Below are 115343 nucleotides of genomic sequence, written 5' to 3'. Positions count from 1 at the left end.
TCAGGCGTGGATGTACACGAGCGTCCCGCCCTTGTCGTTGAACGCGGCGTGCCAGCCCTCGGGGACGGGGGGATCGGTCCACGCGAACAGCCACGCCGCGTCGGCGGGCGCGAGGTTCACGCAGCCGCTGCTCCGCACCTTGCCGAACGCGTCGTGCCAGTAGACGCCGTGCAGCGCATAGCTGTTGTGGAAGTACTGGACATAGGGCACGTCCCGCAGGTCGACGGACGACTCGCTGAGCTCGTCGCCGTCCATCGTCGCCGTGACGTGCTTCTCGCGGATGAAGAACGTCCCCTGCACGGTGGCGCTGGTTGTCGCGGGATCGCCGAGCTCGCCCCTGCCCGTCGAGACGAGGGTCGCGAAGACGGGGCGCTCGCCCTCGTAGGCGACGAGCGTCTGGAGCTCGATCGAGATGTCGATCCACTTCCTTCCGCGCGCCGCGTGCCCCCAGAAGTCGCGGCCCAGCCGCGCGACCCGCAGCGCGGACGCGGGGATCCACACGCCCGCGTCGGTCTCCGCATAGGCGCCGCCGGCGGCCGTCTTGCCGGTGAGCACCCAGCCGGAGCGGTGCGCCGCCCAGCCGTCCGGCCTGAGCTCGCCCGAGGCGTCCGGCTTCAGCGTGCGCACCCCGTGGTGCATGACGAACGCGGGGGTCCCCTCGCTCTTCACCTCCACGCCGCGCATCGCCGTGGGGGCGACGGCGGAGGTGCGATCGATCGGGATGAGGTCGAGCTCGGTCGTCAGGCCGAAGCGCCGCCCGGTCCACTCGAAGGTGGAGATCAGGCCGAAGGCCGAGTCGGCACGCGCGCGCCCGCGGTGCGCCGGAAAGCGGACCTTCTCGGCAGCGCCGATCGGCTTGGGCAGGTCACGGCGGCTCGCGAAGAAGGGCGTGAGCGGCTCCGGCTCGCCCAGGAGCGCCTCGTCGCGGCGGGACCACGCAGGGGTGCCCTGGGCGCGCGAGCGCCCCTCGACGCGCCGCTGCTCGGCCTCGCTGGGCAGGTGGACATAGAGGTGCGGCGGCGGCTTCCGCGACACGACGTACCGGTACGGATACGGCTCGCCCCGGCGCGGGCCGGCCGGCGTTGCGGCGACGATCTCGTGGTCCAGGTCGAGCGAGGCGCCCTTGCCGACGCACACGAAGCCGCGGGGATGGATGGCGTACCACCCGCCGGCGCACCCCGCGTCGCCCGACGGCGCCGCGGCGCGCTCGACGAGCGCGCCGGCCCGCAGGTAACCGAGCTTGCGCGCGCCGCGTTCGGGCGCGGCGTACACGAACGTGCGCATCGCGATGCTCGCGAGCTTGTCGCCGCGCCCGGGCCGCAGCGCCTCCCTGGACGCCGCGGGCTCAGCCTCGACGGCCGCGCCGCCGTCCAGCGGCTCCACGACGCCCGCGGCGGCGAGCGCCAGCTCCGGAGCCACCGGCTGCGCGGCGGCCGAGCGCCCCGGCGGCTCCTCGCCCGGACCGCAGGCCGCCACGAGCGCCGACGCAGCGAGCGCCGACGCGCGCCGCAGCCGATCCAGACCACCGCGACGGCACGCGCGCGCCTCCGGGAAAGAGCAAGCCATGACGAGCAACGGGCCTCGTCTAGCTCAGAGGCCGCCCGCCGACCAGACCGCCCGCGCGGCGCCCACCCGCCGAGCAGCCACTGCAGTTCAACGCGCGCGGCCCCCGCCTCGCGTCGCCGAGCGGCGCTCACCCGCACAGGAGACGGGTCCAGATCGGCGTTTTCGGCGCGGAAGCGCACTCCAGTGCGCTGAGCACCGAAAACGCCGAGATGGGCCCGTATCCGCCGCGGGTGAGCGCCGCTCAAGTTCACCAGCGCGGGTCGCCGTCGATCAGCCAATCGAGCGCTCTTCGGGTCTCCTCGGCGACCGGCCCGTCGTACCGGTGGCCGGCCTCCTTGCTGCGCGCCACGCGAACGAGCACCCCCGCCTTGTCGAGGCGCGCGGCGGCCGCGGCGGCGGCGGCGCTGCACCCGGATTGCGCGCAGACGAAGAGGACCCGCTGCCCACCGCCGTCCGCGAACGCCTTGGCCGTCGCCGGGGTCCACTTGTCGTGTCCGCCCTCGACCAGCACGAGGCGCGGGAAGAGCGCCGCCCGGCGCGCGGCGATCGCAGAGCCCATGATCGCGCCCAGCGAGAAGCCTGTGTAGAGCACCGCGCCGGGATCCACGTGCTCTGGAAAGCGCGCTCGCAGCGCTGCGAGCCCCGCGTCGATCTCCTGCTCCAGGCGGGCGTTGCTCTCGTACGTGAAGCGGACGTCGCTCGCCGACGGCGAATCGGGCCGCGCGACGCCCCTCGGACACAGGACGAAGACGCCGTCTCCCACGATGTCGCGCCACACCTGGCACTGCCACTCGGGCCGATCGTAGTTGCCGTGCGACGCGATGAGCACAGGACGCCGCGCGGTGGCGCCGATCGGCACCGACACCACAGCGCTCGGAAACCCCTCGACAGGGAGCTCCACGAACGGCGCGTCCGCGCGGAGCGGCGCAGCCCCCGCAGCAGCAGCCGCCGCGTCCCCGGCCGCGGCAGCCGGCGCCCCGCCGCCATCCGCGGCCTGCGCTGCCTCTTCCCGCGCCGGGGCGGGCGCGACGCTGGGCGGCGCGGGCACCGGACCGGCGGAGCGGCCTGGGCGGTCGCAGCCGAGCGCCGCCGCCGCAAGGAGCGGAAGCGACACGAGCGAGAGGGAGAGGAACGCGAAAGGGAACGCCATCCGACCCAGAGGATGACGCTTTCCTACGGGAGCGCCTCCGCGAGCTTGTCCGCGAGCGGAGCGCCCCAGCCGGTCGGATAGTCCCAGCCGGGCCCCGCGCTGAACCCCTCGGGGGTCTTGCCCTCGGTGATGTCGCGGAACGCGGCCTGCACGCCCGCATCGGTGTAAAGCGCCCGGTTCAGCCACCCGGCGACGGGCTTGCCCTGCGCGATCCGGTGGCTGTTCACCGACGCCATCAGCCCGGCGAACACCGGCGCGGCGAACGACGTGCCGCTGCGCCGCTCCCACTCGCCCAGGAAGTAGAGCCAGTACGGGGAGTCCGACGACGCGCTCAGCGCGACATCGGAGACCGCGCGCGTGCCCTGCGCGTCCTTCACGACGCTCGCCTGCCACCACGGCGTATCGAAGGCGCGCGATCGGCCCGAGCCGGAGCCGCTCCACGCCACCTCGCGCGCGACCTCGCCGCCGTCGCCGAGCTCGAGCACCGTCCCGCCGACGCACGTCACATACGGGCTCGACGACGGCACGTCGGGCCTGCTCGAGTCGCCGCTCGCGACGACGATCGTCATCCCGAGCGCCGCGCCCATGCGTGCCGCCTCGTTGTATTGCTCCCGGATGATCTGCCCCTCCGTCTCCTCGCGGTGCGCGAACGACGTCGAGAGCACCGACACCTCGCCGGCGGCGATCGCCTCGTTCCACGCATAGAGGATGGAGTGGGTGCGCGCGTCCGGCCCCTGGTACGCGATGAGCTCCGCCTCGGGCGCCATCACGCCTGACCACTGCATGTCCAGCGTGGTCTCGACATAACGCGTGGAGATCGGATCCGCGGTGACCACTTCCTCGGGGTTATCGCGCGAGACGCCGAACGTTCGCCAGAACGACTGGAGATCCCGGGTCTTGTACGTCGCCCCGACCACGACGCCGAGCTTCACGCCCTGCCCGCTGTGGCCGCCGGTGTGGAGCGCTTCGACCCCATAGGCTCCCGCGATCTGCGCGGGCGTGTACCCCTGCTCCTGCTCCGGCGGAGGGTCCGTCTCGATCGAGCCCCCCTCGGCCGGGAGCGGCTCGGTGTCCGCGGGGATCTCGACCGAGACGACGCCCGACGCGAGGTCGATGATCCGCTGCGGCGGCCTGAGCGGATCGAGCGCGCCGTACGTGCGGAGCGGCTTGCCGCCGGCCGCGGGGTTCTCGCGCTCGAAGTCGCGGAGCTCCGTGTCAAACGCGGTGTTGAACTGCTCGACCGTGCCCGCGAACTCGAGCATGAGCCGGTTCTTGGACCGCCGCCGGATCTCCATCTTCTGCTGGACGAGCCAGTCTTCGACGGCCGCGACGTCGCTCTCGGATGGGGCGTGGCGCTCCATCCAGGTCTCGACCGACATGTACTTCCGGAACGTGTCCGGCTTCCCAGGATCGTACATGTCCTCGATCGCGCTCTCGAGCCCGGCGACATCCCGGGTCGGGAACCCCATCAGCGCGCGGAAGCGGTCCTCCTCCGGCGCCGCGCCGAAGTCGAAGTAGATCCCCCCGGCCGGCCGGGGAAGGCCGCTCGGGAGCACGGGCCCGTCTTCTCCGCACGCCGTGCCCCCGAGGGCGAGCAGCGCGACGCACCAAACCGAGAGCGAACGCATCAACAATGCCCTGCGAGCGAGGGGGAAGGAGTCCGTCAGGCGAGGCTCAGCACCACACGTGCTCGATGAGGTAGCAGGTGAAGGTCCCCGGCAACCAGGTCTCGGGGTGCCCGCCGGTCGTGTTGTCGGTACATATCTCGCAGTAGGCGTGGATGCAGTCGGGGTCGGTGCTCTGCGGCTTCACCCCAGGGTCCGACACTGGCTTCTCGGAGTAGAAGAACCCGTCGACCTTCAGCTGGTCGAGCTCGCTCTCCGACAGCTTCCCGAAGGCGGCCTCGTCCGAGGAGATGCTGAACCGCTGGTCCGACGCCTCCATCAGGGCGGGCGCCGGGTAGTCGCCGTAGTCCGCCGCCTCGATGGCGGCCATCTGCTCCGAGAGCAAGATCTCCTTGCCGTTGCCGGTGGAGAGCTTGATGCGCGCGTAGTCGATGGCCCCCCCCGAGTAGTCGAGGGCGTAGACCGTGTCTCGGCTCATGTCGAGGTTCAGGAACTCGCTCGTCTCGAGGGCCTTCGAGACATCCGCCTGGGTGATCCGCTCATGCGCCACCGCGTCATCGACGGGAGCCTCCTCCGACGCGCTGCATCCGGCAAAACCGGCCGCTGCGATGACGCCGAGCGCAACACTGAGAGCGAGCGATTTGGAAGAACGGATGGTCTGTCGAATCATGATGGCGTTCCTTTCTTATGGGCTCACTGATGGCGCTCGCCTGGCCTCGCGCGGGCCAGCGGGAGCTCCCCCATGTCGGTCCTGCGTCGGTCCTGCAAACGATCGCTTGCTTGTCGGACCCCACGACTCCGGCGAGTCGAATGAGGGGAAGATGAATTCATTTCAACGGTGCCGCAGGCCCCCCATACCTGGCAAGTAATTTCCCGGCGCGAAAGACAATTCCATCGTTCTTTCTACCGCACAGTGGTCGGGACGGTGCGCTGTGCGGGGACTCGCTTACCCCGAGCAGCGGACGGGCCATGACCAGACTCAGGGGTTGCCATAGGAGCCGGCCGCGGACATACCGGAGCCTACATGGTGGACGTGGCCAGACCGCCGCTCGGTTCAACTGCTGTGGCCGCCGAGGCTGCCATCGTGGTCCTCGACGGCCCGCTCGGGACCGAGCTCGCCGCGCGCGGGGTCGAGACGCCGGCGCCGCTCTGGAGCGCCGCGGCCCTGCTCGATGCGCGAGGCCGCGACGTGGTCCGCGCGATCCATCGGGATTACGCGCGCGCGGGCGCGACGGTGCACACGGCGAACACATTCCGCACCAAGCGGAGGCAGGCGGGCGCCGCCTGGGCCGAGCTGACGGCGCGCGCGGTCTCGCTCGCGCGCGAGGCCGTGCGCGGCGAGGGCCCGCGGCACCGGGTCGCCGGCAGCATCGCGCCGCTCGAGGATTGCTACCGGCCCGACCTGAGCCCTGCCGACGCGCGGAAGGAGCACCGCGAGCTCGCGCAGGCGCTCGCGAGGTCGGGCGTCGACCTGCTCCTCTGCGAGACGTTCCCCCACGCCGGCGAGGCGCTCGTCGCGCTGGAGGAGGCGGTCGCCACGGGCGTCGAAGCATGGGTGTCGTTCACGGCGGGTCCGGGGTCGGACCTGCTCTCGCCCGAGGACATCGGGCTCGCCGCGCGGGAGGCGGCCGCCCGAGGCGCGAAGGCCGTGCTCGTCAACTGCACCCCTGCGACTCGCACGCTCGCGCACATCGAGCGGCTCGCGGCGTGCGGCGTCCCGTTCGGGGCCTACGCGAACGCGGGCACGGAGGCCGAGGGGCTCGGCTGGGGCGTTGGCGTCGACCAGCGCGGCTCGGCGGCCGCGCGGTATGCGGAGCTCGCGCGCCGCTGGCTCGAGGCGGGCGCCACGATCGTGGGCGGGTGCTGCGGGACGGGGCCCGGGCACATCGCGGCGCTGCGCGCGCTCGTCGATGGGGCGAGGCCCGCGCGCGGACCGACGGGATCGCCGCGCTGAGGCCATGCGCCCAATCGCCGGTTGCTCCCCACGGGGCGACGTGCCACCGATTGTCCGACGAGCCGGGCGACGCCAGCGCGAAGCGGCGCGGCGCCCGGCAGACACGATCCATCGCCTGAGACAGCACGCCGTCGCGATCGGCGACGACCCACGGAGACGGAGCGCAAGATGATCGATCTCTATTACTGGCCCACCCCGAACGGCTGGAAGATCAGCATAATGCTCGAGGAGACGGGCCTCCCGTACAAGCTCATCCCGGTCAACATCGGGCGGGGCGAGCAGTTCAAGCCGGACTTCCTCGCGATCAGCCCCAACAACCGGATGCCCGCCATCGTCGATCACGATCCTCCGGGCGGCGGGGCGCCGATCTCCGTGTTCGAGTCGGGCGCGATCCTGCTCTACCTCGCGGAGAAGACGGGCCAGTTCATCCCCTCGGACGTCCGCGGCCGTTACGAGGTGACCCAGTGGCTCATGTGGCAGATGGGCGGCCTCGGTCCCATGAGCGGCCAGGCGGGCCATTTCAATCACTATGCGCCGGAGAAGATCCCCTATGCGATCGAGCGCTATACCAAAGAGGTACGCCGGCTCTATGGTGTGATGGACAAGCGGCTCGCGGACCGGCCTTTCCTGGCGGGCGAGTACTCGATCGCCGACATGGCGAGCTATCCCTGGGCGATGCCGCACGAGCGGTACGGGGTGTCGGCCGACGAGCTCCCGAACTTCAAGCGGTGGCTCGATGCGGTGCGCGCGAGGCCCGCCGTCGAGCGCGGGATCGCGGTCGGAAATGAGCTGCGGAACCCGAGCCAGCCGATGGACGACGAGGCGAAGAAGTGGCTGTTCGGGAAGAAGCCCGAGGCATGAGCCGCCCGTCCCGCGTGCGGGGCCGCGCCCCCCGCGGCCGCGCGGTGGTGCGCCCTGGGCGCGCGGCGCCTCACTGACGGGCTGCGACCGGGGCGGACAAACCAAGCTCCAACGAACCGTCCAGCGCGCCAGCGCTGCACGCGCGACGCACCACAGAGCGTCCTGAGCAGGGCGGGGCCACCAGCGCAGCGCGCCCTGCCGTCAGGGCTTCACTGAGCGCGCCGGGCCGCTGGTGCGCCCCGGCTGGACCCGACACGCCCTTTCGCCGGAGAAAAGGGGAACGAGCGCTCCTCGACGATCCGCTCAACCCGGATCGCGCGAGCTCCGCTGCCGGGCGCTGATCGCGCGAGCGCGCTGCGCTCACGCATCGCGGACGTCAAGCACGCCGGGAGCGGAAACGTCTGCACAGCTCCGCCAGGCACACACTCTGCTCTGCGGTGAGCCCAGATGTCTGGGCCAGGTGGGCCCTCGCGGACATCGGGGGGAAACGATCATGTCGATTCATAGCAAGATGCTGGTGCCTGCATTTCTTTTGGCTGCTCTGGCCGCGGGTTGTACGGTGAACACGGACGAGGCGGACTTCGATCAAACCGATCTCGGTGACGACGAGATCGGGGCCGTCAACCAAGCATTGGAGGAGGAGCGAGGCGGATACATGGGGATGGGCGCGGCGCAGCTCACGCCCGGACAGGCCCAGATGGGCCCGAGCAAGGGCGAGATGTTCCCCGGCAAGGGCATGCTCGGACCGAGCAAGGGCCAGATGCTCCCCAGCAAGGGCATGCTCGGACCGAGCAAGGGCGAGATGTTCCCCAGCAAGGGCATGCTCGGACCGAGCAAGGGCGAGATGTTCCCCAGCAAGGGCACGCTCGGACCGAGCAAGGGCCAGATGCTCCCCGGCAAGGGCGCGCTCGTGCCGAGCCAGGCCGGGATGTTCCCCGGGCAGGCTCAGATGCCGTCCAAGGCCGGGTTCGGCGGATATGCCGGCCAGCAATCCAGCCAGGGAATGCAGGGCTATGCTGGTCAGCAGGCCGGCCTTGCCCAGTCGGGCGTTTATGGCCAGTTCGCGCCCGGCGTCACGGGCCAGGCCACCGCGCCCGGCCAGCAGGGGCGCCCGTAACGCCCCGCGCGCGCGCTCGTCGGGCTCCCAGGAGAGCACGCCTGGCCGCGCGCACCTCACCCGCGCTCGATCGCCCAGGATGCCCCGACTGCCCGGGTCGGTCGGGGCATTGTTTGGAGATCTAAAAAACGACGGTGCGGCGGCCTTCGACGATGACCCGCCGCTCCAGGTGCGCCCGGACGGCGCGAGAGAGGACGAGCCGCTCCACGTCACGCCCCATCCGGGTCATCTCCTCGGGGCCCATCTGGTGATTCACGCGCGCCACGTCCTGCTCGATGATCGGCCCCTGATCCAGGTCCCGCGTCGCATAGTGCGCCGTCGCGCCGATGAGCTTCACGCCGCGCGCGTGCGCCTGGTGGTAAGGCTTCGCGCCCTGGAACGCGGGCAGGAACCCGTGGTGAATGTTGATGATGGGCGGCGCCTCATCGAGCATCTGCTCGGAGAGGATTTGCATGTACCGCGCCAGCACGACGAGATCGACATGGTGCCTCTTCAGCAGGTGAAGCACCTGACCCTCCTGCTCGCGCTTGGTCTCCGGGGTGATGGGGATACAGAAGAAAGGGATTCGAAAGCTCTCGGCCACCGCCTCGAGCGTGGGGTGGTTGGAGATCACGAGCGGGATCTCGCAGCGAAGCTCGCCCGCGCGCTGCCGGAGCACCAGATCGTAGAGGCACGCGGGATCCTTGGTGACGAGGATCGCCATCTTCGGGACGTGATCGCTGTATTCCACCGACCATCGCGCCGAGAGCGACGCGGCGAGCTCGCGAAAGGCGGCCTCGATCGCGCCGCGGGTGGCCGAGCCGCCCAGGGCAACGACGGCGGCCGGCGAGGCGAGGCCGGACAGATCGACGACGAGACGCATGAAGAAGCGCGGGCCCTCGTCCATGAACGCATCCGTGTGATTGCTCGCGTCGATGATGTTCAGGCCGATATTGTAGAAGAACCCTGCGAGTCGCGCGACGAGACCGGGCTGGTCGGGAGCGGCGATGAGGAAGGTTGCGTGAACGGGACCCATCATACGGGTCATGTAGCTCGCCCCGAGGCAGAGGCGCAAGCGCGAGGGCCGAGAGGGACCGCGGGCGGGCGGCTGCCTGTCTGCCTGCCTGCCCCCCGCCGCGTACTAGCGCCCCTCGCCGCTCTCGGAGGACGGCGGCCCAGACGGATCGTCCACGAGCCTCGGCGCCAGCGTGGAGAGCTCCGCCCAGGGGATGCGCACGGTCCGCTCGACGTCGCGCAGGTGCGCGCTGTCGTTGTAATAGATGAGGTGCCAGGCCTCGGCCCGACCCCAGCGCCGCCTTCGCTGCCAGTGGGTGAGCGAGGTGTGGCGGGTGGCGAAGTGCGCGCTCGGAAAGGCGAGCGCGTTCATCCTGAAGAAGTGGAGGAACGCGACATCGATGAAGCCGCCGTGGGTGACGACGACGATCGTCCGCCCCTCGTGCTCACGGGTGATGCGATCGAGGGCGACGGAGACCCGCAGCATGAACTGAGCCCAGCTCTCCCCACCGGGGCTCGCAGGACGGTACGGCTCGCGCTCGAAATCGATCGCGTAGCGCACCATCGCCTCGCCGACCGGCATCCCGTCCGCCTCGCCGGGGCGGAGCTCCTGGACCTCGTCGTCGAGCGTGAGGGGCAGCCCCAGGGCGGGAGCGACGATCTCGGCCGTCTGCTGCGCCCGGCGATAGGTGCTGGCGATCAGGACGTCGGCGGGGATCTCGCGCGTCGCGGCCAGGCGATCGCGCAGGCGCTCCGCCTGGAGGATGCCGAGCTGCGTCAGGCCGGTGTCCCCGCGCATCCCGCCCACGATATGGTTCACGTTGACCAGCGCTTCTCCATGACGGATGAGATAGAGGTTCGTCACGATCTGAGCCTCCGAGGCGCGCGACCTTGTGGGGGGAGGGCCGCGCGGGGCGGTCCGCGCTCGCTAGGAAGAGCAAGGCCCCCCTCGGATGTCAAGGGTTTGTACCGCCGCCGCGCGGGCGCTCAGGGACAGCCGTGGAAGAGCGCGAAGAGGGCCGCGCTCTCGGAGCAGACCTGCTCGTCGCGCAGGGCGCTGCAGAAGTCGTCCTCCGTGAGGAAGGTCTTCTTTCCCGTGCTGCCCTCGATGCAGGAGATCGAATAGGCGAACCGCGAGGCGCCCTCCCCGGGCAAGCCTGGGATCTCCAGCTCGGACCCCTGGCCCACCTGCGAGCCGCTGCCGCCAGCGTCCTCCGGCGGATCGACGCCGAGCAACGGGAGCACCAAGATGGGCCAAATGCTGAGGAGACCGGCTACGAAATTCGGGATCATGGGTTTACCTCCAACGTCGATAGAAAGGCATCCTCGTATGAGGTAGCCATTGCAACCGTCGAATCGAACATGCATCCGACAGGCCAGCTCGGGTCATGTCCGCCCACTGCACAGGCGCGCGCGAGCGCGGGGCGAGCCCGCGCGCGCCATCGATCGAATGCGCAGGACGCCTGCCCCGTCCGGGTCGGAGGGGGCGCGCGGGCCGCTGCCGCGCCGGCGCGGGGCGCCGGACGGGCCCGCCCGGGCGCGGCGTGCTGCACCGCCCTTGCCAGCTCGCTCGGACATGGCCTACAAGGCGAGCCCTCTGAAGGAGACCCTCATGCACCGTCGCAGCTTCATCGCGGCCGCGCTGCTCGGCTTCGCGGCCCTCGCCGGGTGCGCTCCGCGCTGGCGCGTCGTGACCCAGGCGAGCCCCGACACGTTCGTCGGCCAGCGGTATTTCGCCCTGATGCCCATCGACTACGTGGGCCTCTTCATCCTCGACCAGCGCGAGGACCAGTACCTCGCCAGCAAGGACGCGGACGATCACCAGCGCTTCGTGGCGGACAAGGAGTCCATCAACGAGGAGTTCACCAAGGCCCTGGTCGCCGCTGCCCAGGAGGAGGGCATCGAGGTCGCGCCGTCCGACGGCCCCACGTCGGCGCCGTTCGTGATCAAGCCCTATATCGGCTACATGAATCCAGGCTTCTACGCGGTCGTCTCCTCGGCCCCGAGCCAGATCCGGCTGACGCTCCGGCTCACGGCGCCGGACGGCCGGGTGCTCGATGAGGTCCAGTTCTCGAGCCGCACGGCGTCGCCCATCCCGAACACGAACCTGAGCGCCGCGGAGGCAGACATGCTGAAGGCCGGCGGCCGCTGGCGCGAGGACGCGCGCGTGATCGGCGCGTATGTGGCGCGCTACCTCGCGTCGCGCGTCAGCCCCTAGGCCCCCGCCCGCCCAGGCTAGCCCCGGTCGCCCAGGCGCTCCCCGGTCGCGCGCTTCGAGGAGGCCCCCCGGGGAGCGCGCTGGGGGCGCTCGCCCGCTTCACAGCAGCACCCCGCGGAGCAGGAGCTCGGCCACGCTGAAGTAGATCACGAGGCCGGAGACGTCGACGAGGGTCGCGACGAACGGGGCCGAGGCGCTCGCCGGATCGAAGCGGAGCGCCCGGAGCACGAACGGCAGGAGCGCCCCCGCCAGCGTGCCCCAGGTCACGACGCCGACCAGGCTGATCGCGACGGCCAGCGCGAGGAGCGCGTAGTGCGGGCCATAGGCCCCGAAGAGCTTCTCCCAGGCGATGACGCGCGCGAAGCCGATCGCGCCGAGGATCCCGCCGAGCGCGAGGCCGGACGCGAGCTCCCGGCGGCTGACGCGCCAGAAGTCGGCGAGCCGGATCTCGCCGAGCGCCATCGCCCGGATGACCAGCGTCGTCGCCTGAGAGCCGGAGTTGCCCCCGCTCGAAATGATGAGCGGAACGAAGAGGGCGAGCACGACGGCGCGGGCGATCTCGCTCTCGTAGTGCCCCATCGCCGTGGCGGTGAGGAGCTCGCCCACGAACAGCGCGGACAGCCAGCCCGCGCGCTTGCCGAGCATCCTGGAGATGGGGGTCCGGAGGTAGGGCGCGTCGAGCGCCTGCATGCCGCCGAGCTTCTGGATGTCCTCGGTCGCTTCCTCTTCCACGACGTCCACGATGTCGTCTGCGGTGACAATCCCCTTCATCCGACCCTCGCTGTCGACGACGGGTATCGCCACGAGATCGTGCTCCGCGAAGCGCCGCGCCACCGCCTCCTGATCGGCGTCCTCGTTGACCGACACGATGTCGGTCTTCATGACGTCGCTGACGCGCCGGTCGCCGGGGGCGATCATGAGCTGCCTGAGCGACACCACGCCGCGCAGCCGCTGCTCGGCGTCGAGCACATAACCGTAGTAGATGGTCTCGAGGTGATCCCTGGCCTGCCGCTTGAGATAGCTGATCGCCTGGTCGACCGTCGCCTCCGGCCGCACGCGCGCGAACCACGGGCTCATGAGCCCGCCAGCCTCGTCCTCGGCGTACGCGAGGAGCGCGATCACCTCGCGCCGCGTCGGCTCGTCGAGCAAGGCGAGGAGCTCCGCCTGGTCGGCCGGCGACACCTCGAGGAGGAGGTCCGCCACGTCGTCGGGCGCGAGCAGGCGGAGCCACAGCCGGCGTTCGCCCTTCGGGAGGCCCGCGAGGAGCGCGGCCTGGTCGGCCGTGGGGAGACCCTCGAAGAAATCCTCCGCCTCCTCGCGCCGCAGGCGGCGATAGGCCTGCACCCGCTCCTCGTTCTGCAGGGCCGACCAGGACAGGGTCAGATCAGCCGCCGTGAGCGCCTCGGCCGCGTTGAAGGGCGGGCGTTCCATCATCGCCTCACCTCGTCGAGCGCCTGGCCCGCCCCGTCGGCGTCGCCCGGCAGAAGATGCTCATTCGTGAGGGCCCAGCGGCAGGCTCGACCCTGGAACCACGATTAGCAATGGGCGCGCCACGGCCGCCCCTCCCTGGAAGCCCCGGCGCGCACACAGCGCCGCGGCCCCCCCGCCTGCGCCGTCGGACAGCATAGCGCCCGGGGCAGCCGGCATATTCCTGGTTCCCTCGGGCTTCTTCTCGGTGCTTGGATCGCGCCGACGCGCAATGGCGCGGTTTGGCGGGAACCTACCGTATCTCCCAGGATGCAGGCTCTCTCTCTCGGCCAGCGCGGAGCCTGCCAGCGCTCTCTGACGGCTGCGCGCAGGCGCGCCTACGCGCTCACGCGCTCACGCGCGGGTCGAGCGGATCGACCCCGAAGCGGCGCAGGAGGCGGCAGAGCGGGACGAGCGGCAGCCCAACGATGGCCGTCTCATCGGCGTGGCGCACGTCGTCGAACAGCCACGGTCCGTGCTTCTCGAAGAGGTATCCTCCCGCGCTGCCGATCGGCCGATCCAGCTCGACGTAGCGGCGGATCTGCGCGCGGCCGAGCGGGCGGACACGGAGCTCCACCGTGACGATCTCGGCCAGCGTCCGCGGTTCGCCGGCCGCGAGCGGCACCCCCGGCGGCGCGTGCACCGCGACGGCGGTGTGGAGCGCGTGGACGCGCCCCGCGAGCCGCCCGAGCTGGTCTGCCGCCTCGTCGAGCGAGGCCGGCTTGCGGAGGAGCTCCCCATCGAGCTCGAGCGCCTGATCGGCGCCGATGATCAGGGCGCCCTCCCGCGCCGGCGCGAGGCTCAGCGCCTTCCCCTCCGCGAAGAGGCGGGCGCACGCGAGGGGCGACATCCCCTCGGGCGCGATCTCCTCGAACGCCGGCGCGACGGCCTCGTACGCGAGCCCGAGGCGATCGAGGAGCGCCCTCCGGAAGGGCGACGTGGAGGCGAGGACAACCGGGAACATGGTCGGCTCCATGGCACGGAACGACGCGCGCGCCGAGAGGAACCGCCCGCCTCGCCCATCGCGATCCTCCCGCTCCTCGCGCTGCTCCCGCGCCTCGCGCGCTTCACCCGCGCTTCACCCGCGCTTCACCCGCTGTTACCTGCTCTTCACGCTCTTCGCGGCGATCGCACCGATTTGCTTTTATTTGCCAAGATTTATCGAGAAATGGCAGACGGCGCGGATTCTCAGCAATGGTGATAGTCGTTGGGTACACGGAAATAACGGCAGGAATTACTGCCGTCAGGTGTCGCCTGAATTACCCATCATGCATTTCATTAAAAAGCAGCTTGCACTCGGACTCTACAGCACGCGACAGTACGCCAATGCAGCAACTCAACACAAGGCACCTCGTCACACTCTCTCTCGTCGCGCCGGGCATCGGGCTCTCCGTGCTGCTCGCCGCCTCGCCGGCGAGCGCAGCGACGTACGAGGTGGGGCGGGGCAAGCCTTATGCGAGCCTCGCGGAGGTCGCCCCTCGCCTCGCTGCCGGGGACGTGGTTCTGGTCGAGGGCGACGCGACCTATCCGGGGGATCTGTTCTTCAAGAAGTCGGGCACCGAGGCGCAAAAGATCACGATCCGCGGCGTTCGCGTGAACGGCCGCCGCCCCGTCCTATCCGGGGGGACGAACACCGTGATCTTCGCTGGCAATCACTATACCTTCGAAGGCTTTGACATCACCGGCGGCTCGAGCCGCTGCGTGTTCCACAAAGCGCACGACATCACGATCCGTGACTCGGTGGTGCACGATTGCGCCGGGCACGGGATCCTCGGCGCCGACTCCGAGTCGGGCTCCCTCACGCTGGAGTACGTCGAGGTCTATGCCTGCGGCGCGGGCGACACCAGGCACCCCATCTACATCGCGACCGACGAGGAGACGCACCTCGGCGCGGTGTTCCGCATGCGGCACTGCTATGTGCACGACGGCAATGGCGGCAACAACGTGAAGAGCCGCGCGGAGCGGAACGAGATCTATTACAACTGGATCGAGGGCGCGAAATACCACGAGCTCGAGCTGATCGGGCCGGACGGCCAGGACGAGGGGCTCGCGCGTGAGGACTCCGACGTCGTCGGCAACGTCCTCGTCAAGAGCGGCCAGCATTTCGCCGTGCGCGTCGGGGGCGACGGCACGGGGCAGACGTGGGGTCGCTTCCGGTTCGTCAACAACACGTTCCTGCTCGCCCCCGGGTCGCGGCCGGCGATCAGGATGTTCGACGGGATCGAGAGCGTCGAGATGAGCAACAACGTGTTCTATCGGCGCGGCGGCGGCGGCGTGGAGGTCTATGTCGACAGGAGCGCGACCTGGAAGACCGGAACGGCGTTGATCTCGGGCGCGAACAACTGGCTGCCCACCGGCTCTTCGGCCATCCCCGCGGCGTGGACAGGCACGGTGCAGGGCACCGACCCGGGCTTCACCAACCTCAGCTCGCTGGACCTCCGCCCGGCATCGAACAGCCCGCTCGTCAACGCCGGCTCCAGCGCGACGCCGAGCCCGGCAGGGCACCCGTTCCCGAAGCCGCTCTCCGTGCCGCAGTCCTCGCCCAGGAAGGGCGTGCGCGCGGCCAGCGGACCGCTGCAGCGGCCGCTCGCTGGCACGATCGACATCGGAGCCTACGAGTCCGGCTCCAGCCTCGCGGCGTTCGCCATGAGGACCGCGGACAGCGATCGGGACCTCGACGACAGCGACAGCAGCGCCGCGGAGGAGGAGTGGAACGTCGACGGTGATGCCGCCCCGAGCGACGGTGAGGCGGGCGCCAGCGACGCCGACGAGGGCGACGCCAGCGACGTCGATGCCAGCGACGCCGACGCCGAAGGCGACGCGTCCGCCGGCGACTGCGACGCGGACGGCGACGACACCGCAGCGCGCGCCGCTGCGTGCTCCGAGGCCGCGCACGGCAGCGCGGACGCTCCGCACGACGCCCACGCCAGCGCGTGCAGCGTCGGCGGGGCGCTCGCGGGCGGCCCGGTCGCCGGCTCGGGGGCGTTCCTCGCCGGGGCGACGGCGCTCCTCGGGGCCGCCCTCCGGCGGCGCGCTCGCCGCGCCAGGGCGTGAGCCGCGGCGCGAGCCCTCAGGCGACGAGCGCGCGCAGCAAGCGACGCGCCGACGCCGGGTCGGGCAGCTGAAACGCCGCGGAGCTCTCCCCGCCGCCCACGTGGATCGTGAGGGCGGTCGGGGGGAGCGCCGCGAACAGATCCTCGTCGGTCCTGTCGTCGCCGAGCGCGATCACCACCGCGTCGGGCCCCATCATCGCGAGCACCCGCGGCACGATCACCCCCTTGTTGACCCCGCGGAGCCGCACCTCCAGCACCTTCCGGCCTGGGATGAGCTCGAGATCGTGCTCGCGCAGCGCCTCGCCGAGCTCCAGGGGCACCTCGCGGGCCATCTGGCTGGCGAGCTCCGGGTCGGCGGCCCGGTAGTGCCACGCGATCGACACCATCTTCTCCTCGATGAAGCTGCCCGCCGTGCGGTCCACGAAGCCCTGGAGGACGTCGCGGACCCTCGGCTTCCAGTCGAGCGCGGCCTCGCGGAGCGCGACCCAGGGCTCGCCGGGCGCGGCGCGGGAGAAGAACCCGTGCTCCGCGTGGAGGCTGATGGGCAGCTCGCCCAGCCAGCGCTCGAGGTCCTCGCGCGGCCGGCCGCTCACCACGTGCACCTGCGTCCGCGGGCGCGCCGCGAGCTCGCGCAGCTCGGTGATGAGCGCCTCGTCCGGCTGAGCGAGCTCGGGCATGGCCTCGAGGGGGACCAGCGTGCCGTCGTAGTCGAGCATCACGATCAGCGACGGCGCGCTGCGCGCGCTCGCGATCGTGCTCCCCCGGGGCGCGCCCTCAGGCCGCCGGACGGCCCCCACCGCGGGCAGGACGCCGCTCGCGCGCTCGAGATCGTTCAGGAAGCGGTGCGACCAGCGGTGCGCGTCGTGCGTCACGACGCGGCGCCGGAGCGCCTGCATCCGGACGCGCTGCTCGGACGGCGACATGACGAGCGCCCGCTGGATCGTCGACGCCACCGCGTCGATGTCGTGCGGGTTGACCAGGAGCGCCTCGATCAGCTCGGCGGCCGCGCCCGCGAACTCGCTCAGCACGAGCGCGCCGGTGTCGTCGATCCGCGAGGCCACGTACTCCTTGCAGACGAGGTTCATCCCGTCGCGCAGCGGCGTCACCATCATCACGTCTGCCGCGAGGTAGAGCGCGACGACCCCGGCCATGGGCATCGACCGGTGCAGGAAGTGGATCGGGACGTCGTCGAGCGTCCCGTAGCTGCCGTTGATGCGGCCGACGAGCTCGTTCACGACGCGCCGGAACTCGGCGTAGGCGTCGACGTTCTCGCGCGTCGGCACCGCGAGCTGGATGAACCGGACCTTGCTCCGGAGCTCGGGCTCGCGCTCCAGGAAGCGCTCGATGGCGAGCATGCGCCGCGGGATGCCCTTCGTGTAGTCGAGCCGATCGACGCCGAGCACGATCTTCCGGCCCTGGGCGCTCTCGCGGATGCGCCGCGCCTCGGCGCGGACCTCCTCGTCCCGCGCGAGCCGCACGAACTCGTCGACGTCGATGCTGACCGGATAGGCGCCGAGCCGCACCCGCCGCCCCTCGTACGCGAGCGTCTCGAGGTCGGGATCGAGCCCGAGCACGCGCGCGGCGGAGTAGACGAAGTGGTACCGATAGGCCGTCGTGTGAAACCCGACGACGTCGGCGCCGAGCATGCCGCGCAGCACCTGCTCCCGCCAAGGTAGGATCCGGAAGACCTCGGCCGCGGGGAAAGGGATGTGCAGGAAGAAGCCGATCCGCGCGTCGGGGATGCGCCTCCGCAGCATCGCCGGCACGAGCATCAGCTGGTAGTCGTGGATCCACACCCTGTCGCCCGGCCTGTACCGGGCGACGATGGCCTCGGCGAAGCGCTCGTTCACCTCGCGGTAGCTCTCCCAGTCGTGCCGGGCGTCGAGGTTCAACTTCTCGACGAGGTAGTGGAACAGCGGCCACAGGACGCCGTTCGAGAAGCCGTCGTAGTAACGGCTGACCTCGGCCGAGGTGAGGTGCACCGGGACCGCGCCGAGCTGCTCGAGCCGATCCTCGACCTCTCGGCGCTGCTCTTCGGTGAGCCGCGCGAGGTCGCCCGGCCATCCGAGCCAGAGGCCGCCGTGGCGCTCGTGGGGGCCTCGGAGCGCGGTCACGAGGCCGCCCGCCGAGGGGACGATGGAGACGTCCCCCTGATCGGCGTGGACGGTCACCGGAAGGCGGTTCGAGACGATGAGCAGGCGGGACATGCGCGGCCAGGAAGCTAGCGCATGGCCCCTCCACCGCGCCCTTGAGGCGCGGTGAAATCAGGGGCTAGCCGATGGTGCTCATCGGGCGCGCCCTGAGCGCTACCGGTCGACCCGGATCGACGGCGCCGTGTTCTCCGGAGCGCTGGGCTTCGACGTGGCCGTGGCCGCTGGGGGGCGAACGGGGCGGCCCCAGTTTCGCCTGCCGCCCGAGCTTGTGTTCGACGGCGCGTCCTCGGTCTTCGCAGGCGCGGCCACCTGCGCGAGCCGTGCGACGGTCTGCACGGACATCTCCGACGGCCCCTGCACGATGGAGTAGGGCTGGAAGCCTTCCTTCTGCAGGGTCAGCCGGCGAGGCGACGTGCGCACCTGATCGTTCGCGATCGAGAGCTGGAGCGGCGTCTGCCCGAGCGATTTCCCGTCCTCCAGGACGTCGGCGCCCGCCGGGATCGACTCGATGATCAGCATGAACGAGGGCGCGCCCTTGTGATCGCTGGGCGTGCCGGTCGCCGCGGGCGCGGTCGTCGGCGCGGTCGCGACCTCGGGCGTGGCCTCGGTCTGCGCGGGCTTGCGGGTCAGCATGAACGCGCCCGCCGCCACGACGACCGCGCCGATGGCAGCGAGGATCATCACCTTGCGCCCGCCGCCGGAGGGGGCCTCGTGCGCGCCGGTCGTGCCCTTGGACGCGCCCGCCGCGGTCGCGGCAGCACCGGGTCCCGAGCCGACGCCCGAGGTGCGGCCGCTCGGATCGTCATCGCTCGACGGCGCCGGGAGCGTCACTGCGTCCTTGAGCGCTTGCACCGTGGACGAACGCGACGAGATCTGCACGCCGGGCAGCGACTCGAACGACGTGATCTGCGTGCCGCCGAACGCGGTCGTCACGCCCATGCCGCGTGCGCACTCGCCGAGGCCCTGGATGAGGGCGTCCATCGTCGCGGGCCGGCCGTCCGGATCCTTCGCGAGACAGCGCATCACGAGCGCCTCGAGCGGCTCCGGGATGTCGACGTCCGGGTTCCGCTCCTTCATGCGCGGCACCGGCTGCTGCAGGTGCGCCATCAGGATCTGGATCGACTTCTCGGACTCGAACGGGACCTTCCCGCAGAGCATCTGGTAGAGGATGACGCCGAGCGAGTAGATGTCGGTCCTGAGATCGACCTTGCCGTGCGAGATCTGCTCCGGCGACATGAAGCGGGGCGAGCCCAGGAATGCGCCCTGCTGCGTGAGCTCCTCCGAGTCGTCGCCCAGCTGCTTCACGAGGCCGAAGTCGAGGATCTTGACCGCCTCCTCCGCGTCCTCGTTGGAGACGAGCATGACGTTCGACGGCTTGAGGTCGCGGTGGACGACGCCGTGCTTGTGCGCCTCGCGCAGCCCGCGCGCGATCTGCCGCGCGATGCGCATCGCCTCGGGCGGCGGCAGGCGCCCCTGCCGGCGCACGCGCCGGAAGAGCGTCTCGCCCTCGAGGAACTCCATCGCCATGAAGAACCGGTCCTGATCATCGGCCTCGATGCGGCCGTAGTCGAAGACGGTGACGATGTTCGGGTGCTGGAGGCGCGCGAGGATGCTCGCCTCGAGGAAGAAGCGCTTGTGGAAGTTCGGGTCGAGCTGCCGCGAGGCCTGGTTCGGGATCAAGACCTTGATCGCCACCGGGCGCCCGAGCGGGATCTGCTCGCCGCGATAGATCGTGCCCATGCCGCCGGTCGCGAGCTGGGAAAGGATCTTGAACTTTCCGTTGAGGACCTTTCCGAGCAACGGATCGAGCGGCTCGCTGCGCGCTACTTCATCGACGACGTTTTCGTTGGCACCACTCATATGAACTCCGTCGCCTTCCCCGTGCGGGCGCGGGCGAGCCCTCCCCTCGGTGACGATGCCTCGCGATGCGTGAGCCTGGACCTCATGATCGTGGGGAGCGTCGGCGCGTGGGGCCGTCGGGGCAGTCTAAACGGAAGAAATGTCCTTGGCGACCTTTCCTCGATCGCCTCCGCGATCGCCCCGCTCGTGAGGCCGGGGCCCCCGCGCGAGAGGCCGATCGCGAGGCCGTCCGTGAGGCGCTGCACCATGCGGCGTGCGCCATAGCCCCGATCGACGGGAACCGCCAGTTGCTGGCATCGAGTGTCTGCATCGCACCTTCGCGCCACGAGATCCTGCGAGCAGAGTACACTGCTCCGCGCCCGCGCGATGCTCTTCCGATCGTCCTTGTCGCGTGCCGCCGCCGGACGCCGGTGCGCGCCGGACGTCCGTGCCGGCCCCCTCGCCCTCCAGGGTGGGGACGAGGTAGTAGAGAAGGATGCGACCGGATCGCGCCGTGCTGCGCTGGTGGAGGGGAAGAGAGTACCGGCGCCTACTCGACGTGGCCGCGTCCGAGCTCGCCGGCTCGCGCCACGCCGACGCGGAGGCGACGTGCGCACAGGCGCTCCGGATCGCCGAGGAGATCTATGGAGATGGGGACGCCGAGCTGACGGCGCCGCTCTACGCGCTGAGCTCGGCGCGGCTCGCGCAGGGGCGGCTGGACGAGGCGCGCGCGAGCTCTGCGAGGGCGATCGCCATCGCCGAGGCGGCGGCGAGCACCGATCCGCCGCTGCCGAGGCTGCTCGAGCAGCTGGCCGCCATCCTCGAGCGGCAGGGCGAGCTCGAGGACGTCGAGGCGCTGTTCCGCCGGATGCTCGCGGGCTACGAGCGGATGCGCGACCCCGACGCCATCGAGCTGTCGGCGCTGCTGAACCGGCTCGGTCTGCTGCTCGGCAGGCGGGGGGCCCGCGCCGAGGCGGCCCCGCTCTTCCAGCGGGCGATCGCGCTGCGGGAGGGGGCGCTCGGCGCCTGTCACGCGCTCGTCGCAGAGGCGCTCTACAACGCCGCCACGTTCCTGGAACTGGAAGAAGACCGCCCGACCGCCGAACGGGAGCTGATGCTCCGGAGGGCGCTCGAGATCGCCGAGACGGGGGCGGGCGTGGAGGGGGCGCTCCTCGCGTCGATCCTGCACAACCTGGCGGCCGCCCGGGACGCGCTCGGGGACCCGGTCGAGGCGGCGGCGCTGTACGAGCGCGCGCTCGCCGCGCGGGAGGCGCTGGTCGGGGCCGCCCACCCGTCGCTCCGGCCGACGCTGGTCCGGCTCGCGCAGGTCCACCACGCCGCGGGGCGGCCGTCCACGGCGCTGCCGCTGTACGAGCGGGCGCTCGCGCTCGCCGAGGCGGAGCTCGGGGCGGATCACCCGGTGACCACGGCGATCGGGGCCTGGATGGCCGAGGCGCGGAGCCGGAGCTGATCCTGCCGCTTCCATACGCGGCGGGCGGCCCAGCGGGCAGGCGCGCCCAGCGGCGGGCCGGACCAACGCGGACAGGTGCGATCGGGGATGGCCTGGCGGACAGGCGCGATCAGCGCTCGGACGACGGATCGCCGCCTTCGCGCCAGCGCTCGACGAGCTCCGGGAGGACGGTCGAGGCCATCTGGAGCAGGTGCGCCATGTGGTGTTCGGGCGTGTTTCCCCGGAACCCGCGGACATGGAGCTCGCCCACGCTCGCCTCGGTGGTCGGGATCATCTGCTTCTCGAGCTTCTTCGAGACGGCGCCCTCGGCCGCGCGCAGCCGCAGGTGCGGGGGCGCGTCCGACGCGGGCGACCGCTCGACGTGGTGCCCTGCCGCGGCGTCGAGCAGGTAGCTGGCCGTGGCGGTGGAGCTGGCGTACGCGATCGGGTCGATCTCCGAGTGCGTGATCGTGAACAGCAGCTTCTCCGAGGCGGCGAGCTGCGCGGCGCGCGCGAACGAGGCGAGCTGCAGCGGGTTGAGCCCGCTCGGTTGCTCCGGGACGAAGCCGCAGTGGATGCCGTCGGTGACGAGGATCGCGTCGAGGGTCTCGGTGCCGCGGCGGAGCTCCAGGATCTTGGCGACCGCGCCGTAGCCCGCGCTCCACGAGGAGAGGGCCACCCGGCGGAGCCGCGGGGTCGGCAGCCCGCGCTGCGCGAGCGCCCGGTCGATGTCCGCGAGCAGGCTCTCGTAGACGCCCGGCGTCGCGTAGAAGTCCTCGTAAGCGCCCGAGCCGATGCCGAGGTTGATGACGGCGACCGCGGCGTTCAGCCCGGCGACCTCGGCGCTCTCGCGGACGAGCTGGGTGTTGCCGTGGAAGTGCAGCAGGAGATCGTAGCTCGACCCGGTGGGCCTGAACGTGTCGGGCGTGAAGAGGACGCCGCCGCGGATCGACGCGTACCCCTCGTGCCGGATCGCGGGCGGCGGCGTCACCGGCGCGGGCGGCGGCGCCGGCGGTTGCAAGCGCGCGAGCCCCTCCGGCGCGACGACGGCGTTCGCCCCGGCGTCCTCGCGCGAGGAGCGCAGCGCGAGCAGCGACGCGCGGTTGACGGGGGTCATGGCGCGGAAGGCCTCGGCGGAGGCGATCGGCATCCGCGCGGCGATCCCGCGCGCGGTGAGCGCGACGACGACGATCACGGTGGCCGCGGCCAGGACGAACGCCCCGAGGGCGCGCCACACACGCGCGCGGCGCTCGCCCGGCGAGGGCGTGGACCAGGAGCCGTACGGCCCGGCCCCGGCCATGGGGAAGGGCGGCGTCCCCGGCAGCGTTGGAGCAGCGAAACCGGGAAGGAACGCTTGCTCCTCCGGCGCGGGGGCCATGCCGAGGGGAGGCAGGTCGAGGGGAAGACCGCGATCCGGGCAGCCCTGGACCACGGTGACGGGCGGCGGCGTGGGCGTCGGCGATAGGTCCACAGGGGACCCATCAGCGCGCACGTTTCCCTTCATTTCGATACCCCTCCCTTACAACGGGGATGTAGCGCCCAGCCCTGCTCGCCAGGCGCTGCGTCGGTTCCGTGAGCGCGCCGCATGGCGGCAACGCGCTGCGTTTCTGCTCCTGCCGTGAACCCGGAAGGCGTCGCGGCAGGCGGAGCATCGACCAGTACGGTCTCGAGCTCAAGCGGCAACCGTTCCGTACGCGCATATTTAAGCGTGGCCGTAATACCCTGTCCCCTGCTGGAACACGCGTGGGTGAGTCTGTCGGGCCGCAAAGCGAGGGAGCGGGTGAGGTGTGCCCGGGGCTGCGCAGGTGCGCGCGAGCGGTGACGTGAGCACGCCGGCGACGAAACGCGCACTTGCGCCCCTCTCCAGCACCCACCAAGGTGCTCGGCGCTTGCTCTCCCGCGAGGTCCGCTTCCTGCTCGCAGCGACGCTGCTCCATGCCGCCATCCCGCTGCTCGCGCGGATCGCGAGCGCCCCGGGGCCTTTGCTCGATGCCCACTCGAGCGGCGCGCGCCGCGAGGTGGAGATCGAGATAGAGCCCATCGCGCCGCGCGGGCCGGAGCAAGACGAGGCGCGCACGCCCCCGCCACCCGCGCCGGACGAAGCACGGCCGCGCGAGGCGGAGCCGGTCCTCGGCCGGACGGCGCGCCGCGAGCGGCGGCCGCTCGATCCGACAGCGCCGCCGGCGCCGCCGGAGGCGCCGGTCGAGCCGCGGGAGGGTCCCGTGGCGCCTCCGGCCCCGGCGCCATCGAGCGAGTACGACGGGCCGCCGAGCGCGCCGACCCCACCGCGGGGGGTGGCCGGCCTCGGGGGCGCGCCGGTGTGGCAGCTGCCCGGCGTTCTGCCGGACCGCGCGCCGCCACCGCCAGCGCCGACCGCGCCGACCGCGCCGCGCGAGGTCTCGGCGGACAGGGCCGGCGAGCTGCTGCGCGAGGCGATGCGCGATCGGGACAAGACGCTGGGGCTGGATCTGCCCGCCGCCGGGACGGTCGCGTCCGTGGTCGCAGACGCGGTGCGCAGCGCCGAGACGCCCGCGACGGCGCGCGCGGTGTTCGAGGTGCAGCTGAGCGGCACCGGCGCGGTGCTCGGCGTGCGCGCGCTGTCGTCGACGGCCGGAGCGGCGGCGCTCTGGGCGCGGGTGGCGCGCGAGGCGGCGGCGCAGCTCGCCGGGCGCGTGCTCGCGATGACCGCCGCGTTCGCCAAGGGGGCGAAGGTCTACGTCACGGTGAACTCGTCGGTGCAGATGCCGAGCGGCGCCACGTCAGGCGGGATCCACCACCAGGGCGCGGGCTTCGGGTTCGACGTCGCCGACATCGGGGCCCGGCCCCGCCGCCTGGTCCAGTCGAGCTTTCGCGTCGAGGCGATCGACTGAGGCGATCGCGCGCGTCGACGGCGGCGCGCGGCGCACGACGCGCGCGAGCTCGGGAGATCAGCGGCTCCGGCGCGCCGTCCAGCGCCTGTAACGCGCGGCGCTCGCGGCGAGGCCGATCCAGAGCAGCCCGAGCAGGCTGAGCGCCGCCGGGAAGCCGGTGAGCCAGACGAGCGCTGGCAGCGGCGGGCGCGTCGGACAGGGGCGGCGCGTGTCAAAGCGGCATGCTTGATACCGATCGAGCTCCTCCGCAGCGGCGCGGACCTCGGCGACGTCGTCTGGCAGGCCCCGCAGGGCCGCAGAGGCCATCATGTACGCCGCAGAGGCGGCGCGATCGTACGCCGGGTCGGCCGGCACGCGGTCGCGCACGAGCTCGCTCAGCCGGGCGGCGCGCTGCGCCGGCGCCTGCTCGGCCAGCGCTCCAGCGAGGTGCCGCGCGAGCGCCTCGTCGAGCTGCAAGGCGCAGGCGACGGCGCGATCTTCCCCAGCCGTGAGGTAGACCGTCTCGCCCGACGCCGTCTGGCGCGGCTCCGTGCCGGACGCCGCGACCGGCTTGCGCAGCGCGACCCGCGCCCCGCGGACGCAGCCCGGGACCCTCGGGAGGGCGCGCAGGTGCACCGCGGCGTAGCGCTGGTACGCGACGCCGGCGATCGCGCCGAGCGAGAGCGCCAGCGCGAGGAGCGCGGCGACCCAGCGCGCGCCGGCGCGCGCTCCGGCGCTGGCGCGCGCTGGCGGCGCGGCGCGCTCCTCGCCGGTGCCCGGCGCGGGAGCCGGCTCGCCGGAGGGCTCTCGGGACGACATGGCCGGCGGTATGGACAGCCGCGGCGACGCTGTCAATGCGCCGTCACGAGGGGGGCTCCGCGCCGGCGAGGCGCGCCACCTGCGCCCACGCGCGGGCCGCCTCCTCGTGCCCGGTCGCGGCCGCGAGCTGCGCCAGGAACTGCGCGCACGCCTGCTCGCCGTGGTGATCCTCGGCCTCGCGGGCGCGCGCGAGGGCGCTCAGCGCCTCGAGGAGCGCGCCCTCCGTGCGGCCCGCGGCGGCCAGCGCGACGCCGTACGCGAGCAGCGCCCGGGCCCGCTGCGAAGGCGACGCGTCGGCCTCCGCGGCGATCCGGAAGCGCCGGAGCGCCTCCTCCTTCGCGCCGCGCCCGAGCGAGATCAGGCCGGTCATGCGCTCCGCCAGCTCGAGGTGCTCGCCGGTGCGGCGGAGCTCGCCCACGAGCCGCTCGAGCGTGCGGAGATCGCCCTGGACGAGCGCCTGCTTGGCCAGCTCGGCGAGGCGGACCGCGATGTCGTTCATCGACAGGACGGGCGACTCCGTGGTCTTCGCGAGCAAATCTCCGGAGGCGTCGCAGGCCGGAAGACCCACGTCCGGCGAGGTCGCGTCGGGAAAGTCCTCGGGTGCGTCATCCGGTTGCGCCGCGAGCGCGCCGGCGACGTCGCGCCCCGACGCGCGGGGCGCGACGCCGTCCGCCCCCTCACGACGCTCGCCCTCCGCGGCGAGCGCGGGGCCCCGCCTGCGCGCGGAGCCGCCCGCCGCCCCTCCGAGCGCGTCGGGGCCGGAGCGCTCGCCGACCGGAGCCGGCGCCGCGCGGTGCGGCTCCGGCGCGTCGCCGACCACCTCGATCGGCGTGCGGTAGGTAGGCGGCTGGCTCGACGAGCTGTCCGGCGCCTCGTCCCGGTGCTCTCTCGCGGTCTCCTGCTCGTCGGCGAACGCGAGCAGCTCCGCGGCCGAGGACTCGAGCAGCGCGTCGCCGGCCGCGCGCCCGGCGCGCCCGGCGAGATCGGCCGCGGAGCGCCGATCGCCCGCCTTCGCGGCGTGCCACGCGGCGTCGGCGAGGCCGAGCACGCTGGCGTGATCTTCGACGACCCGCGCCGCGGCCAGGTGCCACGCGGCGCGCTCGCCGGGCGGGACGGCCGCGATCAGGGCGTCGCGCAGCGTGCGCGAGGAGAGCCGCAGCCAGCCAGGCTCCGGCCGGAAGACCCAGCCGGCGCCGAGCAGCGCCGCCTGGACCGCCGAGACCTTCGGGGCGCCGGTGCCGTCGCACAGCGCGTCGATCGCCGCGTCCGACGCGTCCCCGCCGAGGGTCGCGAGCGCGGTGAGCACCGTGCGCTGGCCGATCGCGAGCAGGCGCAGCCGGCCCTCGATCGAGCGGAGCGCGGGAGGCGCGGCGAGCTCGGCGCCGGTCATGGTGCGCGCGGGCCTGCCCCGCCCGGCGCTGCGCCGGCGCGGCCCGACGCTCCTGCCGATCCAGCGCAGCGCGCCGCTCTCCAGCGCCTCGCAGAGGAGCTCGCGCACAGCCAGCGGGAAGGCGGGGGCGCGCGCGGCCCAGCGGCGCGCGCCCGCCTCGTCGATGCAGCCGTCGAAGAGGCGGCGGACGAGATCTTGCGCGCCCGGCGCGGAGAGCGGCCCCAGCGTGACCGTCGCGGCGGGGGTGAGCGCGGTGAGCGGCGCGGGGAGCGGATCCGAGCGCCCGAGCCGGGCGACGGCGCGCAGGTCGCCGCCCGACAAAAGGGCGAGGGCGATCGCGTCGAGGCTCGCGGCGTCGACCTCGGAGGCGTCGTCGACGGCGAGCAGGCCGACGCGGACGTCGGACGGGGCGAGCCACACGGCGAGCACCTCGGCGGCGATCCTCGGCTCGACGCCCTCGCCGGCGAGGAGCCGCGCGAGCGCGGGCTTCAGGCGATCCGGGATCACCGGCGCGCGGGCGCGGCTCTTCTCGGCGCGGAGCGCCGCGCGCGCGAGGGCGCGCCGGAGCGCGCCGAACGGCTCGCGCGAGGCCCCGATCGGCGCGACGAAGAGGCTCCGCGACGGCGCGAGCAGCCTCTCCATCTCGAGGAGCAGCCGCGTGCCGCCGGCGCCGGGCTCGGCCCGGACGATCGCGAGCGAGCCGGGGGGCACGGCGAGCTCGGCGAGCTCGGCGTCGCGGCCGATGAGCGGCGGCTTGCACAGGCGCGCCACGCTCTCGGCGACCTGCCTGCGCAGCGGCTGCTGCGCGTCGAGGCGGAGGCCGCGCACCCGGCGCGCGCCGTCGATGCCGCGGTGGGCGCCGAGGGTCATGAGCTCGCCCGAGATCACGGCGTGGAGTGCGGGATCGAGGAGCACGTCGCCGGGGAGCGCGACGCGGGCGAGCATGACGGCGACGAGCAGCGGCTGCCCCCAGGAGAGCGCGGTGAAGCGCCCCGCCTCGCCGACGTAGGTCATCTCGCCCTGCGCGATGCCGACCGCGAAGCGCGCGTCAGGGTGCACCGCCGCGTCCTCCGCGGCGAGCGCGGCGAGCAGCACCGCCTCCTCGATGTCGTCGGGGGTGAACTCGAACGAGAAGGTCTGCGCGCTCCAGGCGCACAGGGTGGCGCCGAGCGCCTCGGCGCGCTTCTTCAGCGCGAGCGCCCTCGCGAGGTAGCTCTCCTCGCCGCGCGCGGCGCCGCCGGTGGCGCGTGCGGCGCCCTTCTGGCGCGACGGCGGCGCGGGCGCCCGCGGCGCGCCGCGGCGGCCGGGCCACGGCGCGACCGCGTCCGTGCTGTCTGGCTGCGAGAGGGCCGCAGTACCTCGAAAGGACACGACGATGCGCTCCGGCATTACGCCGAGTGTAGCGGGGCGCGGAGGGCGCGTGGGCGGTTCTCGGCGCGCGCCGCGGTGACGATGGATCCTTGATGCGCTCGTCCCCCCCGCACGCCGTGAGATCGGCGTCTCGCCCGGCGCGCACCGTCGCGCTCGTCACCGCGGCGCGCGCCGCCGCGCTCGTCACCGCGGCGCTCCCCTCCCCTGCCGCTGCGAACGGCGTCTTTCCCTCGGCGGACCAGATCGTGTTCGACCCGGCGGATCCAGCGCGCGCCGTCGCCCGGATGACGTACGGCCTGCTGACCACGCGGGACGGGGGCGCGAGCTGGCGCTGGATCTGCGAGGGCGCGGTCGGGTACGACGACACGGGCGGCCAATCCCCGCCCATCGCGGCGGCGACGAGCGGCAGGGTGCTCGCCGCGCTGACCGACGGGATCGCGGTCGGCACCGAGGGCGGCTGCACCTGGGCGCGCGCCGCCGAGCTCGCGGGGCGGGAGGTGATCGATCTCTCGGTCCGGCCGGGCGATCCCTCGCACGTCGTCGCGGTGGCCGCGGGGACCAGGCACGGCCTCTGGGCGTCGCGCGATGGCGGCGCGAGCTGGACCAGCGCGGGGACGCCGCTCCCGGAGGGATTTCTGGCACGGACGGTCGACATCGCGCCCTCGGATCCGCGGCGGGTTTACGTGAGCGGCCTCGCGAGCGAGGGCGGCTCGGTCAAGGGGGTGCTCGCGCGCTCGGCCGACGGCGGGGAGACGTGGCAGACCGCGGCGGTGCCGGGGAGCACGACGTCGCGCGAGCCTTACATCGCGGGGGTCGATCCGCTCGACGCCGACGTGCTGTACGTGCGGATCGCGAGCGCGCCGGGGCGCCTGTTCGTCTCGACCGACGGCGGCGCGGCGTTCGCGCCTGTGTTCGCGACCGAGGGCTTCGTGCGCGCGTTCGCGATCTCGCCGGACGGCGCGACGGTGGCGGTGGGCAGCGACGTCGACGGCGTCTTCCGCGCGCCCTCGTCGACGCTGGTCTTCGAGCGCGTCTCGAGCGTCGCGCCGCGCTGCTTCGCCTGGACGGATTCGGGCCTCTACGCGTGCGCGAGCGAGTTCCTGGACGGCTTCACGATCGGCCGCTCGCTCGACGGCGGCGCGACGTTCGAGCCGCTGCTCCAGCAGAGCTGCATTCGTGGTCCTCTGGAGTGCGCGGCGAGCACCGCGGTCGGAGCGGTCTGCCCGACGGACTGGCCGAGGATCGCGCTGATGACGGGCCACCGGGACTGCACGCCGGACGCCGGTTCCCCCGCGGCCGGCAGCGGCACGAGCGCCGTCTCGACCGGCGCGACCGGCGCCGGCGGCGGCGGCGCCGCGGCAGCGAGCGGCGGAGGCCCGGCGAGCGCCGCGGGCGCGGGTGGATCGCCCGGTGTGCCAGGCGGTGGAGCGCCGCCTTCTGGCGGGGCGCGGCCGAGCGAAGAGGGCTGCGGCTGCCATACCGGCGGCGCAGAGGAGGGCCGGGCTGGCGCCGTTGCCGCCGCGTGCCTGGCGGCGGCCGCGGCGGCGCGACGGAGGTCTCGACGCGCTGGCGTCATCGTACGAGGGGTGCTCGGCTGAGCCAGGACCAAAACGGACAGCCTCGAGGGGCCGCTCCGACAGCAGCGGATGCGTCAGGGAGAGATGACGACCCGCTGCGCGGCCGTCGCGACGTCGCCGGTCGGGTCCTCCAGGGCGACCTCGATATCGAGCGGCTGCCCCCGGACGGCCTCGACCGGGAGCCCCCGGTCCACCTGAAAGCGCACGCCATCGATCTCGCAGCGGTCCTCCCCGGCCTTGTGCATCGTGACCTGCGCGGTGAAGGGGAGGAGCTCGAACTGGAGCTCGGGGAAGTACCCCTCCACGGTCAGGCGCGAGCCCATCTGCCGGAGGCCGGTCACGCGCAGCGCGAGCCACACGTGATGGCCCCCTTGAGGGCCCGCCTCGATCGGCACCACCTCGCCATGCTCCAGCGAAGCGAACATGCTTTGCCCCTGCCCGATCACGACCGCAGGGTCGCCAGCGCCCGGCGTCTTGCACGCATCGCTCGCCGACGCGATCCACAGCGGGTCGTAGTCGGTGACGGCGGAGGGGGCGATGAAGGGATCGATGCACGCCCCCGCCGCGCAGGTCGCGCTCGCCGCGCAGGGGGTCGCGCAGCACGCCTCGTCGAGCGAGACGGGCAGGAGCAGACTCCGCCCGCCAGCCGCGCGGGTCGCGACCCTGCGCGTCACGACGGGAGAGGCGTCGCCATCGCGGAACGCCGCGATGGATAGCTCGATCTCCGCGCCGTCGGGCGCTGGCCCGACCACGAGCTCGGCCGGGAGCGACAGCTTTCCCGCGCCATACGAGAGACGCTCGGTGCGCGTGACGACGCCATCCACCTTCGTGCTCGTCTCGATGCGATCGAACTGGAAGCCAACCGCCATATCCGTGGTGAGGCCGATCACCACGAGCGCGTCAGCCGCCTCGCTCGCACAGCCCGCGGAGCACAGCAGGAGCAGCGCGAGCAGCGTCTTGTGGGTCGGCCGCACGCTCACCTGGGGACGCTCAGCCCGCCGTGCGCGATGAGCGCTTGCGGCGCCGCGCAAGCCAGCCTGCCGCCGCGGCGAACACGGCGAGCGGCGCGGTGAGGGAGGCCTTGCTCGCAGGCCTGGCGGCGCACATGCCAGCGGCGAGGTCCCCGTCGATGCCGTCTGGACCGATGGTGACCTCCGCCTTGGCCTCCACGCTGATGCCCTGCGCGAGCAGCGCGTTCACGCACGCCGGGATCTGCGATCCGGAGATGATGAACTTCCCATCGCAGAAGAGCGCGCCGTCGCCGCTGCAGGAAGCGTCGCAGTTCGCGCGGAACTCGTGCTCGCAGTCCTCGAATTCCTCGTTCTGACATGTGGTCTGGCAGTCCATGTTCGCGTCGGCCGTGCACGAGCCGCCGCAGCACTCGATGCAGTGCTGGTAACAGCCGCCATCCACCGTCACGCACTTGGCGCCGCACTCGCTGTCGCAGTTCGCGTCCCACGTCGCGGCGCACTGGGCGGCGTCGACGGCACCACTGCACTCGACGTCCCGCGTGGTGGTGCACTCGACGAAGCAGTTGTGGGAACAGATGACATTGATGCCCCTGTCGCAGTCCGCGCTGCACTGCTCGGTGCAGCTGTCCGTGCAGCCCGCCTCCGCCGAGAGGGTACACTCCGTCTTGCAGACCGGCACGAGCTTCGTGGCGCACGCGGTCTTGTAGATCCCGAGCTCGCTGCAGCCCGCGGTGCACTCGCCCGTGACGCGCACTTTGCAGTTCGACAGGCCCTCGAAGCGAATGTTGCCGCACTCCGGGACACCCGCGCTCGCCGGGAGAGCGGCCGTGAGACAGACGGCGATGCTCGCCAGCCCGAACAACATGGATCTTCGCATAGGTGTACTCTCCTCCTCGACGGCCGCGAAAACTCGATCCTACACAAGGCGATCGCCGCGAGGAAGCGACATCGCCGCGGCGCACGTTTGCGGCGCACGGGACGCGCTTTTAGGTACGCGGGCACTCGGATACGCCGAACGCACGTGGAGACGCGGAGACGTCGGAACGCGTGTTGAGGGGGATCGACGTGAATGGGGGGTGACGGGCACGGCGCGCTGTTCATGAGCGCGCCGCTGTCCCCTGGCGCGCGGCGCGGCGCGCGGGGCTCAATCGGCGGGCCAGGGGTTCGGCGGATCCGCCGGCATGTAGGGCTGCACGTTCGCCTCCGCCGTGATGAGGTTCTGGATGAACAGATCGACGTAGCGCAGGTCGTCCTCGACGTCGGGGTCCGGATGATCCGCGAGCCATGCCTCGACGTTCGGCCGCAGCGCCTCGAGCGTGCGCCGCGCGGTGCGGGGGTCGGCGTCCGCGGCGAGCTGGGCGGCGAGCTTGAACCCGGCGAAGAGGTTCAGCATCACGAAGCCCTTCTCGACGGTGTCGCCGGAGAAATAGCCAGCCTCCGGCGGCGCGTCGGGCGCGCTCGGCGCCTCGATGTTGACCTCCTGCGCGTGCGCCTCGCCCGTCAGCGGGTGCCGCCACGACAGCGCGAGGCTGCCCACGGCGCGCGGGTCTTCGACGCCTTGCTGGTCGGGCTTCGGCACGAGCTCGAGCAGGATGGCACCTCCGCCGCCGCGCCGGCCAGAGCCGACAGGCTCCGCGGCGCTCGTCCGGCCGGCGAGAAAGAGGCTCGGGATGTGCACGGCGCCGCCGCGCTCGCCGCCCTGCCATCCGTTCGTGCCGTACGCGCCGCGCACGACGTAACCGTCGCCCACGGCGACGTCGAGCTCCACGTCGAGCGCCAGGGGCACGAGGAACGTCTTCACCTCCTCGGCGAAGACCTCCTCCACCGCCTTCGGGTCCTCGAGGAAGTAGAAGTTGCCCGCGCCGACCTCGCTGATCCCGCGCATCGCCTCGACGTCGAACTCGGCCCCGACGCCGACCGCCGTGAGGCCGATCCCCTTCTCCGCGTACCCGGCCGCGAGCGACACGAGCCGCTGAGGCGAGGTGAGCCCGGCCGTGGCCACGCCGTCGGACAGGAAGATCACGCGGTTCTGCCAGGCTGGATCGAGGTGCTGCTCGGCGAGCGCATACGCGGTGAAGAGCCCCTCGTACAGGTTGGTCGACCCCCGCGCGGTCAGGCCCTCGAACGCCTCTGTGAGCGCTTCCCTGTCCGAGCCCTCCGCCTGCTCGAGGACGACCTCGGCCGCGTCCGAGTAGCGGACGAGCGAGATCCTGTCGGTCGGCTGGAGGGCGTCGATCATCTCGACGAGCCCCGCCCTGACGTAGGCGATCGGGTCGCCTTCCATCGAGCCGCTCGTGTCGACGGCGATGACGAGGTGCAGCGGCGGCCGCTCGAGCGCGCCGAGGTCCACGGGCGAGTTCATCCCGATCTGGATGAGCGTGCAGGGCGAGCCGCTGATCATGTTGCCCATGATCCCGAGCAGCCCGTGCATGCACACGTCCTCGCCGCACGTCGCGGCCGGGTAATCGAGCTTGTGCTCGGCGAAGAAGCCGACGTCGTCGAGCGCGTCCGGCCCGGGGATCTCGCCGTCCTCGAGGATCTGCCGGAACAGGCCGAAGTCCTGCGCGCCGCCCTGGGAGACGCCCGTGCTGCCCGGGGACGGGGACTCGGGGGGGTTCGGGGGGAGGGCGACGCCGCCGGAGTCGCCCTCGGAGGATGCGCAGCCGGCCGCGCCGAGCGCGGCGACGACGCCGAGCGCGAGGACATCATGCATTCGGATCTTCATGGCGTGACCTCCTACGGCGCCGCGGTGGCGGCGACCAAGACCGACTCGAGCAGGCGGGGTTGATCGACAGGGACGGTGAAGCACTCCGCGTCGCGCACCGGCATGTCGTCGGCGCGCACGAGGAAGAGCGTGCCTGCGCCCTCGGCGAGCGCCGCGCTCTCGCCGGGCCGCAGCGAGACGACCCCGGAGACGCCGTCGCCGAGCAGCGACGCCTCGAGCGGCTCGACGAGGCTGCCGCACGCGTCGTGGAACGCGCCGCAGGCCGCGAGCGGCGAGAGATCGGCCGTGAAATGGGCGGCCGGCTGCCGGCCGACCATCGACCAGCGGGCGAGCACGTTGCCGCGCAGCGCGAGCACCGCGTGCGTCTCGCTCTCGATGTGGAGGCCGCGCGCGAACGCCAGCTGGTCCTGCAGGAGCTCGGGGTACCTGCCGCCGTCGATCGCGACGGCGCTCACATGGAGGACGTCGCCCTCGCTGAACGGGATCGCCTCGGCAGGGGCGCAGAGGAAGAAGGTCTCGCCGCGATCGAGCATGAAGGCGTGGCACCCGTCCGGCGACGACGTCACGCCGGTGAGGACCCCTGCTCTGGAGACGGGCACGGTCCAGTCAAGCCCGCTCCCCGCGGCCGAGGCGCCGCATGCGCCCGCGGGAGACGGCGTCTCGACGGGCGGCGCCGGGAAGATCGCCGGGTGCTCGACGAGCTCGAGCCTGGCCCCGGCGCGCTGCAGCGTGATCATCCGATCCGTCCGCGGGGTCTCCGTCGATGTGACGAGCTCCTGCTCCGGAAACTCCGCAGCGGACCACGCGAGGAGCGTGAGCGGCAGCCCGTCGGCGTCGATCAGGTAAGCATCGCACCCCGCGTTGCCCAGCGGGAGCGCGCGGCCGGGCTCGATGAGCCAGGTCTCGGCGTTCGCGAAGAGATCGCGCGACAGGGCGCTCGTCGGGTCGTCGAGCAGGACGTCGCAGTCGACCCGCACCGACTCCCGGAGGCGCCGCACGCGGATGAGCTGCTCGGCCTCCGTCGCGTTGCCGATCACGAGCGACGCGAGCTGCTGCGGGTCCTGCGGCAGCGGCCCGCACCCCTCGGAGTCGCCGCACGTGATCGGCTGCTCTTTGCTCGTGGCCACGCAGGCCAGGCTGCCCGCCATCAGCGCCAGGCGGTGAGCGACCGGGCGCGCGGGCTCCGGCCGCCCCATCGCCTCGCCGAGCACGCGGTACGAGACGAGGAGCACCGGCAGCGCGATGAGGTCTGTGGGGTCGACGGTGATCCGCCACGGGAGCGGCGTGAGCGCCATGAGCGCCTCGACCGCGCGGGCGGCCTCCGGAACGAGCTTGATGGCGGAAAAGCCCACGCCGATGGCGACGTGCGCGCCGAGGAATCCGCGGCGCGAGGTCACGCGGAGCAACGAGGCGAGGACCGCGGGCGCGACGAGCAGCCCCGCGACGTCGCTGAGCTTCCCGGTCAACCACCCAGGGAGCAGGCCGGAGCCCTTGAGGACGTGATCGTTGAGGACGAGGAGCGCCAGGGCTCCTAGCCATAAGGGGTGAAGGAGCGTTCGAGTTGAGCGCAGATCTCGAGCCATCGGGAGCCGTCCTTCCGTGCGATGAGGCCATCGCGGGTGGCCGAGCAAGCGAGCGAGCCGCTCGCCGAGGTTCGGCCCCAAGCAAGCGCCATACCCGAAACAAACAAACATAAATTCAACCAACTACAAAGCAATGCGGCCGCGCGCCCCCTGACGCCGGTGTCAGGCGTCAGGGCTGCGGCGAGCCATGGTTCGCGTGTTCGTGGCGCCCGAGCGCGTGGGCCGTTCCCGAGCGCCGGATCGACAGGTGGAGAATCGCCCGCCGACGAGGAGGAGTGATGGCGGTGCTCGAAAGCCGAGGGCGCAGGACGGCGCGCCGGAGGGGCGATCTGCTCGCTACGTCAGGGCCTGAGGACGACCTTGACGCAATCGTCGAGCTTCTTGTTGAAGATCTCGTAGCCGTGCGGGGCGCGCGAGAGCGGCAGGCGGTGGGTGATGATGTCGTCCGCCCGGAGGTGACCGTCCTCGATGTGCTTGAGGATCCGGTCGATGTAAGTGTGCGCCAGCGCCTGGCCGGCTTGGAGCCTCAGGCCCTTGTCGAAGACCTGGCCCAGCGGGAAGTTGTCATAGGGCACGCCGTAGACCCCCACGACCGGCACGACCCCGCCCCGGCGCACGACGCTCAGGGCGAGCCGGAGGGCCGATATCGTCCCGACCTGGCCGTGAAGGGCGCTGGAGGCCTTCTCGAAGAGGCCGCGGTGCGCCTCCATCCCGACCGCGTCGACGCACACGTCCGCGCCGCGCCCGCCCGTCATTGCGCGGATCGCCTCGACGGCGTCGACCTTGTCGACGTTGACGGTCTCGGCCTTGGCGATCTCTCGGGCTGTCTTCAGGCGGTACTCCTCCCGATCGACGCCGATGACGCGCGCCGCGCCGCGGAGCCATGCGCACTTCATGGTCGCGAGGCCAACAGGCCCGCATCCGAACACGGCGACCGTCTCTCCGCCCTTGAGCTCGGCCCACTCGATCGCCGTCCACCCGGTGGGGAGGATGTCGGTCGCGAAGAGGACCTGCTCGTCGGTGAGGCGCTCAGGCACCCTCCGTGGCCCGAAGTCGGCGTAAGGGACGCGCACGTACTCGGCCTGACCTCCGTTGTAACCGCCGTAGAGGTCCGTGTACCCGAAGAGGGCGCCGCCCTTGCCCTCGAGCGTGCCGCCCTCGGGGCCGTAGTGCTTGGGATTGGAGCTCTCGCAATGGCCGGGCAGCTCCGCCTGACAGAAGAAGCAACGCCCGCACGCGATGGGGAACGGGACAACGACCCTGTCGCCCTTCCGCAGCTTCGTGACCTGCGGGCCGATCTCCTCGACGATGCCCATGAACTCATGGCCGAGCACCATGGGCTTCGCCTGGGGGAAGAAGCCGTTGTAGATGTGCAGATCCGAGCCGCAGATCGCCGTCGCGGTGACGCGCACGATGGCGTCGGTGGGCTCTTCGATCCGGGGATCCGGGACGTCCTCGACGCGGACGTCCGAAGGTTTGTGGAAAACCAGGGCCTTCACGGTGCCTCCTTTCGGGTGACACATCGGTACGGGGCGCTCGGCGGCTCTACCGGCCGAGCCGGCGCACGGACGCTGAACCACCGCGCTGGCTCGCATAAAGCGAGCCACGGGGCAGCGGCGCGCCTGCCGACGGGGGCCTGTCGGCCACGGCGAGCGCGAATGGGGTGCTCTGCCCCACCGTGGCGGTCTGTCTCGACGCCGCGGCGCGACTACGGCGACCGCGGGCCGGGCGCGGCCGGCGCCCCTGCCGAGCGCGGACCGCCGCTCCTCCGCGACCCCGCTGGCACCTCCGCCCGCGCCGATGTCTACTCCTCTCCGATGCTCCCCTCGTCCCCCGAGCCGCTCCTCGGCGCGAGCTTCGTCCGCGAGCTCGAGGTGCTCCAGCGGCGGATCGAGATCCGCGCCCGCTCCGGCGGCGCCGGCGAGCACCTCGCGCGGCGCCGCGGCGGCTCGGCCGAGTTCAAGGAGCACCGGGCGTACGCGCCCGGCGACGACATGCGGCGGATCGACTGGGCCGCGTACGCCCGCACCGGGGAGCCGGTGCTCAAGCTGTTCCGCGCCGAGGAGGACGTGATCGCCCGCATCGTGTGCGACGCGTCGGCGTCCCTCGACTTCGGGGAGCCCACGAAGCTCGACGCGGCCCGCCGGCTCGCGGCCGCGATCGGGTACATGTCGCTCGCGCGCTCCGAGCGAGCGCAGCTCTTCGTGGCGGGCGACGGCATCGCCCGCCAGCACGCGCCGGTGCGCGGGCGCGCAGGGCTCGCCGCGCTGCTCCGCGCCCTCGACGGCGTGAGGGCCTCCGGCGGGACGCACCTCGCGCGCGCCATCGACGCCGTCGTGCGGCAGAGCGCCCGGCCAGGCCTCCTCTGCGTCGTCTCCGACTTCTTCGACCCCGGCCCGGTCACCGCGGCGCTCGGGCGCGCGGCGCAAGCCGGCCACGACGTCGCGGCCCTCCAGGTCGTCGCCGCCGACGAGCTCGCGCCGAGCTTCGAGGGCGACCTGACGCTCGAGGACGCCGAGACCGGGGCGCTCGTCGACGTGACCCTCGACGCCGCGGCCCTCGCCGCTTACGCGGCCCGCTTCGCCGGCCTGTGCGAGGCGCTGCGCGCCTTCGCCCGCCGCCATGGCGCGACGTACGTGCGAGCGCGGAGCGATGAGCCGCTCGAGGGCGCCGTCCGCCGCTTCGTCGCGAGGAGCGTCGACTGACGTGGCCGCCCCGCTCGCACAGGCCTCCACGGGCGCTCCGCTCGCGCTGCTCTCGCCCGGCGGCCTGTGGCTGCTCGCGCTGCTCGGCCCGCTCGTCCTGCTCTACATCCTCAAGATCAAGCGGAGCCGCCGGCGCGTCCCCTCGACGTGGCTCTGGGCCGCCGCGCAGCGCGATCTCATGGCGCGCGCGCCCTTCAGGAAGCTCATCGCCCAGCTTCCGCTCGTCCTGCAGGCGCTCGCGCTCGCGCTCCTCGCGCTCGCCCTCGCCCGCCCCGCCTCGCGCGGGCGCGAGCTCACCGGCGATCACGTGGCGATCATCCTCGACACGAGCGCCTCGATGTCCGCGGCCGCTCGAGGGCCGGCCGGCGAGGCGACCACGCGCATCGAGCTCGCGAAGCAGCTCGCCAGGGACCTCCTCTCCGGCCTCGCCCCGGGCAGCAACGCGCTGATCGTCGAGGCGGGACGCGACGCGCGCCTCGTCGCGGCGCTCGATCGCGATCTCGTCCGGCTCAAGGCGGCGATCGACCCCATCGCGGCGCGCGACGTCGAGGGCGATCTCGGGGCCGCGGTGGCGCTCGGGATCGACCGGCTCCGCCAGCTCGGCGGCGCCCGCCGGGTCGTCGCGATCACCGACGGCAACCTCGCCCGCCCCGCCTCGCTGCACGGCGTGTCGCTGCCGGTGGAGGTCATCACCGTGGGCGATCCGGTCGACAACGCCGCCATCGTCCGCGTCGACGTGCGCTCCGGGAGCGCAGCGGTCGGCGCGAGCGGCGCGGACGGCGAGCGATCGGAGCATCGCGAGGAGGTGCAGGCCTTCCTCGTTGTCGCGAACTTCGGGGCGCAGCCGCGCGACGTGTACGTGACGATGCGGCAGGACAACGCGTCGGACGTGCTCGGCTCGCGGCGCGTGCTGGTCAAGCCGGGCGAGCGCCTGCCGGTCGTCCTCACGTTCCGCCCGTCGCCCGGCGACTACCGCAAGGGGCTCGTCTTCGAGCTCTCGCCGCGCGACGCGATGCCGCTCGACGACGTCGCCTACGGGCGCGTGCCGGCGGGCGACAAGCTCCCGGTGGTCCTCGCGTCGGCCGGCAAGGGCCAGGGCGGCGACGCCCAGGGCGCGCAGCCGGGAGCGCCCTCCGGCGGCTCCGGCTGGATCGAGCGGGCGCTCGCGTCCGATCCGATGACCTCGGTGACCTCGGGCTCGCTCGCGGATCTGCTCGGGAAGCCCGGGCTCGATCCCGACACGTTCGTGGTGATCGACGGCGCGTGCCCGCCCGATCCTCCGGGGGGCGATCTGCTGATCGTGAACCCGCCGCCCGGGCGCTGCGCCGGCACGCTCGTCGGGCAGACGCTCGATCGCCCCACGCTGACGTCGTGGGACACGGCGGATCCGCGGCTGCGCTTCCTCACGCTGGACGGCGTGAACCTCCGCGTGGCCTCGTCCCTCAAGCCGGAGGCGGCGACGCAGGAGCTGATCCGCGCTCAGGAGGGCACGATCGCGACCGACATCTCCACCGCCTCGCGGACCGGCACGCTGCTCGGCTTCGACGTGGGCGAGAGCGACTGGCCGCTCAAGGCGTCCTTCGTGCTCTTCGTGCGCAACCTGCTCGAGCAGGCGCGCGCCCACCGCGCCCATGGCATCACAGGCCCCGCGCGCACCGGCGAGCCGCTGCGCGTGACCGTCCCTGCGACCGCGCGGGACCTCCAGGCCATCGGCCCTGCCGGCGAGCGGCTCGAGGTCGCGCAGCGCGCCGGCGTCGCGGTGATCGCGGAGACGCCCCGCGCCGGCTTCTACCGCCTCGCCTGGCAGGGACCGCAGGCCGGATCCGTCGTCGTGCCGGCGAACCTCACGAGCGTCGCCGAGAGCGACCTCACGCCGAGGCCGCTCCTCGCGGAGGGAGGCGGCGAGGTCGCTGTCTCCAGCGCGGCGGGACAGCCGGACGCCCACGTCGAGTGGACGTGGCTATTGGCGCTGGCGGCGCTCGGCTTCGTGGTCTTCGACGTCTGGTATTTCACGCGCGTGCCGATACGGTCGTGAACACGCTGCGTAGGAGGGGCGCAATGTGCTCGACGAGCTCGCCGATGCACGCGACTCCCCGCTTGAGGGGCGGGACGCACCCCCGGACGACGAACCACACCCTGCTCTGGACAACCACCCTCACAGCGATCTCGTGAGGCTCCCCTCGGGTGGACTCTCGTATCCCCGGCTCTGAGGGTTCCTGGTAGCCTCGATGAGCTTGGCTCCTGTCCTTTTCCGCCGGCGGGCGTCGCCCGCGGGCGCATCCCCCGGAGGACCCATGGTTACCCAGCGCCGCCCGTGCCGTTCCGGTCGCAGCTTCCCTACCGGATCTCAGCACCCGCACCCTTCGCCGTGGGCCGCGCGCGCCGGCCTGGGTGCGTGGCCTCTCGGCAGCGCGGCATCCCTCCTCGCGCTGCTCGCGGCGGCCTGCGCCGGGGGTGAGATCGGGGATGGCGCGAGCGGCGCCGGCGGCAACACGGGCAGCACGGGCGGCACGCGCAACCCGATCTGCGAGGTGGGCACGAGCACCGGCGAGGTGCAGGCGCCCGAGCACCGGATGGTCCTGCCCGGGCAGACGAGCTGGTACGCGTCGCCGGTGGTGATGGACCTCGACGGCGACGGTCAGAACGAGCTCATCGCCGCTTACTATGCGCTCTTCGTCTTCGACTCGAACGGGAAAGAGATCGATCGCGCCGAGGTCGGGGAGGACCGGATCTACGCGCCGCACGTGGTCGCCGACCTCGAGGGCGACGGCGCGATCGACATCGTTTATGGCAACGGTCATCAGGTCTTCGCGTTCGAATGGAACAACGGGCTCGCGCCGAAAGCCGGGTGGCCGGTGGACACCACCACGGCCGGCAACGCCCCCGAGGTGCGCGGGCTCGCCGCGGCGGATCTCGACGGCGACGGCACCATCGAGGTGGTGGCGACGACGACCCAGACCGCGACAACCGAGGACGGTGGCGCGCAGGTCTTCGTCTTCAGCGCGGATGGATCGCTCTATCGACCCGCGCCCGCGGGCACCACCTTCGCGGCCTGGCCTCGGTACAACAACCAGAGCGGCCCGGGGAACGACGCCGATCGCAACGGTATGGGGCACTCCGGGTTCGGGTGTTATGGGCTCAACGTCGGCATCGGCGACATCGACGACGACCCGGAGCTCGAGATCCTGGCCACCTACGACAACCACCACATCCAGGCGTTCAACCACGACGGCGTGGCGATCGACGCCGCACCGTATTTCAAGAATCGCGACGACGCGTTCGCCGACCAGCCGCTGACCTGGGGCCAGTTCATCCGGTGGGCGGACCCCAAGGTGGAAGGCGACCATTACCATCTCCATACCGGGACGTGGCCACACCCGAGCTCCGCCGAGTGGCTGCAGTGGACCGCGTCACCGCCGAACGTGGTCGATCTCGACGGGGACGGGCGGAACGAGGTCGTCGGCATACCGAACGTCGAGATGCACGAGCCTTATGAGACGCAGGCTTATGCGGTGATGGTGCTCGAGGGCGCGCACGGCGACGGCAGCCGATCGGCGATGCGCAAGCCCGGGTGGGAGACGCTCCCTCGCGGCGAGAGGCCGCTCGAGATCGACGGTTATTACCCGCCGAACGGCGTGCCCTCGCCGACGACGGTGAACCTCCAGGGGGACGCCCGGCCCGAGATCATCGTCCCGATGAACGACGGCTATCTCTATGCGTTCGGCCCCGATGCGTCGCTCCTGTGGCGATACAACTACATGCACGGCAAATCGATCATGTTCGCGACCGAGGCCACCGTGGCCGACCTGAACCAGGATGGATCACCCGAGGTCTTGCTGGCGACCTACGGCGCTCCCGACGTGCTCGACTCCGGCAACCTCGTGATCCTCGGCGCGAACGGCGCGATCCTGCACGACGTGCCCCTCCCGAACCCCGGCAGCAACGGCAACGGCAACGGCGCGCCAGCGCCGCCGGCGGTGGGTGATCTCGACGGAGACGGCCAGCTCGAGGTCTTCGTGCAGACCTTCGAGCATGGGATGGATGTCTTCACGATCCCGGGATCGGCGGCCAATTGCATGCCCTGGCCCACCTCGCGAGGTGGCCCGCTGCGCACGGGTCAGCCCTCGCGGTGACCCTCGCTCGCATGGCGGACGGGAGGCCGTGAGAGGCGCGCTAGCCCACCTCCCACGGGTCGATGCCGCACCGCCGCGCGGCGCCCTATACGCTTCAGCCGGGCGACGGCTCGTCCGCGGGCAGGCTCTGAAGCCAGGCGACCGCCTCGTCCCAGCTCAAGACGCGCCTCGGCTCGGCTTCGCGAAGCCGCTGCCATTCCTCGCCCTCGTCGTGGGTGATAATGCGCGATGCGGCGTCTTCCTCGACGGCGAGGGCGATGAGCCAGTCCGTGGTCATCGGCATCTTTCCAGGGATGATCTTGAAGTCGGCGATCAGTTGGCCGCCGAGGGTACGCTGCTTCGCTAGCTCTCAATCGCGGTCCGTCGGATACCGCTGCCACAAGCCGTCGGCCCATCGAGCGGCGGTCGGCTGATCGAAGTGGATGTCGACGACCCGAATCGGTAGCCGTTGAAGAAGATCGTCGAAGAGCATCTCCTTGAACCCTTCGCCGTAGAGCACGCGTTTCTGGCGGCGCATTTCCAGGTAGACCTGCGCATGGACCACCACGTCGACCCCTCTGCTGCGAGCCAGGCCGCAGAGGCGCCGAAGGTTCGGCACGCTGCGTGCCGCGTTGGTGTCGAGCCAGAGGCGCACGTCAGGCGCCCTTGGGGGGGGTGTCACCGAAGCCAAGCTGCTCGTCGAGCTCTGCCTCTGTCCATGCCTCCCAGCGGCCTTCCGGCCTGGAGCGCAAGAACCAGAGATAGCCGCCGCTCTGCAAGCCGAGCTTGTGTCGCATGTCGGAAGGAAGCCGGGTGTAGCCGTCCGGCGTGACCCACTGCTCCTCGGCGCCGCTTTCTCGCGCGCGAGCCTGGAGTTCGCGGTCCGAGCGCGAAGGCTGCCGCGTGACGAGCGTCTCCCCCTCGGGAGAGCGACTGAACCGGAGCACCTCGGGGCCGTCGAAGACCTGGACGTGGCTCTCGAGGAAGATCTGGTCGACGATCCCGCGTTGCACCTGCTCGCGCAGGATGTCGCGGACGAGCTCCTGGTTCTCGGGATGCAAGCTCATCTCCGGCTCCTCGATGGCAACAAGGCTGGCGCGGGACGTCAGCACGGCCGCGACGAGAGCGACCACCTGCTGCTCGCCCGAGCTGAGCTCGGAGAGCCGTAGGATCTGCTTGCCCCGGACCTCGAAGCGCAGATCGGTGACCTCCCCGCCCGCCACGGGAGCGCGGAGCACGGAGATCTCTCGATCCGACAGGGTCTTGAACCGATGGATGAGCTCCACGAAGGCGCGCCAGCGCTCCGTCTCCTCCGGATCGAGCGACGTTGCCAGCGCCAGGAGGCGTTCGGCCGTGGTGGCCGGCAGCAGCTTCTGCTCACCGATGGCCCGGAAGTCTCGACGGCGAGCGTCCAGCAGGAAGAACGGCTTGCTCCCGGGGCCGAGCGGCGCCTCCAGGGCGTTCTGCAGCGGGGAGATCTCATCGATTTGCAGGACGTCTCCCGTGCCATCCTTCAGTACGACACCGCCCGCGTTCTTGCCCGTTCGCGGCGCCTCCCAGAAGTTCGCTGGGGCGGAACGCCTCCTCTCCAGCCGCAGGAGGACGTCGTTGCCTGACGGGGTCAGCGTGACGCGGAGGGCGCCAAGCCGCGCATCGTCGAAGTGAACTGCGATCCGCTGTGGATCGCGAACACCGGGAGGCCAGCTCCGGTGGCTCATCGACAGGCCGAAATAGCTGTTGCTGAAGCCCCACTGCAGCTTCAAAGCCCCGTCCTGGGAGCCCATCCCATCAGGGCCCAGGACCGAGCTCAACCAGAACGAGGCGGCCCGAAAGAACAGGTCGATCGCTGCGAGCGCATTCGATTTTCCGGCCCCGTTGGCCCCGTGAAGCACGGGCATCGCGTCCGCCGCACCGCCAGAGCTCAGGTCGATCTCCGTGGGCCCTCGGAACGTCCGGAAATTTTCGATCACGAGCCGCGAGATGAGCAGCGACGGGGTAGCGCGGGCGTTCACCCGCCAGAGCAAAGCAATACGCGGACCCAAAGGTCAAGCCTGCGCCCGCCGTGCTTCGACCCGCCCTCAGCGCGCTCGCCCCTCCTCTCGGCGCTGACCGCTCACCAGCGCGCCCCCGTCCTCAAGGGCAGGCCGTCTGCTCGCCTTGTGGCCGGCCACGGTACACCCGATACACCCGGCGGCGCGACGACCACCGGCGGCTCGGCCGGCTCCGCTCCTCCATCCAGGAAACGCGCGGCGTCGGGCCATTGCCTGCAGGTACACAGGGCTCCTCGCAAGGAAGCCACTCCCCCGCGAGCGACACGCCGCGCGCGTCCTCCAGGACGCCCCGCGCCCGGAGCCACGCGGCGAGCGCCTCGCCGAGCTCGCGCATGCTCGACCAGCGCGAGGACGGCTCCTTCCGCAGCCCGCGCTCCACGATCGCCCAGAGATCCGCGTCGAGGCCGCACGTGTCGACGAGCGACGGCACCGCGTCCTGCAGCACCGCCCGCAGGCCGTCCAGCGCGTTCCTTGACGAGAACGGAGGCCGGCCGGACAGGAGCTCGTACAGCATCGCGCAGAGCGACCAGATATCGGCGCGGCGATCGAGGTCAGGGACGGCGAGCACCTGCTCCGGCGGCATGTAGTCGGGGGTGCCGAAGACCTCGAAGCTCGCCGACGCCTGGCTCGCCTCGCGCTCGGAGACGACCTTCGCGACGCCGAAATCGATGATCTTCGGCTGGACCCGGCCGCCGCCGCGGCGCACCAGCATCACGTTGTCCGGCTTGAGGTCGCGGTGGACGACCCCCTTCTCGTGCACCGCGTGCATCGCGCCCGCGACCGGGAGGAGCAGCGCGATCGCCCGCTCCGGCGTCATCGCCGCCTCGCGCGAGAGCGCGCTCCTCAGCGACTCGCCCTCGATGAGCTCCATCACCAGGTAGGGATCCCCCGCCGCGGTCTCGCCGAGGTCGAAGATCCGGACGACCTCCGCGTGGTTCAGCCGGCCCGCGGCGCGCGCCTCGCGGACGAAGTACTCCGAGAGCTCCGGCGACCGGAGCTCGGGCCGCATCAGCTTGATCGCGACCTCCGACCCGAGCGCCACGTGCGTCGCGAGCCAGACCGTGCCCATCGCCCCCTCGCCGATCCTGCGGACCAACCGGTACTTGCTCGCGACGAGATCCCCGTCCTCGTAGTGAACGCGACACGCGGGCTCGTCGAACGGTTCGTCGAGATCCCAAACGCCGCCGCCCGTACCGCTCCAGGTGTCCGTGGTCTCGATGCGCGACATGATCTCTCCTGCCCCGGCTGCGCGGCCTCGCCGCGCCCATGACCGCTCTTGACCGCTGTAAAGCAGACGGCGTGCCATCCCTGACAAACATGGAAAGCTGCCCCATGGAAAGGTGCTCCGATGCGCCGGAGCGCCCCATGAAACCCGCTCGATACCGACAGAGACGCCCCATGGCGCCGCCCATGGGGCACTCGGCCACACCCGCCCAAGCGGCGCCCCCGGGCCCCGGCAAAGATGATTTACTGCGGCTCCCCCGCATGCGGACCGAACGGAGGCCTCCCTGATCCCGGCGGCCGCGCTGCGCGCCCTCCCCTACGCCGCCACGCTCGCCGGCGCGCTCGTCTTCGCGGCGCTGCTGCGCCTCGCCCTCCGGCGCGGCGCGCTCCGCCGCCCGATCCTGCTCGGCTGGATGGTGGCCGGCGCGCTGCCGGCGCTCTACGTGGGCCTCGTCTGGTGCGGCCTGCTCCCGGACGCCTATCTCCGGCTCGCGCGGCCCTGGGGCGCGCTGCTCGCGCTGGGCGCCACGTCGTTCATCGCGCTCCGGTACCTCGCGCTCGCGCTCGCCTCGCAGCACGCACGCCGGCAGGGGGCGTGGCGCGCGCGGCTCAGCGACTTCCTCGCCCCCTTCGCCGCGTTCGCCGCGGCCATGGCCGTGGCCGGGCCAGAGCTTGGCCGGCCACTCGACCGGCTCACCGTCCTGGTCGCAATCGATCGCAGCCGCTCGATCGACCTCGTACCGAGCGCCGACCGGCGCGTCGCGCAGGAGCTCTCCGTCGCCGAGCTCGGCATGCGCGAGGACGATCGGATCGCCACCATCGCGTTCGCCGCGGGCGCGGCGACCGAGGATCCGCCGCGCCCGCGCTCGCAGCTCGCGGCCCCGCAGCGGGTCGCGCTCGGTCGCGACGGGACGGACCTCGCCGCCGGCATCCGGCGCGCGCTCGCCGAGGTGCCGCCGGACTCCGCGGCGCGCGTCGTGCTGCTCAGCGACGGCGTCGCGACCCGCGGCGACACGATGGCCGCGGCCGCCGCCGCTGTCGCCGCCGGCCTCCAGGTCGACGTGCTCCCGCTGGAGCAGCGGCTCGTCCCCGACGTCCGCGTGGTCGCCCTCCGCGCGCCCGCGCGCGCCGACGAGGGGGAGGCGCTCGATCTGCGGCTCGTCACCTCGTCGCCGTCCCCGGCCGAGGTCGAGATCCGCCTCCGCCGCGACGGGGAGCTCATCGCCCGCACCGAGGCCTCGATCGCCGCGGGAGAAGACGTGCTGCGCATCCGGGAGAAGGCGCCGGGGCCCGGGCTGCACCGCTACGACGTCGAGATCACCGCGAAGGATCCGAGGCTCGACGAGGCCGCCGAGGACAACGCGGCGAGCGCGTTCCTGCGCGTCCGCGGGGCCGCTGCGGCCCTCGTGCTGGAGGGCGACGCCGGGCAGGGCGCGTTCATCGCGCGGGCGCTCGCGGACGGCGCGTTCCGCGTGGACGAGGGCGGCCTGAGCCGCGTCCCTGCCGATCTCGGCGAGCTCGCCGGCTACGACGTCGTGGTGCTCAGCGACATCCGCGCGTCGGATCTCTCGCCGGGCCAGATCGACGCGCTCGCGAGCTACGTCCGCGACCTCGGCGGCGGGCTCATCCTGATGGGCGGCGATCGGAGCATGGGGCCGGGCGGCTACGCGCGGACGCCGCTCGAGGAGATCTCGCCCGTCGCGTTCGACCTGAAGCAGGAGCGGCGGCGGGCGAGCCTGGCCGAGGTGATCGGCATCGACATCTCCGGGTCGATGGCGGCGACCGCCGGCGCCCACACGAAGCTCGAGCTCGCCAACGAGGCCGCCGCCCGGTCGGCCTCGCTGCTCGGCGCCGGCGATCGGCTCGGCGTCGCGCACGTCGACACGGCGGTGCGGTGGAGCGTGCCGCTCGGGCCGGTCGCGAACGGCGCCGCGATCGAGAAGGCGATCCGCGCGGTGGGCCCGGGCGGCGGCGGCATCTACGTCGACATCACCCTCGAGGCGGCCTACAAGGCGCTCGATCGGGACACCTCGAGCCTGAAGCACGTGCTGCTCTTCGCCGACGGGTCGGACGCGGAGAACATGGGGCCGTGCCGCGCGATGGTGGAGGCAGCGATGCGCCGCGGGACGACGACGAGCGTCGTGGCGCTGGGCCAGGGCAACGACGTGCCGGAGCTCGAGGCGCTGTCGCGCATCGGCGGCGGCCGCTTCTACCTCGTCGAGGACGCCACGCGGCTGCCCGCGGTGTTCACGCAGGAGACCATCATGGCGGCGAAGAGCGCGATCGTGGAGGAGCCGTTCCACGTCGCGCTGGGCGCGCCGTCGTCGATCACCGCCGGCGTGCCGTTCGGCGAGGCGCCGCCGCTCGGGGGCTACGTGGTGACGGTCGCCAAGAGCCGGTCCACGGTGCTGCTGTCCGCGCCGGAGGGCGATCCGGTGCTCGCCGTGTGGTCGGCGGGGCTCGGCCGGGCCGCCGCGTTCACGAGCGATCTCAAAAGCCGCTGGGGCGCCGCATGGACGCGCTGGCCCGGCGCGGCGCGGATGATCGCGCAGGCCGCGCGCGACGTGACGCGCAAGGAGGAGGATCCGCGCGTGCGCCTGGAGGCGGACGCGTCGGGCGGCGAGCTGTCGGTGCGGGCCAGCGTGATCGGCGACGACGGGCGGGCGCAGTCGTTCCGCCGGCTGGTCGTGCACGTCGCGGGGCCCGACGGCTTCTCGCGAGAGCTCCCGCTCGAGGCGACGGGCGCGGGCGCGTACACGGCGAAGCTCCCGCTCTCGCGGCCGGGGACTTACGTGGCGGTGGCCCGGGACGAGCTCACGGGGGAGGCGGTCGGGACGACGGGGGCGGCGATGACCGCCGGCGAGGAGCTGCGCCCGACGGGCAGCGATCTGTCGCTGCTCGGTCGGATCGCGGAGTTCACCGGCGGCAAGCGGCGCGACACGCTCGCGGGCATCTTCGAGGATCGGGCGTCGAAGCGCTTCGCGTACCGGGACGCGACGCCCAACCTGGTGTTCTTCGCCGCGCTCGCGCTGCTGCTCGCGGTGGCGGCGCGGCGGCTCGCGCTGCCGGAAGCTGCGGCGGCGTGGATCGCGCGGGCGGGAGAGCGGCTCCGCGCGGCGCGGTGGGGAGCCGCCGCGGAGCCGGCCGCCGCGGGCGCGACCGTGGGGGCGCTGCTGTCGGCTCGGGAGCGGGGGCGCGAGCGGCGCGAAGGCGCGCAGGCGGGACCGGCGCTGCGCGATGACGGGCGCGGCGGGGGCGAGCCGGCGGGGACGATGCCAGGGAGGACAGCGCCGCCGGCGGGGACGATGCCAGGGAGGACAGCGCCGCCGGCGGGGACGCCGGGACCTCAACCTGGGTCGGCGGCGTCGTGGCCTCAACCTGGTTCGTGGCCTCGATCTGGGCCGACGGTGGGGCCTCAACCTGGGTCGGCGGCGGGGCCTCAACCCGCGTCCCCGGGGGGCGGACACGCAACGGGCGCGGGCGGCGCGGCGCCGGAGGGACGACCGCTCACGGCGGCGGAGAAGATCTTGGCGCGACGCCGTGGGCGGAGGTGACGCGACAGAGCGCGGCCGTGCCGCGCACGTCTGCGAGATGCCGCGCTTCGTGGCGCGCGAGGATCTCGGCGGCCTGAGCTGTCGCTTCATAGGAGAGCGATCTCTTCGTGTAGATGCTGCTCCAACAGCTTATAGGGAAGCGCAACCTTTCCTGGGTTTGATGGATCAAGAAGCCTCGCAGCACTGCGCAAGTACTCGGGCTCCCAGACTCCTCCTTCTTTGAGGAGCGGCCAGTTTGCAACAGCGATATCGCCACCCTCGATGATGGTCAGGTGCCCTCGCCAATGGTTTTGGTAGTAGCGGCCGGAGTGAGGCAGGTAGCAAACAAAGACTATCGCTCTCTCTCCGTCCTTGAGGGTCACGTTGCCCCAATGACCCGGTGAACCGACAAATTCCAACAGGCCGTCACCATAGCGCTTTGGACCCTCGAACCGTCTCGAGAAAACCTTCTCGACGAAGCCTGTGTACTGCTGAGCGCCGCATTCCTGAACTCGCATCAGCAGCGCGTCGCACTCGCGAATCTTCTCACGAAATAGAACGTTGTCGCACTGCTTCGTCATGCCGAAATTCCTAACGTCGTAATCACCTGCAATGCGCGACACATCTACGCATTTTCACATGTAGGCAGCGAACCGTGGCACCCTTTCTCCATATTCCCGAGGATGACAGACGCTGCTCGGCCACAAAAATGTGCTGACCACGATGATCGACACCCACATCGTCGACCGCGGCCCCCTCGGCGTCATCGGCCCCCTTGACCGCTGACCGCCGCCTCAGCGGGGAGCGCATTGAGCTCCGACCCCACCCCGTCGTGCCGGCCCCACTCATCGTGGAAAGGTAGCGTACCTGACGGCTGCCCCGCCGTATCAAGGAGACCAACGCGTGTTCGTGCGGGCTCCACACCGGACGACTCGAGCTCGGCCGGGGCGTCCACGCCGCGCGCTCGCGATGGGCATCCCCTCGCCGATGCCGTCATCGTCACACCCACCGGGGCAGCTCCTTCTCGAAGCAGGCGGGCGGACCAGGATCTGGGCGCCGGCGTCCCGCTCCAGGCCCACGTCATCGTCACGCCGAGCGGGCGGTACCACGCTGTCCTGGAGTAGCCGTCGCGGAGCCATCTCCGCGACCACGTAGAACCGTGGCGCGCTACGCGAGCGCTCCGCCGGCGTGCGCCGGCGCTGCCGGGTGCCCCGGCGGGAGCCCGAAGCGCTGCCGCACCTGCGCGATGCCGACGCCCACGCCCCCTGCGGCGAGCGCGAGCGGCCAGGGCTTCCCGGTCGTCTGCCGGATGAACGCGCGCACCCGCCCGACGTCCTCGAGGACCGCCGTCAGCCGCGCCGGATCGTTGAAGTTGTTCACGAAGGCGTTCGCGAGCGCCTGCTGCCCGCTCGTGTTGTCCGCTCGCCCGTCGCTGCCGTATTGCGCCATGAGGAAGTGGGCCATCGTGGGCGTCACCCCGGCGAGCAGGATGTTGTTGAACCGGTCGGTGGGCCCGCCGTGGCGCGCATAGAAGCGATCGAAGGTGCGCGTCATCCATTCGGCGTCGAACGGGCGCTCGCCGTGCTGCACGATGCACTCGACCAGGTTGCGCGCCATCTTGTTGCCGCTGTTGGCCCCCTGGCCGCCGATCGGATCGATCGACATCGCCGTATCGCCCAGCGGCGTCACGATCCGGCCGGAGGGCAGCCGTCCGACGGGCTTGCGCACCGCGGGGACGACCCGCCCGTTCTGCCATCCGTGCTTGTCCGACAGCTCGGCTCCCTTGAACCATTCGTAGTCCCAGGGGATGAGCTCCTTCACCAGCCCCTTCGCGATCGCGATGATCTCCTCGCCTGACTTCGCGCCCTGGAACCTGTCCAGCGGCCCTCCGGGCACCGCCTCGACGAGACAGTTCCAGCTCGGTCCCACGTCCTTGTGGTGGTAGGGCACCCAGAACGCCTCCCCGATGCCCGCGAACAGGTTGAACTTGACGGGCAGCATCGGGATGCCGTCGAACCCGAGCTTCGGGCCGGTCACGCACATCATGACGATGTTGCGCTGCGCCTCCGTGTGGACGTTGCGCTCGGCGTCTCGCTCGAACAGGTTGCACAGCTCGCCGCGTCCCGTGGCGACGACGGTCAGGTCGTTCTCGGCGGCGATCGTGTCGAGCCGCGCGATCGTGACGGGCTCGATCACGATCTTGCCGCCCCGCCGCTCGAGCTCGAGCATCCACCGGTGGCTCTGGAGCCGGAGATCGATCGCGAAGAAGTGCTGCTCCAGGCGGCCCGCCAGCGTCAGCAGGCGGTTGCCCGGCGTGGCAGACGCGGTCACCTGGGCGCCGTGGCCCCGGGGCGCGGCGTCCTCCCAGAAGGCCAGCCCGAGCTCGCGCTCGAACGCGAGCGCCACGTCGAACCGCGCAGCGGTGCCGGTCGGCTTCGACTCGTTGAGCCACTGCTCGGGCGTGCGATCCGAGTAGAGCGTCACCTCGTAGCCGGCCTTCACCAGGCCGTGCGCCGCGAGCAGGCCGGCCTGTCCAGACCCCACGATAGCTATCTTCCGCATGAGGAACCCCCCGGGTTGGGTTGGTCTGCGCTCGCCTCAAGGACGACGCGCGCCGAGCCATCCGAGTCGGTTCGCCGTAGGGCCACAGCAGGCGTCGCGAGCAAGGAAAGCCCAGTCAAGAGAGACCGTATCACCCGAGCCACCCCCGCAGGAAGCGCCCACACGCGCGCGCTCACCCCCCTCCGTACCGCGCGTCGCTCCCGCCACGCTCCCGCGTTCCCGCCGGAGAGAGCCCTCGGGGGGAGGGGGTGTCGCGCGGGGGGCGAGGGGGAGGGCCCCACGAACCCGAGCGCCGGCCCGCATCGCAGCGACTCCTCATGGACTCGCCAGCTCCGTTCAGCAGGCCATTGCCACCAAAAGGCGCGAGTTCGTGGGAGGGCCCCCCTCGCCCCCCGCGCGACGCCCCCTCCCCCCGAGGGCTCCGCTGCAGTCAGTCCATAGGGAGCGCCCCGCCACCGAGGCCGCCCGCCGGTTGCGAGGCGCAGCCGCTTGGAGTAGCGTCCGCGCCGCCGCGGCGCCGGGCGATCCAGTTCGCCCAGCTCCAGCGGACGAGCCGGGCGTCTGGTGCGCGCCCCGGCTCGCGCGGCTCCCTCCGCGCACAGGAGACGAGAATGGCCCGAGGCTCGACAACGACGCGCAGCGAATCGGACGCTGCCGAATCGCTCATCGGACGGGGCGCCCGCATCCGCGGGCGTGTCCATGGCGACGGCTCGCTCCGGGTCGAGGGGAGCGTCGAGGGGAACATCCAGCTGGCTGGCGACCTCGAGATCGAGGACGGAGCGACGGTCACCGGAGACGTCGAGGCGAGCTCGCTCGTCGTCTCCGGCCAGCTCACGGGGGACGTTGTGTCGCGCGGCCCCGTCACGATCCGGGCGACCGCACAGTACGCCGGAAACGTGGGCGGCAGCGAGGTGATCCTCGAGGAAGGCGCGGCGTTCACCGGCCGCATCGAGGCGGAGTTCGACCTCCCGGCCGAGCTCTCGGAGCGGACCACCGGCGGGCGCGGGCATGCCCCCCGGCGTGAACCGGCGGGCCGGTAGCGCGCGTTGACGGACGAAGAATCGCGCCGCGAGGGCGCGGCGAGGAGCACGAACGTGGCGGGTACGATCATCGGAAACGGGCTCACGATCGAGGGCGAAATCACCTCCGACGAGGAGGTGATCGTCGCCGGGACAGTGCGCGGAAAGCTCACCGTCGAGGGGCCTCTCACCATCGACGCAGGGGCGCTGATCGAAGCGGACATCGGGGCGGCGTCGCTCCAGGTGGGCGGCAACGTGACCGGCAACGTCACGGCGGCCGATCGCGTCGATCTCCTCGCTGGCGGTCGACTCGTCGGCGACGTGAAGGCGTCGCGGCTGACCATCGCGGACGGAGCCTCGTTCAAGGGCAACGTCGACATGGACGTGTAGCCGATGGCCGCCCAGTCCTCGATCGGGCCGACGACGGCCATCCGCGGCAACGTGCAGGGCGACGGGGATCTCGAGATCCTCGGCCGCGTCGAGGGGAGCGTCGTCGTGACCGGCGACGTGACCATCGGCGAGGGCGCGCTCATCCAGAGCGACGTCCGCGGGCGGCGCGTTGTCGTCCGCGGCGCCGTCGCCGGGAACATCTCCGGTGACGAGGCCGTGATCCTCGAGCCCGGCGCGCGCGTCGTCGGCGACCTCGGCGCGCCGCAGATCGGCATCCACGCGGGCGCCCTGGTGCGCGGCAACGTCACCACCGGCGCGCCGCTCGCCGCGGTCCCCGCCCCCGCCCCGGCGCGGGCCGCCGCGGCGGCACCTGCGCCGCGCGCCGCTGCGGCGCGGCCGGCGCGTGCGCCGGCGGAGCAGCGCGCGCCTGCGCCGCCCGCCCGGCCTGCGCCGCGCGCCGCGCCTGCCCCCGCGCGCCCCGCCCCGGCGGCGCGCCCCGCCCCGGTCGTCGAGGCGAGGCCCGCTCCTGCGCCGGAGCCGCGCCTCGCGGCCGTTCACGACGACGAGGAGGCCGATCTGTCGGCTTCGGCCGCCGGCGAGGGTGATGAGCCCGAGGCGGCCGAGAGCGCCGGCGGGCCGCCGCCGCCCGTGGTCCCCGCGCTCCGGAAGGGGGCCGCGAAGGCCTCGCTTCGCAAGCGGGGCGGCCGGTGAGCGCCGCCGGCGCCTCGGAGCGGGAGCGGCTCGTCGCGCTGCTGCGCGAGCGCTCGTTCGAGCAGAAGCGCGTCCTCCTCGCGTCCGGCCGGGAGAGCGACTTCTTCATCGACTGCAAGCAGTCGGTGCTGACGGCCGAGGGCCATGCCCTCGTCGGCTCGCTCATGTTCGAGGCGCTCGGCGCGCTCCCGCGGTGCGAGGCCGTCGCCGGTGTCGAGCTCGGGGGGTGCCCCCTCGCGAGCGCTGTGTCGCTCACGAGCTTCCTGCGCGGCCGCCCCCTCCCCGCGCTCTACGTGCGCAAGGAGGTCAAGGACCACGGCTCGCGGCGCCTCGTCGAGGGCGATCGCGGCCTCGTGCCCGGGATGCCCGTCGCGATCCTCGAGGACGTGATCACGACGGGCGGCTCGACGCTGAAGGCGGTCGAGAAGCTGCGCGCCGCGGGCGCCTCGGTCGTCGGGGTGATCGCCCTGGTCGACCGCCTCGAGGGCGGCGTGGAAGCGATCCGCGCGGCGGGGCTGCCGGTCGTCGCGATCTGCACCCGCCACGACTTCATCCCGGACAACCCGCCCGGCTGAGGCTGCGCGACGCGCAGCTCGGCCGAGGCGACGGCACGCTGCCCGCCGCCTCGACGAGCGGCGCGCTGCTCCGCCACCTCGGCTGCGCGCTACTCTGCCGCCTTCGCCTGCTGCTCGCCGAGGAGCGGGTAGCCGAGCGCCTCGCGCTGCGCGACGTACGTCTCGGCGACCGCCCGCGCGAGCGCGCGGACCCGGCCGATGAAGCGCTGCCGCTCGGTGACGCTGATCGCGCCCCGCGCGTCGAGGACGTTGAAGCGGTGGGCCGCCTTCACGACGAAATCGTAGGCCGGGAGCACCAGCGCCTTCTTCGGATCGATCGCCGCCCCCTTCGCCGCCGGATCCGCGCCCCGGTACAGGAGCCGCTTCACCTCGGCCTCGCAGACATCGAACGCCGTGAAGTGCTCGGCGATGTCGGCCTCCTCGAAGTTGTAGGTCGACCACTCCCACTCGGCGCGCTGGTAGATGTCCCCGTAGCGCACGATCTTCCCGCCGGTGTTCGAGTAGACGACGTCGTAGATGCTGTCCTTGTCCTGCAGGTACATCGCGATCCGCTCGAGCCCGTAGGTGAGCTCGCCGGACACGGGGCGGCAGTCGATCCCGCCGATCTGCTGGAAGTAGGTGAACTGCGAGATCTCGAGCCCGTCGATCCACACCTGCCAGCCGAGCCCCCACGCCCCGAGCGTTGGCGACTCCCAGTCGTCCTCGAGGAACCTGACGTCGTGATCGAGCGGGTTCGTGCCGATCGCCCGCAGCGACTCCAGGTAGAGGTCCTGGATGTCGATCGGGCTCGGCTTGAGGATCACCTGGAACTGGTGAAACTGCTGCATACGGTTCGGGTTCTCCCCGTAACGACCGTCCGCGGGCCGCCGGGAAGGCTCGACGAAGGCCACATTCCAGGGCTCGGGGCCGAGCGCGCGCAGGAACGTCGCCGGGTTGAAGGTGCCGGCGCCGACCTCCGAGTTGTACGGCTGCACGATGAGGCAGCCGCGATCGGCCCAGAACTTCTGCAGGGTGAGAATGAGGTCTTGGAAGGTCATGGGAGGGCCGGTTCTTAGCCTGGATCGCCCGCGCAGGCGACGCCCCGCGTAGCGTCGCCCGCACGGTCCGCCCGGCGCGCTGCCTCCGGGCCTGCGCGCCGCGCGCCGGACGCCGCACCGGCGGCCCCGCGGCCATCCACCGCCGCCCGCGACCACCCCGTCGAGGACGGCCCGCCTCGGTCCGCCCCTGCCCCGGGAGGTCCGCAGGCTGCTTGCGGTTGACCGGCGCGCGGCGTAGGTTCCCGCTCGATTATATGGGAGCCCATGTATCCTCGACAGCGCGCCGGAAGAGCCCCGCGCGGCAGGCCCCCGGTGGGCCCGACGCGCAGCGGGTCATGGACGCGATCCGCTCCATCGTCCAGCGCCTGCGCGTCTCGTCGCGCGCGTGCGAGCGGCAGCTCGGCCTGAGCAGCGCGCAGCTGTTCGTGCTGCAGCAGCTCGATCAGGCCGCCGCGTCCTCGATCGCCGAGCTCGCGCAGCGCACGCTGACGCACCAGAGCTCGGTGTCGGTCGTGGTGACGCGCCTGGCCGAGCGAGGGCTGGTCACCCGGCGCGCCTCGCCTGAGGACGCGCGCCGGACCGAGATCTCGCTCACCCCTGCCGGCCGCGCGCTGCTCCGCCGCGCGCCCCGCACCGCGCAGGCCGAGCTCGTCACCGCCGTCGACCGCCTGCCCGCCGACGAGCGCAGCGCGCTCGCGCAGAGCCTCGCCACCCTCGCCCGGGCGCTCGGCGCCGGCGACGAGGCCCCCCCGCTGTTCTTCGAAGGCGAGGAGACCCCCGCCGGAGCCAAACCCGAAGCGATAGACCGCGAGGAGAGCTGAATTGTCCAGATTGAACGCCCCACCCCCAACAGTCACCGAGAGCATCCCGGTCGCGCCCTCGATGAGCCCGACCCTCGAGGACCTCCGCGTCCCCGCGCCCAACGCCGCCGTTGACCGGCGGGTCGTCCTCGTCAGCGGCCTCGCGATCGCGCTCGGCGGCGTCGCCTTCCTCGCGGCGGAGCTGCTCACCACGCTCATCGCCGTCATCACGAACCTCGCGTTCTTCGGCCGGCTGTCCGCCGCGCCCGCGTCGCCCGCCGAGCACAACCTGGGCCTCCTCGTGCTCGTGGTGCCGATCGTCGGCGCGCTCGTCGTCGGCGTGATGGCGCGCTACGGCTCGCAGGCGATCCGCGGCCACGGGATCCCGGAAGCGATGGAGCAGGTGCTGTTCAACCAGAGCCGCATCCCGCCGCGGATGACGCTGCTCAAGCCGCTCTCGGCGGCGATCGCCATCGGCACCGGCGGTCCGTTCGGCGCGGAGGGCCCCATCATCGCGACCGGCGGCGCGCTCGGCTCGCTGCTCGGGCAGCTGCTCCGGATCACCGCGGACGAGCGCAAGACGCTGCTCGCCGCGGGCGCGGCGGCGGGCATGTCGGCGACCTTCGGCAGCCCTGTGGCGGCCGTGCTGCTCGCGATCGAGCTCCTCCTCTTCGAGTACCGCCCGCGCTCGGTGATCCCCGTCGCCCTCGCCGCGACCACGGCGACCGCGGCGCGCCTCTGCGCGGGCCACACCGCGCCCGCGTTCGAGATGGCGGCCGTGTCGCCCTCGACCGGCCCCGCGCTCGCCTTCTACATCGTGCTCGGCGCGGTCCTCGGTCTCGCGGCGATGGCCGCCACCCGCGCGATCTACGCGATCGAGGAGGCGTTCGAGCGGCTGCCGCTCCACTGGATGTGGTGGCCGGCGATCGGCGCCGTCGCGATCGGCGTCGTGGGTTACTTCGCGCCGCGGACGCTGGGGGTCGGGTATACCAACATCGACGACATCCTGAGCGGCCGCCTGGCGCTCGCCGCGCTCGTGTCGCTCTCGCTGATGAAGTTCATCTCCTGGTCGATCGCGCTCGGCAGCGGCACCTCGGGCGGGACGCTCGCGCCGCTCTTCACCGTCGGCGGCGCTCTCGGCGCGATCCTCGGCCTGGCCGCGACCGCGCTCCTCCCCGAGCTCGGCGTGGACGCGCGCGTCGCCGGGCTCGTCGGGATGGCGGCGATCTTCGCGGGCGCGTCCCGGGCGCTCCTCGCGTCCGTCGTCTTCGCCTTCGAGACGACCCGGCAGCCGATGGGGCTGCTGCCGCTGCTCGGCGGCTGCAGCGCGGCCTTCCTCGTCTCCAGCCTGCTGATGCGGCACTCCATCATGACGGAGAAAATCGCCCGCCGCGGCGCGCGCGTGACGGTCGAGTACGCGGCCGATCACCTGGCGCAGATCACCGCGGGCGAGGCCGCCTCGCGCCCCGCCGTGACGCTCTCCGCCAGCGATACGATCGAGACGGCCCGCGCCTTTCTGCTGTCGCAGGCGGCGGGCTCGCGCCACCAGGGCTTTCCGGTCGTGGACGACCGGGGGGAGCTCGTCGGCGTGGTCACCCAGCGCGATGTGCTCACCGAGCAGGCCGGTACCATCTCGATCCGCCACCTGGTCCGGCGGCCGCCTGCCGTGGTGTTCGAGGACAGCTCCTTGCGCGAAGCCGCCGATCACATGGTCACCGAGGGGGTGGGGAGGCTCCCTGTCGTGTCCAGGCAGGCCCCCCGCAAGGTCCTCGGGATCCTGACGCGCAGCGACCTGCTCGACGCGCATCGGAGCCGGATCGACGCCGGCAAGCGCCGCGAGCAAGCCCTTGCCGCCGCGATGCGGCGCGGAAGTCCGGCCATCCCGGACCGGGCCACCGCGGAGCAGAGCTAGTCCACGAAGTAATCGCGATCGCCCGCCAGGCCCTGCTCGAGCGCGGCCATTCCCTTGGCGACGTCGAGCTTCACGCCCTCTCGCTGGAAGCTCATCCCCATCGCGTAGAGCGTCTTGAACAGGTTGTGCGAGCGGCACTGCTCGCCCATCTGGCCCACACGCACGATGTTGAGGCCGAAGGCGCCCGAGATCTCGACGCGGAAGGCCTTGGTCATGTACTCGCGGATCCGCGCGCTATCGACGCCGGCCGGCAGCTTGATGGCGAGCACGCTGTTGAGGCGCACGTCCTTCGACGCGAACAGCTCGAGCCCCATGGCCTCGAGTCCCGCCTGCATGGCCAGAGAGCTCATCTCGTGGCGACGGAACCGCCGCTCGAGCGTCTCCTCGCAGACGAGGCGCAGCGCCTCGTGCAGCGCGAGCACGCCGGGCACCGGCGCCGTGTAGTGGTACTGCTGGTAGCCCCAGAACCGCTGCGCGCGCGTCGCGTCGTAGCACCAGTGCGGGCGCGGCAGGGGGCGCTCCTCGACGACCTTCCACGCGTCCTGCGAGAACGCGCAGGCCGAGACGCCCGGGATCGACGACAGCGCCTTCTGCCCGCCGACGATGCCGACGTCGATGCCCCACTCGTCCATGTGCACCGGCATGGCCGTGAGCGTGACCACCGCGTCGACGATCGTGAGGGCGCCCTGCGTCTTCGCGAGCTTGCAGATCTCCGGCATCTCGACCATGCGGACGCCGCAGGACGTCTCGCCGTGCGCCATCGTGACCACGTCGTAGCGCTGCTTCTTCAGCGCCTCCCGCACGTCCGCGAGCGTCACGGGGCGCCCGGGCGGCCCCTCGAGGAAGGTGACGTCGGCGCCCACGCCGAGCGCCATCTCGCCGAGGCGCCCGCTGAACGTCCCCACCTTCAGGCAAAGGACCTTGCGCCCGGGCCAGCACAGGTTCGCCACGGCCATCTCCATCGCCGCGGACGCGGGCCCGGCGAGGCCGAGGATCTTGTCGCTGCGCGTCTGGAACGCATAGGCCGCCATGTACTTCACGTTCTGGATAACGCGGTCCATGGTGGGGCCGAGGTGATTGATGATGACCCCGTTCGCCTGGGCCACCGCCTGCGGGATGGGCACCGGACCGGCGCCCATGAGCAGCAGCGGCTCGGACGGCAGGATCGCGGCGAGGGGCGTGATCGGCGGGGGCAGGATCGAGAACGACATGGCCAGGACCTTGGGCAAAAGCGCGGAGCCCGCTAGCAAGCCCAAAGCCTCCTGCGGCGTCAAGCGTTACCCGGCGAGCGGACGCGGCGCCGGCGGAAACGCGGAGCCGGCGCCTGATTCCGCGCCACGGGCCACAGGGGGCCCAGCTCGTCGTACGACCTTGGGGGATGAGCCGTGCGACGAGCAGGGCCCCTCCGGCCTGCCGAGCGGGAGGGGAGCGCGCCGCGCCGCCTGAGCCTGGATCGCGCTCACGGACCGCGGCGCCTGCTCCGCGCCTCCGGCTCTCGGCCCGAGGTGCTCCCGGACGTTACAGATCGCGGCAGCGGATCGAGAGCTCCTTTATCCAGCGCCGTGAGCCGGTATCGGGCGTGGCGCCTCAAGAGAGGATCGCTCGGCCCGCTCATACCACCGTACGGCGCCGCGCGATCGCCTGATAGCCGGCGGTCAGCAGGATGGCGCCGATGAGGGACATGAAGAAGCCAGCCGGCTCACCCTCACGGTACATGAACAGCATGCGGCCGAGCAGCCCGCCGATGAAGGAGCCGACCACGCCGATGATCATCGAGACGACCCACCCGCCCGGCTCACGTCCAGGAACGATGAGGCGCGCCAGAGCACCGACGACGAGGCCAAACAGGAGAAAGAGAATGAACGACATGATGAACCTCCCAGAAAGGAGCGAAGTGCTCCTCGTTGCTATGCAGGCTGTTCAGCAAACGCCGCGCCATGCCGTGGAGTCCCGGCTCTCCACAGACGCCCAGCCGAGCTGAACGCCGCGGACAGAGCGCTCGCACCACCGCATCCACCGCGAAATCCGACCGCAGCGCGGTGCGCCCCCAGGAGAGAGGGGACCGTCCGGTCGGACCGTGGGACTGCTTGCTTGGCCGCCGCGTGGCGTATTGCCTCAGGCGAGCCGAGAGGCAGAGCGCGGGCGAGGTAGCCTGCCCCAATCGCCCTTGCGCGTCCTCGAAAAGAACGTCTGCCATGCGATGGCGCACCGGTTGCTACATCCCGAGGTTGCCAATGCGAGGTCGACGGCGGCGGCGCGCTGCAGAGAGGCTCTGCGGAGGCCACGCCACGAGGAGGATGCAATGAGCAACGCAAGCGATCGCAATGAAGGGGCCGCCGAAGAGCTGGGCGGCAAGATCAAGAAGGGCCTCGGCCAGCTGCTCGGCGACGAGCAGATGGAAGCGGAGGGGCGCGCCAAGGAGCTCCGAGGAAAGGTCCAAAAGGAGGACGCCAAGGCGGAGGAGCGCGCGAAGGGCGCGGTCGAGGAGGCCGCCGGCGCGCTCAAGAACCGAGTCGGCAAGCTGGTCGACAACGAGCAGATGGCCGCCGAAGGGAAGGCCAAGGAGCTCAAGGGAGAGAACCGGCAGAAGGCCAATCAGTAACCAGCGAGAGGCCGCGCTCTGGCGCCGCCCGGGTGTCCGGCGGGGCGGGCCGTCTCCGGCGCCGCTCTAGCCGCTCACCAGGCGCGAGCGCGGCCGTCTCCGGCGCTGCCCCGCGGGCCCGGCCGTCACGCCTCCGTGGCCGAGACGCCGTGCCGCTGGAGGAGCTCGCGCAGGTGGCTGCGGTCCATCCGCGCCGCGCGGGCCGCGCGGGAGAGGTTGCCGCCGTTCGCGCGCACGAGCGCCGTGAGGAACGTGCGCTCCCAGCGCGCCACGGCGCGCTCCTTCGCCTCGCGGAACGACAGGCTGAGCTCGTCGTCCCGGGGCGCCGGGAGCGCCGGAGAGCCGCTGTCCGCCCCCTCGGAGCCCATCACGGCTTCGCGGAACAGCGCGGGATCGATCATCAGCACCGCGCGCTCCACCGCGCCGCGGAGCTCGCGGACGTTGCCCGGCCAGTCCTGCCGCATGAAGGCCTCGAGCAGCTCGCCGGGGGGGCTCTGGTCCTGCCCCTGCGCGAGCTGCCGGTAGAAATGCGCGGTGAGCAGCGCGATGTCGTCGGGTCGCTCGCGCAGCGCGGGGACGCGGAGGCGGACGATGTTGAGCCGGTAGTAGAGATCCGACCGGAAGTTTCCGCGGTTCACCTCCTGTCGGAGATCGCGGTTGGTCGTCGCGATGACGCGGATATCGAGCTTCGTCGGCTCGATCGTGCCGATGCGCCGGATCTGCCGCTCCTCGAGCACGCGCAGGAGCTTCGGCTGCATGTCGAGCGGGAGCTCGCCCATCTCGTCGAGCAGCACGGTGCCGCCCCGCGCCGCCTCGAAGGCGCCGGCGCGCGCCGCCTGCGCGCCCGTGAACGCCCCCTTCGCGTGCCCGAAGAGCTCGGCCTCGATGAGCGTCGGCGGGATGGATCCGCAGTCGATCACGACGAACGGCCCCCCGGCGCGCGGGCTGCTCTCGTGGATCGCCTCGGCGAGCAGGCCCTTGCCCGTGCCCGTCTCGCCCTCGATCAGCACCGTCGAGTCCGACGCGGCGATCCGCGGCAGCGCCCCGAAGATGCGGCGCATCGCGGCGCTCTGCCCGAGCACCCGGCCGTACCGCTCCTCGTCGCCGAGCGGCTCGCGGATCTCCTCGGCCAGCGGCTCGAAGCGGAGCGTGGACTGCCCGACCCCGAGCAGGGCGCCCGGCAGGAGATAGGCCGCCTCGACGCGGAAGCCGGAGAGGGTCGTGCCGTTCTTGCTGCCGAGATCGCGGAGCAAGAAGCCCCGCGGGGTGACCGAGATCACGCAATGGTGCCGCGACACCGCCCGGTCGGTCAGGATGAGCTGGTTGCCGGGCGCCGTGCCGATCACGAACTCCGTCGCGTCCGACGTCTGGGACGCCCCGGCGTCCGGGCCGGCCGTCACCTGCACGCGGAAGCGGCTGAACGCGATCTCCTTGGAGCGGACCTTGAGGAGCGCCGTCTCGGCGCTCGGGTGGATCTTCGGCTCGGACGCCATTTCGCCAGTCTACCACAGGGAGCGCGGCGCGAGATCGCCCGCCGGTCCGCTCGCCCCGGCGCGCGCAGGGGCGCCGCGTGGCGTGGACGTCAGCGCGTCAGCGCCGCGCCCCAGCGGCTCGCCCCGGGAGAGCTCTGGCTCGCTGCCGTCAGGGCCTTTGAACCCGTGGCGATAACGTCCTGGAGAGGGGCAGTATGGGCCCTATCGTAAACACTATTTCTTTTACTGTTTCCTCTCGATGGATAGGAAGGGATAGGAAGGATGACCGACGGCCGGGCCCGGCAGTCACGGAAGGCGCGCGTCGTCGCCGGCGCCGCGAGAGGCGAGCTCCCCTTGTCGCTTCGGCGCGCGGCGGCTAAGAGGTCTCCCCATGATGCGAGGCGCGCGCAGCGATATCACGAAGGCCGTCGGCGACACGCCGATCGTCAAGCTGAACCGAGTCACGGAGGGGCTCGAGAGCGACATCTATGTGAAGTGCGAGTACCTGAACCCGGGCGGCAGCCACAAGGATCGGGTCGCGCTGAACATGATCCGCGACGCCGAGGCGAACGGGCTCAGGCCCGGCGGGACGATCGTCGAGGCGACCAGCGGCAACACCGGCGCCGCGCTCGCCATGGTCGCGGCCATCCGGGGATACAAGTGTGTCTTCGTCATGCCGGACAAGATGTCGCAGGAGAAGATCGCGACGCTGCGCGCTTATGGCGCCCGCGTCGTGGTCTGTCCCACCGCCGTCGAGCCCGACGACCCGCGCAGCTACTACCAGGTGGCGAAGCGCATCGCCGACGAGACGCCGAACTGCTTCTACGCGAACCAGTACCACAACCCGTCGAACCCCGAGGCCCACGTCCGGTCCACCGGCCCCGAGATCTGGGCGCAGTGCGGCGACGAGCTCGACGTCTTCGTCGCCGGCATGGGGACAGGGGGCACCCTGAGCGGCATTGGCAAGTTCCTCAAAGAGAGGAAGCCGGAGATCAAGATGGTCGGCGTCGACCCGGTCGGTTCGCTCTATTACGATTACGTGAAGACCCAGCGGATCACAAAGCCGTTTGCTTACAAGGTCGAGGGGATCGGCGAGGATTTCTTTCCGAGCACGATGAACCTCAAGATCATCGACGAGATCATCCGGGTCGACGACAAGGAGTGCTTCCTGATGACGCGGGACCTCGTGCGGCTCGAGGGCCTCTTCGTGGGCGGCTCCGGGGGCGCGGCGGTGGCCGGCGCCATCAAGTATGCGCGGCAGAGCGGGAAGAAAGAGAACATCCTCGTCCTCTTGCCCGACGGCGCGTCCAAGTACATCTCGAAGATCTTCAATGACGACTGGATGCGAGAGAACGGCTTCCTCGAGGAGGACAAGGGACTCGGGACGGTGCGCGACCTGCTCGCCGTCAAGCCCAGCGGGGCGGTGGTCACCGCCGACGCGAACGCCCGGGTCCGCGAGGTCATCGACATGATGAAATCGCACGGCATAAGCCAGCTCCCGGTGACCCAGGGCGGCAAGCTGCGCGGGATGGTCCACGAGATCGACCTGCTCCGGCACCTCGTGACGGGGAGCGGCACGCTCGACTCGAGCATCGGAGGGCTCGTCGAGAGCGACTATGCGACCGTGACGCCCGCGACGAAGGTCGAGCTCCTGAAGGGCGTCCTGAGCGACGCGAAGATCGCGCTCGTCGTCGACAAGGAGACGGTGCTCGGCGTCGTGTCCAAGATCGACCTCATCGACTATCTTGCCCGCAAGGCGACGCCGGCCATCGGCTGAGCGCCCGGGCTCCGGCTGGAAAGGGACGACCGCGGTGACCTACGATCTCGACACGGTGCGGCGCGCGCTGCACGACCATATCGCGAAGGAGATCCTGCTGCGCAAGGCGCCGCTCGCCCTGGACGAGGATCTCTTCGCGGGCGGGTCCGGCTTCGACTCGATGTCGCTGACGCGGGTGCTCGTGTTCATCGAGCAGCGCTTCGGCGTGAGGATCCCGGACGAGGAGGTGGACCTCGACGCGGTGTCGACCGTGGACAGCATGGCGCGCTTCGTCGCCGGCCGCATCGCGGTCGCGCAGGGCTAGCGGGGAGCGAGTGACCGGCACGTTCCGCCTGCGCAGCGAGGACCTGGCCGCGCGCGGGGACGCCATCGCGCTCGCGTCGCGCGGCGCCGCGGTGACCTACGCCGAGCTCGCGGCGCGCGCGGCGGCCGTGGGCGCGGCGCTCGCCGGGGCGGGCGTGCGCCCGGGAGACCGGGTGGCGCTGCTCTCGCTAGGCCGGGCGCACGACGAGCCGGTGGCGCTCGCCGGGGTGCTCACGGCCGGCGCCGTGGCGGTGCCGCTCGACGCGACCGCGCCGCCGGCGCGGCTCGGGCGGATCGCGCGGGCCCGGGGGTGCCGGGCGCTCGTGCTCGACGCCGCGGCCGCGGGCCTCGCCGACGGCATCGACGCCGAGCTCGGCGGGGGCCTGCCGCGCGTGGAGCTCGACGCCGAGGGGCGCACGCTGCGCGGGGCGGCGCGCGCCGATGTGGGCGGCGACGGCGGGGCCAGCCGCGATGGCGGCGCCGTGGCGCAGGACGTCGCGTGCATCCTGCACACGTCGGGCAGCACGGGCGAGCCGAAGCCGGTCCCCATCACGTGGGCCGGGCTCGATGCGTTCACGGCCTTCTGCATCGACCTCATCGGGCTCACGCCGGCGGATCGGGTCCTCCGCGTGGCCGAGCTCGTCTTCGATCTCGCCTGGTTCGACCACCTCGCGACGTTCCGCGCAGGCGCGACGCTCGCGACGATGGCGCGGCGCGACCTCGCCTCGGGCCGCGCGCTCCGCGACGCGGTGAGCGCGCTCGCGCCAACGGTCATCTACGGCGTGCCGTCGATGTTCATGAAGCTCGTCGCGGCGCTCCCCGCGGCGGACGCGGGCGTCCCGGCGCCGGCTGGAGCGCTCTCCCCCCCCGTGCGCGCCATCCTCTTCGCCGGCGAGGTGTTCCCGCCGCGCGAGCTCGCGGCGCTGGCGGCGCGGGCGCCCGGCGCGGCGCTCTATAACCTCTACGGCCCGACCGAGACGAACGTCTGCACGTTCCACCGGGTCGACCGCGCGGCGCTCGACGGGGCGAGCGAGGTCCCGATCGGCGTCGCGTGCCCCTACGCCGCCTGCGCGCTGCTCGCGCTGGACGCCGACGACGAGAGCGGCCGGGTCATCGAGGGCCCCGGGACGGGCGAGCTCGTGGTCTCGGGGCCGACGACCGTGGACGGCGGCCCGTACCGGACCCGCGACCGGGTGGAGCGCAAGGCCGACGGGCTCTTCTACTTCCGCGGCCGCATCGACCGGATGGTGAAGATCCGTGGTTATCGGGTCGAGCCAGGCGAGGTCGAGGCGGCGCTGGCGTCACACCCCGCCGTGCGCCAGGCCGCGGTGATCGCCGTGGAGGACGCGCGCCTCGGCAAGACGCTGCGCGGCTTCGTCGCCCTCGCAGGGGACGCGGACGACCGCTCGCTCAGGCTGTACCTTGCGGAGCGGCTGCCCCCGTACATGGTCCCTGAGAAGATCGTCGCGATGGACGAGCTGCCGCGGACCTCGACGGGGAAGATCGATTATCGCGCGCTGTCCGGCTGAGCGCGCTCGACGAGCCGCGATCCCACGATGTGTGTCGCGCCGCCTCATCGATGGTTGAGGCGGCGCGTGCTCAGGGTGACTCGGCGACGACCTGCGATTCATTGAACAGGAGGGCCTCGGGGTAGCGCTCCGCGACGGAGCGTGCATCGAGGCTCTCGGTATCGAGGCGCGTGCGCCCGCGGAGACGACCTTCGCACTGACCCACGAGCGTTTCGAGCGGCTCGGCGTAGCGGGCCTTCCCGACGTACACGGCCCCCTCCGGCCCCCACGCGGCCTCGAAGACCATACCCGCCTCCTCCTCGCGCTTCTGGATCCCCAGCCGATCGTAGATCTGGATGCGTGTCCCCTCGCGCGTATGGGACCGCCCATCGCCGCAGTAGTCGGCGCGCACCATCCGAACGCACGCGAGGTGGTGGTTCCGAAGGGAGATGCCGCCCACCGTCTTCCATGGCTTGTAGCCCCAGCGCGCGCACTTTCCGACGACGCCGCTCGTGCAGCCGAACGTGATCACGTCCTCCGCTGCCACGTAATCGCCGGAGGCTTTCCAGTAGCCTTGCAGCGGTATGGCGACCGTCCTCCCGTCGCGATCGGCCCGGCAGAAGGGCTTCCAGTCGCCTCCCTGCGGATCGCGGTACGAGACGGTATAGAGGAAGAGATCGCCGTCCGCGTCCTTCGCGTCGTTCTCGATCGCGTCGATCCGCAGCGTGACCGGGGCTCCACGCTCGTCGCGCGCTTCGAGCACATCCCCGGCGCCGATCGGCGATCCGGAGGACGAGCCTTCGCACCCTGCCATGAGCGCCGCAGCGGCCAGCGCGACGGCAGCGAGCACGTTGGTTTTGCGCGCGTTGCGCGGTCCGAGCGTGGAGGCCATGGTCGTCCTACCTCTCCGGTGAATGGCGGGTCAGCGGCGGATGAGGCGACCGTCGACCAGCTTCACGCCGGCGACCTTCATTCCGGTGGTCACCGAGGAGCCATTCCACGCACCGCCGTTGAGCTTTACGCCATTGAGCCTCACGCCCGCGGACGCCACCCCGGCGCCGAGGACGAGGGCCACTGCAACGAGACCGAAAGATACGAGCTTCTTCATGATAACCTCCGACCGTTCACGGTCTGGCCGCGCTGATCGCGGCCGCGGAGGAGTGAGCAATCGCCGTGCCGTCGTGGACGTTCTCCCCGAGGGCCATTTCCTCCGAGATCGCTCTCCGTGGCGGTGCCATTGACGGAAGGCAGCGGGCCTGCCCGACACGCCACGGGTCCTCCAGGCCACGCATCCCGGGGACCTCACGAGCACTCTCGTGCGGGCCCGGGTGCACGCCAGCCTCGCTCGTCAATCGTGCACGCTCGAGCGATCACTCGTCAATACCAGGCTCGGCGCGAGGCGCTGTCCCGCGTCCCTTTGCGGTTCCCTCGACCCGCGCCGCGCGCCTGGGCTCCGGGGGTCTCACCCCAACGTACACACCCCGGTCGCCGTCAACCGTTCGGCGCCATCATGAACCACTCGTGGTACACGTGCGCGACATAGAATCGCTCGCCCTGCACACGGTCGCACACGGCGAGGAAGCCCGCGGAGAAGAACTCGAGCCGCGGGTCGTCGACGTAGGTCGTGTCCTTCAGGAAGATGATCAGGCTCTTGCCGTCATCTCCAAGGATCGTGCGGACGATGGTGATGTTGGGGTGGTGCGACCGGCCCACCGGCAAGAGCACGTCATGTCCCGCGATCTGCATGAACTCTGCCGGATCGGGCTTGTAATCGTCCTCGATGTCCGGAGACGCGGGCTCCGGGAGCTACGAGGGCCGCTCGCTCGGATCACGGAGGTGCCATTCCCACTTGTCCGGCCCCTCGTGCTTCTCGATGATGCGATCGTACCGGAAGCGCTTGAGCTTCGCGATCGTCTCGGGGGACAGATCCGCGAGGCGGAGCGGCGGAGAGGTATGGCTGGACATGCGGAAACCTAGCACGGCCCGCCTTGGCCCACGCCTCGCCGCCATCGCGCCGTGGAGCACGCCGCGTCGCTGGGATGGCGGCGGTGACGGGCGCGCCCGTCACCGCCGCGCGTCGCATCAATGCGTCCCGATCTTCGCGCCCGCGCTCGCGCGGGCCGACGCCGACGCCTTGAAGCTCGGCTTGGGGATCGAGATCTTCGGCGCCTTGATCTGCACGTTCACGCTCGGCGGCGTCACACGGACGCTCGGCGCCTTGACGAGCACATTGGCCTTCGCATTGGCCCTGGCAGCGGCGCCGGCCCCCGCATGGACGTGGACCTTCGGGTCGATGTCGGCCTTCGCCTTCAGGTCGGCGTCCGCGAGCGCGTGGACGTGCGCGTCCCAGTCGGTCTTCACGCGCACCTTCACGCGCGGGGCACGCGCGTGGACGGCGAACGCCACCCCGGGCCGGTAGCCGCACAGGCCCACGGCTGCGTGGCCCGCCTTCCGCACCGCGATGGTCAGCTTCAGCGGATCGGCGGCGAGCGCGAGCTTGCCCGTCAGGTACGCCCCCGCGGCCACCCCCGCGGCCGCGGTCGCGGCCACGTCCGCGGTCGCGACCGCCGGGGCGAGGACGACCACCTGCGGCGCCTCGGCCACCACGCCGAGCGTGATCTTGCGCTCGCCGAAGTCGATGGGCTTCAGGTCGGCGTCGAGCACATAGACGCGGACCTCGCCGGTCACCTCGTCGACCAGGAGCTCGAGGCGGTCGTCGCCCACGATCTCGATGCGCCCGCCGTGCGGGCCGAGCTTGCCCTCCGGCAGCCCGAGCTCCGCCGACGCCTTGGCGTTGGCGTAGAGGTCGGCGGTACCGCCGGCGGGGACGTGCAACGTTCCGTTCCACGGCTTGCCGGCGACGTTGAGCGTGTAGCCAATCTGGGTGAGATCCGCCTCGAGCTTGGGGCCGGCGGCGACCAGGAGACCGGTCTTCGCGTCGAGCGTGAGCGGCACCGTCTTCTCCCCGGACGCGTCCTTCCACACCAGCGTGCCGCTGACGTCCTCGCGGATCGGCTTGCCGTCCGGACCCGTGACCGCGGCCTTGACGTTCCCGTCGGCAGCGACGTTGAAGGCGGCCTTGCCGCTCTCGTGCTCCTCGACGTAGGCGCCTTCGCCGATCGCCGACTCGGCGGTGGCGGTCACCTCGACCGTCGCGTTCGCCTCAGCCGGCTGCTCGCTCTTGCCGCAAGCAGCCGCGGCGGCGATCAGCAGCAGGGCGAGCACTCCGGAAACCTTGGTGATCTTCATGAAATCCTCCTCTGTGCCAGCGAACCCTCGGCGCGAGCCGAGACTTCGCTTGAGCCGAGACGCCGAGGCTTGAACCTCCCCGGGCGCGCCGGCTGCGGAGCCCATCATACGCCGAGATGCCCTGGAAGGCGCGGACGAGCACGAATATCGGTAAGAATCAAAAGATCCAGGGAAACAGAGGTAGGACAATGGCACTCACGGCCGCCAAGCGGCCGTGTCGTGCCTACCGGCGATTCGTTCAGGCAGCGATCCGTGCGTCCGCGTTGAGCGCGATGATCGATGATCGCTCGCCGATGATCGATGGCCGCCCGCCCGTCGGCGCCGTGTTCAGGGGCTCTCGGCGCCCGGAGCTCCGCCCTCGTCCGCTGCCACGATCTTCGGGCACTTGCGCGCCACCGCATCACACTCCGGAGGAACCGTCTCGAGCGAGCTCAGCTCTGAGTCGCACGTGAGCGCCCGGACCCGCTGCGTCTGGGCGAGCAAGCAGACCTCGTACTCGGCCACCGTGGCGGAGCAGCCGGCGCGGTGCTCGGTCGGAGGCATGCAATCCGCTGCGTGGTCGTCCTGCTCGTCCGCCGCCTCGTCGGCCGTGGAGAGGCACTCGTCCTTCACCGTGCCGCACGGCTGCCCGACGGCGGGAGACGCGACGAGGCCCAGGTACTCACAGGCATCTTCCTTGGAGAGCTTCACCCTCGCCGCGAGCGAATCGCAGGCGGATTGGACGTCATCGGCCGTCAGATCCCTGAGCTGCTTGGAGCTCACGGCGCTGTCCGTCGGGGCGGAATCTGCACCTTCGCCGCCGCACGCGGCGAGGAACAGGACGGTCAACAAGGCCCCGAGATGAGTCGAATGCTTCATTCGTTGGTTCCCTTTCTAAGTGCGGCCGCCAGCGCGGGCCGTGAGCGCACCGGGAGCAAACCGTGTACCGCGAGCTCAGCTGTGCACGATTGGCTCGCACGGCGCGGTCGAAGCTCGGTGAAACGGGACAACGACATCGGAGGTGTCGAATCCACCAAGCGGGGAAAGCAGACGATCCCCGGCGGTCCGCTGGCCGCGAGAGACCGAGACGTCCCCGCCCGAGCGCCGCGCGGGGAGGCTCGCGTCGACATCGCGTCTCGACATGCGGCGACGACCGCGGCGGCGGAGCGCGCCTCCGCAGAGTCCCGGGTTCACCGTGTCTCGCGTGGCGCTAACGTCCAGAGAGGCGCCCGCGCGCCGGCGCTCCCTCCGTGCACGGGCCGCGCGGCCGCGCGGCCCGACGACCGCGCGGCGCCACGGCGGCGGGCTGGCGCCTCCGCCCCGGCGCGAGCCTCGATAGCCACGCTCCGCTGCCTCTTGTGTAGTCGCCTGTCGGTGCGGCAGCCCCGCCGCGCGGCGTTCGTGCGATGAGCTGGCCTCCACACAGACCTGTTGTACGGTCGGCCGCGCCGTGACATCATCGCGCGCCGTCGGGTGGATGTACTCAGCTCCAGCGTGGATGTCGGGAAACCGCTTTTGACCTACCACCTGGGGCGAATCCAGGCCCGGGCCAAGGACGCGTCGGTCCCTCGATGATCACGACGCCGAGCTCGGGCCAGGCCAGGCACCCTCCGGATGTCCCGGTGTCCATCGGGCCGTGGCGGGTGCTCGCGCCGCTCGGCCGCGGCGGGATGGGGGTCGTCTACCGCGCTCAGCACAGCGTCACGGGCGCGCTCGCGGCGCTGAAGACCGTCAGCGTGGGCGACGAGAGCCTCGTCTCCAGCATCCGCCGCGAGATCCACGCGCTCCGGGGCGTCGAGCACCCGGGCGTCATGCGGGTGCTCGACGAGGGGGTCCAGGGGGGGATCCCGTGGTACGCGATGGAGCTGATCGAGGGGCGCACGCTCCGGGATCACAACCAGGAGCGCTGGCGCGCCCGCGGGAGCGTGAGCACCGAGCCGACCGTGAGCGTCTCCACGGCGATGAACGCGCAGGCCAGCACCGCGACGGCGGAGATCGCGCCCGCCTCGATCATCCCGCGCTCGTACCAGCCGTTCGCGCCGCGCCCGTTCCACCGCGCGGCGGGCGGCGCGCTCCGCCAGGCGCTGACGCTCCTCCGCGCGATCTGCCGGCCGCTCGCGTACGTCCACGGCCGGGGCCTCGTCCACCGCGATCTCAAGCCGGACAACGTCTTCATCCGGCCGGACGGGACGCCGGTGCTCTTCGACTTCGGCCTCGCTTTCCAGTTCGAGGGGCACACCGGGCGCGACGTGCTCCAGGCGGGCGGCAGGCTGATGGGCAGCCCCGACTACATGTCCCCCGAGCAGATCCGCGGCGACCTCGTCGACGCGCGCGCGGACCTCTACGCGCTCGGCTGCATGATCTACGAGGCCGTGACCGGGGGCGTCCCGTTCCTCGGCGACTCGAGCTCCGTCGTGCTGTCCATGCACCTCTACGCCGAGCCGCTCCCGGCCTCCGAGCTCGTCGCCGAGGTGCCTCCCGCGCTCGACGCCCTCATCGCGCGGCTCCTGAAGAAGCGCCCCGAGGACCGGCTCGGCTACGCCGACGAGGTCGCGACCGCCCTCGCCGAGCTCGGCGCGGCCGACACGCCGCCGCGCGACTGGAGTGGCGCAGCGGGCGCGCGCCTGCCGAACGCGCAGCCGTACCTGTACCGGCCGCGCCTCGCCGGGCGCGGGAAGGCGCTGCAGCAGATCACCGAGGCGCTCGAGCGCGCCCACGAGCGGCGCCAGGGCAGCCTCGTCGTCGTCGGCGGCGAGAGCGGCGTGGGCAAGACGCGCCTCGCCGTCGAGGCGGCGCACCAGGCGGCGCTCATCCGCATGGCCGTGGTCACGGGCGCGTGCGCGGCCGTGTCCGCCGAGGTCGAGCGCGAGGGCGCGGTCAAGGCCGCGCCGCTGCACCCGTTCCGCCCGCTCCTGCTCGCGGTGGCCGACCGGTGCAACGAGCTCGGCCCCTCGGGCTACGACGCGCTGCTCGGCCCGCGCGGCAGGGTCCTCGCGCCGCACGAGCCGTCGCTCGCCCAGCTCCGCGGCCACGACCGCTACCCGGAGCCGGCCGAGCTGCCGCCGGACGCGGCCCGCTACCGGCTGCGGACCGCGCTCGCCGACACGCTCGCCGCGTTCGCCGCGACGCGGCCCGTCCTGCTCGTGCTCGACGACCTCCAGTGGGCCGACGAGAACTCGCGCGCCGTCCTCGAGCACCTCGACGCCGACTACTTCGCGGCCCATCCGGTGGTCCTCCTGTGCGCGTACCGGACCGAGGAGACGTCGCCCGCGCTCTCCTCGCTCCTCGGCGCCCCCTGGGCCTCGCGGCTCGAGCTCGGGCGGCTCGACCGCGGCTCGGTCGGGCGGGTGGTGCGCGACATGCTCGCCCTGGACGAGCCGCCCGAGGCGTTCGTGCAGTACCTCTTCGAGCAGTCGGAGGGGAACCCGTTCTTCATCGCCGAGTACCTCCGGGCCGCGATCCAGGAGCGGGTGATCTACCGGGACGAGGCCTACGCGTGGCGGATCCGCGCGGGCGCCGAGGGCGCCGCCGCAGAGCGGCTCGCCCGCGCCGCGCGCGGGAGCCAGCCGCCCGCGCCGCTGCCGCTGCCGGGCTCGCTGCGCGAGCTCGTGGCGCGCCGGCTGTCGGGCCTGAGCCACGAGGCGCTCGCGCTCGCGCGGCTCGCGTCGGTGCTGGGCCGCGAGCTCGAGGAGCGCCTGCTGCTCGGCGCCGCCGGCCTCGCCGAGGTCGACGCCATGGACGCGCTCGCGGAGCTCGCCCGCCGCCACGTGCTCGAGGAGACGGAGCCGGGGCGGCTCGGCTTCGTGCACGACAAGCTGCGGGAGATCGTCTACGCGGGCACCCCCGAGCCGGAGCGGCGGGCCCTGCACGCCGCCGCGGCGCGCGCGATCGAGCGGCGCCACCGCGACGCGCCGGGCCTCGCGCTGTCGTACCCGCTCCTCGCCCACCACTATGGAATCGCGGGCGCCGTCCAGAAGACGCTGGAGTACCTCGACAAGGCGGGCGCCCAGGCCCTCGCGACGGGCGCCTCCGGCGACGCGGTTGATTTTTACAAGAGAGCGCTCGACCTCGACGGCGCGCACCCTCCGGAGGAGCGCGCGCCGCCGCTCCGGCGTGCGCGCTGGGAGCGGCGGCTCGGCCAGGCCCACTACAACCTCGGCGATCTGCTCGGCGCGGAGCGGCACTGCGCGGCGGCGCTGGAGCTGCTCTCCCGGGACGAGGCCGCGTGGCTCCGCGCGGGGGAGCGCGCGGCGGGCGGCCGCGCGGGCCTCGGGGAGCGGCTCCGCCCGGCGGTGGCCTCGCTGAAGCAGCTCGGCCTGCAGCTCGCGCACGTCGCTGGCCTTCCGGCCCCAGTCGCGAGCGACGCGGCCGAGCGCGAGCGCCTCGCCGAGGCGTCGCTCGCGGCGGAGAAGCTGTCGGAGACGTACCTGTTCCGCAACGAGCCGACGCTCGCCTTCCTGGCCGCGCTGGCGGCGACCAACGCCGCGGCGCGGCTCGGCCCGTCGCTCGCGCTCGCGCGCGGGTACGCGACCCTGAGCGTCGCGTTCGGGTATGTCCCGTGGAAGGCCGTCGTCGACGCGTACGCCGCGCGCGCGACGGCGGTCGCCGCGGTGCTCGACGACCCGCAAGGCGTCGCGTTCGTCTCGTGCCTGCGCGGGCTGACGGCGCTCGGCGAGGGCCGGTGCCGCGACGCGCGGGCGCTGCTCACCCAGGCCGAGCGGCTGGCCGAGGCGCTGCACGACCGCCGCCGCAAGGAGGAGTGCATCACGCTGCTCGCCGGCGTGGCCTACTCCGAGGGCCGCTGGAGGGAGGCGCTCGACCTGTACGGCGCGCTCGTGAGCGCGTCGCGCGAGAGCGACAACGCGCAGGGCCACATCTGGGCGGAGAGCGGCCGCGCGCAGTGCCGGCTGCTGCTCGGCGACGGCGAGGGCGCGATCGCCATCTTCGACGCGCTGTCGGCCGAGGTGCAGCGGCTCGGCGACCGCACGCAGCAGATCACGCACGGCCAGGTCGCGCTGGGGCACCTGCTCCGCGGCGCGCACAGAGAGGCGCGCGCGGCCGCCGAGCGGACGCTCCCCATGCTCCGCGAGGGACAGCCGGCGGGCTACCACTGCCTGTACGGGTATGCGGCGGCGTGCGAGGTGCTGCTCGCGCTGATCGAGGACGCCCCTGGCTCGGCGGAGCGGCGCGAGCTCTCGCGCCTCTCCGCGGAGGCGTGCCGCGCGCTCGGCCGGTACGCGCGCATCTTCCCCCTCGGCCGCTCGACCTCGCTCCGCCTGCGCGGCCTCGCCGCGTGGCTCGCCGGCGGCCGCGCGCGTGCGAGGCGGCTCTGGGCCGCGGCGATCGACGACGCCCTGCAGCGCGGCCTGCCCGTCGAGGAGGCGCGCGCCCGCTTCGAGCTCGCGCGGCACCTCCCGCGCCGCGATCCGGAGCGCGAGCGCCAGATCGCGCGCGCCGCCGCGATCTTCTCCGCGCTCGATCTCCAGTACTGGCGCGACCGGGTGGCCCGGCTGCGCGAGCGCTAGGACCTCGCGTCCCGGACGAAGAGCACAAAAAAAGAGCGCCCATTCGACGGCGGGGGGGGGAAGCCGTCACGGGCGCTCTGCCCTTCATCCTTAGCAGGACACGGGCCAGGGCCCGACCTTGCTCGATTCAAGGAGTTAACCTTAAGGATGCTCCTGACGTCTTTCGAACCTGAGATTCTCGCTTGCAGGTCTGATAGCCCGGCCGCCCACTGGCGAGCAGCGATCCTGGTCGGACGTAGTGCAGACGGAGCCAGGACGCAGGCCTGCTCTCGCCCAGAACGTAACGGAGCACCGTCCCATCGCGGAGGTAGTCCGCGAGCGCGCCGCGGAGCGGCACGCCGCTCGCGTGGGTCATGAGCAGGCGCACCGTCCCCTCAGCGAGCCTCATGGCCGCAGCGAAGAGGCGATGAATGCGCGGGCACGCGGCTCGATCTGGCGAAGCTCGGAGAGGAGAGATGCGATGTCCGGGTGCGGATAGAGCACAGGCGTCCTCAGGTGTGAGCGCCCGTCGCATGATCGGTGGGGTCTGCGCCGCTGGGAGCGCTCGTGTCACGTAGCAGCGGGTGAGATCCGCCCGGAGCATCTCACCCGTGCGCCAGCGGCGCAACGGCGGCGGTGAGCCGCTTCACCGCGTCAAGGGCGCGCTTCGGGGAGCACCGCATCTACCGTCGACATCCACCCCGCGATGGAGCGGTGGACGAGGCTCCTCAGGGCCTCTCCTCCAGTCGATCTCCTCTGTCTGGAGCGGACGCCCCTCGGGCGTGCCAGGCGCGGATGACCGCTTTGGACCGTGGTCACAACCACAGTTCTGGGCCGTTCACCGCAGCACGCACGGCGCGATGACAACCGCTGAATCCCCCCACGCACGAGCGCGTCTAGCATCGCGTCCGATCGCGAATTGGAGCGTTCCCGTCGCGCCGCTCACCGAGGCAGACCGAGCAGCAGAGAGAGAGGCTCGCCCCCCCCGGCGCTCACGCGCCGTCACGTGGGCGCAAAGGCCATCCGCCAGAAACTTCGGAATAATCCATGCACCTAAAACACCTGACGTACCGCCGAGACGGAGCGAGAACGGGCCGAGACGTAAGGCCATCACTGACGTTATCCGTTGGACAATGTATCGACCCAGGGTATACACCGACGATCATTGACGGCGCGCTCCCAACACACGGGCAAAACACACAGGGAATCCATGCATTATCTCCGGCGCCCGTGCCCTGGACGACGAATTTCCGCGTCGACTGGGAGACGATAAGGCCTCATAAAGGAAGGCGAACAGGCGTCACCGCGCATCTCTCGGAGGATCGGAAAGTTCTACACGGTAGAGAGCCACCATCCATCACCGACGCAGGCGCCCCAAGCAAACAGGGCGAGCTACGTCCATAATCGCCAGTGACCGCGCGAGGCCAGGGCGACACCGGCGACAAGCACGTTCAACGTGCGGCACTCGACATCGTGAAACCTACTCAACACATCTCTTCTCGACTGCCCTACCTGCCCGCTGCTGCACCAGCATCGGAGCGGACTCCCTACCAGCCCATCGCGGCGATCGTCGGCTCATCGCACTATCGCGCCCTGTCGGACGACGCGTTGAAAGACGAGGACAACGCCGCATGGGTGCTCGGCCTCCCACCCGACGTGAAGCGGGCGTGGCTCGATCGCATCCGCTGGATCCGGATCGTCGATCGCCTCGCCGAGAACGAGCGCCTCGAGCCCCACGCGCGGCGATTCAGCCGCTTCATGGTGGCGTGGAGGCGCGTCCGTTCCTGCGGCTTCGTCGATCCGTGCTGCCCCTTCGCGCGCGAGCTCTCGGCCATCCACGCGCTGTGGCTCCGCCGCCCCGCGCTCGATCGTCCCGACCTGGACGAGATGCAACCGCGCTCGCTCGCCGCCTGGGACGCCTACTTGCTCGCCCTCGCCGACTACCACGCTCCCAGCCTGCTCATCCGCACCCTGAAGGAGCACGACACGATGCTGGTGCGGCTGTCAGGCCATATCTTTCAGCTGGTTCCGTTCCTGACGAAGGAGCACTGGGACGCAGCCGGGGAGTTCGGCCGGCTCGATCAGTTCTTCAACAATCTGAGGGACATGCAGGAGGACGCCGATCGCGGCATCTGCTACCTGCCCGAGGACGAGCTCGCGCGCCATGGGGTCACGCGCGCTCAGGTGATCTCCGGACGGTGCGTCGACACGCCCGGATACCAGGCCCTGATGCGGTACTGGCTCGATGAGGTCATGCCAGCGCTCTACGCGCGCGCGGCGCCGTTCATCGAGGCGCGCGGCCTCCACCCCTCGCTCCAGATCATGAGGGAGTGGAGCCTGCGCCGTTATGCCCGCATCACACGGGTGTTCCGCGCGACCGGCTTCGATCACCGCCGGTTCCCCGCGCGGTACTGGACCGAGGTGCGGCGCGACCTCGCCGAGCGGCGGCAGCAGCTCCGCGCTCACCCCGTGTAGCGCCTCACCGTCGAGAGGAGCGCGTCCGGCTCGAACGGCTTGCCGAGCCACGCGTCCGCGCCGACCTCGGCCGCCCGCCGGTGGGCGTCCGCCGCGGCGGTGAGCACGACGATGGGCGCCTGACGCCCGTGCCGGACCTCGAGCTCGCGCGCGAACTCCGGGCCGTTCATCACCGGCATCTTCATGTCGAGCAGGATGAGATCCGGCAGGTCGTGCTCCAGCTTGGCCAGCGCCTCGCGACCGTTGCACGCGATCTTGACCCGGTAGCCGTCCTCCTGGAGCACGAGGGAGACGAGCGCCACGAGATCCGCGTCGTCCTCCACGAGGAGCACCGTCTTTGCGTGTCTGTCGCTCATCGTCGATCGGCCGCGGGGGCCTCGCTGCTGAGTGGAAGGGTGAAATAAAACGTGCTGCCGCTGTCCTCCTCGCTCTCGAACCAGATACGGCCACCGTGACGGGTGATCATGTCCTTCGCAAGGAACAGCCCGATTCCCATGCCTCCGTAGTCGTGTCGGGTGTCCGTGTGCGCGCGGAAGAAGCGCTCGAAGATCCGCTCCTGCTTGTGGGCGGGGATGCCGACGCCCTGGTCGCGCACGGACACGACCGCCTCGAAGCGCTGCGCCGCGCCGTGCCGCTGCGAGAAGAGCGCGGCGTCGCAGGAGGACGGCGGCGACGACACCGGCGCGCGCTCGGCGACGGCGACGGTCACGTCGACGTCGCCGCCGTCCGGCGAGTACTTCACCGCGTTGTCGAGGAGGCTCGCGAGCACCTGGCGCAGCCGCTCCGGATCGGCGCGCACGACGGGCGGCCGCTCGGCGTCGAGCGACAGCCGCACCCGGTGGCGGCTCGCCGACTTCGCGACGCGATCGACCGACTCCTGCACGAGCTCCTTCAGATCGACGTCCTCCTCGGAGACCTGGAGCACGTCGAGCGTGACCTGCGAGATCGCCAGGAGATCGTCGACGATGCGGTTGATCCTGTCCGCGCCGCGGTCGATGGCCTCCAGCATCTTGCGGCGCGGCGCCGGCAGATCGTTCGTGTTGCGCAGGAGCGCGAGCGCGTATCCCTTCATGATCGCGACCGGCGTCTTGAGCTCGTGCGCGCCGACCCGGATGAACTGATCTTTGACGAGATCGAGCTCCATGAGCTCCGTCACGTCGCGGGCGACCGCGACCGCGCCGAGGACGGCGCCGCCCTCGCTGCGGATCGGCGCCGCGCTGGTCCGCAGGAAGACGTCGCGGCCCGCGCGGCCGTCCGCGAGCACCTGCTCTTCCTGCACGATGGTCTCGCCGGCGAGCGCCCGCACCATCGGCAGCTCGTCGCGCGTGAAGGCGCGGCCGTCGCTGTGGCGCACCCGGCCGAGGTCCATCACCTCCTCGACCATCCGGCCCGCCTGCTCCGAGCGGCCCGAGAGGCCGAGCAGCCTGAGCCCCGAGGCGTTGATCATCGTCAGCCGGCCCTGGCGGTCGCACGCGAACACCCCCTCGACGAGGTTGTCCAGCACGGCGCCGAGCTGCGCCGCGCGCTGCGCCGCGTCTTGCAGCAGGCGCTCGCGCTCCGCCAGGTAGCTCCGCGTGCGCCGGGACGACTCCTCCAGGCGATCGACCATCGCGTTGACCCCGCCCGCCAGCGCGCCGATCTCGTCCTTGAAATAGACCGGGATCCGCTCCAGCCGGTCGACCTCGCCGCGCTGGACGATCTTCTGGATGACCGCGGCGACCTGCTGGAGCGGGCCCGCGAGGGCGCCGGCGAGGAAGCCCGCGCAGACGGGCGCCCAGGTGACCGCGACCATCGAGAAGATCGCCAGGGTGAGCTTCAGGCCGGGCTTGGCCGGCCCCGCCGTCTCGCCGAGCACCATCGCCGCCATCCAGCTCGTCGGCGCGATGGCGAGGCAGGCGCCGAGGATCACGAGGCGGACGGCGAGCGAGTATCCCTTGCCGGGCATGGCGAGGCCGCGCTCGCGCGCGATGAGCGAGATCACGCCGGCGGCGGGGGCGAGCAGGCGGCCGAGGATGCTGTAGGCGAGCGGCAGCGCGGCCGCGAACAGGGCCAGCGCGAACAGGGCCAGCGCGACGCCGCGCTGGACGCCGAGGGGGCTCTGGTCCGGCGCGATGAAGTAGAGCGCCACCGTCACGGGCAGGTACAGGAGCCCCCACGACACGGCCCAGACCGTCGCGAACGCGAGCGGGGTGTTGTAGGCGGCGTTCGCCGCGGCGAGGACGGTCTCCTCCGGGGGCGCCGCGCCGCCGCTGCTCGTATCCTCGACGCCCGCGCCGCTCTGGAGGCGATGGACCACGGCGTACTGCCGCAGGCGCTCGATCGGGCGCAGCATGTGGACGAGCAGCGCAATCAGGCCCCCCGTCTTGACGAGGTACATGAGCCCGATCAGCCCGAGCAACCGCGCCTGGACCGCCGAGTCCACGACGCCGAGGAGGCGCAGGTGAGCGACCGGGACAAGCAGGCTGTACGGCAACTCGATGCCGAACGCATAGGCCACGACCCGAGGCGTGAACGACGGAGTCGGCGACCTCCCCGGATTCCAGATTCTAGCCCAGGCGGCTCGGCTGATGGCCACGTCCGTCACCCCTCTTGTTGAAGCATGGTCGCGGGGTTCGCGCCTCTGAGGCCCCTCCGCGCCAAGTTGATGAGTCAGGTCGCCAGGCAGCTTTGCTATGAGACCAACGAGCGAGTTGTCGACCGTTTTGCGCAGTGGCTCGTGTCGATTCGATCGACTCCCACTCACATGTTCCGTCCGCGCGCGGGCGCTGTGCGATTTTCCTGATCAGCTCAGGGACTGCCTTATGGCGTTCCTGGCAATCAGGAAAAGGATGGTGAGCACGTGGCGCGCGCGCAGGCCGCTCGCCTCGCCGCGGTAGACGGGGCGCACGCTGACCTCGCAGACGCGGAGCCGGCGAGCCGCGAGGGCGGCGAGCAAGTCGTTCGGATAACCGTAGCGGGGCCAGAGGCCGTCGAGGTCGAGCGCGTCGATCGCGCGGGCCGAGATGGCGGTGTACCCGCACTGGCTGTCGGAGAGGGCGTCGAGCCCCGCCGCACGGCGGGTGAGCGCGGCGAGCGCCGCCGTCGCGGCGAGCCGCTGGAGAGGCATGACGCGCCACACGTCGGGGTGGCGCAGCCGATCGCCCTTCACGTAATCGGCTTCGCCCGAGGCGATCGGGGCGACGACGCGCGGGAGATCGCGCGGATCCATCTGCCCGTCGCCGGCCATGACCGCGACGGCCGAGGCGCCGAGGGCGCGAGCGCGCCGGTAGCCAGCGACGATCGCCGCGCCGACGCCGCGGCACTCCGGGTGGACGAGCACCTCGAGGCGCTCGTCCCCGACCGCGCGCGCTATCTCGGCCGTGCCATCTCGACTGGCATCGTCCACGACGATCACGTGGTCGACAAAGGCAGGGACCGACCCCGCCGCCTCAGCGATCCATCGCGCCTCGTCCCGCGCGGGGATGACCACTGCGACACGCGCACCGTGGAGCACGCGAATTCCTAGCGGAGCGAGCGGTCTCCGGCAACGCGCTCGGCGCTGCGACAACACGCTTGGCGCCGCGCCGCGAGCCGTGCGCGCCGGACGTATTACCTGCCAGCGCTCTTACGGAGCTCGGCGTACGAGCCGCCTGGCGTGGCCGTCTCGACGGGCAGCCCGGCCGGCCCCCACCCTGGCTCGGTGATCGCGCCGAACGCGTCGCGCGGCCCTTCGAAGCCGGCGCGCTGCTCGATGACGGCCGTGTAGCCAGCCGACACCATGGCCTCGGCCGCGCGCATCGAGCGCTGTCCGGACTTGCAGCCCACGATGATCTTCGCGTCCCTGGGATAGAGGGCGCGGACCACCTCGAGGAAGTCGGGGTTCTGCTTCATGCCGCCGGCGCCGGCGTGCATGAGCGGCACGTTGTGCGCGCCGCTCGGGTGCCCGGCCGCATATTCGGGCTCGCTCCGGACGTCGAGGTAGAGATACCCCTCCTCGTCGATGAGCTTCTTGGCCTGCTGGGGGGATACGCGCTTGAGGTCCGCCATGGGGCGCAGTCTACCCCCGGCGCGGCGCGCTCGTCAGAACGTATGAATGAAGAGCCCGCTGCGGAGCTTCGGCTCGAACCACGTGCTCTTCGGCGGCATGAGCAGCCCTGCGTCGCTCACCGCGAAGAGCTCGTCGATCTGCGTCGGATAGAGGTGGATCGCCACCGTGAACGCGCCCGAGTCGACGCGTCGCTCGAGCTCGGCGACGCCGCGGATGCCGCCGACGAAATCGACGTGCTTGTCGCGGCGGGGGTCGCTGACGCCGAAGATCGGGCCGAGGATCTGGTCCTGGCAGATGGAGCAGTCGAGCGAGGCCACCGGGTTGTTGGCGTCGAACGAGCCCGGGCGGACCTTGGCGGTGTACCAGCGGCCGCCAAGGTAGAGCCCGAAGGACCGCGGGCCGGACGGGGTCGCGGCTGCGGCGTCCTTCGCCGGCGCGATGTCGAGCCGCTCGCCGAGGGCCGCGAGCAGCGCCTCCGCGCTGCGGCCGGCGAGGTCCCGCACGACGCGGTTGTACGGCATGATGTTCATCTGGTCGTGCGGGAAGACCACGGCCAGGAAGACGTCGTGCTCGCCGCCGTCGCCGCGCAGCTTCCTGTGGACGCGCGCCGCCGCGGCGCTGCGGTGGTGGCCATCGGCGACGTAGAGCGTGGGGATCGCCTGGAAGCGCTCCTCGAGGTCGGCGGTCGCCGCGCGGCCGAGGACCCAGAGCTTGTGCTCGACGCCGTCGGCGGTCGTGAAATCGTAGATGGGCGGCGACTGCAAGGCCTCCGCGACCGCGCGGTCGACGCCCGCGTCGGCGCGGTACGTGAGGAACACCGGCTCATCGTGGGCGCCGAGCTCCTCGATGTGGCGGGTGCGGTCGTCCTCCTTGTCGGGGCGCGTCTTCTCGTGCTTCTTGATGACGTCCTGCTCGTACTCGGCGACCGCGGCGCAGCCGACGACGCCGATCTGCCGGTGATCACCCATCCTCTGGGCGTAGAGGTAGAGGTGCGGCTCCGGGTCCTGCGTGAGGTCGCCGCTCGCGATGAGATCGGCGAGGTTCTGCGCGCCGCGGGCGTAGACGGCGTCGTCGTGCTCGTCCGTCCCCTCGGGCAGGTCGATCTCGGGGCGGGAGACGCGGAGGAAGCTGTGCAGGCCTCCCGCCGCGAGGACGCGCGCCTCGGCGGTCGAGATGACGTCGTACGGCGGGCTCGCGACGCGAGCCGCCTGGGCCTGGGGGGGTCGGTAAGCGCGGAAAGGTCGGACGGTAGCCACGGAGAGCGACTAACCCAGCGGCCTGGGCGCGTCGAGGCGGCTCGCGCGGCGGGAGCTGCGGCAGGCGGGGCGGGCAAACCGCGCGCGCCCGCGCCGAGCCCCCGTCGCGGGCGCGGAGCCCCGGCGACGGCGGCGCTGATGGCCGCGCGCGGCGCGTGCTAGGAGGGACTCGCGCCGCGAGCCGCTCGCATCCGCTCGCCGCCGCACCATCCCGCCCGCGCACCACCGCGCGCCGCACGAAGAGGAACCTTGTCCAGCTCCGGTGAGTCCTACCCTCCGCCGCGCTATTCGACCCTCCCGCCCGGCTCGGCGGACGACGATCTCCCCCTGCCGGGCGAGATCCCCTCGTTCTCCAGCTCGCGATCCCGCCGCGTGATCGCCGTGGGGGGTGGCCGCGGGGGCGTCGGCAAGGCGACGCTCGCGGTCAACCTGGGGGTGTACTTCGCGCAGCTCGGGCGCGACGTGATCATCATCGACACCGACGCCTACAGCCCGGGGCTGCACGCCGCGCTGGGGATCGAGGCGCCGTCCCTCGTCACGCGCGAGGACATCGAGGAGGGCAAGGCCGAGCCGATCGCGACCACGGTGCCCGGGCTCCGGCTCGTCCCGACCGCGTACGACCCGATGACGGCCACGCCGCACCGGCCGAGCCGCGCCGCCTACTGGATGAAGATGATCCAGGAGCTCGACGTCGACTACGTCATCGTCAGCCTCGGCGCGGCGACCGGCTCCTCGACGCTCGACCTCTTCCTGCACGCCGACGTCGGCATCTGCGCCACCACGCCCGAGCCGCTCGCGGTCGAGCACTCCTACCGCTTCTGCCGCGCGCTCTACCAGCGCACCTTGCGCCGGGCGCTCATGAAGGAGCGCTTCAAGATCCGGCTCGTGGAGAAGGTGGCCGCGTCGCTGCCGGCGCTCGCGACGCCGCGCGACTTCATCATGGAGGTGAAGCGGTTCGACGAGGGGGTCGCGTCGCTCGCGGCCGCGCAGCTGCCGCGGGTGAAGCCGCACCTCGTGGTCAGCCAGACCCGGCACCGCTCGGACCTGGAGCTCGGCCCCGCGATGAGCGCCGTCTCGGAGCGCTTCCTCGGCATCTCCCTCGACTACCTCGGGCACATCGAGCACGACGACGCGGTGTGGCTGACCGCGCGCCGGCGCCAGCCGCTCCTCATCGACAGCCCGACGTCGAAGAGCGCGCGCAACCTCGAGCGCGTGGCCCGGCGCATCCTCGCGCTGCTCGCCGCGCGCGACTCCCGCCCGGCCGAGGCGCACGCGCGCGCCCTCGCCGCCGCCTCGAAGAGCGCCGCGCCGCCGACGCTCTACGATGCGCTCGGCCTCGCGCGGACGGCCGCCGACGACGAGATCCGGCGCGCCTACAAGCGCCAGCGCGACATCTACCGGGAGGGGAGCCTGCCCGTGGTCAGCGTGCTGAGCCCCGCGGTGCTCCAGAAGGAGCAGGCGCGCATCGAGGAGGCGCACGACACCCTCCTCGATCCGGTGCGCCGCCGCGCGTACGATCTCTCGACCTACCCGGACGATCCGCGCACGCAGCTCGGCCCGGTGCGCGCCGAGAACGCCGCCGCCGCGGCCGAGCTCGCCATGCTCCAGGCCGAGCTCGCGCGCGAGATCAACGCCGAGACGCAGTTCAGCGGCGCGCTGCTCCGCAAGGTGCGCGAGTCGCAGGGGGTCGAGCTCACCGACATCTCGCAGCGCACCAAGATCTCGCTGGCGCACCTCCAGGCGATCGAGAACGAGGCGATAGGCGACCTGCCGGCGACCGTCTACGTACAGGGATTCGTTCAGGAAATTGCCAAGTACATGCGGCTCGATCCGGCGCAGGTGGCGAAGACCTACATGCGTCGCCTGCGCGAGATCTCCGCGGGTTCGCGCGCCAAGCCGCATGGCTGAGGCGGCGCGCGCCAGCGACGGGGCGGCGCGGAGCGGGGGCGGCGGGTGCGGCGTGTCAAAGCGCGCCGGCGGGGATCTCGCGTTCTCGGCGCTCGCGTTCGCGCTCGCGCTCCTGCCGCGGCTCTACGTGGCGATCGCGTGGGCGCGCGAGCCGGTATGGGACGGCCATTACTATGATTTCGGCGCGCGCCGCATCGCTGCCGGGCTCGGCTACTCGGACGATCTCATCGTCGGGGGCCAGGCGATCTGGCACCCGTGGTGCCATTATCCGGTCGGCTACAGCGGGTTCCTCGCCCTTGTCTACCGGCTGTTCGGCGCCGGGCCGTATGCGGCGACCGTCGCGAACGCGGTGACCGGCGCGCTGCTCGTCGTCGTTGTCCACCGCCTCGCCCGGTACGCGACCACGCCGGCGCGCGCCCGCGTGGCGGCGCTCCTCGCGGCGCTCTCGCCAGGGCTCATCCTGTATGCGGCGCTCCTCATGACGGAGCCGCTCGCGGCGCTCGGCCTCGTGACGGCGCCGTGGCTGCTCGCGCGCGACGCCGCGCGCGGTCGCCCGGCCCGCGGCGCGGTCCTCGCGGGCGTGGCGCTCGGGCTCTCGGCGCTGGTGCGGCCCCAGAGCCTGCTCTGCGCGCCGGCCCTGGCGCTGCTCGCCTGGCGGGGCAACGGCGGGGCGCGCGCCGCGTGGAAGCGCGGCGCGCTCACGGCCGCGCTCTCGGCCGCGGCGGCCCTCGCCGTCGTGGCGCCGTGGACGATCCGCAACTGCCGCGTGATGGACGGCTGCGCGCTCGTCTCGACGAACGGCGGCTGGAACCTCGCGATCGGCGCGTTCCCGCGCGCGACGGGCCGCTTCGAGACGCTGCGCGCGGGCGACGGCTGTCCGATCGCGCGCGGCCAGGTGGCGCAGGACCGCTGCTGGATGGCCGCGGGGCTTCAGTGGATCAAGGACGATCCAGGCCGCTGGCTGGCCCTGATCCCGAGGAAGCTGGGCTTCACCTTCGATCACGAGTCGTTCCCGATCGGCTATCTCGGCGAGGCGGACCCTGCGGCCTGGCCCGAGGAGCGGCGCGCGGCGGGGCGCCGCGTGCTCACGGCGTCGCACCTCGGCCTGCTGTCCGCCGCGGCGCTCGGGGTCGTGGCGATGCCGCGGCGGAGGCCACGGCGGGAGCTCGTCCCGCAGCTCCTTGCGCTCGCGGCGGTGCTCGGGCTGGTCGCGCTCGGGGTGTTTGGCGACGGGCACGCGTTCTGGCCGCTCGCGGTGGTGATCCCGCTGATCGCCGCGCTGCCGCTGCCGGGCCGACCCGCGAACGGGGGTGTCGTCGGCTACCTCGCGTTCGCGGTCGCGTCGGTGGCGCTGACGCACGCCGTGTTCTTCGGCGAGGACCGGTATCACATGGTCGTGACGCCGGCCCTGTGCATCCTCGCCGCGTGCGCGCTGCGGCGAGGGGAGGCGGACGGGGAGCAGGCGGGCGATCGGTGACGTGACGCGGACGGCGCCCGGAGGCGCTGGAGGCGACCGGTCAGGGCCTTGGCGCCGCAGCGCTCGGGCCGCCAGCTTTCTCCTTCTCCAACGCTTCCTGGTCCATCACCAGGCCGATCTCGATCCGCCGGTTCTTCGCCCGCCCCTCCGCCGTGAGCTTCGTCGCCACGGGCGCGAACTCCCCGTACCCGGCTGCGGACAGACTCCCGGGCGCCATGCCCTCCGCGATCAGCGCCTGGACCACCGCCACCGCGCGGGCCGCCGACAGCTCCCAGCTGGACGGGAAGCGCGCGCCCTTCGCCTTCTTGCTCTTCGCGTCGCCGCCGTCGTCGGTGTGCCCGGCGACCTGGAACCTGTGCTCCGGCATCGCCCGGAGCACCGCGGCGATCTCGGCCAGCACCGCGCGCCCCTCGCGCTGGATTTCGGCCTTCCCCGCAGCGAAGAGCGCGTCGCTCGGCACCTCGATCACGAGCTGCCCGGCGCGGAGCCCGACACGGACCTTCCCCGCGAAGGCCGCGCCCTTCAGCCGGTCCACGGCGTCGCGGATCCCGGCCGCCCGCGCCTCCGCCGCCGCCTGCTTCCGGCGCAGATCGTCGAGCTTGGCCCGCGTCTCCGCGAGCTCCGCCGACAGGCTGCCCCGCTCCCCGGCGAGCTGTCCCACGCTCTGCCCGGCGCTCCGGAGCCGCGCCGACAGCTCCTCGTTCATGGCGGCGAGCTCGTCGAGCCTCCGCGCGAGCCCCGCCTCGGCCGTCGTCGCCTCGGACAGCCTGAGATCGCGCGCCCGGAGGTCGTCCGAAATGCGCGCCAGCTCCTCCTCGATGGCGGCGACCTGCGCGGACCGCTGCGCGGCCTCGGCGCGGGCGCTCTGGGCCTCGGCCCGCGCCTTGTCACCCGCCTCGCGCTCTCTCCGGATCTCCGCGCGCGCCTCGTCGTACACCGCCTGCCGGACGAGGCAGCCCGGCGTCGCCAGCCCCAGCAGGCCGACCGTGAGGAGCCGCGCCGCCGCAGGCGAGCGCCGCGAGAGCCACGTCGGGATCCTGCCGGCCGTCGTCGTGTCTTTCATGCGTCGCGCGCACTCTGGCACGAAACCTCGGGCGCGACGAAATCGTGGCAAACGTTCCCTGCGCACCGCCGCGCGAGCGGTCGCGAGCCGTCCCACAGCGCGCAAACCCCTGGTACCCTCGGCGGCGTGATGTCTCGGCGAGCTTGGTTTTCCGTGGGCGCCCTCGCAGCGACGACGCTCGTCGGCAGCGCCGCGGGGGCGTTCCCGCACGTCGTGCGCGAGGGCGAGACGCTCGCGCAGATCGCGGAGCGCACCTACGGGCGCGTGCAGATGGAGCAGGTGCTCGTCGCCGCCAACGCGCTCGACGCGGGCGCCGGCGTGCCGATCATGCCCGGCCTGCGCCTGGAGGTGCCCGCGCTGGGCCACCACCGCGTCACCGCGGGCGAGACCTGGGCGATCCTCGCGGAGCGGCTGCTCGGCACCGCCGACCGGAGCGACGTCCTCGCGCTCTCGAACGACACGTGGCCCTGGCTCGAGCCGACCGACGGGCAGGAGATCATCGTGCCGTACAACCTGCGGTACGTCGTCGGCCAGCACGACACCTTGCTCACCATCGCCTATCGCTTCCTGGGCAAGCGGGACCACGCGTGGATGCTCGACAAGTACAACCACCTCAAGCAGGACCCGCTGCGCCGCGGCATGGTGATCCTCGTCCCGCTCACGGATCTGCCGCTCACGGCCCAGGGCAAGGCCGAGGCCGCGAGCTCCGGCGCGCTTGTGCGCTCCGAGGGGGCGGGCCGCGCGCGCGACGCCCAGCGCCGGGTCGACGCCGAGCTGCCGCAGCTCGCCGGCGACGTGCGGAGCGGCCGCTACATCGACGCCGTGGCGCGGGCGAGCCGCCTGCTCGGCTACGGCGATCTCGCCCGGGTGCAGATCGCCACGGTGCAGCGGCACCTGCTCGAGGCCTACGTCGCGCTGGACGCCACAGGGCTCGCCGAGACCGCGTGCGCCGCGTGGCGCGAGGCCGATCCCGCCGCGCGGCTCGATCCCATCGAGCTCAGCCCGAAGATCGTGCGCGCCTGCACCTCGTCGACGGAGCTGCACCTCAGGGCGCCTTCGCCGGACCCCGCGCCGCCGATCCCCGCGGACGCGGGCGGTGGGCGGTGACCTCGCAGCAGCCCGCGCCCGATCGCCTGCCCGCGGGGCACGGCGTCGCGTCGCGGTACACCGTGGAGTCCGTCATCGGCGAGGGCGCCTCCGGCGTCGTCTACCGCGCCACCCGCGACGAGGACGGCCAGCGCGTCGCGCTGAAGGTGATCCACAGGCACCTCTCGGGCACGCCCCAGATCTTCAGGCGCTACCACCGGGAGGCCGCCATCCTGGAGCGCGTCGAGGGCCCTCACGTCGTCCGGATGCTCGACTTCGTCGAGGAGGGCGGGCTCCTCGTGATCGCGCTGGAGCACATCGACGGCAGCTCGCTCGAGGAGCTCCTGCGGGACCACGCGCCGATCGAGATCGATCTGGCGATCGAGATCGCCCTGCAGATCTGCGCCGCGCTGGAGACCGCGCACGCGGCGGGCGTGGTGCACCGCGATCTCAAGCCGGCCAACGTGCTCGTCGAGCGCCCGGACGGGCACGCGGCCGCCGCGCAGTCGCCCTTCGTAGGCCGCGTCCGTGTGGTCGATTTCGGGCTCGCGAAGGTGGTGCACGGCGAGCAGCAGACGACCGGGCTCACCGAGAAGGACATGATCTTCGGGACGCCGGAGTACATGGCGCCGGAGCAGGTGCGCGGGGAGGACGTCGATCCTCGCAGCGACATCTACGCGCTCGGCTGCATCCTCTACGAGATGACGGTCGGCGCCGTGCCGTTCAGCAAGCGGACGCCCATCGCCGTGATGACCGCGCAGATCGCCGAGCAACCGCTGCCGCCGCGCGCCAGCGAGCGCTCCGGGCTCATCTCGGCCGGCCTGGAGGCCGTCATCCTGAGGGCCCTCGCCAAGAGCCCTTCCGAGCGGCACCCGAGCGCCAGGGCATTCGCCGACGCCCTGCGCGCCTGCCGCGAAGAACGGCGCGTCGTGCACCACACCCCCGCGAGCCTCGCGGACGCCGTCTCGATCACCGATCTCGCGCTCGAGCGGACCGGCCTGGATTACGCCGCGCCCCTCCAGGACGGCGCTTCCGTCTCGGGCGTCGGCCACGTCGACCAGCCGGTTACGCCCAGGGAGAGCGCGGTGCGCAGGGCGCTGCCCGAACGCACGGCCGCGGTGGTCCGCGAGACGCCCGCTCTCCCTGCACCGACGGCGGGCGGCACCTCGCGTGAGCTCATCCTCTGGACCGTGGTGGCCATTCTCTGTGCGGCCGCAGGCATCGTGGTCGGCACGCTGTTCGGGGCGCGCTAGGACGCCGCAGGAACGCAACTGGAACGTGCCTGACGCGCCGCCATCGGGGGTGCGGCTATGGCGTGGAGCGCGAGGATCGTGGTAATCGTTCTCATGCGTTCCTTGCTGTCCGGCGGCGCTGCCCTCGCGGATCTCCGCTCTGCTCGGCCCCGGCGGCGGCGCGCTCTCCCCTGCGTCGCCGCCGCGCTCGCCCTCTTCGCGCCCGCGGCCGCTTCGGCCTACGACTCGCTCGCCGTGCCGTGCGCGGACGACCCGCTCCATTGCGCGCGGGGACCGCTCACGTTCCAGCGCAAAGACGCCATCCCGCTCGAGCTCGATTTCGATACAGGCTGGGTCCCGCCGGGCTCACCGCTGCAAGTCAGCCTCGGGGCGGTGGTCTACGCCAACACCCAGGTCTCGTTGAGCGGAGCGCTCGAGGCGTCGTGGCCAGAGGCGCTCGCGCTCAAGGTGCCAGGCACCCCGGACGGCGGCGCGTTCAGCTGCGACTATGGACTCGGTGTCAGCGCACAGGGACGCATCAGCGTTTCCGTCCTGGGTCAGGACTTCGACTGGACGGGCGATATCCCCTATGTTCCCCAGATCGATTTCCAGGTGCACGCCCGCGAGCAGTTCGACGCGTGGGGCTGGGAGCCGGGCATCACGCTGGAGAGCTCCACCGCGCTGCAGCGCATTGCGTCCGTGTCGCTCGGCGACCTCATCGGCGGCTCGATCCCCGGAATCGACGGGAGGTTCGAGCTCGACATCGCAATGGACGTCGCGGCCCGCTACACGACCCATCGCGTGGCCATCGAGACGCTCGATCAGGCGACGGTGAGCGGAGGCGACATCACCCCCGAGGGCGGAGCCTCCTCCGTGGACTACCTGGGAGGCCCGTCGGTCGAGCTCAACGTTCGTCCGGAGGGCTCGGTGCGGTACGACGGCACGCTCCACCTCGTCCCCGCGTTTGGCGTCAGCCTGCTGGGCCGCTCGTGGTCGATCCCGCTCGCCGACATCCCGCTCGCCTTCCCGCTCACCGAGCGGGAATGGGTGTTCGAGAGCGAGCGCGTCCATGTGCCGCTCCCGGACCTCGCGCTGGACAAGCAGGAGATCGATTTCGGCGCCGTGGAGGTGGGGCAGGCCAACGTGGAGCTCGTCCTGCTGTCGAACGCGGGGGAGGCGCTGCTCGATGCCGCCGTGACGACCGACGACCCGGAGAGCTTCGAGCTCGCGGACGCGGCGCTCGGGATCGACCCGGAAACGGAGGTCGACTTCGCGATCCGGTTCGCGCCGAAGGCGAGCGGCGAGTTCGCGGCGACCGTCCTCGTCGAGTCCAACGACCCCGACCAACCCGTGCAGGTGATCGCGGTGCGAGGGATCGGCGTCGGCGAGCCGGAGGCCCCGCCAGGCGGCGGCGAGCTCGCGGAGGAGGACGGCGGCTGCGCCTGCCGCGCGGCCGGGGGCGCGCCGCGCGGGAGCGCCAGCGGCCGGGCCTGGACGGTCGCCGGCCTGTCGCTCGCCGCGCTCGCGGGCGGCCTCAGGCGCCGGCGCCGCGCGGCCTGAGGCTCACGCCGCGCTCGGCGGGCCCACGGCGATCTTCCGCCGCGTCGACACGGCCGCGATCTCCTCCAGCTCCTCGCCGCGCAGCGTCTCCTTGAGCACGAGCGCCTCCGCGACCGCCTCGAGGCCCTCGCGGCGATCGACGAGCAGCTGCTTGGCCTTCAGGTACATCTCGCCGAGCCGCTCCCTCACCTCCTCGTCGACCTCGCGGGCGGTCTCCTCGCTGCACGTGCGCTCCTCCTGGAGCACGCCGAGCATCGGCGCGCCGACGGTGCGCGCGAGCGCGGCCAGCCCGAGGCGCCGGCTCATCCCGAGGCGAGTCACCATCTCGCGGACGAGCGCCGTGGCGCGCCCGAGATCGTCGTGCGCGCCGCTCGACACTTGCCCCAGCGCGATCTCCTCCGCCGCCCTGCCGCCGAGCATCACCGTGACGCGCGACTCGATCTCCTGCTCGGTGATCAGCTGGCGCTCGTCGCGCGGCACCTGGATCGTGACGCCGAGCGCGCCGATCGTGCGGGCCACGATGGACACCCGCTCCACCGGATCGGCGGCCGGCAGCGCGAGCGCGACGAGGGCGTGCCCGGCCTCGTGGTAGGCCACGCGCCGCCGCTCCTCCGCGGTCATGATCTGCCCGCGGCGCCGGAGCCCGAGCTGCGAGCGATCGAGCGCCTCGTCGAAGTCGGCCTGTCCGATCTCCCTGGCGCCGCGCCGCGCCCCGGCCAGCGCCGCCTCGTTGACGATCTTCGCGAGATCGGCGCCGACCATGCCTGGCGTGCGGCGCGCCACGAGCCCGAGATCGACGTCGCTCGCGAGCGGCACCCGCCGCGCGTGGACGGCGAGGATCGCCTCGCGGCCCCGCAGATCGGGCCGATCCACGACGACCTGACGATCGAAGCGCCCGGGCCGCAGGAGGGCCGGATCGAGCACCTCGGGGCGGTTCGTGGCGGCCATCAGGATCACGGTGGTGCGCGCGTCGAAGCCGTCGAGCTCGGCGAGGAGCTGGTGGAGGGTCTGCTCTCGCTCGTCGTGGGTCGCGAGGGCGCCGAGGCCGCCCCGGGTCCTGCCCACGGCGTCGATCTCATCGATGAACACGATGCTGGGCGCGCTCTTGCGCGCCTCCTCGAACAGCTCGCGGACCCGCGCGGCCCCGAGCCCCACGAACATCTCGACGAACTCGCTCGCGTTCAGCGAGAAGAACGGCACGTCCGCCTCGCCCGCCACCGCCCGCGCGAGCAGCGTCTTGCCGGTGCCGGGCGGCCCGATGAGCAGGAGGCCGCGCGGGATCCGTCCGCCCAGCGAGCGGTACTTCGATGGCTCCTTGAGGAAGTCGACGACCTCGACGAGCTCGTCCTTGGCCTCATCGACGCCGGCGACGTCCGAGAAGCGCACCGGATCCTGCTTGGATCGATCGTAGATCTTCGCCTTGCTGCGCAGGAACCCGAGCGGCCCGCCGGCCCCCTGCCCCGCCCGCCGCAGCATCATGAAGAACGCCGCGTTGATGAGGAGGAGCGGCAACATCCAGATCGCCACCTGCATCCACACCGACGTCTGGGGGCTCTTCGCCTCGATGCGGACCTGCTGGTCGAGCAGCGCCTTCACGAGCGGCTCGTCCTCGACGCCGGGCAGCCGCGTCACGCGGACGTGCTCCTCCGGTCGTTGCGGGCTCTCGCGGCGGATCAGCTCGATCTCGTCGGGCTTCACGATCGCCGCGGAGATCTCCCCGCGCCGCACCTCGGCGACCGCTTCGTCGTACGGCACGAGCGGGCGCCCTCGTGACCTGACGATCCCGGAAAGGACCAGGATCCCGACCGCGATCAGCAGGTACCCGAGCCACGCGCGCGACGCCGGCCTCTTCTCGTCAGCCATTCCACGGAGCTGATGTGTGGCGGGCGTCGCCTCGGCAAGCCCTCGCCCCCGGAAGAACGGGAAAGCCCACGAGAAAGCCGCGCGAGGGAGGGAGCCCAGGCGCGTCCCCGAGCGCGGCTCAGCGCGCCGCCGGCGCGCGGCAGCCGCGCGTCCGATGCACGGCAGCCGCGCGTCCACCCGCAGCGCCAACGCGCCGCTGGCGCGAGGTGATCGCCCCGTGGATCCAGGCTAAGAAGCGACACCGTGCCGCTCGCCTCCGACCGCGCCTCGCTCGCCGCGTTCCCCATCGACTGGGGCGGGCTCGCCCCGCTCCGCCTCAAGTCGCGCGCCGTCGCCGAGGGCGTCTACGCCGGCATGCACCGGAGCGTCCGCAAGGGCGCGGGCGTCGAGTTCGGCGGTCAGCGGCCCTATGTGCCCGGCGACGATCTCCGCTTCTTCGATCGCCGCGCCCTGCTCCGCCACGATCGCCTCATGGTGCGCGAGTTCGAGACCGAGACCGATCGCGCCCTGTGGCTGTGCGTCGACGCGACCGCCTCGATGTCCTACCGCGGCCGGCGCGCGCCCGGCGCCAAGCTGGCCTACGCGGCGCTCATCGCCGCGGCCATGGCCCGCGTCGCGCTCGCCACCGGCGACCCGGTGGGGCTCGCCTGGCTCGGCGGCGCCGGCACCCACGGCCTGCCCGCGATGGCGGGGCGCGAGGCGTTCGAGCGCATCGTCGGCGCCCTCGAGGCCACCTCCGCCGCCCAGGACTGGAGCGGCGACGCCGGCGCCGTCGAGCGCGCGCTCGCGCCCATCGCGAAGAAGGCCCGCCGCGGCGCCGTCGTCCTGCTCATCTCGGATCTCATCGATCTTGCTCACGAATCCGGCGCGGCCCCGTCGGGCGCCCACCGCGCGCTCTCGGCGTTCACGTCGCTGAGCACCGGCGGCCGCACGCTGATCGCCCTCCAGGTCCTCGATCCCAGCGAGGCGGCGCTCGACTTCGAGGGCAACGTGCGCCTCCGCGCCCTCGAGGGCGGCGCGGTCGTGGAGGCCGACGCGGGCGCGGTCCGCGCGCAGTACCAGGCGCGCCTCGCCGCCCTGGCGGACGCCTGGTCGCGGGCGCTCGCGTCGCGCGGCGGCCGCCTGCTCCGCGCGACGAGCGCCGATCCTCCGACCGACGTCGTCCGCGCGCTCGTGCAGGCGATCGCCGAGGTGCGCCGATGAGCTTCGTCACGCTCGGCGCGCTGCTGGTCGCCCTGCTCGTCGGCGCGCCGGTCGCCGCGCACCTCCTGCGCCGTCGCCGCGCCGAGGAGCGGCCGTTCCCGCCGGCGCGCCTGGTCCCGCCCACGCCGCCGACGGCGCGGCGCCGGAGCCTCCTCGAGGACCGCGCCCTCTTCGCCACCCGGGCTGTCTCGGTGCTCGCGCTCGCGGTGCTCGGCGCCACGCCGCTCCTGCGCTGCTCGCACCTGTCGCTCAGCCGCAGGGCCGGCGCGTCGGTCGCGCTCGCCATCGTCGTCGACGACTCGCTCAGCATGCGGGCGCGCCCGGACGGCGCCGAGGGCGCCGCGCGCGACGGGCGGTCGATCAACGATTCCTCGCACGATTCCTCGCGGTTCGAGCGCGCGCTCACGGCCGCGCGCGAGCTCGCCAGCGGCCTCGCTCCCGGCGACGCCGCGGCCCTCGTCCTCGCGGGCGCCCCGGCCCGCGTCGCCCTCGCGTCGACCACCAACCTCGCCGCCGTCAGCGAGGCGCTGGCCGCGGTGGCGCCGTCGGACCGCGCCACCGACATCGACGGCGCCCTCGCGCTCGCCCGCGATCTGCTCCGGGGGCTGCCTCAGAGCGACAAACGCATCGTGCTCCTCAGCGACCTCGCGGACGGCACGCCCGGCGCCCCGCCCATCTCAGGCACCCCCGACATCGCCACGTGGGTGCCGCTCCAGGAGCTCGAGGCGACGGGCCAGGACTGCGGGATCGTGCGCGCCGATCGATCCGGCCAGAAGGCGCGCGTCCGCGTCGTCTGCACCGCCGCGTCGACCGCGGCGCGCGGGCCCGACATCGCCGTCGCGCAGCGAGACGGCGGCGCGGGCGCGCCGCCCGCCGCGGGCTCCGCCGCCGCAGGCGCCCCGGCTACAGGCGCTTCCGCCGCGGCGGGGCGATCCCTCGAGGTGCGCGCCGGCGACGCCGTGCTCGGCAAGGTCGCGCTCGATCCGGCCCTGCACGCCGAGGAGCTCTCGATCGACCTCCCGGCCGGGACGCCCGAGATCCTGATCGCCGCGCTCACCGGCGGCGACGCGATCGCCGAGGACGACCGCGCCCCGATCATCTCCGCCGGCGGCCCGCTCTCGATCGCGGTCGTTGTCGACCCCGCGACGACGCACGTCGAGACAGGCGGCCCACCGCCGCTCGAGCAGGCCCTCTCGGCGCTCGACCTGGACGCGCAGATCAGGCCGCTGCCCTCGGTCCCGGAGCACGCGGACGAGCTGGCCGCGCACGCGGGGCTCATCGTCGACGACGCGCCCGGCTTCACGCCGGAGGTGCGCCGCTCGCTCGCCGCGTGGGTCGAGCGCGGCGGCGTCGCGCTGCTGACGCTCGGCCAGCGCGCGGCCGCGGCGCCGCTCGGCGCCGGGTTCGAGCCGCTGGTCCCTGGCGTCGTCCGCTGGTCGGCCTCCCCGGTGCCCGGCGTGGATCCGGCGACGGCGGGCTGGCTCGGCCCGTCCGCGCCCGGCCTCGCCGACGTCGCCCCGCGCGGCCGGGCGACGCTGGGCGCAGAGGCCTCCGAGGGCGCCGAGGTGCTCGCCCGGTGGGCGGACGGCGCCCCGTTCCTCGTGCGCCGCCCGCTCGGGCGCGGCGTGGTGCTGTTCATGACGCTGCCCCTCAGCACGGAGGAGAGCGACGTCGCGCTGCGGCCCGCGTTCCTGTCGCTGCTCGACGGCTTCGTCGGCGCCGCGCGCGCCCGCGGCGGCGCACGACGCCTCGCCGCGGGCGAGGTGTGGACGTTCGACGGCTACCACGACGTCAAGGTCGAGCGCGTGCGGGTCGACCGCGACGGGGCCCCGCAAGGCTCGCGGTCGCGCGAGGCGCTCCCCGTCGCCGAGGTCGAGCGGCGCCTGCGCGTGTCTCCGCCGCTCGCCGGCCTCTACGAGCTCACCCTGGACGGCGAGCGCTCGACGCGCGTCGTGTCGGTCCCGGAGCGCGAGATCGACCTCCGCCCGCGGCGCGTCGCCGAGAGCGCCCGCGCGGCGGACCTGGGCGGCATGGCCGCATCCATCGACGGGTCGCCCTACGTCGCGCTGCTGCTGCTCGCGTTGCTCGCGGTCGAGCTCTTGCTGCGCTCCATCGGAGGGCGGCAGGAGCCGGCGGAAGGCCGGGCGAGCTGAGGCCGGCCGCCTCTGGCGCGCTCGCCCGCGCGGATCGCACGCTTGCCTGCGTGGAGCACGCACGTGCCGGCGCGGAGCAGCCCGCGTCGAGTCGAGTCAACCCGCCGCGCCGCGCTGTCGCGCTCAGTGCGTCTGCCAGTGCGGGGGGATCTCGTCTGCCGGCGCGAACTCGGGCTTGGCCGGCGCGGCGGGCACGGTGGCTGCCCGGCGAGGCCCGTTCGGCTTGAAGCTGTGCTCTGCAGCGGGGAACGTGCGCGACTGGACCTCGCCCACGTAGGCGCGCGTCGCCTCCACGATCTGATCGCCGACCTCGGCGAAGCGCTTCGCGAACTTCGGCGTCAGCTCGCGGAACATCCCGAGCAGGTCGTAACAGACGAGCACCTGCCCGTCGCAGCCGGCCCCGGCGCCGATGCCGATCGTCGGGACGGAGACCGCGGCCGTCACCTCCTGCGCGAGGTCCGGCGGGATCGCCTCGAGCACGATCGCGTAGGCGCCAGCCTCGTCGAGGATGCGCGCGTCGGCGATGAGGCGCTCGGCCGCCTCGTCGCCCTTGCCCTGCACCTTGAAGCCGCCCATGGCGTGCACCGACTGCGGCGTGAGCCCGAGGTGACCCATCACCGGGATGCCCGCGGCGACGATCCGGCGCACGTGCTCGGCGATCTCCTCGCCTCCCTCGAGCTTGATGCTCTCGAAGCTGCCCTCCTTCATCATGCGCCCGGCGTTCTCGAGCGCGTGCATCGGAGAGAGCTGGAAGCTCATGAACGGCATGTCGCCCACGACGTGGGCCCGCCGCGCGCCGCGCGTCACCGCGCGCCCGTGGTAACAGATCTCCTCGACCGTCACGGGGAGCGTCGTCGTGTGCCCCTGCACGACCATCCCCAGCGAGTCGCCGACGAGCAGCAGATCGGCGCCGCCCTCGTCGAGCAGCCGCGCCATCGTGAAGTCGTACGCCGTCACCATCGCGATCGGCGAGACCCCTTTGCGGGAGCGGATCTCGGGGACCGTGACCTTCGTCGAGCGCTGCGCTGGCCTGCGTGCGCTGCCGCCACCGTTGCCTTGCGGACCGTACATGTGCCTCCGGGTCGCGGCCGCACTCGCGGTCCACGCCTCGGGACAAGCTAGGGCGGCGCCCGCTGCGGGGCAAGACGCGGCGCGCGGCGGCCGCGGGCGGGTAAGCCGCAATCTTCAGCGTTCTCGCATGGTTACCGACCGGTCGCCGGCCGCCAGGTGCGTGCAGGCCGGACGCCGCGCGGCGCCCCCTGCGGCGCGGCGGCGCGATCGCAGGAGCGGGCGGATCAACCGTGGCGGGGGCCGGCGCCGCGGGCGGGGTGCGCTGCCCCCGTCGTTCGCGAGCCGCCCGGAGGCGCGGGCCTCGGGTTGGTCAGCGCGGTCAGGACGTGATCGCGCCAGGCGCCGTCGATGAACAGGTAATCGCGCGCGTACCCCTCGACGACGAAGCCGAGGCGCCGGAGCAGCCGGCCGCTGCGCTCGTTGTGCGGCAGGTAGTTCGCCATCACCCGGTGGAAGCCGAGCGTGTCGAACATGTACGCGATCGCGGCCTCGATCGCCTCGAACATCAGGCCCGAGCCCACTGCGCGCTGGTCGAGCGAGTAGCCGAGGGTCGCGGCCTGGAAGGCGCCGCGGACGAACTGCGTGAAGTTGCAGACTCCGATCACCTCGCCGCCGGGGGCGCCGCGCCACTGCAGCGCGAGCCGGAGCGCGCGATCCGCGGCGAAGTCCTCGTGGTCGCGGAGGAGGCGCTCGCGCCAGAACGCCTCGGTGTAGAAGCCCTCGGGGCGCGGCGGATCCCACCGCGCCAGGTGATCGCGGTTGCGCTCGAAGTAGGCGAGGTAGCGGCCAGCAAACTCGACGGGAGGGAGGAAGAGGCGCAGCCGCGGGGTCTCGATGCAGACGGGGCTCTTCAAGGGGCCTCCAGCGCGACGCGCCTAGGACAGGGTCCCTTCATCGAGGCGGCGCATCCCTTCGAGGAGCAGCGCCTCGGGCGACGCGGTGATGCTGCGGGTGCTGGGCGAGAAGCTCGGGTCGAGGCGGAAGTCGCCCTCCCGGAGCGTGAGCATCCGGTAGAACGCGTCCTCGCCCTGCGCGCCGGCCCAGAGCGCATGGACGACCTGCCCGTCGGCGAAGTGGATCTCGCCGGCCATGGAGTTCGCCTGGATCTTGAGCGCGCACGTCTTCCGGCCGTGCCACAGGATCTGGATCATGTCCGGCAGGCCCATCTCGGCGAGCGAGCCGGACACGCCGCGGGGGACGGCGGTCGTGGAGCGCCGCTCGATGAGCTGGCGGAGCTTGGCGGCCATGACGTCGGTCGACGCCGGCTTCGAGACGAAGTCGTCGACGCCGAGATCGAAGGCGCGCTGGGCGGTCTGCCGGTCGGTCTTCGCGGTGAGGATGACCCACGTCTTGTCGCGGCCGAAGCCGAGCTTCAGCGCGTCGGCGCGGAGCGTGAGGCCGGCGTCGGGCTCCTCGAGGTCGATCTCGCTGACGACCACCTCGATGTCCTTCGTCTCGAGCTCGCGGCGCGCCTGCGCCACGTTGCGCGCGATCGAGACCTCGAAGCCCTGCTCGAGCAGGCGCAGCTCGAGCACCGTCGTCTCCTCGGGATCCGGGTCGACGATGAGCGCCTGGTGCCGATCGGAGAGCAGCTTCGCGCGCATGTCGTCGCCGGTCATGACCTGGCGGAAGAGATCGACGATGTTCGGATCGAAGATGGTGGCGCGGTACTGGGCGAGCACGTCGCAGGCCTCCGGCGGGCGGAGCGCCTTGCGGTACGGGTTGCGCGGGTTCTGCGTGAGATCCGCGTAGGTGTCCGCGACCGCGAGGATGCGCGCGCCGAGCGGGATCTCCTTGCCGGACAGGCCATCGGGGAAGCCGCTGCCGTCGTAGCGCTCGTACATCATGCTGATCGCCGAGACGACCTCCTGCGGCAGCCCCACCGACTCCATGAGGTGCGCCGGCAGATCGACGCTCTTCGTCGCGGCGAGCCGGTGCCCCTCGTACTCGGCGACGTTGAGCGCGGTGAGGTGGTACGGGCCGTTCTTGCCGAGGTCGTGAAGGTAGGCCGAGGCCACGTAGCTCGCGACCGTCGTCGGCGGCAGGCCGATGCGCTCGCAGAGCTTGCGCACGATGCGAGCGACCGTGGAGGAGTGGCCCCGAAGGTCCTGCCGCGCGTTCTCGAGCAGGCTCACAAGGACGTTGAGCGTCTCGACGTACGCGTGGGTCGTTGTCGGGTGCGGCGGCGGCGGAGGCGGCGCCACGGCGACCGGCGCCGAGATCGGGGCGGGAGCGACCTGCTGCTGCGGAGGCGGCGAAGGAGGCACCGGCGTGGGCGGCGGGCCGGCCGGGGCCACGCGGGGCGGCGCGGAGGGCGCCCGCATCACCGCGGGGACCTGGGGCGCCGTGACGAGCGGCGCAGGCACCGGCGCCGCCTGCGTGGGCGCCGCCGCGTGCGCCGGCTGCACTTGCATCGTCTGCAGGTGCATCGGCGCCGCCTGCGTGGGCGCCACATGCATCGTCTGCCCGTGCGCCGGCTGCCCGTGCCCCGGCTGCGGGACCACCGCCGGCACGTGCGTCATCGACGCGCGCTCGTGCGTGATCGACGCGCGCTCGTGTGTCATCGACGCGCGCTCGAAGGGGTTATTGCTGTTGGTGTAGAGGATCTCGTCGAACGAGTTGACCGGGCGCAGCAGCGAGCTGAACGCGGTCGTGTCGCCGCGGTAGTGGTACGCGATGGCGGCGCGGACCGCCGCCGGCCTGGCGACGATGGCGCGTACGTCCCGCACGCCCGCGGCGAGCCGGATCTCGTGCAGCGCGACGTCGTTGTCGGGATCCGCGGTCGCGACCGAGAGCGTCGTGTTCCGATCGTCGAGCAGGACCGGGAAGACGCCGTGCAACGTCGCGGTGATCGCCGAGACCTTGGCGAGCACTCGGGGCTCGATGATCGCCTTCGAGAGCTTCTCGGTCGAGACGAAGCGGGTGTTGTGGACGGTCGCGATGAACTTCAGGAGCTCGGACTCGTTGACGATGTCGAGCTCGATGATGGCGTCCTCGATACGGCCGCGCGTACGCATCGCGTACTCCACCGCACGACGGTGATCGTCCGGGGTGATGCGCCCCTCGAGGACGAGGCGATCGGCAATCCGCTGGTTCAATCCTTGAACGGAAGCCATCGAAACCCTGATTCTACCCAGAAATTGGAGGTGGCGCGCCCAAGAACCCTCGCGGAACGGGAGCACGCGGGGAGAGCTGGCCTGCCGCTAGCGGCGTATGCAGCCATGGGGTGCGCTCGAGGAATGAGAGCAGAGCTCGGCGCGGCGCGCGAGCCCCGTGAGCATTCCAGCCGACGCCGGTTGGCTGGCGAGGCCCGCTCGACCCGATACGCTGCGACGTGGAAGTGAAGACTGGACCCGGGTAGGCGCTCACGCCACGTCTGGCGCGGCTCGCCAGGCCGGTGAGCCTGGTGCGAAGGGGGAAACGCCTCCCGGAATGCCGCAAACGGGCTTCGGGAGAGGGGCGGCGCGCCCGGGGTCAGGGTTGGATCCCGCCCTGGGCGCGCCGGCACGCGGTCACTCCTCGTTCACGGCCGTGAGCGTCTCCTCGGGACGCGGCCGCGGGGCGACGTACGGCGCTTGCGCCACCGGCTCGCCCTCCACCACGACCTGGAGGCGCTTGTAGGCGGGCAGCCCCGTCCCGGCCGGGATCAGGCGGCCCATGATGACGTTCTCCTTGAGACCGCGGAGATCGTCCGTCTTGCCGTTGATCGCGGCCTCGGTGAGCACCTTGGTCGTCTCCTGGAACGACGAGGCGCTGATGAACGACTCGGTCGACAGGCTGGCCTTGGTGATGCCGAGGAGGAGCGCCTCCGCGATGGCGGGCTTGCCGCCGCGCTCGAGCACGGTCTCGTTCTCCTTCTCGAAGATGTGCTTCTCGACCTGCTCGTCGACCAGGAAGTTCGTATCGCCGACCTCGCGCACCCGGACACGCCGGAGCATCTGCCGGACGATGACCTCGATGTGCTTGTCGTTGATGCCGACGCCCTGGAGCCGGTAGACCTGCTGGATCTCGTTCACGAGCCAGGCCGACAGCTCCTTCTCGCCCTTCACCCGGAGGATGTCGTGCGGGTTCGGCGGGCCGTCCTGGAGGGGGTCGCCCGCGCGCACCCGGTCACCCGGCTGCACCTGGATGTGCTTGCCCTTCGGGATCAGGTACTCGCGCGCCTGATCGCCGAGCGCGTGCCCGTCCGGCGAGTACGGCGTGATGATGACCTTCCGCTTGCCCTTCGTGTCCTTGCCGAACGTGACCTCGCCGTCGATCTCGCTGATGATCGCGTGATCCTTCGGCTTTCGGGCCTCGAACAGCTCGGCGACGCGGGGCAGACCGCCGGTGATGTCCTGCACCTTCGTCGTGTCGCGCGGGATCTTGGCGATGACCTCGCCGGCCTCGATGAGATCCCCCTCCTGCGCGACGATGTGGGCGCCGACAGGGAGCAGGTAGCGCGCCTCGAGCTCGCTGTTCGGGAGCTTCAGCGTCTTGCCCGACTCCGGGTCCTTCAGCGAGATGCGCGGGCGGACGTCGGCCGCCTTCGACTCGATGACGACCTTTCGCGAGAGGCCCGTCACCTCGTCGAGGCGATCCTGCACGCTGACGCCCTCGATGAGGTCGCCGAACTTCACCACGCCGGAGACCTCGGTGAGGATCGGCGTCGCGAACTGGTCCCACTCGGCGAGCAGCTCGCCGGGCTTGGTGCGCTCGCCGTCGGCCTTCTTGAGGATGGCGCCGTAGACGAGGCGGTTGTGCTCGCGCTCGCGACCCGTCTCGTCGACGACCACGATCTCGCCGTGGCGGTTCATGACCACCATGGTGCCGTCCTTCTTCTTCTGGACGACCGCGCGGCGGAGGCGGACGGTGCCCTCGGTGCGGGCCTCGAGGTAGCTCGCCTCGATCTTGCCGCGCGCCGCGGTGCCGCCGATGTGGAAGGTGCGCATCGTGAGCTGCGTGCCCGGCTCGCCGATCGACTGGGCGGCGATGATGCCCACCGCCTCGCCGATGTTGACCCGGTAGCCGCGCGCGAGGTCGCGCCCGTAGCACAGCGCGCAGACCCCGCGGCGGAGCTGGCACGTGAGCACCGAGCGGATGACGACCTCCTCGATGCCGGCGTCCTCGATGGACCGCACCGCCTGCTCGTCGAGCTCGGTGTTCGCCGTGATGAGCACCTCGCCGGTGAGCGGGTCGACGACGTCCTCCAGCGCGACGCGGCCGAGGATGCGGTCGCCGAGCGGCTGGATGACCTCGCCGGCCTCCTCGAGCTTCGCCACGCGGATGCCGTCGAGCGTGCCGCAGTCGAACTCGGAGATGACCGCGTCCTGCGCCACGTCGACGAGACGCCGGGTGAGGTACCCCGAGTTCGCCGTCTTGAGCGCCGTGTCGGCGAGACCCTTCCGGGCGCCGTGCGTCGAGATGAAGTACTGGAGCACGCTGAGACCCTCGCGGAAGTTCGCGGTGATCGGCGTCTCGATGATCTCGCCGGACGGCTTGGCCATCAGGCCGCGCATCGCGGCCAGCTGCCGGATCTGCTGCGTGGAGCCGCGCGCGCCGGAGTCGGCCATGATGTAGATGGGGTTGAAGCTCGGCTCGATCGACTCCTTGCCGGTCTCGTGATCGACGACCGTCTCCTTGCCGATGCCGCCCATCATCTCGGTCGTGACCTGGTCGGCGATGCTCGCCCAGATATCGACGATCTTGTTGTACCGCTCGCCGTCGGTGATGAGCCCCTCCTGGTACTGCTCGACGACGCGCTCGACCTCCTTCTGCGCCTCGCCCAGGAGGACCTTCTTGGCCGGCGGGATCACCATGTGATCCATGCAGATCGAGATACCCGCCCGCATCGCGTGGTCGAAGCCGAGCGTGCGGAGCCGGTCCGCGAGGAGGACGGTCTCCTTGTTGCGGTGGATGCGGTAGCAGACGTCGATGAGCGCCGAGAGCGCCTTCTTGTCGAGGGTCTTGTTCGCGTACTCGAACGCGACCCCCTTCGGGAGGACCTCGGAGATGATGACGCGGCCCACCGTGGTCTCGACGATGCGGCGCTTCACGTGGCCGAACTCGTCGAGCTGCGGGTTGCCGTCGTCGTCGATGATCGGGACGCGGACGCGGATGCCGGCGTGCAGCGCGACCTCGCCGTTGTCGTACGCCATCCGCACCTCCTCGGGGGAGGCGTAGATGCCGCGCAGGTAGCCCTGCGCCACGCCGTCCTCGCCGAAGGCGAGGGTGTCCGCGCGGTACGACCCCTTCTCGAACTTCCGCTCGCGGGTCGCGTAGTAGAGCCCGAGCACGATGTCCTGCGTCGGGTTGATGATCGGCTTGCCGCTCGCGGGCGAGAGGATGTTGTTCGTGCTCATCATGAGCACGCGCGCCTCCATCTGCGCCTCGACCGACAGCGGCACGTGGACCGCCATCTGGTCGCCGTCGAAGTCGGCGTTGAACGCCGCGCAGACCAGCGGGTGCAGCTGGATCGCCTTGCCCTCGATGAGGACCGGCTCGAACGCCTGGATGCCGAGGCGGTGGAGCGTCGGGGCGCGGTTCAGGAGCACCGGGTGCTCGCTGATGACCTCCTCGAGGATGTCCCAGACCTCCGGGCGCTCCTTCTCCACCATCTTCTTGGCGCTCTTGATGGTGTTGACGTAGCCGCGCTCTTCCAGCTTGTTGTAGATGAACGGCTTGAAGAGCTCGAGCGCCATCTTCTTGGGCAGACCGCACTGGTGCAGGCGCAGCGTCGGGCCCACGACGATGACGGAGCGGCCCGAGTAGTCGACGCGCTTGCCGAGCAGGTTCTGGCGGAACCGGCCCTGCTTGCCCTTCAGCATGTCGGAGAGCGACTTGAGCGGGCGCTTGTTCGGGCCGGTGATCGTCTTGCCGCGGCGGCCGTTGTCGAACAGCGCGTCGACCGCCTCCTGCAGCATCCGGCGCTCGTTCCGGATGATGATCTCCGGCGCGTTCAGCTCGAGGAGCCGCTTCAGGCGGTTGTTGCGGTTGATGACGCGGCGGTAGAGGTCGTTGAGATCGCTGGTCGCGAAGCGGCCGCCGTCCAGGGGGACGAGCGGGCGCAGATCCGGCGGGAGCACCGGGATCACCGTCAGCATCATCCACTCGGGCCGATTGCCGCTCTCACGGAACGCCTCGACGACCTTGAGCCGCTTCGCGAGCTTCTTCCGCTTGGCCTCGCTGGTCGCGGCGCGCATCTCCGTCCTGAGCAGCTCCGCCAGGCCGTGGACGTCGACCTGCTTGAGCATCTCGAGGATCGCCTCGCCGCCCATGCCGGCGCTGAACTTGTCGTCACCGTACTCGTCGAGGAGCTGCAGATACCGCTCCTCGCTCAGGAGATCGCCCCGCATGAGGCCAGTCTCCTTGGGATCGATGACGATGTACGCCTCGCAATAAAGCACCTTCTCCAGGTCCTTGAGCGTGATGTCGAGCATGTTGCCGATGCGCGACGGCAGGCTCTTCAGGAACCAGATGTGGGCGACCGGCGTGGCCAGCGAGATGTGCCCGAGCCGCTCGCGCCGGACCTTCGACTGGATGACCTCGACGCCGCACTTCTCGCACACGATGCCACGGTGCTTCATGCGCTTGTACTTGCCGCAGTTGCACTCGTAGTCCTTCACAGGCCCGAAGATCTTCGCGCAGAACAGACCATCGCGCTCCGGCTTGAACGTCCGGTAGTTGATGGTCTCCGGCTTCTTCACCTCGCCGTGCGACCACTCGCGGATCTTCTCCGGGCTCGCGAGCGAGATGCGGATGGCGCTAAACGACAGCGGGTCCTTGGGCTTCTCGAAGAAGCTGAAGATGTCACGCATGGAGACCTCCGGAGACAGAAACGAAACCGATGAACCTGTCAGCGCCCACTGTTTGAGCCTTCGGGAGCGCGCCGCCAGCGCGGCGCGCCTCCCCTGCCGTCACCGAAAAGGCGCGCGGCGCTCGTGACGTGACGAACTGCATCACTCCTCTTCCTCCGCGGCCGACGCCTCCACGCCTGCGCTCGTCTCGACCAGCTCGACGTTCAGGCACAGCGACTGGAGCTCCTTGATGAGCACGTTGAAGCTCTCCGGCAGCCCCGCCTCCAGGGTGTAGTCCCCCTTCACGATGGCCTCGTACATCCGGGTGCGACCCATCACGTCGTCGCTCTTCACCGTGAGGAACTCCTGCAGCGCGTAGGCCGCGCCGTAGGCCTCCATCGCCCAGACTTCCATCTCGCCGAGCCGCTGCCCGCCGAACTGCGCCTTGCCGCCGAGGGGCTGCTGCGTGACGAGCGAGTAGGGCCCGATCGAGCGAGCGTGGATCTTGTCGTCGACCAGGTGGTGGAGCTTCAGCATGTACATGATGCCCACCGTGACGTTCTGATCGAACGCGTCGCCCGTGCGCCCGTCGAAGAGGATCGCCTGACCCGAGGTCGGGAGACCCGCGAGATCGAGAGCGCCCTTGATATCCGACTCGTGCGCGCCGTCGAACACCGGCGATCCCATGAACACGCCCTCATCGACCGTCTTGACGAAGCGCTTGACGTCGCCGTCATCGAGGTTGTCGAAGAAGCCGTTCATCGTCTCGTCGCCCGCGTAGATGGCCTTCAGGTGCTCCTTGATCTCGGCGCTCGCCCGCTGCTGCTCGATCATCCGCTGCAGCTGGTTGCCGAGCTCGAAGGCGCCCCACCCGAGGTGGATCTCGAGGATCTGACCGACGTTCATGCGGCTCGGCACGCCGAGCGGGTTCAGCACGAGATCGACCGGCCTGCCGTCCTGCAGATACGGCATGTCCTCCTCGGGGAGGATGCGGCTGATCACGCCCTTGTTGCCGTGGCGGCCCGCCATCTTGTCGCCGACCTGGAGCTTGCGCTTGATGGCGATATAGACCTTCACCATCTTGATGACGCCCGGCGGCAGCTCGTCGCCCTTGGAGAGGCGATCGATCTTGTCGCGGAAGTGCTCCTCGCGCGTGCGGACGAGCTCCTCGAGATCGCGCAGGATCTGCTGGACCCGATCGGCGTCGTCGACGGGGATCTCCCCCCAGTACTTGCGGGGGATCTCGGCGAGCGAGGGCTCGTCGATGATGGCGCCCTTCTGGAAGAGCACCTTGCCCTTGTCGTCGACGAGCTTGCCCGTCGCCTCCTTGCCGAGGAGGAGCTCGCGGATGCGGCGGAAGAACGAGTCGCGGAGGATCTTGATCTCCTCGTCGCGCGTCCGCTCGATCCTGGCCCGCTCCTGATCCTCGATGTCCCGCGCGCGGTCGTCCTTCTCGGTCCCCTTGCGCGAGAACACGCGGGCGTTGATGACGATCCCGCCGACGCCGGGCGGCACCTTGAGCGAGCTGTCGCGGACGTCGCCGGCCTTCTCGCCGAAGATCGCCCGGAGCAGCTTCTCCTCGGGCGAGAGCTGGGTCTCGCCCTTCGGCGTGATCTTGCCGACCAAGATGTCGCCCGGCCGCACCTCGGCCCCGATCCGCACGATGCCGGAGTCGTCGAGGTCCTTGAGCGCCTCCTCGCCGACGTTCGGGATGTCGCGGGTGATCTCCTCCTTGCCGAGCTTCGTGTCGCGGGCGACGCACTCGAACTCCTCGATGTGGATCGAGGTGAACACGTCGTCCTTGGCGATGCGCTCGGAGACCAGGATCGAGTCCTCGAAGTTGTAGCCCTGCCACGGCATGAACGCGACGAGCACGTTCTGGCCGAGCGCGAGCTCGCCCATGTCCGTCGACGGGCCGTCCGCGAGCACGTCGCCCTTCTTCACCACCTCGCCCGTCCTGACGACCGGCTTCTGCGTGTAGCAGGTCGACTGGTTCGAGCGCTGGAACTTCATGAGGTGGTAGATATCGGGCACCTCGGCGCCCTCGCCCTCGGCGCGGACGACGATGCGCGTCGCGTCGACGCTCTCGACGACCCCGGGGCGCCGCGCGATGACGCAGACGCCGGAGTCGCGGGCGAGCCGCTCCTCCATGCCGGTACCGACGAGGGGCGCGTGCGACTGGACGAGCGGCACGGCCTGACGCTGCATGTTGGCGCCCATGAGCGCGCGGTTCGCGTCGTCGTGCTCGAGGAACGGCACGAGCGCGGCGGCGACCGACACCATCTGGTTCGGCGCGACGTCCATCAGCTCGACCATCTCGGGCGTGACGATCTTGAACTCGCCGTTGTAGCGGGCCGAGACCAGCGACTCCTTGAAGCGACCGCCCTCGTCGAGGTTCACGGTCGCCTGCGCGATGTACTTGCCCTCCTCTTCGAGCGCGGAGAGCCAGATCACGTCCTCGGTCACACGGCCGTTCTCGACCTTCCGGTACGGCGTCTCGACGAACCCGAACTCGTTCACGCGGGCGAACGTCGACAGCGACGCGATGAGGCCGATGTTCGGACCTTCCGGCGTCTCGATCGGGCAGATACGGCCGTAGTGGGTCGCGTGGACGTCGCGCACCTCGAAGCCGGCCCGCTCGCGGGTCAGGCCGCCCGGGCCGAGCGCCGAGAGGCGGCGCTTGTGGGTGACCTCCGAGAGCGGGTTGGTCTGGTCCATGAACTGCGAGAGCTGGGAGCTCCCGAAGTACTCCTTCACGACCGCGCTGACCGGCTTCGCGTTGATCAGATCGTGGGGCATGAGCGTGTCGATCTCCTGCGACATGCTCATGCGCTCCTTGATCGCGCGCTCCATGCGGACGAGGCCGATGCGGTACTGGTTCTCCATCAGCTCGCCGACCGCGCGCACGCGGCGGTTGCCGAGGTGGTCGATGTCGTCCACCGAGCCGCGCCCGTTCTTGAGCTCGATCAGGTGACGCACGGTCTCGAGGATGTCTTGCGGCGTGAGCACCGTGAGATCGAGCCCCGGCCGCTCGTCCTCGGGGACATCCCGGTAGAACTTGTAGTTCAGCTTCAGCCGGCCGACCTTCGACAGGTCATAACGCTCGGCGTTGAAGAACAGGTTGTGGAACAGGGTCTTGGCCGTCTCGAGCGTCGGCGGATCGCCCGGCCGCAGCCGCCGGTAGATCTCCAGGATCGAGTCCTCCATCGTCTTCACCTTGTCGGTGAGCAGCGTGTCGCGGAGGTACGAGCCGACGTTCAGGCCGTCGATGAACAGGATGCGGAACTGCTCGATGTTCGCGTCGCGCAGCCGCTCGAGCTTCGCCTCGGTGAGCTCCTCGTTCACCTCGACCACGACCTCGCCGGTCTCCGGGTCGACGATGTCGTGCGCCGCGACCTTCCCGACGAGCTCCTCCGGCTCGAGGCTGAGCCGCTCGAGCTTCGCCTCCTTCATCTTCCGGATGGCGGCTCGGGTGAACTTGGTGTTCTTCTTGACGATGACGTCGTTGCCGATCTTGATGTCGCGCGTCGTCCGCTGGCCGGCCAGGAGATCGTATTCGATGCTCTTCGCGTACTTGCCACCCTTCTCGAGGAACACGGTCTCGGTCGAGTAGAAGTAGTTCAGCAGGTCCTGCGTGGAGTACCCGAGCGCGCGCAGGAGCACCGTCGCGTGCATCTTCCGCCGGCGATCGATGCGAACATAGATGATGTCCTTCGGGTCGAACTCGAAGTCGAGCCACGAGCCGCGGTATGGGATCACGCGCGCGGAGTAGAGCAGCTTGCCGCTCGAGTGCGTCTTGCCCTTGTCGTGATCGAAGAAGACGCCGGGGCTGCGGTGCAGCTGGCTGACGACGACGCGCTCGGTGCCGTTGATGATGAACGTGCCCGTCTCGGTCATCAGCGGGAGCTCACCGAAGTAGACCTCCTGCTCCTTGATGTCGCGCACGATCCGCTCCCCGCCGTCGCGGGTGTCGTAGATCATCAGCTGGTTCGTGACCTTGATCGGCGCCGAGTAGGTCATCCCGCGCTGGCGGCACTCATCGACGTCGTACTTCGGCGGCTCGAGGTTGTACGAGACGAAGACGAGCTCGCTCGTGCCGTTGAAGTCTTTGATCGGGAAGACCGAGCGGAACACCGCCTGCAGCCCGACCTCCTCCCGCTCGTTCGGCGGAACGCTCATCTGGAGGAATTTGTCGTAGCTCGACTTCTGGATGTCGATCAGGTTGGGGACGTCGATGATGCGACGAACGCGACCCAGGTTCTTACGGACGCGGAAGTTGGATTGGACGACCGACGGCATCGATTTCCTCCGGCTCACACGAGCAGTGCGGGGCGGGCGCACGGCTCGAACCGAGCAACGAACACGAAGCTACGCACGAATGGCGAGCGAGCGTCCCCAGGGAATGAGGACCCAAAACATCTTGGCTGTGGGGGCAGAGCGGACCGCGTGGCGACCCATTGAGCTCCGACGTTGGCCGAGGACCCGCACCCGCGGTCCTCTTCAGGATTGACCGAGGACCCGTACTCGCGGTCCTCTTCAGCGTTGCGTGAGGGCCCGCATCCGCGGTCCCGTTCATCAGACAAAAGCCGGACGTGCGGCAGGGACGACCGCCCCTGCCGCCGTCCGCCGGCGGATCCCGATTTCCCTAGCAGGGAGCGGTGATCGTTACTTGAGCTCGACGGTAGCACCTGCCTCGACGAGCTTCTTCTTCATCTCCTCCGCGTCCGCCTTGGAAACCTGCTCCTTGACGGTCTTCGGCGCGGCCTCGACCAGGTCCTTCGCCTCCTTCAGGCCCAGACCGGTGATCTCGCGGATCGCCTTGATGACGCCGATCTTGTTGCTGCCGGCGTTGGCAAGGATGACGTCGAACTCGGTCTGCTCCGGGGCCTTCTCGGCCGGGGCGGCGGTCGAGGGACCAGCAGCGACGGCGACGGCCGCGGGGGCAGCCTTGACGCCCCACTTGTTCTCGAGGTCCTTGATGAGCTCGGCGATCTGGATGACAGGGAGGTTGGAGAGGTAATCGACGACCTGCTCGCGCGTGATCTCAGCCATTGCAAGACTCCTTCAAACTCTTCTGCGCGCCCCGGGGAGGGGGCCATGTAAACCAAAACCAGACGGGCGCAAGGCCCAATTGATACGAAAGCACCCTCTCAGGCCTGCTTGCCCGCTTCCTCTTCCTTCGCCTTCAGGAGATAGGCGAAATTCTGGAGAGGCGCGTTGAGCTGCTGCACGAACTGCTGGAGCGGCGCCTGCAGCGTCGCGAGCAGCGTGGCACGAAGCTCATCCTTGCCGGGCATCGTCGCGAGCTGCGTCTCGACGGCGTCGCCCGAGAGGATCTGTCCCTCGATGAGCCCCGCCTTGATCTGCAGCTTCTGGTTGTCCTTGCGGAACGCCTTGACGACCTTGGCTGCCGCGCTCGGATCCTCGTAGCTCCAAGCCACGCCGGTCATGCCGGTCAGGCTCTTCGAGAGGGTCTTCGCCCAGGGGTGCTCCTTGATGGCGTGGCGGACGAGCGTGTTCTTCACGACCCGGTACTCCACGCCGGACTTCCGGAACTCATCGCGAAGCTTGGTGACCGCCTCGACGTTCATCCCCTTGAAATCCAGGAAGACCGCGGAAGACATCCGCTCGAACTTCTGCCGAACGGAGCCGATCAGCACTTCCTTCTGGGACCGTTCCATGGGCTACGCCTCCTCCGTCTTGCCGATGAAGTGGACCGGGTCGATGCGAACCCCGGGGCCCATCGTCGAAGACATCGTGATGCTCCGGAGGTAGATGCCCTTGGCCGTCGCCGGCTTGGCCCGGACGAGCGCCTGGATCAGCGCGTCCGCGTTCACGTGGAGCGCGTTCTCCGCGAAGGAGACCTTGCCGATCCGCGCGTGCACGATGCCCGCCTTCTCGACGCGGTACTCCACCTTGCCGGCCTTCGCCTCCGAGACGGCCGTCTTCACGTCGAACGTCACGGTCCCGACCTTCGGGTTCGGCATCAGGCCGCGCGGACCGAGGATACGGCCGAGCTTGCCCACCAGACCCATCATGTCGGGCGTGGCGATCACGCGATCGAAGTCCATGAAGCCTTCCTGGACCTTGTTCACGAGATCCGCCTCGCCGACAAAGTCGGCGCCGGCCGCCTCGGCTTCCTTGGCCTTCTCGCCCTTGGCGAACACCAGGACCCGGAGCGCCTGCCCTGTCCCATGCGGGAGCACGACGGCGCCACGGACCATCTGGTCTGCGTGCCGCGGGTTGACACCCAGCCGGACCGCGAGGTCCACCGTCTCGTCGAATTTGGCGGGCGCCGCTTGCTTCACGAGCGCGCACGCCTCCTGCAATGTGTATTTTCGAGCGCGGTCGACGACTGCCCGCGCTGCGACTTTCTTCTTGGCGACTTTCGGCACATGCCCTCCTTCTTAACGGCTCTCGCCTCCCACGGTGCGCCTTAAACTACCGTGGTAAGTCTTGCTTCTGGCCCGCCGGGCGCCCCCCTCGGGAGCGCCAGCGCGGCGGGGCGCATCCCCGACGGCGGGGAGCGCCACGACCACCTCAGTCGACGACGTCGATGCCCATCGAGCGCGCCGTGCCCGCCATGCTGCGCATCGCGGACTCGAGGTTCGTCGTGTTCATGTCCTGCATCTTGAGCTGGGCAAGCTCCTTCAGCTGCTTCTGCGTGACCTTGCCCACCTTGACCTTGTTGGGCTCCTTGGAGCCCGCGCCCGGCTTCTTCTTCGTCTCGAGCCCCGCCGCCTTCTTGAGGAGCACGGAGGCCGGCGGCGTCTTCATGATGAACGTGAACGAGCGGTCCGAGTAGACCGTGATCACCACCGGGATGATCATGTCCCCCTGCGCCGCCGTCCGCGAGTTGAAGTCCTTGCAGAACGCCATGATGTTGACGCCGTGCTGGCCGAGCGCCGGACCGACGGGGGGCGACGGGTTGGCCTTGCCCGCCGGAAGCTGCAGCTTCACGTACCCTGTGACTTTCTTCGCCATGATGAATCTCGCACCCTATCGAACCGCCGCCCGACGGGCGGTCTACTTTTCAGAGAAACAGCGAAGCACCGCGGAGGCGCGGTGCTCGCCCGCAGGTTTGCAGCCGTCCGTTCCTGGCTAGCGCTTCTCCACGGCTGAGAAGTCGAGCTCCACGCTGGTGGGTCGGCCGAAGATGCTGACCTTCACCTTGAGCTTCTGCTTGTCCATCTTCACGTCGTCGACCGTGCCGGTGAAGTTCGCGAAGGCGCCATCGAGGACCCGCACCTCCTCACCCACCTCGAAGGTGAGCCGCGGCTTCGGCTTGACCGCCCCTTCGACGATCCCCCGTCGGAGATTGTCGATCTGAACGAGCGGGACCTCCTGCGGCGTCTGGTTGCCGATGAAGCCAGTCACCTTGGGCGTGTCCTTGACCAGGTGCCAAACCTGCTCGTTCATCTCCATCTCCACGAAGATGTAGCCGGGCAGGCTGAGCTTCTGACGAACGCGGGTCTTACCGCCGGGACGGTTCTCCGTGACCGTCTCGCTCGGGATGAGGATCTCGCCGAACCGATCTTCCAGGCTGTACTGCTTCACGCGCTGCTGGAGCGCGTCGCGCACCTTCGCCTCGTATCCCGAGTAGGTATGGATGACGTACCACTTCTTGGCCATGGCGCTTGATTCCCTCAGGGTCTCCCTGCTTCAGCTTCCATCGCCGTAAACGATGTTGGTCACGAATGCCCAGAAGCGGTCGAGCAGCGCCAGGTAGAGGGTTGCCACGGTGGTCGTCGCGATGACGACGAACGTCGCATTCGTCACCTCTTTCTTGGTCGGCCACTTCACCTTCGCCAGCTCCGCGGCGACCTCGTCGCTCCAGGCGCGGAGCTCGGGGTTGCGGAACGCGCGCAACACGACGACCAGCGCGACGACGCCGCCGACGATCATGCCGTACGTCGTCTTGTCGTCGTCACCCACCGCGGAGAGCGCCGGCAGCGTCCGGCTGAACCAGTCCTTGTTGGCGAGGGTCGCCCAGACGCCGTGCACGACCTTGCCGAGCAGGTAGGCGAGCAGCATCCCCGCGGCGAAGAAGCCGGCGAGCACATAGCGCTCCGAGCCTAGCTGAGCGGCCGCGACCTCCTCGTCCTCGGCCTCCTCGGCGTCGCTCGACTCACTCGACTCATCCGCACGCGGCGCCTCGGCGTCCTTCGCGTCAGCAGCCCCCGCCCCCTCGCTCTGCGTCACGAGGGACGAGTCCTCGGCAGGCGAGCTCGGTCCGGATTCTTCCGGCTCCTCGTCCTCCGCGACCTTCGTCGGCTGCTTGTCTTTTTGACCCTTCGCCATAACAACACCAAACGCGCCGACCCGCGGCAGACAGAGGCCTGCTCGCTGGGGATCCAAGGGCGACCCTGAGGCGCCAACATCCCCCGGCAGGGGCAGAGAGGCTCGAACTCCCGACCTGCGGATTTGGAATCCGCTGCTCTACCAACTGAGCTATACCCCTAGAATCGCTGCGCCTTCCTGAGCACCCGTTCACTTCGTCTCGTCGTGAACCGTGTGCTTCTTGCACTGCTTGCAGAACTTCTTGAGTGATACCACCTGGTCCGGCGCCTTCGTGGTCTTGTAGTTCCGCGATTTGCACTCGCTGCAGGCCAGTGAGACGGCGATGCGCGCCGCACGCCACCCACCGGCCTGCTCGCCCACGTCGGCCTCCTACGCGAGGATCTTGGTGACGACGCCGGCGCCCACCGTCTTGCCGCCCTCGCGGATGGCGAAGCGCATCTGCTCCTCCAGCGCGACCGGGGCGATGAGCTCGATCGTCATCGTGATGTTGTCGCCCGGCATCACCATCTTCACCCCCTCGGGGAGGTTCACCGTGCCGGTCACGTCCGTCGTCCGGATGTAGAACTGCGGCCGGTAGTTGGTGAAGAACGGCGTGTGGCGCCCGCCCTCTTCCTTCTTGAGGACGTACACCTCACCGGTGAACTTCGTGTGCGGCGTGATCGACCCGGGCTTCGCGAGCACCTGGCCGCGCTCGATCTCTTCCTTCTCCACGCCGCGGAGCAGACACCCGACGTTGTCGCCCGCCTGCCCCTGATCGAGCAGCTTGCGGAACATCTCGACGCCGGTCACGACCGACTTCTTCGTGTCCTTGAAGCCGATGATCTGCACCTCGTCGCCGACCTTGATGATGCCGCGCTCGATGCGGCCCGTGGCCACCGTGCCGCGGCCCTTGATCGAGAACACGTCCTCGATCGCCATCAGGAACGGCTTGTCGATGTCGCGCACCGGCTCGGGGATGTAGCTATCCAGCGCGCTGAGCAGCTGCTGGATCGTCTCCTCCCACTTCGGGTCGCCCTGCAGCGCGGGCAGCGATGCGCCGCGGACCACCGGCGCGTTGTCCCCGTCGAACTTGTACTTCGACAGGAGCTCGCGGACCTCCATCTCGACCAGGTCGAGCATCTCCGGGTCGTCCACCGCGTCGCACTTGTTGAGGAACACGACGATGTGGTTCAGGCCGACCTGCCGGGCGAGCAGCACGTGCTCGCGCGTCTGCGGCATCACGCTGTCGAGCGACGACACGACGAGGATCGCCCCGTCCATCTGCGCCGCACCGGTGATCATGTTCTTGATGTAGTCGGCGTGCCCGGGGCAATCGACGTGCGCGTAGTGGCGGTTAGCCGACTCGTACTCGACGTGCGCCGCCGCGATGGTCACCGTCTTCGTCTCGTCACGGACCGTCCCGCCCTTCGCGATGTCGGCGTACGAGATCGCCTTCGCCAGGTTGCGCTTCGACTGCACCTTGACGAGCGCCGCCGTGAGCGTGGTCTTGCCGTGGTCGATGTGGCCGATGGTGCCCACGTTCACGTGCGGCTTCGTACGAGTGAATTTCTCCTTGGCCATCGAGATGTCTCCTGCCGAAATGAAGTTCGCGACTGCGTTTCGCTGTCCTCGTTGGAGCCCACCATCGGGATTGAACCGACGACCTCGTCCTTACCAAGGACGTGCTCTGCCAACTGAGCTAGGTGGGCAAACGACCGACCACGGAGCGGGCGACCGGGTTCGAACCGGCGACGTTCAGCTTGGAAGGCTGACGCTCTACCAACTGAGCTACGCCCGCGGGCTTCCGTCGAGAGTGACCCCGACGGATCTGTATCCTGGTCGGACCGCCTTCGGAGCGTAAAGACGCTCCGGTGGAGGGTGATGGATTCGAACCATCGTAGGCATTGCCGGCAGATTTACAGTCTGCTCCCTTTGGCCGCTCGGGCAACCCTCCAGATTTTCTCTATTTATTAGATTTTGCCGACTTTGTCTCTGCCCTGACCTCCCGAACCACCGACCTGTTGCCTTGCATCGGAGCTGACGAGGGGACTTGAACCCCTAACCCCCTGCTTACAAGGCAGGTGCTCTACCGATTGAGCTACGCCAGCGGCATCCACCCGCTGCCCGTCCCCGGGCTCCGGGAAACGTGCGTGCTGACCTAGCGAAATGTCCCAAGACCGATCACTTCTGTGCGAGCAATCAACTCCCGGCCCTGCTGGACCGCCTGCCTGCGCGGTTCGGAGTGCCCCGACCGGGCTGGACCGCAGCGAGGTGAAGCTGTTGGTGCCGCTCACGTCGCTCCGAAGGTAGACGAGTCCCGCGAAGGGAGGAGGCTCTTAGCCCCCTGCAAGAGACGTGTCAAGCGGTGTGCATCGTTTTCGTCCGTTTCGCTGGAATCGGCTGCGAGAGCGCTGTCTGGCCGCGCGGTCGAGCTGGGCGGTCCAGAGCACCGGCGTCCTCCGACGGGCGCCGATCTCGCTCGAGCGCTTCCGGTTTTCAAGTGCGGACGTCGAGAAGCACGCTCCCGCGGCGCGCGGCGCGCAGCGGCGAGGCGCGCGCCGCGGGAGCGCCCGTGCCGCGTGCCCCGCGCCGAACGCCGCGCGCGGCGACGGCGCGGCTCGGGCGAGCAGCTGCGTGAGCGCGAACGCAAGCGAACGTGAACGAGGGGGCGAAGACGAGGATGACGAGGATGACGAGTGACGACGAGGACGCGCGTCGGCGGCGCCTCGGGTGAGCGAGAGGTCCCTTGCGCTCCGCTCGCGGCTGCTGCGATCCTGCCCGGCGCACGCTCGCTCGGGCGCGCCGCAGAGCAGCCCGAGGCGACGATCGCGTTCTGTCATGCTTCGGGGGTAGAGGTTCGATCGCATGGAATGTCCCGCTTGCCATCAGCCAAACATCGATGGGGCGCGCTTCTGCGCCACGTGCGGCGCGCTCCTCCCTGTCGCGCCGGTGGAAGCAGACCCGCTCATCGGCGCCATCGTCGGGGGCCGGTTCCGCATCATCGGCATCCTCGGCGAGGGCGGGATGGGCCGCGTCTACAACGGCGAGCAGCCGATGGGGACGTCGGTGCGGAAGGTCGCCATCAAGACGCTCCTCTCGCAGCACGCGAAGGATCCGCAGGTGGTCGCGCGCTTCATGCGGGAGTGCGGAACGGTCAG

General features: G+C 71.5%; 87 protein-coding genes and 5 tRNA genes (1 of these 92 cut by a window edge). 32 read left to right on the top strand and 60 right to left on the bottom strand.

Going from position 1 to position 115343, the window contains the following annotated elements; all coding sequences use genetic code 11:
- From WME79_RS02570 to WME79_RS02555, 4 genes are all read right to left on the bottom strand, one after another.
- Entirely contained in the window at positions 1-1566 is a 1566-nt protein-coding gene (locus WME79_RS02570) for a L,D-transpeptidase family protein (protein ID WP_437531442.1), read from the bottom strand.
- A gap of 247 nt (positions 1567-1813) precedes the next feature.
- Positions 1814-2716, bottom strand: a complete 903-nt coding sequence (locus WME79_RS02565) for a hypothetical protein (protein ID WP_437531440.1) — start codon at positions 2714-2716, stop codon at positions 1814-1816.
- A 23-nt stretch (positions 2717-2739) separates the two neighbouring features.
- Positions 2740-4344, bottom strand: coding sequence for a S53 family peptidase (locus WME79_RS02560; protein ID WP_437531438.1), 1605 nt, complete (start codon positions 4342-4344; stop codon positions 2740-2742).
- A gap of 46 nt (positions 4345-4390) precedes the next feature.
- Positions 4391-5011, bottom strand: coding sequence for a hypothetical protein (locus WME79_RS02555; RefSeq protein ID WP_437531436.1), 621 nt, complete (start codon positions 5009-5011; stop codon positions 4391-4393).
- A gap of 354 nt (positions 5012-5365) precedes the next feature.
- Between WME79_RS02555 and WME79_RS02550 the strand changes: the two genes are divergently transcribed.
- The 3 genes from WME79_RS02550 (at position 5366) to WME79_RS02540 (ending at position 8273) form a co-directional block, all read left to right on the top strand.
- Positions 5366-6295 (top strand): homocysteine S-methyltransferase family protein, encoded by a 930-nt coding sequence (locus WME79_RS02550; RefSeq protein WP_437531434.1) that lies wholly within the window; start codon positions 5366-5368, stop codon positions 6293-6295.
- Positions 6296-6463: 168 nt separating this feature from the next.
- Positions 6464-7156, top strand: a complete 693-nt coding sequence (locus WME79_RS02545) for a glutathione S-transferase N-terminal domain-containing protein (RefSeq protein ID WP_437531432.1) — start codon at positions 6464-6466, stop codon at positions 7154-7156.
- Positions 7157-7649: 493 nt separating this feature from the next.
- Positions 7650-8273, top strand: a complete 624-nt coding sequence (locus WME79_RS02540) for a hypothetical protein (protein WP_437531431.1) — start codon at positions 7650-7652, stop codon at positions 8271-8273.
- 121 nt (positions 8274-8394) lie between these two features.
- Here the strand turns inward: WME79_RS02540 and purU are convergent, their stop codons facing one another.
- The 3 genes from purU to WME79_RS02525 all read right to left on the bottom strand — a co-directional run bounded on the left by purU (position 8395) and on the right by WME79_RS02525 (position 10511).
- On the bottom strand, positions 8395-9288 hold the full coding sequence (purU, locus tag WME79_RS02535) for a formyltetrahydrofolate deformylase (RefSeq protein ID WP_437539743.1): 894 nt from the start codon (positions 9286-9288) through the stop codon (positions 8395-8397).
- A gap of 105 nt (positions 9289-9393) precedes the next feature.
- Positions 9394-10131, bottom strand: coding sequence for a histidine phosphatase family protein (locus WME79_RS02530; protein WP_437531429.1), 738 nt, complete (start codon positions 10129-10131; stop codon positions 9394-9396).
- A 122-nt stretch (positions 10132-10253) separates the two neighbouring features.
- On the bottom strand, positions 10254-10511 hold the full coding sequence (locus WME79_RS02525; protein ID WP_437539741.1) for a hypothetical protein: 258 nt from the start codon (positions 10509-10511) through the stop codon (positions 10254-10256).
- Positions 10512-10878: 367 nt separating this feature from the next.
- Between WME79_RS02525 and WME79_RS02520 the strand changes: the two genes are divergently transcribed.
- The gene (locus tag WME79_RS02520; RefSeq protein WP_437531427.1) at positions 10879-11484 is read left to right on the top strand and encodes a hypothetical protein; all 606 of its coding nucleotides are present in this window, start codon (positions 10879-10881) and stop codon (positions 11482-11484) included.
- A 99-nt stretch (positions 11485-11583) separates the two neighbouring features.
- Here the strand turns inward: WME79_RS02520 and mgtE are convergent, their stop codons facing one another.
- Positions 11584-12918 carry a magnesium transporter gene (gene mgtE, locus WME79_RS02515; protein WP_437531426.1) on the bottom strand — a complete coding sequence of 445 codons (1335 nt, stop codon included), beginning with the start codon at positions 12916-12918 and terminating at the stop codon, positions 11584-11586.
- Between the two features lie 379 nt (positions 12919-13297).
- Positions 13298-13915, bottom strand: a complete 618-nt coding sequence (locus WME79_RS02510; RefSeq protein WP_437531424.1) for a Maf family protein — start codon at positions 13913-13915, stop codon at positions 13298-13300.
- Positions 13916-14277: 362 nt separating this feature from the next.
- On the opposite strand from WME79_RS02510, the gene WME79_RS02505 reads away from it, so the two are divergent.
- On the top strand, positions 14278-16005 hold the full coding sequence (locus WME79_RS02505) for a right-handed parallel beta-helix repeat-containing protein (RefSeq protein WP_437531422.1): 1728 nt from the start codon (positions 14278-14280) through the stop codon (positions 16003-16005).
- Between the two features lie 16 nt (positions 16006-16021).
- Here WME79_RS02505 and WME79_RS02500 read toward each other — a convergent pair whose 3' ends face one another.
- Together WME79_RS02500 and WME79_RS02495 are read right to left on the bottom strand one after the other, a co-directional pair.
- On the bottom strand, positions 16022-18211 hold the full coding sequence (locus WME79_RS02500) for a bifunctional alpha,alpha-trehalose-phosphate synthase (UDP-forming)/trehalose-phosphatase (RefSeq protein ID WP_437531421.1): 2190 nt from the start codon (positions 18209-18211) through the stop codon (positions 16022-16024).
- 99 nt (positions 18212-18310) lie between these two features.
- Positions 18311-20017: a serine/threonine-protein kinase gene (locus WME79_RS02495; RefSeq protein WP_437531419.1), complete on the bottom strand. Its 1707-nt coding sequence runs from the start codon at positions 20015-20017 to the stop codon at positions 18311-18313.
- A gap of 475 nt (positions 20018-20492) precedes the next feature.
- Here WME79_RS02495 and WME79_RS02490 point away from each other — a divergent pair, with 475 nt between their 5' ends.
- Entirely contained in the window at positions 20493-21467 is a 975-nt protein-coding gene (locus tag WME79_RS02490) for a tetratricopeptide repeat protein (protein WP_437531417.1), read from the top strand.
- Positions 21468-21576: 109 nt separating this feature from the next.
- Here the strand turns inward: WME79_RS02490 and WME79_RS02485 are convergent, their stop codons facing one another.
- On the bottom strand, positions 21577-22938 hold the full coding sequence (locus WME79_RS02485) for a hypothetical protein (protein WP_437531415.1): 1362 nt from the start codon (positions 22936-22938) through the stop codon (positions 21577-21579).
- 397 nt (positions 22939-23335) lie between these two features.
- Here WME79_RS02485 and WME79_RS02480 point away from each other — a divergent pair, with 397 nt between their 5' ends.
- Positions 23336-24316, top strand: a complete 981-nt coding sequence (locus tag WME79_RS02480; RefSeq protein WP_437531413.1) for a hypothetical protein — start codon at positions 23336-23338, stop codon at positions 24314-24316.
- A gap of 57 nt (positions 24317-24373) precedes the next feature.
- Here the strand turns inward: WME79_RS02480 and WME79_RS02475 are convergent, their stop codons facing one another.
- Together WME79_RS02475 and WME79_RS02470 are read right to left on the bottom strand one after the other, a co-directional pair.
- Positions 24374-25114, bottom strand: coding sequence for a hypothetical protein (locus WME79_RS02475; RefSeq protein ID WP_437531411.1), 741 nt, complete (start codon positions 25112-25114; stop codon positions 24374-24376).
- Between the two features lie 43 nt (positions 25115-25157).
- Positions 25158-27893 (bottom strand): hypothetical protein, encoded by a 2736-nt coding sequence (locus tag WME79_RS02470; RefSeq protein WP_437531409.1) that lies wholly within the window; start codon positions 27891-27893, stop codon positions 25158-25160.
- Between the two features lie 74 nt (positions 27894-27967).
- On the opposite strand from WME79_RS02470, the gene WME79_RS02465 reads away from it, so the two are divergent.
- Complete coding sequence (locus WME79_RS02465) at positions 27968-29473, top strand: WD40/YVTN/BNR-like repeat-containing protein (RefSeq protein ID WP_437531407.1); 1506 nt, start codon at positions 27968-27970, stop codon at positions 29471-29473.
- A gap of 53 nt (positions 29474-29526) precedes the next feature.
- On the opposite strand, the gene WME79_RS02460 is transcribed toward WME79_RS02465, so the two are convergent.
- From WME79_RS02460 to WME79_RS02440, 5 genes are all read right to left on the bottom strand, one after another.
- Positions 29527-30432: a hypothetical protein gene (locus WME79_RS02460; RefSeq protein ID WP_437531405.1), complete on the bottom strand. Its 906-nt coding sequence runs from the start codon at positions 30430-30432 to the stop codon at positions 29527-29529.
- A 10-nt stretch (positions 30433-30442) separates the two neighbouring features.
- The gene (locus tag WME79_RS02455) at positions 30443-31300 is read right to left on the bottom strand and encodes a hypothetical protein (RefSeq protein WP_437531403.1); all 858 of its coding nucleotides are present in this window, start codon (positions 31298-31300) and stop codon (positions 30443-30445) included.
- 267 nt (positions 31301-31567) lie between these two features.
- Complete coding sequence (locus WME79_RS02450; RefSeq protein WP_437531401.1) at positions 31568-33148, bottom strand: vWA domain-containing protein; 1581 nt, start codon at positions 33146-33148, stop codon at positions 31568-31570.
- 11 nt (positions 33149-33159) lie between these two features.
- A complete protein-coding gene (locus tag WME79_RS02445; RefSeq protein WP_437531399.1) occupies positions 33160-34731 on the bottom strand; it encodes a hypothetical protein in 1572 nt (523 codons plus the stop codon).
- A 341-nt stretch (positions 34732-35072) separates the two neighbouring features.
- Positions 35073-36230: a zinc-dependent alcohol dehydrogenase gene (locus tag WME79_RS02440; RefSeq protein WP_437531397.1), complete on the bottom strand. Its 1158-nt coding sequence runs from the start codon at positions 36228-36230 to the stop codon at positions 35073-35075.
- 159 nt (positions 36231-36389) lie between these two features.
- Here WME79_RS02440 and WME79_RS02435 point away from each other — a divergent pair, with 159 nt between their 5' ends.
- From WME79_RS02435 to WME79_RS02425, 3 genes are all read left to right on the top strand, one after another.
- Positions 36390-37436, top strand: coding sequence for a DUF58 domain-containing protein (locus tag WME79_RS02435; RefSeq protein WP_437531396.1), 1047 nt, complete (start codon positions 36390-36392; stop codon positions 37434-37436).
- A gap of 1 nt (position 37437) precedes the next feature.
- The gene (locus tag WME79_RS02430; RefSeq protein WP_437531394.1) at positions 37438-39471 is read left to right on the top strand and encodes a vWA domain-containing protein; all 2034 of its coding nucleotides are present in this window, start codon (positions 37438-37440) and stop codon (positions 39469-39471) included.
- 259 nt (positions 39472-39730) lie between these two features.
- Positions 39731-41569 carry an FG-GAP repeat domain-containing protein gene (locus WME79_RS02425; protein WP_437531392.1) on the top strand — a complete coding sequence of 613 codons (1839 nt, stop codon included), beginning with the start codon at positions 39731-39733 and terminating at the stop codon, positions 41567-41569.
- 94 nt (positions 41570-41663) lie between these two features.
- On the opposite strand, the gene WME79_RS02420 is transcribed toward WME79_RS02425, so the two are convergent.
- The 4 genes from WME79_RS02420 to WME79_RS02405 form a co-directional block, all read right to left on the bottom strand.
- On the bottom strand, positions 41664-41846 hold the full coding sequence (locus tag WME79_RS02420) for a hypothetical protein (protein ID WP_437531390.1): 183 nt from the start codon (positions 41844-41846) through the stop codon (positions 41664-41666).
- A 72-nt stretch (positions 41847-41918) separates the two neighbouring features.
- Positions 41919-42203, bottom strand: coding sequence for a hypothetical protein (locus WME79_RS02415; protein ID WP_437531388.1), 285 nt, complete (start codon positions 42201-42203; stop codon positions 41919-41921).
- A 1-nt stretch (position 42204) separates the two neighbouring features.
- A complete protein-coding gene (locus WME79_RS02410) occupies positions 42205-43560 on the bottom strand; it encodes an AAA family ATPase (RefSeq protein ID WP_437531387.1) in 1356 nt (451 codons plus the stop codon).
- Between the two features lie 121 nt (positions 43561-43681).
- On the bottom strand, positions 43682-44827 hold the full coding sequence (locus WME79_RS02405; RefSeq protein WP_437531385.1) for a serine/threonine-protein kinase: 1146 nt from the start codon (positions 44825-44827) through the stop codon (positions 43682-43684).
- A 409-nt stretch (positions 44828-45236) separates the two neighbouring features.
- Here WME79_RS02405 and WME79_RS02400 point away from each other — a divergent pair, with 409 nt between their 5' ends.
- A complete protein-coding gene (locus WME79_RS02400; RefSeq protein WP_437531384.1) occupies positions 45237-48377 on the top strand; it encodes a VWA domain-containing protein in 3141 nt (1046 codons plus the stop codon).
- Between the two features lie 86 nt (positions 48378-48463).
- On the opposite strand, the gene WME79_RS02395 is transcribed toward WME79_RS02400, so the two are convergent.
- Entirely contained in the window at positions 48464-48937 is a 474-nt protein-coding gene (locus tag WME79_RS02395) for a hypothetical protein (protein ID WP_437531382.1), read from the bottom strand.
- Between the two features lie 586 nt (positions 48938-49523).
- Positions 49524-50918 (bottom strand): styrene monooxygenase/indole monooxygenase family protein, encoded by a 1395-nt coding sequence (locus tag WME79_RS02390; RefSeq protein WP_437531381.1) that lies wholly within the window; start codon positions 50916-50918, stop codon positions 49524-49526.
- A gap of 611 nt (positions 50919-51529) precedes the next feature.
- On the opposite strand from WME79_RS02390, the gene WME79_RS02385 reads away from it, so the two are divergent.
- From WME79_RS02385 to pyrE, 4 genes are read left to right on the top strand one after another with little or no spacing between them, the layout of a single operon-like run.
- Positions 51530-51958 carry a bactofilin family protein gene (locus WME79_RS02385; protein WP_437531379.1) on the top strand — a complete coding sequence of 143 codons (429 nt, stop codon included), beginning with the start codon at positions 51530-51532 and terminating at the stop codon, positions 51956-51958.
- A gap of 54 nt (positions 51959-52012) precedes the next feature.
- Positions 52013-52327 carry a bactofilin family protein gene (locus WME79_RS02380; protein WP_012233083.1) on the top strand — a complete coding sequence of 105 codons (315 nt, stop codon included), beginning with the start codon at positions 52013-52015 and terminating at the stop codon, positions 52325-52327.
- 3 nt (positions 52328-52330) lie between these two features.
- Complete coding sequence (locus tag WME79_RS02375) at positions 52331-53038, top strand: bactofilin family protein (RefSeq protein ID WP_437531377.1); 708 nt, start codon at positions 52331-52333, stop codon at positions 53036-53038.
- A complete protein-coding gene (pyrE, locus tag WME79_RS02370) occupies positions 53035-53613 on the top strand; it encodes an orotate phosphoribosyltransferase (protein ID WP_437531375.1) in 579 nt (192 codons plus the stop codon). Before WME79_RS02375 ends, pyrE begins: the two co-directional genes overlap by 4 nt.
- 89 nt (positions 53614-53702) lie before the next feature.
- Here pyrE and glyQ read toward each other — a convergent pair whose 3' ends face one another.
- Positions 53703-54650: a glycine--tRNA ligase subunit alpha gene (glyQ, locus tag WME79_RS02365; RefSeq protein WP_437531373.1), complete on the bottom strand. Its 948-nt coding sequence runs from the start codon at positions 54648-54650 to the stop codon at positions 53703-53705.
- A 254-nt stretch (positions 54651-54904) separates the two neighbouring features.
- Between glyQ and WME79_RS02360 the strand changes: the two genes are divergently transcribed.
- Both WME79_RS02360 and WME79_RS02355 read left to right on the top strand, forming a co-directional pair.
- On the top strand, positions 54905-55471 hold the full coding sequence (locus tag WME79_RS02360) for a MarR family winged helix-turn-helix transcriptional regulator (RefSeq protein ID WP_437531371.1): 567 nt from the start codon (positions 54905-54907) through the stop codon (positions 55469-55471).
- A 61-nt stretch (positions 55472-55532) separates the two neighbouring features.
- On the top strand, positions 55533-57362 hold the full coding sequence (locus WME79_RS02355; RefSeq protein ID WP_437531369.1) for a chloride channel protein: 1830 nt from the start codon (positions 55533-55535) through the stop codon (positions 57360-57362).
- On the opposite strand, the gene WME79_RS02350 is transcribed toward WME79_RS02355, so the two are convergent.
- Together WME79_RS02350 and WME79_RS02345 are read right to left on the bottom strand one after the other, a co-directional pair.
- Positions 57359-58573 carry a pyridoxal-phosphate-dependent aminotransferase family protein gene (locus WME79_RS02350; RefSeq protein ID WP_437531367.1) on the bottom strand — a complete coding sequence of 405 codons (1215 nt, stop codon included), beginning with the start codon at positions 58571-58573 and terminating at the stop codon, positions 57359-57361. The genes WME79_RS02355 and WME79_RS02350 overlap by 4 nt on opposite strands.
- A 400-nt stretch (positions 58574-58973) precedes the next feature.
- Positions 58974-59231, bottom strand: a complete 258-nt coding sequence (locus WME79_RS02345; protein ID WP_437327298.1) for a GlsB/YeaQ/YmgE family stress response membrane protein — start codon at positions 59229-59231, stop codon at positions 58974-58976.
- A gap of 433 nt (positions 59232-59664) precedes the next feature.
- Here WME79_RS02345 and WME79_RS02340 point away from each other — a divergent pair, with 433 nt between their 5' ends.
- The gene (locus WME79_RS02340) at positions 59665-59964 is read left to right on the top strand and encodes a CsbD family protein (protein WP_437531365.1); all 300 of its coding nucleotides are present in this window, start codon (positions 59665-59667) and stop codon (positions 59962-59964) included.
- 125 nt (positions 59965-60089) lie between these two features.
- Here the strand turns inward: WME79_RS02340 and WME79_RS02335 are convergent, their stop codons facing one another.
- Positions 60090-61457, bottom strand: coding sequence for a sigma 54-interacting transcriptional regulator (locus WME79_RS02335; protein WP_437531363.1), 1368 nt, complete (start codon positions 61455-61457; stop codon positions 60090-60092).
- Between the two features lie 370 nt (positions 61458-61827).
- Between WME79_RS02335 and WME79_RS02330 the strand changes: the two genes are divergently transcribed.
- The 3 genes from WME79_RS02330 to WME79_RS02320 are packed head-to-tail and all read left to right on the top strand — an operon-like array spanning position 61828 to position 65045.
- The gene (locus WME79_RS02330) at positions 61828-63213 is read left to right on the top strand and encodes a cystathionine beta-synthase (protein WP_437531362.1); all 1386 of its coding nucleotides are present in this window, start codon (positions 61828-61830) and stop codon (positions 63211-63213) included.
- A gap of 34 nt (positions 63214-63247) precedes the next feature.
- Positions 63248-63517, top strand: a complete 270-nt coding sequence (locus tag WME79_RS02325) for an acyl carrier protein (RefSeq protein ID WP_437531360.1) — start codon at positions 63248-63250, stop codon at positions 63515-63517.
- Between the two features lie 10 nt (positions 63518-63527).
- Positions 63528-65045 carry an AMP-binding protein gene (locus WME79_RS02320; RefSeq protein ID WP_437531358.1) on the top strand — a complete coding sequence of 506 codons (1518 nt, stop codon included), beginning with the start codon at positions 63528-63530 and terminating at the stop codon, positions 65043-65045.
- 70 nt (positions 65046-65115) lie between these two features.
- On the opposite strand, the gene WME79_RS02315 is transcribed toward WME79_RS02320, so the two are convergent.
- The 6 genes from WME79_RS02315 to WME79_RS02290 all read right to left on the bottom strand — a co-directional run bounded on the left by WME79_RS02315 (position 65116) and on the right by WME79_RS02290 (position 69131).
- Entirely contained in the window at positions 65116-65916 is an 801-nt protein-coding gene (locus WME79_RS02315; RefSeq protein ID WP_437531356.1) for an ADYC domain-containing protein, read from the bottom strand.
- Between the two features lie 30 nt (positions 65917-65946).
- Positions 65947-66132: a hypothetical protein gene (locus tag WME79_RS02310; protein ID WP_437531354.1), complete on the bottom strand. Its 186-nt coding sequence runs from the start codon at positions 66130-66132 to the stop codon at positions 65947-65949.
- Positions 66133-66515: 383 nt separating this feature from the next.
- The gene (locus WME79_RS02305) at positions 66516-66770 is read right to left on the bottom strand and encodes a hypothetical protein (RefSeq protein WP_437531352.1); all 255 of its coding nucleotides are present in this window, start codon (positions 66768-66770) and stop codon (positions 66516-66518) included.
- Positions 66771-66830: 60 nt separating this feature from the next.
- Positions 66831-66989: a hypothetical protein gene (locus WME79_RS02300; RefSeq protein ID WP_437531350.1), complete on the bottom strand. Its 159-nt coding sequence runs from the start codon at positions 66987-66989 to the stop codon at positions 66831-66833.
- Between the two features lie 117 nt (positions 66990-67106).
- Complete coding sequence (locus WME79_RS02295; protein ID WP_437531348.1) at positions 67107-68273, bottom strand: hypothetical protein; 1167 nt, start codon at positions 68271-68273, stop codon at positions 67107-67109.
- Positions 68274-68600: 327 nt separating this feature from the next.
- Positions 68601-69131 carry a hypothetical protein gene (locus tag WME79_RS02290; RefSeq protein WP_437531346.1) on the bottom strand — a complete coding sequence of 177 codons (531 nt, stop codon included), beginning with the start codon at positions 69129-69131 and terminating at the stop codon, positions 68601-68603.
- A gap of 692 nt (positions 69132-69823) precedes the next feature.
- Between WME79_RS02290 and WME79_RS02285 the strand changes: the two genes are divergently transcribed.
- Both WME79_RS02285 and WME79_RS02280 read left to right on the top strand, forming a co-directional pair.
- Positions 69824-73777, top strand: coding sequence for a serine/threonine-protein kinase (locus WME79_RS02285; RefSeq protein WP_437531344.1), 3954 nt, complete (start codon positions 69824-69826; stop codon positions 73775-73777).
- A gap of 1452 nt (positions 73778-75229) precedes the next feature.
- Positions 75230-76231 (top strand): squalene/phytoene synthase family protein, encoded by a 1002-nt coding sequence (locus tag WME79_RS02280; protein ID WP_437531342.1) that lies wholly within the window; start codon positions 75230-75232, stop codon positions 76229-76231.
- On the opposite strand, the gene WME79_RS02275 is transcribed toward WME79_RS02280, so the two are convergent.
- From WME79_RS02275 to WME79_RS02255, 5 genes are all read right to left on the bottom strand, one after another.
- Entirely contained in the window at positions 76219-76587 is a 369-nt protein-coding gene (locus tag WME79_RS02275) for a response regulator (protein ID WP_012233064.1), read from the bottom strand. The genes WME79_RS02280 and WME79_RS02275 overlap by 13 nt on opposite strands.
- The gene (locus WME79_RS02270; RefSeq protein WP_437531340.1) at positions 76584-78806 is read right to left on the bottom strand and encodes a HAMP domain-containing sensor histidine kinase; all 2223 of its coding nucleotides are present in this window, start codon (positions 78804-78806) and stop codon (positions 76584-76586) included. The genes WME79_RS02275 and WME79_RS02270 overlap by 4 nt, the downstream gene beginning before the upstream one ends.
- Before the next feature lie 207 nt (positions 78807-79013).
- Positions 79014-79724 (bottom strand): glycosyltransferase family 2 protein, encoded by a 711-nt coding sequence (locus tag WME79_RS02265; RefSeq protein ID WP_437531338.1) that lies wholly within the window; start codon positions 79722-79724, stop codon positions 79014-79016.
- A 95-nt stretch (positions 79725-79819) separates the two neighbouring features.
- The gene (locus WME79_RS02260) at positions 79820-80257 is read right to left on the bottom strand and encodes a rhodanese-like domain-containing protein (RefSeq protein WP_437531336.1); all 438 of its coding nucleotides are present in this window, start codon (positions 80255-80257) and stop codon (positions 79820-79822) included.
- A 33-nt stretch (positions 80258-80290) separates the two neighbouring features.
- On the bottom strand, positions 80291-81514 hold the full coding sequence (locus tag WME79_RS02255) for a DUF1015 domain-containing protein (protein WP_437531334.1): 1224 nt from the start codon (positions 81512-81514) through the stop codon (positions 80291-80293).
- Positions 81515-81763: 249 nt separating this feature from the next.
- Between WME79_RS02255 and WME79_RS02250 the strand changes: the two genes are divergently transcribed.
- Positions 81764-83422 (top strand): helix-turn-helix domain-containing protein, encoded by a 1659-nt coding sequence (locus WME79_RS02250; RefSeq protein ID WP_437531333.1) that lies wholly within the window; start codon positions 81764-81766, stop codon positions 83420-83422.
- Entirely contained in the window at positions 83415-84899 is a 1485-nt protein-coding gene (locus tag WME79_RS02245; RefSeq protein ID WP_437531332.1) for an ArnT family glycosyltransferase, read from the top strand. The genes WME79_RS02250 and WME79_RS02245 overlap by 8 nt, the downstream gene beginning before the upstream one ends.
- Positions 84900-84939: 40 nt before the next feature.
- Here the strand turns inward: WME79_RS02245 and WME79_RS02240 are convergent, their stop codons facing one another.
- Positions 84940-85962, bottom strand: coding sequence for an OmpA family protein (locus WME79_RS02240; RefSeq protein ID WP_437531331.1), 1023 nt, complete (start codon positions 85960-85962; stop codon positions 84940-84942).
- 153 nt (positions 85963-86115) lie between these two features.
- On the opposite strand from WME79_RS02240, the gene WME79_RS02235 reads away from it, so the two are divergent.
- The 3 genes from WME79_RS02235 to WME79_RS02225 all read left to right on the top strand — a co-directional run bounded on the left by WME79_RS02235 (position 86116) and on the right by WME79_RS02225 (position 89840).
- Complete coding sequence (locus WME79_RS02235; RefSeq protein ID WP_437531330.1) at positions 86116-87069, top strand: LysM peptidoglycan-binding domain-containing protein; 954 nt, start codon at positions 86116-86118, stop codon at positions 87067-87069.
- Positions 87066-88301: a serine/threonine-protein kinase gene (locus WME79_RS02230; RefSeq protein ID WP_437531329.1), complete on the top strand. Its 1236-nt coding sequence runs from the start codon at positions 87066-87068 to the stop codon at positions 88299-88301. The genes WME79_RS02235 and WME79_RS02230 overlap by 4 nt, the downstream gene beginning before the upstream one ends.
- Before the next feature lie 93 nt (positions 88302-88394).
- Positions 88395-89840 (top strand): choice-of-anchor D domain-containing protein, encoded by a 1446-nt coding sequence (locus WME79_RS02225; protein ID WP_437531328.1) that lies wholly within the window; start codon positions 88395-88397, stop codon positions 89838-89840.
- A gap of 3 nt (positions 89841-89843) precedes the next feature.
- Here WME79_RS02225 and ftsH read toward each other — a convergent pair whose 3' ends face one another.
- Positions 89844-91703 (bottom strand): ATP-dependent zinc metalloprotease FtsH, encoded by a 1860-nt coding sequence (gene ftsH / locus WME79_RS02220; RefSeq protein WP_437531327.1) that lies wholly within the window; start codon positions 91701-91703, stop codon positions 89844-89846.
- A 243-nt stretch (positions 91704-91946) separates the two neighbouring features.
- On the opposite strand from ftsH, the gene WME79_RS02215 reads away from it, so the two are divergent.
- A complete protein-coding gene (locus WME79_RS02215) occupies positions 91947-92906 on the top strand; it encodes a DUF58 domain-containing protein (protein ID WP_437531326.1) in 960 nt (319 codons plus the stop codon).
- Entirely contained in the window at positions 92903-95059 is a 2157-nt protein-coding gene (locus tag WME79_RS02210) for a VWA domain-containing protein (protein ID WP_437531325.1), read from the top strand. Before WME79_RS02215 ends, WME79_RS02210 begins: the two co-directional genes overlap by 4 nt.
- 123 nt (positions 95060-95182) lie before the next feature.
- On the opposite strand, the gene panB is transcribed toward WME79_RS02210, so the two are convergent.
- From panB to WME79_RS02120, 18 genes are all read right to left on the bottom strand, one after another.
- A complete protein-coding gene (panB, locus tag WME79_RS02205; RefSeq protein WP_437531324.1) occupies positions 95183-96130 on the bottom strand; it encodes a 3-methyl-2-oxobutanoate hydroxymethyltransferase in 948 nt (315 codons plus the stop codon).
- Positions 96131-96354: 224 nt separating this feature from the next.
- Positions 96355-96984 carry a GNAT family N-acetyltransferase gene (locus tag WME79_RS02200; RefSeq protein WP_437531323.1) on the bottom strand — a complete coding sequence of 210 codons (630 nt, stop codon included), beginning with the start codon at positions 96982-96984 and terminating at the stop codon, positions 96355-96357.
- Between the two features lie 21 nt (positions 96985-97005).
- Positions 97006-99246 (bottom strand): HD domain-containing phosphohydrolase, encoded by a 2241-nt coding sequence (locus tag WME79_RS02195; RefSeq protein WP_437531322.1) that lies wholly within the window; start codon positions 99244-99246, stop codon positions 97006-97008.
- Between the two features lie 396 nt (positions 99247-99642).
- A complete protein-coding gene (gene rpoC / locus WME79_RS02190; RefSeq protein ID WP_437531321.1) occupies positions 99643-103926 on the bottom strand; it encodes a DNA-directed RNA polymerase subunit beta' in 4284 nt (1427 codons plus the stop codon).
- Between the two features lie 141 nt (positions 103927-104067).
- Positions 104068-108204, bottom strand: a complete 4137-nt coding sequence (gene rpoB / locus WME79_RS02185) for a DNA-directed RNA polymerase subunit beta (RefSeq protein ID WP_437531320.1) — start codon at positions 108202-108204, stop codon at positions 104068-104070.
- A gap of 366 nt (positions 108205-108570) precedes the next feature.
- Positions 108571-108957, bottom strand: a complete 387-nt coding sequence (gene rplL / locus WME79_RS02180) for a 50S ribosomal protein L7/L12 (RefSeq protein ID WP_437531319.1) — start codon at positions 108955-108957, stop codon at positions 108571-108573.
- Between the two features lie 98 nt (positions 108958-109055).
- Complete coding sequence (gene rplJ / locus WME79_RS02175; RefSeq protein ID WP_012233043.1) at positions 109056-109586, bottom strand: 50S ribosomal protein L10; 531 nt, start codon at positions 109584-109586, stop codon at positions 109056-109058.
- 3 nt (positions 109587-109589) lie between these two features.
- The gene (gene rplA / locus WME79_RS02170) at positions 109590-110300 is read right to left on the bottom strand and encodes a 50S ribosomal protein L1 (protein WP_437531318.1); all 711 of its coding nucleotides are present in this window, start codon (positions 110298-110300) and stop codon (positions 109590-109592) included.
- 145 nt (positions 110301-110445) lie between these two features.
- Complete coding sequence (rplK, locus tag WME79_RS02165) at positions 110446-110889, bottom strand: 50S ribosomal protein L11 (protein ID WP_437297490.1); 444 nt, start codon at positions 110887-110889, stop codon at positions 110446-110448.
- 117 nt (positions 110890-111006) lie between these two features.
- Positions 111007-111537, bottom strand: coding sequence for a transcription termination/antitermination protein NusG (gene nusG, locus WME79_RS02160; RefSeq protein WP_437531317.1), 531 nt, complete (start codon positions 111535-111537; stop codon positions 111007-111009).
- Positions 111538-111567: 30 nt separating this feature from the next.
- Complete coding sequence (secE, locus tag WME79_RS02155) at positions 111568-112206, bottom strand: preprotein translocase subunit SecE (protein WP_437531316.1); 639 nt, start codon at positions 112204-112206, stop codon at positions 111568-111570.
- Between the two features lie 87 nt (positions 112207-112293).
- Positions 112294-112366, bottom strand: a tRNA-Trp gene (locus WME79_RS02150).
- 29 nt (positions 112367-112395) lie between these two features.
- Positions 112396-112566 (bottom strand): 50S ribosomal protein L33, encoded by a 171-nt coding sequence (gene rpmG, locus WME79_RS02145; protein WP_437531315.1) that lies wholly within the window; start codon positions 112564-112566, stop codon positions 112396-112398.
- Between the two features lie 9 nt (positions 112567-112575).
- Complete coding sequence (gene tuf / locus WME79_RS02140) at positions 112576-113766, bottom strand: elongation factor Tu (RefSeq protein WP_437327643.1); 1191 nt, start codon at positions 113764-113766, stop codon at positions 112576-112578.
- Between the two features lie 52 nt (positions 113767-113818).
- Positions 113819-113894: transfer RNA gene (locus WME79_RS02135), tRNA-Thr, on the bottom strand.
- A 16-nt stretch (positions 113895-113910) separates the two neighbouring features.
- A tRNA-Gly gene (locus tag WME79_RS02130) sits at positions 113911-113983 on the bottom strand.
- Between the two features lie 74 nt (positions 113984-114057).
- Positions 114058-114139 (bottom strand) — tRNA-Tyr (locus WME79_RS02125).
- 81 nt (positions 114140-114220) lie between these two features.
- A tRNA-Thr gene (locus tag WME79_RS02120) sits at positions 114221-114293 on the bottom strand.
- Positions 114294-115050: 757 nt separating this feature from the next.
- On the opposite strand from WME79_RS02120, the gene WME79_RS02115 reads away from it, so the two are divergent.
- A protein-coding gene (locus WME79_RS02115) for a serine/threonine-protein kinase (protein WP_437531314.1) crosses the window boundary here: on the top strand, positions 115051-115343 show its beginning. It continues 1519 nt past the right edge of the window; the window shows 293 of its 1812 coding nt (coding positions 1-293); its start codon is at positions 115051-115053; its stop codon lies beyond the right edge, outside the window.

Origin of the sequence: Sorangium sp. So ce726 (assembly GCF_051521405.1) — a bacterium.
In the GTDB taxonomy this organism is placed as follows: domain Bacteria; phylum Myxococcota_A; class Polyangia; order Polyangiales; family Polyangiaceae; genus Sorangium.
Note: the sequence above shows the minus strand (reverse complement) of the source record. Positions and strands in the feature narration are given on the sequence as shown.

Bases quoted from the DNA above. Each gene is read 5' to 3' on its own strand.
- WME79_RS02400 (WP_437531384.1), top strand. From the start codon at position 45,237: ATGGTGGCCGGCGCGCTGCCGGCGCTCTACGTGGGCCTCGTCTGGTGC.
- WME79_RS02260 (WP_437531336.1), bottom strand. From the start codon at position 80,257: ATGGCGGACCTCAAGCGCGTATCCCCCCAGCAGGCCAAGAAGCTCATC.
- WME79_RS02490 (WP_437531417.1), top strand. From the start codon at position 20,493: ATGCGACCGGATCGCGCCGTGCTGCGCTGGTGGAGGGGAAGAGAGTAC.
- WME79_RS02330 (WP_437531362.1), top strand. From the start codon at position 61,828: ATGATGCGAGGCGCGCGCAGCGATATCACGAAGGCCGTCGGCGACACG.
- WME79_RS02500 (WP_437531421.1), bottom strand. From the start codon at position 18,211: ATGTCCCGCCTGCTCATCGTCTCGAACCGCCTTCCGGTGACCGTCCAC.
- rplK (WP_437297490.1), bottom strand. From the start codon at position 110,889: ATGGCGAAGAAAGTCACAGGGTACGTGAAGCTGCAGCTTCCGGCGGGC.
- tuf (WP_437327643.1), bottom strand. From the start codon at position 113,766: ATGGCCAAGGAGAAATTCACTCGTACGAAGCCGCACGTGAACGTGGGC.
- WME79_RS02350 (WP_437531367.1), bottom strand. From the start codon at position 58,573: ATGTCGTTCTCGATCCTGCCCCCGCCGATCACGCCCCTCGCCGCGATC.
- WME79_RS02510 (WP_437531424.1), bottom strand. From the start codon at position 13,915: ATGTTCCCGGTTGTCCTCGCCTCCACGTCGCCCTTCCGGAGGGCGCTC.
- ftsH (WP_437531327.1), bottom strand. From the start codon at position 91,703: ATGGCTGACGAGAAGAGGCCGGCGTCGCGCGCGTGGCTCGGGTACCTG.
- glyQ (WP_437531373.1), bottom strand. From the start codon at position 54,650: ATGACCTTCCAAGACCTCATTCTCACCCTGCAGAAGTTCTGGGCCGAT.
- WME79_RS02310 (WP_437531354.1), bottom strand. From the start codon at position 66,132: ATGAAGAAGCTCGTATCTTTCGGTCTCGTTGCAGTGGCCCTCGTCCTC.
- WME79_RS02475 (WP_437531411.1), bottom strand. From the start codon at position 25,114: ATGTCGTCCCGAGAGCCCTCCGGCGAGCCGGCTCCCGCGCCGGGCACC.
- WME79_RS02375 (WP_437531377.1), top strand. From the start codon at position 52,331: ATGGCCGCCCAGTCCTCGATCGGGCCGACGACGGCCATCCGCGGCAAC.
- rpoB (WP_437531320.1), bottom strand. From the start codon at position 108,204: ATGCCGTCGGTCGTCCAATCCAACTTCCGCGTCCGTAAGAACCTGGGT.
- WME79_RS02305 (WP_437531352.1), bottom strand. From the start codon at position 66,770: ATGCAGATCGCGGGACATGACGTGCTCTTGCCGGTGGGCCGGTCGCAC.
- WME79_RS02245 (WP_437531332.1), top strand. From the start codon at position 83,415: ATGGCTGAGGCGGCGCGCGCCAGCGACGGGGCGGCGCGGAGCGGGGGC.
- WME79_RS02495 (WP_437531419.1), bottom strand. From the start codon at position 20,017: ATGAGTGGTGCCAACGAAAACGTCGTCGATGAAGTAGCGCGCAGCGAG.
- WME79_RS02315 (WP_437531356.1), bottom strand. From the start codon at position 65,916: ATGGCCTCCACGCTCGGACCGCGCAACGCGCGCAAAACCAACGTGCTC.
- WME79_RS02225 (WP_437531328.1), top strand. From the start codon at position 88,395: ATGCGTTCCTTGCTGTCCGGCGGCGCTGCCCTCGCGGATCTCCGCTCT.
- WME79_RS02450 (WP_437531401.1), bottom strand. From the start codon at position 33,148: ATGAAGATCCGAATGCATGATGTCCTCGCGCTCGGCGTCGTCGCCGCG.
- WME79_RS02390 (WP_437531381.1), bottom strand. From the start codon at position 50,918: ATGCGGAAGATAGCTATCGTGGGGTCTGGACAGGCCGGCCTGCTCGCG.
- WME79_RS02565 (WP_437531440.1), bottom strand. From the start codon at position 2,716: ATGGCGTTCCCTTTCGCGTTCCTCTCCCTCTCGCTCGTGTCGCTTCCG.
- WME79_RS02435 (WP_437531396.1), top strand. From the start codon at position 36,390: ATGGGGTGCTCTGCCCCACCGTGGCGGTCTGTCTCGACGCCGCGGCGC.
- WME79_RS02520 (WP_437531427.1), top strand. From the start codon at position 10,879: ATGCACCGTCGCAGCTTCATCGCGGCCGCGCTGCTCGGCTTCGCGGCC.
- WME79_RS02570 (WP_437531442.1), bottom strand. From the start codon at position 1,566: ATGGCTTGCTCTTTCCCGGAGGCGCGCGCGTGCCGTCGCGGTGGTCTG.
- nusG (WP_437531317.1), bottom strand. From the start codon at position 111,537: ATGGCCAAGAAGTGGTACGTCATCCATACCTACTCGGGATACGAGGCG.
- WME79_RS02300 (WP_437531350.1), bottom strand. From the start codon at position 66,989: ATGTCCAGCCATACCTCTCCGCCGCTCCGCCTCGCGGATCTGTCCCCC.
- WME79_RS02505 (WP_437531422.1), top strand. From the start codon at position 14,278: ATGCAGCAACTCAACACAAGGCACCTCGTCACACTCTCTCTCGTCGCG.
- panB (WP_437531324.1), bottom strand. From the start codon at position 96,130: ATGTACGGTCCGCAAGGCAACGGTGGCGGCAGCGCACGCAGGCCAGCG.
- WME79_RS02465 (WP_437531407.1), top strand. From the start codon at position 27,968: ATGCGCTCGTCCCCCCCGCACGCCGTGAGATCGGCGTCTCGCCCGGCG.
- WME79_RS02275 (WP_012233064.1), bottom strand. From the start codon at position 76,587: ATGAGCGACAGACACGCAAAGACGGTGCTCCTCGTGGAGGACGACGCG.
- WME79_RS02285 (WP_437531344.1), top strand. From the start codon at position 69,824: ATGATCACGACGCCGAGCTCGGGCCAGGCCAGGCACCCTCCGGATGTC.
- WME79_RS02210 (WP_437531325.1), top strand. From the start codon at position 92,903: ATGAGCTTCGTCACGCTCGGCGCGCTGCTGGTCGCCCTGCTCGTCGGC.
- WME79_RS02355 (WP_437531369.1), top strand. From the start codon at position 55,533: ATGAGCCCGACCCTCGAGGACCTCCGCGTCCCCGCGCCCAACGCCGCC.
- WME79_RS02395 (WP_437531382.1), bottom strand. From the start codon at position 48,937: ATGACGAAGCAGTGCGACAACGTTCTATTTCGTGAGAAGATTCGCGAG.
- WME79_RS02445 (WP_437531399.1), bottom strand. From the start codon at position 34,731: ATGGCTCGAGATCTGCGCTCAACTCGAACGCTCCTTCACCCCTTATGG.
- WME79_RS02545 (WP_437531432.1), top strand. From the start codon at position 6,464: ATGATCGATCTCTATTACTGGCCCACCCCGAACGGCTGGAAGATCAGC.
- WME79_RS02290 (WP_437531346.1), bottom strand. From the start codon at position 69,131: ATGAAGCATTCGACTCATCTCGGGGCCTTGTTGACCGTCCTGTTCCTC.
- WME79_RS02405 (WP_437531385.1), bottom strand. From the start codon at position 44,827: ATGTCGCGCATCGAGACCACGGACACCTGGAGCGGTACGGGCGGCGGC.
- rplL (WP_437531319.1), bottom strand. From the start codon at position 108,957: ATGGCTGAGATCACGCGCGAGCAGGTCGTCGATTACCTCTCCAACCTC.
- mgtE (WP_437531426.1), bottom strand. From the start codon at position 12,918: ATGATGGAACGCCCGCCCTTCAACGCGGCCGAGGCGCTCACGGCGGCT.
- WME79_RS02420 (WP_437531390.1), bottom strand. From the start codon at position 41,846: ATGACCACGGACTGGCTCATCGCCCTCGCCGTCGAGGAAGACGCCGCA.
- WME79_RS02360 (WP_437531371.1), top strand. From the start codon at position 54,905: ATGGGAGCCCATGTATCCTCGACAGCGCGCCGGAAGAGCCCCGCGCGG.
- WME79_RS02555 (WP_437531436.1), bottom strand. From the start codon at position 5,011: ATGATTCGACAGACCATCCGTTCTTCCAAATCGCTCGCTCTCAGTGTT.
- WME79_RS02455 (WP_437531403.1), bottom strand. From the start codon at position 31,300: ATGCGAAGATCCATGTTGTTCGGGCTGGCGAGCATCGCCGTCTGTCTC.
- WME79_RS02560 (WP_437531438.1), bottom strand. From the start codon at position 4,344: ATGCGTTCGCTCTCGGTTTGGTGCGTCGCGCTGCTCGCCCTCGGGGGC.
- WME79_RS02470 (WP_437531409.1), bottom strand. From the start codon at position 27,893: ATGCCGGAGCGCATCGTCGTGTCCTTTCGAGGTACTGCGGCCCTCTCG.
- secE (WP_437531316.1), bottom strand. From the start codon at position 112,206: ATGGCGAAGGGTCAAAAAGACAAGCAGCCGACGAAGGTCGCGGAGGAC.
- WME79_RS02550 (WP_437531434.1), top strand. From the start codon at position 5,366: ATGGTGGACGTGGCCAGACCGCCGCTCGGTTCAACTGCTGTGGCCGCC.
- purU (WP_437539743.1), bottom strand. From the start codon at position 9,288: ATGGGTCCCGTTCACGCAACCTTCCTCATCGCCGCTCCCGACCAGCCC.
- WME79_RS02335 (WP_437531363.1), bottom strand. From the start codon at position 61,457: ATGGCGTCCGAGCCGAAGATCCACCCGAGCGCCGAGACGGCGCTCCTC.
- WME79_RS02340 (WP_437531365.1), top strand. From the start codon at position 59,665: ATGAGCAACGCAAGCGATCGCAATGAAGGGGCCGCCGAAGAGCTGGGC.
- WME79_RS02385 (WP_437531379.1), top strand. From the start codon at position 51,530: ATGGCCCGAGGCTCGACAACGACGCGCAGCGAATCGGACGCTGCCGAA.
- WME79_RS02195 (WP_437531322.1), bottom strand. From the start codon at position 99,246: ATGGCTTCCGTTCAAGGATTGAACCAGCGGATTGCCGATCGCCTCGTC.
- rplJ (WP_012233043.1), bottom strand. From the start codon at position 109,586: ATGGAACGGTCCCAGAAGGAAGTGCTGATCGGCTCCGTTCGGCAGAAG.
- WME79_RS02295 (WP_437531348.1), bottom strand. From the start codon at position 68,273: ATGAAGATCACCAAGGTTTCCGGAGTGCTCGCCCTGCTGCTGATCGCC.
- WME79_RS02540 (WP_437531431.1), top strand. From the start codon at position 7,650: ATGTCGATTCATAGCAAGATGCTGGTGCCTGCATTTCTTTTGGCTGCT.
- rpoC (WP_437531321.1), bottom strand. From the start codon at position 103,926: ATGCGTGACATCTTCAGCTTCTTCGAGAAGCCCAAGGACCCGCTGTCG.
- WME79_RS02345 (WP_437327298.1), bottom strand. From the start codon at position 59,231: ATGTCGTTCATTCTCTTTCTCCTGTTTGGCCTCGTCGTCGGTGCTCTG.
- WME79_RS02240 (WP_437531331.1), bottom strand. From the start codon at position 85,962: ATGAAAGACACGACGACGGCCGGCAGGATCCCGACGTGGCTCTCGCGG.
- WME79_RS02425 (WP_437531392.1), top strand. From the start codon at position 39,731: ATGGTTACCCAGCGCCGCCCGTGCCGTTCCGGTCGCAGCTTCCCTACC.